Raw genomic sequence first — 113237 nt, 5'->3', positions numbered from 1 at the left:
TGATGGCGGGATGCTGAGCCGCCACGTCCTGACCGGGGTAGGCGTTACGGAATGCCGTCACCAGCCAGCCGTGGACGGCGGCTTCGTCGCCGGGCGCGGCGGGGCGCACGGCCACCGCCGATGCGGGGGCCACCGGCGGGGCCTGCGCCGGACGGAGGTGACGGAGGTAGGTGAACCGGGGCCGCCACGGTGTGGCCAGGCGTACGTCGCCGGGCGCCCGGAGCAGAACCGACGCGGCCCCGGGGTGGCGCTCTCCCAGCCGCTCGACCAGCACACCGAGCGCCTCGGCGTTCCGCGCCAGCTCCCGGTCGCAGTACTCGACCAGAATCTGCGGGCGCGCGGAGATGGGGTCCTCGTAGAGGTCGGCCACGTAGCGCGCTCCGAGCACCTCGTCGAGGAGACCGGCGTGCCGGGCCCGCTCCAGGTAGTCGAGGGTGCTCATGGGGCCGCCGGACTGGCCACGGCCCGGAAGCCGTCCCGTATCCGGGTGGCGGCCTTGCGGACGTCGTCGGCGTTCACCGCCTCGATGTACGCGACTTCATCGGTGGGGGACCAGGAGGCGAATCCGCTGCTGCGCAGCGCCAGGTAGCGTGCGCAGTCCAGCGGGGAGTCGACCGCGGTGAGGACCCGCATCTGTTCCTGGCGCCGGGCGGAGGCCAGATCGTCGGGGTCGGGACCGTGGCGGGCGATCTCGTCGAGCGCGGCCCGGATCACGTCGAGCACGGCGTCTCCGTTGCCCGGCTCCACCCCGGCCAGGACGCGCCACGCGCCGGTGTCGGCGTATCCGCGGTTCCAGGACTGGAAGGTGTAGGCGAGCCCCGCCTCACCGCGCAGCCGGCGGTACAGCAGCGACGAGGGGCTGGCCCCGAGCAGTTGGGCCAGCACGTTGAAGTGCGGTCGGCGCGGGTCGTGGTCGGGCACCGAACGTGCGCCCGCGCAGACCCAGGCGAACTCCGCCGGCCAGCGCACCGCTTCCGGCGGTCCCGGAGGCGGCGAAGGGGGCAGGGCCGCCGCTGTGGTACCGATCGCCGTGAGGGTCTGCGGGTCCATACCGGCGGCCAGCGGGTTGGCCGTCCGGGGCAGGCCGGGGCCCACCACGATCACGGACAGCGACGCGGTCAGCAGCCGCTCACGGTGAGCCGCCGCGACGGACGCCGTGCTGAAGCGTTCGACGTCGGTCCTGGTCCCGCCGACCGGATGGCCCAGGGGGTGGCCGGGGAAGAGGTGCGCCAGGAACGCGTCCTGGACGACATCGCTGGGGTCCGCCGCGGCGGCGGCCAACTCCTGGAACACGGCGCGCTTCTCGCGTTCCAGCACGTCCTCGTCCCAACGCGGTTGCAGTGCGGCCCGATAGAGCAGGCCGGTCACATCCTCCGCGTCGTCGGGGTGCACCTGCGCATAGAAGAGCATGCGGTCCAGGCCGGTCTCCGCATTGGCATGGCCCCCCAGCCGTTCGACGTGTTCGCTCAGCGAGGGGACGCCCCCGACGGGGGAGGACATCACCACGTGCTCCAGCACATGGGCGAGTCCGCATTGCCCCGCCGGATCCTGTTGTGCGCCGTACCTCGACGCCAGGCAGATGGTGGTCGTACTCAGCCGCTCGTCGATCAGACTGACGACCGGTACCGGGCCGTCCAGTCTTGTGAACTGATGCACAGCAGGCCTCTCTGCGGGGAAAGCAATTCCGTTGAGCAGGTATGCCGCCACCCGAAGGTGGCGGCATACCGCGCTACATCACTTTTCAGCGATCCTGCGGCTTGATCTTGTCCAGACGCGGACGCAGGATCGAAGCGTGCTTCGCCATAATTCCTCCTTGATTCAGGGATGATTGGACGGCCTCAGCGTAAGCAGCACGCAACGAAGGCGGCAATGGCGCTTTCTGTATTGCGCACATGTCGGCGACGGAAAGGCGTTGTTGGCGGCTGCTGCTCCGGTGATGTACTGCTCCCCGTGACGTACTGCTGGATCCGGAAATCCCTACCCCGAACGCCTCTGATCTCCGTTAGGGTCGTCGTGCTGCGTCCAGGGCGGCGATGCGTCTGGGATCGCTCTCTTCCGCTCGTGCGGGCCTTTCGGTGAATGCGAACCTTTCTGCGCAGCGCATGAATTCAACTCCCGGGAAGGTGCGGTTCGTTCATGACGGCACGGATACTGGAACAATTGGTTGGCGATACGCACTCCTTCTGGCCGTACTGGCGTCATCGCCCCGGCGTCTTCACCCCCGGTGGCGCGGCTCCCAGTCCGTTCACGCTCGCCGATATCGACGCGGCGCTGGCCAGTGGGTACTTCCGCGAGCCGTACATCGAAATGTGGCTGGACGGGCGGAGGCTCCCGGCCACGGACTTCACCTCGTCCAGGACCGTGGCGCGCGAGACTCCGGCCGGGTTCGCCGACCCGGTCAAGATCCGCGCCCTTGTCCACGACGGGGCGACCATGCTTCTGCGCTGCATCGACCAGTGGCACGGGCCGACCCGCGACATGCTGGCCGCCCTCGCCGACGAATTCGGCCGCGCGGTCGAGGCGTTCTCCTTCGTGACGCCCGCGGGACAAGCGGGGCTGCCGCTGCACCGGGACGACGGCGACGTGCTGATCGTGCAGGTGGCCGGAAGCAAGAGCTGGAAGGTCCACGAGGGACCGGCCGGCGGCGCATGGCACGCGGGCCGGGTGACGTCCGACGAACAACAGCCCGCGGAGCTGTTCCACACCGTCCTGACCCCGGGACAGGTCCTCTACATCCCCCGCGGCTTCGCCCACCAGGCCGTGGGACAGGACGGCCTGTCCGCCCATCTGTCCCTGGCCGTACGGGAGATCGGGGTGGCCGACCTGTCCGGACGCCTCCAGGACTGCGTCGTGCGCGCCGCGGACGACGACGCCGTGGACGCGGCCCCGCTGCCCCTCTCGGACGACGAGATCACCGCCGCGGCGAAGACGCTCCTGGAGACCGCGCGCCGACAACTGGCGGGCATGACCCCGGAGGCCTTGGTGGCGCACGCACGACAGCACCGGAGGGACGGGATGACGGTGCCGCCCACGGCCCTGTCGCTCGCCGACCTGGCGCGGACCTGGCCGGCGACCGAGCAGGCCGAGCAGACCGGGCAGACAGGCCCGACCGGGACCACCGCACCCGAGGGAACCGGACGGGACAGCGGCGGGCGGCAGCCGTAGTGGCGCGGCGTTCCGCGCCACTACGGCTTGCGCGTGCGGGTCAGCGATCCCGGGAGCGCTGAGCGGTGAACGGCGTCTGCCGGCGCCCCGATGGCGCGGTCGTGCCACGGGGCGCCGGAGGAGAGGGCGCGGCGCGCGGCCGCATCCGGCAGCCGATGGCGACACCGAGCTGGAATCGATTGTCGACCCCCAGCCGGTCCATCAAAAGGCGCAGGATATTGGTCACGGTACGCGTACTCACCCCGAGCCGATGGGCCGCACTGGCGTCGGTATGTCCGGCCACCAGCAGCGATATGAGTCGGCGTTGCCGTTCATCGAGCGGTGGCGCATTCTCTTCCGTTCCGCGCTGATGCTGTTTTCCCGACGGCGGCTGATCTCCCTGCGGATACTGTCCGGGACCGATGTTCAACTGGTCCTCCGTGAATGCGCGCTGCGGCATTTCACCGGACGGATCCCGGACGGAGGAGGGGCGGCGGACGGCCGGGCGGAGAATTGCGGACGGGACAGCGTGGCGTGACGACCTCTGATCACCGAGTCTGTTCCTAGCTTCCGGAGCGGTACCTGATCGTGGTACCGACAATGCTGCGGCGAGAAGGGCTCCCGCGTCGGTGAGAACTACGTAGCCGGGGCGCATACGCGATTACGTACTGCGCTTCCGGGCGGTCACAGGGGCAACTCGCGCAGCCGGCGGCGCGAGGAGATGCCCAGTTTCCGGTACACGTTGCGCAGGTGGGTATCGATGGTACGGGGGCTCAGGAAGAGCATGGCGCCCACTTCTTTCGACGTCGCCCCGGCCGCGACCTTCTCGGCGATGAGCCGCTCCTGGGCCGTGAGGTGGCCCAGCGAGTCCTCGGAGGGCCGGCGTGGCTGTTCGCCGGTGGCGCGCAGCTCCCGGGCGGCGCGTTCGGCAAAGGCACGGGCCCCCATGCGTGACAGCGTGTCGTGCGCCGCCCGCAGTTCGACACGGGCATCCGCGCGCCGGTGCTCGCGGCGCAGCCACTCCCCGTAGGTCAGCCGGGCGCGGGCGTGCAGAACGCCTGCCCTGGTCCGGGCGAAGTTGTCGATGGCCTGCCGGTGCAGAGTGTCGCGGTCCCCGCCGTGATCGAGCAGGGCCTGTGCCTGCTGCCACTCGGCCACCGCCCATGGCAGCGGGTTCGCATGGGCCAAGGCCTCCAGGTGGTCCATGGCCACGGCGGCGTCCTCGGGGCGTCCGGCCCGCGCGGCGGCTTCGACGAGTTCGGTGTAGACGGCCCAGATCGAGTACGAGCCGGACTGGTGCCGGTGCTGGGCCGCCAGTGCGGCGTCCAGGGCGGCCTCGTAGTTGCCGAGGCCGTTGTGCAGCACCGCCCTGGCATAGTGCTCGCCGACGGTCTCGAACGGCCGCCCCTCACGCCCCAGCAACTCCGCCAGCTCGCGGTACCGTTCGAGGTCGCCGCGGAAACCGGTGAGGACGAGTTCGGGCCCCACGAGCGGGGTCGTGCCCGCCGCCTCGTCGACCGCTCGCGCCTCGGCGAGAATGGCGGCCGCCTCGTCGAACCGGCCGACGGTGATCCTGGCGATCCCCTGGTAGCGCAGTGCCTGCGGCAGAGCCGCGAGGGCACCTTGGTTGCGCGCCGCCTCCACCTGACGGTCCGAGACCTCCTCCATCGCCTCGTCGTCGCGCAGATCGATGACGAGTTGGCAGAGCAGGTTCATCTGCCCCGGGCTCGTCCAGTGGGCAGCCGCACGGCATGCGGCCGCCGCGCCGCGCATCGAGGGCACCGCCTGACCGACGGGCAGCATGGTCTGGTCCAGCAAGGCGTCGAGCAGCAGATCGCCCGGTGGCGCGGAGTTCCGGCGCGGTGCCCGTTGGCGGATGCGGGCCCCCAGTTCCTTGAGACGGCTGGGCCGGCTCTCGTGGTACATGAACGACGCGAACGCCTCCAGGTAGGTCTGCCGTGCCTGGTCAGGGGCCAACTCCGCGACGGCGTCGATGAGTTCGGCAGTGGCCTCCGGACTGTGCGCCAACTGGAAGTCGATCCGTGCCCGCAGCAGACGTGCCTCCGCGCCGTGCCCGTGGTCCGTCCGCAGGCCCTCGGCACGGGCGACGAGTGCTCGGGCCGCGTTCGGCGCCCCGGCCTGCAGCCGGAGCCGCGCCGCGGCGAGCAGCCGTCCGATCCGGCGATCGCAGTCCGGCGTCAGTTGCCCCGCTCGCTCCATGAACGCTGCGGCCGCCGCGAACCCGCCGCGCAGGCGGGCCCGATCGGCCGAACCCTCCAGCTCCGCGGCCACGTCCTCGTCGGCCTCGACGACCGCATGGGCCCGGTGCCATGCCCTGCGGTCCGGGTCGGTCCCCGAGGCGGTGGCCTCGGCGAGAGCGCCGTGCACGCGGCGGCGCGTTTCCGGGGTGACCGCCGCGTACACCGCGGACCGCACCAGCGGATGCCGAAAGCGCAGCCGCGGCCCGAGGACCAGGAGCCCGGCGTCCTCCGCGACCGTGAGCCCCGCGGTATCCACCCCGAGACGCTTCGCCGCACGTCTCAGCAGGTCGAGATCACCGACCGGTTCCGCCGCGGCCAGTACCACCAGCGGTCGGGTGGCCTCCGGTAACCGCTGGAAACGGCGGACGAACTGTTCCTCCAGCGCATCCACCACGCCGGCCCGGGAGCGCCGGGGGCGCGGCACTCCGAACGGCTCCGCGTGGTGGGCGAACTCCAGCAGCGCCAGAGGGTTGCCGCGTGCCTCGGCCAGGATCCGGTCGAACACCTCGCTGTCCGGCTGGGTGTGCGCCGCAGCCCCCAGCACGGACCGGGCTTCCTCGTCGCCCAGCCCCGCGAGGGACAACCGTGGAAGATCCGCGAGACCGCGCACCGAGCCGACATCGCGCGCCGCGAACACCATCGCGATCCGCTCGGTGGCCACGCGCCGGGCCACGAAGACCAGCACCTGCCGCGAAGCGTCATCCACCCACTGGGCATCGTCCACCACGCAGCACACCGGCTGCCCCTGCGCCACCTCACGCAGCAGCCCCAGCACGGCGAGACCGATGGTCAACGGATCGGGCGAGGTCTGCGCGCCCAGACCGAACACCGCCTCCAGCGCGCTGCGTTGTACGGCGGGAAGCGCCAGGCGGTGTTCGAGGACCGGGGCGCACAACTGGTGCAGGGCCGCGTAGAGAAGATCCTGCTCGAACTCCGTGCCGGCGGCCCGCAGCACGGCGAACTCGTCCAGCGCCTCCACCGCGGTGTCGATGAGCGTCGACTTGCCGATCCCCGCCTCCCCGGCCACCACCGCGGCGCCACCGCGCCCGGCCGCCGCCGAGGACACCAACCGGTCGATCTCCAATTGCTCTGCGTATCGGGCCACGACCGGCATGGGAATCGACCTCCGAGTCACCACTTCTGACCTTATGAACGTGCTCAGAGGTATTGATGCGTGTTTCACCGCATCGCGTTCACTTGGATGCTCAACTTTCGCCTCTCCGGGCGAACGCCGGAAGTCGTGCGTACCTCACCATGCCGCTCGCCGCCCACCTTGTCGCGCAGGACTCGCCGGACGACGGGCACGGGCCGGCCTGCATCGGATCAGATCGGACGCTCCTGGGCCCGGCCGCGATTCGGTGGCCGCCCCGGGCCGGCCGGCCAGGGCGGAGGCGCATGCCGACCGTATATCTGGATCCGCCAACTCCCACGCCCAAAAGCCGGGTTGTGGCGCGACATGCGTGGGGGCTGTGAAGAATTCGGGCATGACTCTCGGGATTCCGTCACAGGAGCGGAAAACTCGGAGGGCTCACTCGGCGCTTTCGAACAGGTCGGGCGCCGACCTATGCGATGGGAGACCGATCAATGATGTTCACTCCGGTACGGAGCAGAGTGCGGAGGGCCGCGCTCGCTCTCTCGGCCGTCGCGGCCCTCGCCTTCGGCGCGACCGCCGCGACCGGTGCGGCAGCGGCCCCCGCACCCGCGAAACAGGGGCCGACCTCGGTGGCGTACGTCGAGGTGAACAACAACAGCATGCTGAACGTCGGCAAGTACACCCTCGCCAACGGCGGCGGCAACGTCTTCGACGTCGCCGTGATCTTCGCGGCGAACATCAACTACGACACGGGCACGAAGACGGCGCAGCTGTCCTTCAACGAGAACGTGCAGCGCGTCCTCGACAACGCCGCCACCCAGATACGGCCGTTGCAGCAGAAGGGCATCAAGGTCGTCCTCTCGGTACTCGGCAACCACCAGGGCGCCGGCTTCGCCAACTTCCCGTCCCAGCAAGCGGCTTCGGCGTTCGCGAAGGAGCTGTCGGACACCGTCGCCAAGTACGGCCTGGACGGCATCGACTTCGACGACGAGTACGCCGAGTACGGCAACAACGGCACCGGCCAGCCCAACGACAGCTCGTTCGTGCACCTGGTGACCGCGCTGCGCGCGAACATGCCGGACAAGATCATCAGCCTCTACAACATCGGCCCGGCCGCGTCGCGCCTCTCCTACGGCGGCGTCGACGTCTCGTCCAAGTTCGACTACGCCTGGAACCCGTACTACGGCACCTGGCAGGTCCCCGGCATCGGACTGCCCAAGTCGAAGCTGTCGCCGGCGGCCGTCGAGATCGGCGGGACCTCGCAGAGCACGGTCGCCGACCTCGCCCGCCGCACCGTCAGCGAGGGGTACGGCGTCTATCTGACGTACAACCTCGACGGCACCGACCGCAGCGCCGATGTCTCCGCGTTCACCAAGGAGCTGTACGGCAGTGACGCCGTCTACACGCCGTAAGGCGACCGCACGCACCGGTGCGCGGTGCCCCCTCAGGGCCTGCCGCATCCCGTAGAGCCGCGACCCGCGCAGGCCGCGCCTTCGACAACGATGTCGGAGGCGCGGTGCGGGTCACCGGTCGCACTCCCGCACCGCACTCCCGCACCGCACTCGCGCCCGCCGGTCACCAACCGACACGGCGGGCGCGCGCCATCCGGGTGACGTACACGAACAGCCGTCTTACGGAGGATGGATCGTATGCAATCTGCGAATCTGAATGAGGTGCCGCCCTCGCCCGGCCGACCGTGGGCCCGGTCCCGGCCCGCGAGCTGCCGTATCGGCCCGCCGCCTCGCCGCCCGGTCATCCGGCCGCCCGCCGGCGCGTCACGACGACCCTGCGACCTTCACCGTCCCGGAAGGAACCCGCAACCACCATGAGCGACGACATAGCCTACGCGAAAATCCACCCCGCGATCGGAGTGGCTCGGGTGGGCAACAGCACCCGCGACGACGGCTGGTACTACGGCCCCGAGACGCCGGACCCGGACCCGATGCCGCCCGGCTCCCTCAAGGACGGCACCGGCGCCATCAAGCGCCAGGCGGCCCGCTTCCGCCTCTACGGCTACGACAGCACCGGCAAACCCGTACGCGAGCTGACCGCCACCGACTCCTCCGTCGCGATCGAGTGGGGCGTCCACGTCGCGAACCAGAAGGCCGCCTGGTACGAGTTCAAGCTCGCCCTCGACATCCCCGACATGCAGGGCCAGAGCACGCCGAGGCGCAACAAGGGCATCGACCGCCGCAGCCTCGTCATCGACCCCGGCCGCAAGACGGTGCGCGCCGGCACCGGGCAGAGCGCGGAGTTCACCGGCGGCACCTTCCAGGGCATCGCCGTCCCGCTGGGCCGCATGCACACCGACGAACGCGGCCGGCTCGTGGTGCTCGGCGGCTCCGGCAGATCCGGCGCGAAGAACAACGAGGAACTGCTCTCCTTCGGCAACAACAACGGTTGGTACGACGACATCTCGGACGGCCCGGTCACCGCCACGCTCACCCTGGACGGCCGCCGCATCGAGGTCAGACCCGCCTGGGTCGTGGTGGGCCCGCCCAACTACGCACCGGACATCAAGACCGTGCGCACCGTCCACGACCTGCTCCTCGACGTCTTCGTCGGCAACGGCCAACTGCCGCGGCCCGCCCCGGTGTCCTTCCACCACCACATCGAACCCCTCCTGCGGCGCTTCAGCGACCTGCAGTGGGTCAACAAGGGCTTCGCCACCCACTTCGGCTGCGCCGGCCCGGAGGACTTCACCACCACCGAGATGCTGCGCCGCCTCTCCAAGCCCGGCACCACCTACCGCGAGCTGCGCCGCCAGGTGTACACCGCCATGCGCGACTACGAGCGCGACGGACTGGCGCCGATGACCTGGCCGTGGTTCTACGGCGACGGCATGGCCAGCCGCCCCAAGTCACCGCGGCAGTACCTGACCCTGTCGGCCCTCCAGATGGACATGCTGCGCAAGTGGTCCGACGGCGACTTCGTCGACACCCCGTGGCCCGGCTTCCCGCGCCGTCTGGAGGACGCGCCCGTCGCCGAGCAGCCCGGACTCCTGGACCGCGCCGCCCTCGACTTCTGCCTCGCCGACGCCTTCCACCCCGGCTGCGAGGTGACCTGGCCGATCCGGCACGCGACGATGTTCGCCGAACCGTTCCGCATCCTGCACCGGGCCGAAGGACAGGCCGAGCCCGACTACGGCGCGGAGCTCACTCCCCAGAAGGCGCTGGCCGCCGATGGCCCCCTGCACGCGCAGGGTCCGGGCGGTCTGACCCGGTGGATGGCCATCCCCTGGCAGACGGACACCGCCAGCTGCCGCTCCGGCTACGAGTCCACCGCCGGCCTGGGCCCCCGGTACGACCCCCACCTGCCGACCTTCTGGCCTGCCCGGGTGCCCAACCACGTGCTGACCGAGCGCGACTTCCGGATCGTCAACAAGGAGGGCGGACTGACCCCTTCGGAGGACGAGCGCGAGGCGGCGTTCACCAACCGGGCCTCCTGGCTGCGGGGCCTGCGCGGCACCTACAAGGACCAGTTGAAGCAGGCCGCCGCGGAGTGGCACCGCTTCGGCGTCGTGGAGACCCGCCACTACACCGTCGGCGACAACAAGTACCCGCCGCACGTCCAGGTCGAGTCGGTGCCCGGCTTCGCCCTCGAAGGGGTCCCGGACGACCGGAACCTGGTCACCCTGCACGTACCGGAGGCCGCCGCTGCCGACGTCGACGCCCGGGGCGCGGCCCTCGACGCCCTCGCCGAGGACATCGGCCTCGCCCCCGAGCACATCACCGTCGGCTACATCGACAAGCTCGACCCCTTCGGGGAGGACGCCGCCAACGGCACCGGCCGCCACGAGGGCCCTTCGTGACGGTGGACCACACCGGTCACCGGGCGGCCGCCGCGCCCGCGTACGACGTGGTGGTCGCCGGCGGCGGCCCGGCCGGGGCCGCCGCCGCACTGGCACTGGGCCGCGCCGGCCGCACCGTCCTGCTCGCCGACGCCGCCACCGGACCGCCGCCCGTCGGTGAGGCGCTCCCGGCCGCCGCCCGGGTCCTTCTCCGCGACCTCGGCACGCTGGACGTCCTCGACGAGCGCCACCACCTGCCCTGCTTCGCGAACCTGTCGGTCTGGGGCTCGGACGGCCTCGCCGCCCAGGACAGCATCCTCGACCCGCACGGCCACGGCTGGCACCTCGACCGGAGCCGCTTCGACCGGGAACTGCGCGAGCGCGCCCGCATCTTCGGCACTGACGTGGCCGAGCGCACCACGGCCCGCCCCGCCGGCCGCTCCGGCGACGGCACCTGGACCGTGGAACTGCGCGGCCCCCGCGAGCGGCGCACCGTGTGCTGCCGCTGGCTGGTCGACGCCACCGGCCGTCGAGCGGGTCTGGCCACCGCGGCCGGCGCCCGCCGGGTGGTCCACGACCGGCTGGTCGCGCTCTGCCTGACCCTGCCCCCGTCGACCACGCCGACTCCGGATGCCTCGACCCTCGTGGAGGCCGCGCCGGACGGCTGGTGGTACACAGCGCTGCTGCCCGCCGGCCACCGGCTGCTCGCCCGGTACACCGACGCGGACCTGCCGGGAGCCCGGACGGACGGCACCAGCCTGCTCACCGAGGTGGCGCGCACCCGCCACACCGCCGCCCGGGTGTCCGCGCACCCGTGGCCGGCCGCCGCCGTACGGCGCGCGCCCGCCCACACCGTCCGCCTGGACGCGGTCCACGGCGTCGGGTGGATCGCCGCCGGCGACGCCGCCGCGGCCTTCGACCCGCTGTCGTCACAGGGCATCCTCACCGCCCTGTACACCGGCATGCGGGCCGGCCAGGCGGTCCACGACCATCTCGGCGGCGACCGCACCGCCCTCACCCGCTACGCCACCGAACTCGACACGATCACCGCCGCCCACCTGCGCAACCGGCGCACCTTCTACGGCCTCGAACACCGATGGCCCCGGCACGCCTTCTGGCGCCGGCGCCACACCACCGGCGCGCCGGATCACGCCGACGCCCGACCGAACACCCGACCCGACCCGATCCCCTCCCCAGGAGTGCCCGCATGACCACCACCGACGTCCTCTCCATGTCCGACGCCGACGCCCCTCGCCACGGCCACCGGTTCCTGCTCATCGGCACCGAGACGATCTTCGCCTACCACCTCGGGCTCTACCACGTCCCCGTCCACGCCTTCCAGATGATCAACAAGTTCGGCCTGGACGGGAGCCTGCGGAAGAAGTACCTCAACGACCTCGCGAACCACGAGGACCAGCAGGTGTACTACTCCCTCTTTTCCGAGGGCCACTGGCCCCTCCAGGAGATCGTCGACGGCACCCGCCACTCGCTGCCCGTGGAACTCGAGCGGGTGACCGTCGACAGCACCGGCAAGCGCACCTTCACCAAGATCCTCGACGAGACCACCGCCACCTGCCGCAAGCAGGACGTCGTCCACTACAGGCCACTCGACGCCACCGAGTACCCCGACCACCTCACCTACCTCGCCTTCGGCCAGGGCTCCGAGGTCCACCTCGCCCACCAGCTCGCCGCCCCGCCGAACTGGGACGAGGTCATCACCACCACCCAGCCCGCCGGCTTCCAGCAGAGCGACCTCGACCACGCCACCCCCGTCACCATCCCTGCCGTCAAGGACCCGAAAGGCGTCGTCAAGACGAGCCCCCTGGTGAAGGGCAAGCCCTACGACGGCCTGATCGGAACCCGCGAGGTCACCTTCACCGCCGGCCGCCAAGGCTGGTGGAACCACACCAGCCTCAACACCAAGTAACCACGACCACCGGGCGCCGCACCGCACCACACCGTCCGTCCCGCTCGTAGCCGCGCATGGCGGGCGCCCCGGCCTCGGCGCCTGGTGGCGGCTCGCCATGCCGTCACCGTAGAACCACCGACCAAGGACGCGGCCCCGCCACTTCGTTCTGAGGGCCGGGGTCAGCGGGAGTGCCGAGGGCCCCGAGCCGGGGCGGGAGCCGTGCGTCAGCCCTGCTGCCGTCCAGTTACCGGGTCAGCCCGACTTCGGCGGCTTCTGCGCGTCGAAAGCGAAGAGAGTGTTCCTGGCCGCGGCCACGATCACCGCACGCCCTGCAAGAGTCACACGTGGGCTTGAGCCCTGCTGGCCCGTCAACCCATCGGCCTGCGGATCTGTTGTCCACAGGGGTTTGCCATCGTGCGGCGACAGCGCGACCACCCGGCCGGTGGCCGAGCTGAAATACAGTGCGTCGGCTCCCGCGACAGGGCCCGACGCGCCCTCCACGCCAGTCTGCCGTGACCACTTCTTCCGGCCGGTCGCGGGGTCGAGTGCGGTGACGAGACCGGTCTGCCCGCTCACGTAGACGGTGCTGTCCGCCATGCCGGGCGTCCCCACGTATGTCTTGGCCAGTCGGGAGTACGTGACCCTCCGCGAGGCCGGGTCGACCCGTGCCACCCTGTTGTAGCGGTCCAGATCCGTTCCCCCCATATGGATCTGCAGGAATACGAGCCTGCCGTTGGCGACACCCATCGGCACGGCGGGGCCGTTGACCGCGATGGGCCTGCCCAGCGTCCCCGAGGCGCGGTCGACCCGGTACAGGGTGGGGTGGCGCACCGCCAAGGCATCCACCTCCGCATCCGTCGCGCACATCGCGACGAGCTGTGTGCCCATCGGGACGGGAGCGCACTGCGTACCCGCAGGGAATGGCGTCGTCCATGTGACCTGACCGCTGTGCGCGTTGCGGGCCTCGAAGCGGGAGTTGGAGGCGTCGACCGTCACGACGTCGGAACCGACCACGACGGCGTCCTGGGTCCGGCCTGTGACGGCCGTCGACTGGGCGCCGGACGGCGCGGACCACAGCTCCCGTCCGTTGTCGGCGTCGATGGCCACCACCTCGCTGGGAGGGTCCTGAGGGGCGTCCTGGGCGGCGAAGCGGTAACCGAGCACCGTGTTGTCGGTGGCGCCCACCAGGTGCATGCCGTTGACGGGGACGCCGGGGCTCTTCGCCGTCCACACCCGCGAGCCGTCCCTGGCCCTGATACGGGTCGCGACAACGCTGCCGCCCCCGCAGAACAGCGCGTCGCCGTGCGCGATGCAACGCAGCTCGTCGGGGATGTCCGGGCGACCGCCGGGCACGGCCTTGTGCCACGGCTTGAAGCCGTCCGGAAGTGCGGCACCCGGCACGGCACGGCTGTTGCCCTTGCCGCCGTCGGTGTTCCCCTCGAAGCCGCCCGCTGTCAGTGCGGCGACTCCTCCACCGATCGCTGCCACCGTGACCGCGACCGCGGCGGCGAACACGGGACTCCATCGGGGACGCAATCGGCGGCCGGTGGAGGCGTCGGCGCTCCCCGTATCGGGACCGGCCGGGGTGGTGGTCGGGGCGGCCGGCGCCGGGGTGGCGGGCGCCGAGGTGGCCGGCGGGGGAGTGGCCGGCGGGGGAGTGGCCGGCGTCGCGAAGTGATGCTCGGTGACCGTGTCGCGGGTGCGGCCCGGGCCGACTCCACTCGCCTCGATCTCGCTGAGGTCGGCCGGCAGGTCCCGTAGCAGTACGAGGAGTTCGTCCGCGGAGGGGCGCCCGTTGGGCTCCTTGGCCAGGCATGACTCGACGACCGTGCGCAAGGCCACCGGCACGTCCTCCAGGGACGGCTCCCTGTGCACCACCTGGTACGCAACGATGTATGGGCTCTCCGCGTCGAAGGGCCCTTGGCCCGTCGCCGAGTAGGCCAGCAGCGCCCCCAGCGAGAAGACATCGGACCGCGGCCCCACATCGCGCGGCGCCTGCAACTGCTCCGGCGACATGAAGGGCGGCGTACCGATGACCCGCCCTGTCATCGTCAGCGTCTGCTGGTCCACGGCGCGGGAAATGCCGAAGTCGATGACGCGTGGGCCCTCGGGCGAGAGCACGACGTTCGAGGGCTTCAGGTCACGGTGGACGACCCCCACCCGGTGAATGTCCCGCAGCGCCTCGGCCAGCCCGATGGCGAGCCTCCTCAGCTCGGCTCCGCTCAGCGGGCCTTTCATGGCGATGCGCCGGGCAAGCGTGGGCCCCTGGATGTAGGTCGTCGCCATCCACGGCTGCTCGGCCTCAGGGGCAGCGTCGACCACGGCGGCGGTGAACGCGCCACTCACCTGCCTCGCCGCCGCCACCTCCTGCCGGAAGCGGATGCGGAACTCGTCGTCCGCCGCGAACTGCTGGTGGATCAGTTTGATGGCGACAGGACGGCCCGAACTCGTACGGGCCAGAAAGACCGTGCCCATGCCGCCCGAGCCGAGTCGCGCCTCCAGCGGATAACCGCCGATTTCGGCTGGATCACCTGCGCGCAGCGACACTCTTCCCGACCTCCAGTTCCCCGTGCACCTCTGCCACCCTGAACCCGCGTACCTGTCCTGCACACAAATTAGCCGCAGGGCAGTACAGCAGAGCACAGCGGGCGACGAACAGGACGCGTTCCGGATGGCGTCGACTCCGCGCAGGGCCAAGTGGGCTCCGCCTCCGCGGAGATGCGCCGCCAAGGAGCGAGGCACGCTGCGCGAGCCCGCCTTCACCTGTGCCGACACGACCGTGGACTACGAGAAGGCTCAGCCCTCTCGTCGAGAATGGCGGTTGCTGTGGACGTGGCGGTGCGCCGCAGGCTGGACCGGTGAGTGACGGCCTGGCCCACCGGCCCGGATTCGCGCCGGCGCCTGAAGGAACTTCTCCCTTGTTCTCACTACGCGCTTCGGTAACGCCGTGGCCGTGAACACGTGGAACACCTACACAGGGAAGCCCGCGCCGGCCGAGGCCGGCTTTATCCGCCGCGCCTCAAGGGGGCGAAGCCGTGGCAATGGGAGGCGGCGCCGAAGGACGGATTCCACGTTCTGCGGCACATCTACGCCTCGATGAGGCTGGAGGGGGTTGAGTCCGTGGTGACTGCGGCGCGGTGGCTCGGGCACTCCTCGCCGCCTGTCACGCTCGGTTGGTGTGCTCACTTCATGCCGGAAGCTGGAAGCAAGGGCCGCTCCGCTCTCGACGGACTGCTCGAGAGGAAAGAGGATCCACCGTGCCAGGAGAAAATCCCCCCTTCTCCCCAGGGCTGATCGCGGCGGATTCGCCGGCTGTGCGGGGCCGGAGTTAATTATGGATTGTTAGGCCACTGGGTCGGATAGCCTGGGAAAATGCTGACCGAAGTCACAGCGACCCGCTACGTCACGCCCCTGCGTGAGGGTGGATCGCTCCCGGGAATCGTCGAGGCCGACGACCTGGGTACCTACATCATGAAGTTCACCGGCGCGGGACAGGGACGCAAGACTCTGGTCGCGGAGATCATCTGCGGGCAGTTGGGGCGCCGGCTCGGTCTGCGGGTGCCCGATCTGGTCCAGATGCAGCTGGATCCGGTCATCGGGCTCAGCGAGCCCGACCAGGAGGTCCAGGAGCTCCTCAAGGCCAGTGGTGGCCTGAATCTGGGGATGGACTACCTTCCTGGATCGCTCGGTTTCGACCCGCTGGCCTTCGAGGTCGGGGCACAGGAGGCGGGCCGTGTGGTGTGGTTCGACGCGCTGATCAACAACGTCGACCGGTCCTGGCGCAATCCCAACCTGCTGGTCTGGCACGGCGAACTGTGGCTGATCGACCACGGTGCCGCGATGATCTGGCACCACAACTGGCCGGGTGCCGAGAAGTCAGCGGCCAAGCCGTACGACGCCTCCGACCATGTGCTCGCCACCTTCGGTCCGGATGTCGCGGCGGCGGCCGCCGAGCTGGCGCCGCGCGTCACCGAGGAACTGCTGACCGAGATCGCGGCCGACGTCCCGGACGAATGGCTGGCCGCGGAGCCCGGTTTCGACTCGCCGGACGAGCTGCGCCGCCGGTATGTGACCACGCTGCTGGCCCGCGCCGGGACGATCAGCGACCACATCACCATCGGGGCGCCGAGCAGGGACCAGCCCTCGCAGGCGCCCGAGTGGCTGGCGGGCAAGATGCCGCGGAGGGCAGTGAAGTGAGCGGTCTGCACAACGGTCGCGATGTTTTCGAGTACGCCCTGCTGAAGGTCGTCCCGCGGGTCGAGCGCGGCGAGATGATCAATGCCGGTGTGGTCGTGTACTGCCATGCCAGGCGCTTCGTGGAAGCGCGTACGCATTTGGACGAGGCGCGGCTGCTGGCCCTGGACCCGTCCGTCGACGTGGCCGGGGTACGCGCCGCGCTCGGCGCCGTCGAGGGCATCTGCGAGGGCGGTGCGCGGGCCGGGCAGGCGGCCGGGGACGACGTGGGGCGCCGTTTCCGCTGGCTGATCGCGCCGCGCAGCACGATCGTCCAGCCGGGGCCGGTGCACTCCGGCCTGACCGCCGACCCCGCGGGCGAGGCGGAGCGGCTGCTGGAGCTGCTCGTGCGCTGAGAGGGGAAGGTGTGCGGGGTTCCGGGGCGGGTCGGCGTGGGTGCCGGTCCGCCCCGGCGCGTTGTGGAGCCACGCGCCGGTGGCGGGTTCGCGGGGTGTCGCGGTTCGCCTCGCAGGTGAGGTGGGCGATGGCGCGCCGGTGGGGCGTTGACAGCGGGTGGCCGGGCTTCTAGCGTCAGCCCTGCTGAAGCTACTAAGCGGTTGCTCACCTTCGGAATCGGTGCGGCGGACCGCTTGTCGAGGTTTCGAGGGTGAGGAGAACCCGCATGTCCACCACCGAGCAGCGCGTCGCCATCGTCACGGGCGGAGCCCGCGGTATCGGCGCGGCCACCGCCGTCCGCCTGGCCGCCGAGGGCCGCGCCGTCGCAGTGATCGACCTCGACGAGGCGGCCTGCAAGGACACCGTTGAGAAGATCACGTCGGCCGGCGGCAAGGCCATCGCCGTAGGCGCCGACGTCTCCGACGCGGCGCAGGTGGAGGCGGCGGTCGCGCGGGTCGCCGCCGAGCTGGGCGCGCCGACCGTCCTCGTCAACAACGCGGGCGTGCTCCGCGACAACCTGCTGTTCAAGATGAGCGAGACCGACTGGGACACGGTCATGAACGTGCACCTGCGCGGCGCGTTCCTGATGTCGAAGGCCTGCCAGAAGCACATGGTGGACGCCAAGTTCGGCCGGATCGTCAACCTCTCCTCCAGCTCGGCGCTCGGCAACCGCGGCCAGGTCAACTACTCGGCGGCGAAGGCCGGTCTGCAGGGCTTCACCAAGACCCTGGCCATCGAGCTCGGCAAGTTCGGCGTCACCGCCAACGCCGTCGCCCCCGGTTTCATCGTCACCGACATGACGGCCGCCACCGCCGAGCGCGTCGGCATGGGCTTCGAGGACTTCCAGGCCGCAGCCGCCACCCAGATCCCCGTGCAGCGCGTCGGCCGGCCCGACGACATCGCCAACGCCATCGCCTTCTTCACCGGCGAGGCGGCCGGCTTCGTGTCCGGCCAGGTCATGTACGTCGCCGGCGGCCCGCTCAACTGACCGCCCCACCGACTTCAGGAGTACAGGACATGACCCAGCAGGACAGCCCGCTCCCCGAGCTCTCGGGCAAGGCGGCACTCGTCACCGGCGCAAGCCGGGGCATCGGCTACGGCATCGCCCAGGCGCTGGTCGCCCGCGGCGACCGGGTCGTCATCACCGGCCGCAACGAGGACGCCCTCAAGGAGGCCGTCGAGAAGCTCGGCGCCGACCGGGTGATCGGCGTCGCCGGCAAGGCGCACGACGAGGCACACCAGGCCGTCGCCGTCGAGCGCGCGATGGAGACCTTCGGCCGCGTCGACTACCTGGTCAACAATGCCGGTACGAACCCGGTGTTCGGCCCCATCGCCGACCTCGATCTCAATGTCGCGCGCAAGGTCTTCGAGACCAACGTCGTCTCGGCTCTCGGCTTCGCGCAGCGCACCTGGCACGCATGGCAGAAGGACAACGGCGGCGCGATCGTCAACATCGCCTCCATCGCCGGTATCAACGCCTCGCCCTTCATCGGTGCCTACGGCATGAGCAAGGCGGCGATGGTGAACCTTTCGCTGCAGCTCGCCCACGAGTTCGCGCCGGTGGTACGGGTCAACTCCATCGCGCCCGCCGTCGTGAAGACGAAGTTCGCGGCGGCGCTGTACGAGAACCGCGAGGAGGAGGCGGCGGCCGGCTACCCGATGGCACGGCTCGGCGTCCCGGAGGACATCGGCGGGGCCGCGGCCTTCCTGCTGTCCGACGCCTCGGGCTGGGTCACCGGTCAGACGCTGGTCGTCGACGGCGGTCTGTTCCTCAACGCCGGCGTCTGACGCCCGCCCGGCCCCGGCACGCTGCGGGGGAGTGGTGCCGGTCCGGCGGGACCGGCACCCAGGGCGCGGCCGGGCCGTTCCGCCTCCCCGGTTCGCCCGACCGTCCCGCGGGCCGCGTTGTCAGTGGTCGCCGGTAGGTTCTGTGAGTGAGAACGGAACGTACACCGGAGGTTGTTGACGTGGTGACCGACATGCTGCCCGCATCGTGGCGCGGGGTCCTCGGCGAGGAGCTGGAGAAGCCCTATTTCAAGGAGCTCACCGACTTCGTCGAGCAGGAGCGGGCCCGGGGCCCGGTCTACCCGCCCCGCGAGGAGGTCTTCGCGGCGCTGGAGGCGACGCCCTACGACCAGGTGAAGGTGCTGATCCTCGGGCAGGACCCGTATCACGGCGCCGGACAGGGCCACGGCCTGTGCTTCTCCGTGCGGCCCGGCGTCAAGACACCGCCGTCGCTGCGGAACATCTACAAGGAAATGCAGGAAGAGCTGGGCCACCCGGTTCCGGACAACGGCTATCTGATGCCATGGGCCCGGCAGGGCGTGCTGTTGCTGAACGCCGTTCTCACCGTCCGCGAGGGCGAGGCCAATTCACACAAGGCCAAGGGCTGGGAGAAGGTCACCGACGCCGTGATCCGCGCCGTCGCCGCCCGGCCCGACCCGGCGGTCTTCGTGCTGTGGGGGAATTACGCCAAGAAGAAGCTGCCGCTGATCGACGAGGAGCGGCATGCCGTGGTGCAGGGCGCCCACCCCTCCCCGCTGTCGGCGAAGAAGTTCTTCGGCTCCCACCCCTTCACCCAGATCAACGAGGCGGTCGCCGCCCAGGGCCACACCCCGATCGACTGGCGCATCCCTGACCTGGGCTGAGCCCCGCCCCCGGGCGCGTCGCGCATACCGCGCGCAGGTTCCCGTCGGCGGTTAGCGTCGGGGGGACGGCAGTGGCGGCGGCGGTGAGCGAAGGCGGGAAGTGCGCGGTGGCGGAAGAGCAGCGGGAGCAGGCGCCCGAGGACCGTGTGCTGACCCGGATCGGGCAGGCGATCATGTTGCATCGCGCCGGAGACCGGGAAGAGGCCCGGAACCGTCTCTCGCAGCTGTGGCACGAGATCGGGCCGCAGGGGGACGCCTTCCACCGCTGCACCCTCGCCCACTACATGGCCGACACCCAGGACGACCCCAAGGATGAACTCGACTGGGACCTGAGGGCTCTGGAGGCGGCCGAGGGCTTCGTCACCGAGCGCACCGACGACACCGGTGCGGCTCCCGGCGCGACGAGCGTCGCCGACGGCCCCGGCCCCCGCCACCCCCTCGTCGCCCTGCGGGCCTTCTTCCCCTCACTTCACCTCAACCTCGCGACGGACTACGCCGGCCTCGACCGGAGGGCCGAGGCGCGGGCCCAGCTGGTGCGGGCCCGCGCCTCGGCCAACGCCCTCGCGGACGGGGAATACCGCCAGGGGCTCAGAGAAGCCATCGACCGCCTGGAGCTGCGCCTCGAAGGCTCGGCCGGCCCCTTGCCGTAGAGCCCGGGGGCGGAAGCGGGTCAGTTGCCGTAGGAAGCGCCACAGACCTGCTGTGCCGCGTCATCGCGCTGCCAGTGCCCGTAGGCCCGGCCCAGCGCACAGATATCGGTACCGCTCGGGACGGCGGGCATCCCTCCGATACGCGGCACCCGAGGGGTTTTGGCCCGGTCCTGGCCCGCGGGCCGGTCGGTCCGCCGGTCGTTGGCGTCGGCCCCCTGGCGGCCGGCAGGCGCGGGCCGTGGTCCCGCCGCCCCACCACCTCGCTCGCCTTGTGCCGGGACCTGGCTCGTCCGCCGGCTTCCTGTCCCGTCCGCCCGTTTGTGGTGCGGGTCCTTATGGGCGCGGTCCGCCGGTGGTGGGGACGCGACCGACGAGCGGGTGTCGCGTGGTGGGGTCTGCGGGCCCGGTGGCTCCGCGGACGGGGCGGGGCGGACGGGGCGGGGCGGGCCTGCGGGGGCCGGGCGGGTGTTGACGGTCATACAGCCGGTGGCGGTCGTCGCGACCACCACCGCCAGGACCGCTGCTGTGGGCATTCGGTGCACGTGCGTAACTCTCCTGGCCACACGGGCGCTTGGGAAGGCTCCACAGGAGTGATCGGTGTGCGGGATCCGGCAGGGGCCAGGGGCCAGGGGCGCGGAGGTGATGCGCGGACCGGTGGGGCGGGCGGCGCGGTGGGTCCGGAGCATGGGGGCGCTACCGGCCCAGGACGCCGCGGAGAACTTCCGTGCACGAGGTGCGCAGCGCGTCGAGGGAGGGCGCGGCGGCGTGGAACTGCCCCGCGGTGCAGGAGAACAGCATGCCGTCGCACCACGCGACCATGGTGAGCGTGTGCCGCTCGGGTTCGGTCGAGCCGGCCGCCGCCAGCATCGCGGCCATCGGCTCGCGGAAGGCCCGGCCCGCCCGGTCGTAGACGGCCCGCAGCTCGGGCCTGCGGGTCGCCTCCAGGGCCAATTCGTAGCGGGCGACGACCAGTTGGCGGTGCCGGGAGAGGTAGCGGTGCAGCGCGAGCGAGAGCGCGTCGGCAACCGCGTCCGCGCCGTCGCCCCCGCGGGTGTCGGGTGTGGCCGGCAGCTCGTTCGGGGTGAGCACCGCGGCCTCCCGCTCGGCCAGTCGCCAGGCCGCGGTCTCCAGCAGGGCGGAGCGGGTGCGGGCGAGATTGGAGGTGGAGCCCTGCGGCAGCCCGGCCGCCTCGTCGACGGCGCGGTGGGTCAGCCCGCGCATTCCCCGCTCGGCGAGTAGAGCCAGGGCGGCATCGGCGATCAGCTCATGACGGGAGGTGCTGCGGGCGTTCATGGCAGCCGAGCCTACCTCGTCGACTACACCTGTAGTACCGTGGGGACTACAGGTGTAGTGAGGCGTCGGGAGTGGGCCGCGCAAGCACCGAGGGTGAGCCATCGAGCGGCTATGGAGGCAGCATGCGGCAGCGCACCGCGATCGTCATCGGCGGCGGGATCGGCGGGCTCACCGCCGCGGTGGCACTGGAGCGCCGCGGCTGGTCGGTCACCGTCCTGGAGCGCGCCGCCGCTCTGGAACCGGTCGGCGCAGGCATCGGGCTCGCGCCGAACGCCCAGCGCGCCCTCGACACCCTCGGCGCGGGCGACGCGGTACGCGCCATGGCCGCCTGGCAGGCCGCCGGGGAGATGCGCCTCCCGAGCGGCCGTCGGCTGGCCCGTACGGACAATGCCGCGGCCGTCCGGCGCTTCGGCGACCCGGTCGTCGTGGCCCACCGCGCCGACCTCGTCGCCTTGCTCGCGGACCGGCTGCCCGAAGGAGCCGTACGCACCGGAGTGACCGCCGCGCTCGTGGAGGCGGGCGACCCGGCTCGGGACGACCGCCCGGCGCGCGTGCGCGTCACGGGCGACACGGGTGCCTCGGGTGACGGCCTCCGGGGCGGCAGGGGAGGAGAGGGCGACTCCCTGAGAGCCGCCGACCGGACAGCCGACCGGCCCGCCGACCGGCCCGCCGGCCGGGCCTCCGCCCCGGCTGCCGCCCGGACACCCGAACTCACCGCCGCCCGGACCTCCGAACTCACCGCGGACCTCGTCGTGGCCGCCGACGGGATCCACTCCGCAGTCCGCCGGGCCGTCTTCCCCGGTCACCCCGAGCCCCGCTACGCCGGGTGCACCGCATGGCGCTTCGTCGTGCCCGCGCCCGCCCGCCCGTATACGGCGCACGAAACCTGGGGCCCCGGTGGCCTGTGGGGCTCCTTCCCGCTGCACGACGGTCGGGTCTACGCCTACGCCACCGCCACCGTTCCCCCCGGCGGACGGGCACCCGACGACGAACGCGCCGAACTGCTGCGCCGCTTCGGTCACTGGCACCACCCCGTGCCCGCACTGCTGGCCGCCGTCGACCCGGCCGCCGTGCTGCGCAACGACGTGGCGACCGCCGCCGCACCGCCACCCGCCTTTCATCACGGACGGGTCGCCCTCCTCGGCGACGCCGTCCACCCCATGGCGCCCCACCTCGGCCAGGGCGGCTGCCAGGCCATCGAGGACGCCGTCGTGCTGGCGTACGAGGCGGCGCCGGACGCCGATCTCGGCGCCGCGCTCGCCGCCTACACCCGCCGCCGGCTGCCGCGCACCATGGACGTGGTGCGCCGGTCCGAGCGGATCGCCCGGCTCTCCGCCGTGCGGTCCCGGCCGGCCTGCGCGCTGCGCGCCGCCGCGATGGCCCTGACGGCGCGTTGCGCACCGGATCTCGCGCTGCGGAGCCTCGACGGCATCGCCGACTGGCGGCCGCCCGCCGCCACGTATGCTTCCGGTGCTTCCGGCACGCGGGGCGCCAGGGCCGCGGTACTACCCAAGGAGAACGAGTGAAGGTCGGCTGCATCGGACTCGGAGATATCGCCCAGAAGGCGTATCTGCCCGTACTGGGCGCCCAGCCCGGCGTCGAACTGCATCTGCAGACCCGCACCCCGGCCACCCTCCAACGGGTCGGCGACACCCACCGGCTGACCGGCGGCCGGCTCCACACCGACCTGGACTCGCTGCTGTCCCAAGGCCTGGACGCCGCCTTCGTGCACGCGCCGACCGCCGTGCACCCCGAGATCGTGACCCGGCTCATCGAGGCAGGCGTACCGACGTATGTCGACAAGCCGATCTCCTACGAACTGGCCGAATCCGCGCGCATCGTGCGGCTCGCCGAGGACCGCGGGGTGGGCCTCACCGTCGGTTTCAACCGCCGTTTCGCGCCCGGATACAGCCAGTGCCGCGAGCACCCCCGTGAGCTGATCCTGATGCAGAAGAACCGCATCGGCCTGCCCGAGGACCCGCGCACCCTGGTGCTGGACGACTTCATCCACGTCGTCGACACCCTGCGCTACCTCGTCCCCGGCGACATCGAGCATGTCGATGTGCGCGCCCGGATCCGCGAGGGGCTGATGCAGCATGTCGTGCTGCAGCTGTCCGGCGACGGTTTCACCGCGATCGGCACCATGAACCGCCTGAGCGGCTCCACGGAGGAGATCCTCGACGTCTCCGGGCAGGACACCAGGCGTCAGGTCGTCAACCTCGCCGAGGTCATCGACCACAAGGGGCAGCCGAGCGTGCGGCGCCGCGGCGACTGGGTGCCGGTCGCCCGCCAGCGCGGCATCGAGCAGATCGTCCTCGCCTTCCTCGACGATGTCCGGGCCGGCCGCCGGCCGTCCGCGGAGGACGCGCTGCGCACCCACGAACTGTGTGAACGCGTGGTCACCGAAGCGCTCGCGCAGGCCGCCTGAGCGCCCGCACCCCGACGAGGACGCCGGCCACCACGAGCGTGGCCATCGCGCCGTGCAGCGCCCAGTCGCCGTAGCGGGTGTACGGGCTGGTGCCCTCGGCCAGCGGCAGGTCGTAGACGGCCGCCGCGCTGCGGTCGGTGCCCAGCCGCTCGCCGACCGGCTCGCCGCGCGGCCCGTACACCGTGCTGACGCCGGTGAGCGTGGCGTGCACCATCGGCCGCCAGGTCTCCGCGGCGCGCAGCGCGGCCAGTGAGGCGTGCTGGTCCGGCGCCCAGCTGTTCTGGAACGTCGAGGTCGAGGACTGGGCGACCAGCACCCGGGCGCCGTCCCGCGCCAGCCGGCGGCTCATGTCGGGAAACGCCGTCTCGAAACAGACCAGTGGCCCGATGGGCAGTCCGCCCGCCGTCGTGACCGGCATCAGCACCTGGTGGGTGCCGCGCTTCCGGTCGGTGGTGGCGGCCTTGCCCACCCGTGTCGCCCAGCCGAGCACGGATCTCGCCGGTATGTACTCGCCGAAGGGCACCAGCCGCATCTTGGCGTAGCGGTCGCCGGTCGGCCCGTGCGGCCCGATCAGCACCGCGCTCTTGTAGATCCCCGGCCGTCCGGCGCGTGTCGCGTCGGTGTTGACCAGGAGGTCGGCGCCGGTTTGCCGGGACAGCGCGGCGAGCCGGGCGGCGAGCTCGGGGTGGTCGGCCGGGTCCTGATAGAGGCTGCTCTCGCCCCAGACCACCAGCCGCACCCCGCGGCCCGCCAGGGTGCGGGTCAGCGCCTCGCTGCGCGCCAGCCGCCCCTCGGGGCCGCCGTCGAGACCGGGCTGGACGACGGCGATCCGGACCGTTCCGGCGGGCCGCGGCGCCGGCGCCCAGTACCAGGCGACGGTGCCGGCGAGTGCGCACACCAGGAGTCCGGCGACGGCCGGGAGCCGGACCGGCGGGCGGGCGATCAGCTGGGCCAGCGCGGTGTTCACCGCCACGATCAGCAGGGTCAGCAGCCATACCCCGCCGATCGAGGCGAGCCGCAGGGCGGGCGGCAGCTGCCACTGGCTGGCGCCCAGCAGCCCCCAGGGGCCGCCCAAGTATTCCCAGGAGCGGGCCAGTTCGACCATCAACCAGCCCGATGGCAACACCACCAGCGAGGCGGCACACCGCCCCGCGCCCGGCGACCCGCGCAGCATCGCGCGCACCAGCAGCCCCCACGGTGCCCACAGCGCGCCGAGCAGCAGGGCCAGCACGAGGATGAAGACGTGCAGGCTCGGCAGCAGCCAGTGGTGGACGGCCAGCATGAAGCCGGCGCCGCCCAGCCAGCCGTCCAGCGCCGCCCGCCCGTTGGTCGTCGCCGACCGCACCAGCAGCAGCCAGGGCACGAGGGCGACGTAGGCCAGCCACCACCAGGACGGTGCGGGAAAGGCGAGCGCCGGCAGGGCCCCGGCGAGCGCCGCGGCCGCTCCCCGCGCCCAGGCGGAGCGGAGCCACCGTGCCCGGTGGTCGGGCGGTCTGTGCATACGGTCTCCCTCGGGCCGGGCCTTGCCGTGGGCTGCGGGTTCCGGTCGGTTCGACCGGCCGGAGGGTCAGTGTGCGCGGCCGGGCCGATCAAGGACAGGGTGCATCAGGGTGTCCGGGATATACGGCCGATTCCGGTCCTGCGCGCCGGGTCGCGGAGCGGTCGTATCGGGAAGACCCTCCGCCTTGCGGGGGCACCCGCCGGACGCCGCGGGTCCCGCCTTCCGGGTGGACGAAGGGACTCTTCGGACGCGTCCTAGTCCGTCGCGGGCAGCACTTCGCGCCACTTCTCGTGGACCACGACACCGGTCAGCCGCCAGCCGTCGGTGGTGCGGCGGGCGGCGAAGTCGTAGCGGCCGGCGCAGGTGTAGTCGGGGGCCGTCGGGCCGTGTCCGGTATCCGTTCCGGGGCGGGCGAGTCGCATCGGGTTGAGGTAGTCGGCCTGGATCGCGGCCGTGTCGCCGGGGGCGCCGTCGCGCGCGCCGACGGTGATGCGGCGGTTGACGACGAGGTGCTGGCGTACGGAGAAGTGGCTGAGCATGTCGGCAAGCCAGACGGCGATCTCCTCCGTGCTGCCCTCGATCCCGCCGGCGGAGCGGTAGTCGGCCCGGCCGTCCTCGGTGAACAGGGCCCGGTAGCCGGGCCAGTCGCCGTCGTCCACGGCGATGGCGTAGCCGGTGATCAGATCGTCGATCGCGAGGCGGTCCATGACAGTCGAGTGTTCCGCGCGCTGCGTCATCGCCTCAGTTTTCGGCATACGGAGGTCCCCGCCAAGAGGCGGGGACCTCCGGGCGCGGCGTTACCGCACCAGAGCGGTCTCCCCGGCGAACTCCGGGCCCGTGTCCGGGTCCTGGACCGGGGGCGCGTCCGGGCCGGCGTCCGGGTGGCCGTGCGGGGTGGCGAACTGCGTCCGGTACAGCTCGGCGTAGCGGCCGTCCGCCGCCAGCAGCGTCTCGTGCGTACCGCGCTCGACGATCCGCCCGGCCTCGACGACGAGGATCAGGTCGGCGGCCCGTACGGTCGACAGCCGGTGCGCGATCACCACCGCGGTCCTGCCCACCAGCGCCTCGGCCAGGGCCTCCTGCACGGCGGCCTCGGAAGTGTTGTCCAGGTGGGCGGTGGCCTCGTCCAGGATCACCACGCGGGGGTGGGCGAGCAGCAGCCGCGCGATGGTCAGGCGCTGCCGTTCGCCGCCGGAGAGACGGTAGCCGCGCTCGCCGACGACGGTGTCCAGCCCGTCGGGGAGGGAGGCGATCAGCTGCTCGAGCCTGGCCCGGCGCAGTGCGCTCCACAGCTCGTCCTCGGTCGCCTCCGGCTTGGCCAGCAGCAGGTTCTCGCGGATGGAGTCGTGGAAGAGGTGCCCGTCCTGGGTGACCATGCCGAGCACCTCGCGGAGCGAGGCGGCGGTCAGCTCACGGACATCCGTGCCACCCAGCCGGACCGCGCCTGCGTCCGTGTCGTACAGCCGCGGCAGGAGTTGCGCGATGGTCGACTTGCCGGCGCCCGAGGAGCCGACGAGGGCGACCATCTGGCCCGGCTCGGCGCGGAAGGAGATGTCGTGCAGGACCTCTTCGCCGCCCCGGGTGTCGAGTGTGGCGACCTCCTCCAGGGAGGCGAGCGAGACCTTGTCGGCGGACGGGTAGCCGAAGCGTACGGAGTCGAATTCGACCGAGACCGGCCCCTCGGGCACCGCTCGGGCATCCGGCTTCTCGGTGATCAGCGGCTTGAGGTCCAGCACCTCGAAGACCCGCTCGAAGCTGACCAGCGCACTCATGACCTCGATGTGTGCGCCGGACAGCGCGGTCAGCGGGGCGTAGAGCCGGGTGAGCAGCAGTGCCAGCGAGACGATCGCGCCGGCCTCCAGCTGTCCGCGCAGGGCCAGGAAGCCGCCCAGTCCGTAGACCACCGCCAGTGCCAGGGCCGAGACCAGGGTGAGGGCGGTGACGAAGTACGTCTGCACCATCGCCGAGCGGACGCCGATGTCCCGCACCCGGCCGGCCCGGGCGGCGAATTCGGCGGACTCGTGCTGCGGGCGGCCCATCAGCTTGACCAGGGTGGCGCCCGGAGCGGAGAACCGCTCCGTCATCTGCGTCCCCATCGTGGCGTTGTGGTCGGCGCCCTCGCGGCGCAGATCCGCCAGCCGCCGGCCGACGCGGCGGGCGGGCAGGACGAACACCGGCAGCAGCACCAGCGCGATCAGGGTGATCTGCCACGACAGGCTCAGCATCACCACGAGGGTGAGCAGCAGCGTCACGATATTGCTGACGACCCCTGACAGGGTGTCGCTGAACGCCCGCTGGGCGCCGATCACATCGTTGTTGAGGCGGCTCACCAGCGCACCCGTACGGGTTCTGGTGAAGAAGGCGACGGGCATCCGCTGCACGTGGTCGTACACGGTCGTCCGCAGATCCAGGATCAGCCCTTCACCGATGCTCGCCGACAGCCAGCGGGTCAGGAGACCGAACCCCGCCTCGGCGACGGCGATGCCCGCGATCAGCCCGGACAGTCCGAGCACGATGCCCGATGAATCGCCCTTGACGATGGCGTCGACGACCCGCCCGGCGAGCAGGGGGGTGGCCACCGCCATCATGGCGGTGACGGTGCTCAGCACCAGGAACCACACGAGGTGGCGGCGGTGCGGGCGGGCAAAGGCCGCGATGCGGCGCAGGGTCGCGCGGGAGAAGGAACGCCGGCCCTGCTGCGCGGTGATGGTGCTGTGCAGCGAATGCCAGGCGGTGACTTCCATGTCCATTTGCGGCCTCCTGAGTATCGGGTCGTGACGGGATCGCCGTGGCTGACCGGCGACATGAAAGGAACCTAGGACCTAAACCAAACTTGAGGTCAAGCGATTCCTCGCCGCTCACCCTCCCGTGGCCCGCCGAACGCGGACGAATCGGGCGGGCGGCCCCTCGGCCTTCCGACCCGCCGGGCCGGGAGCGTCGAGCTGACCTGTAGTTTTCGGCTGTGAGCACCGCCGTGGCCGAGACCTTGTCCCTCTTCCTGCTGTTGGGAGTGCTGGGCTTCGCCGTACGCCGTCCGCGCGGTGCCAGTGAGGCGGTGGCGGCCGTGCCCGCCGCGGCGATCGTGGTCCTGGCCGGCGCCGTACCGCTGTCCGACGCCTGGGCCCAGGTGCACAGCCTGCTGCCGGTCGTCGGGTTTCTCGCCGCGGTGCTGGCACTGGCGTATCTCTGCGCCCGGGAGGGCCTCTTCGAGGCGGCGGGCGCGGCGCTGGCCAGGATGTGCACGAACCGGCCGCGCCGCCTGCTGGCCGGGGTGTTCGTGCTGGCCGCGACGGTGACCGCGGTGCTGAGCCTGGACGCCACCGTGGTGCTGCTGACACCGGTGATCCTCGCCACCGCGGTCCGGGCCCGTGCCCGCGCCCGCCCGCACCTCTACGCCTGCGCCCACCTGGCGAACTCCGCCTCGCTGCTGCTCCCGGTCTCCAACCTCACCAACCTGCTGGCCCTGTCCGCCGCCGGGCTCTCCTTCACCCGGTTCGCGGCGCTGATGGCGCTGCCCTGGGTGGTGGCCGTCGTCGTCGAATATCTGGTCTTCCGGCGCTTCTTCGCCCGGGACCTGACACCGGCCGCCGGACCCGACGAGCACGCCCGGAACCCGGACTCCGGGGCTGCGCCCCCACCGGTCCCGGTCTTCGCGCTCGTGGTGCTCTCCCTGACCCTCGCCGGATTCGTGGTGACCTCGTTCGCCGGTCTGAACCCGGCGTGGGCGGCGCTGGCGGGGGCCCTGGTGCTCGCCGTCCGCGCGCTGAGCCGCCGGGAGACGACGCCGGCGCAGCTCGTCAAGGCGACGAACCCGCTGTTCTGCGTCTTCGTCCTCGCCCTCGGCGTCGTGGTCCAGGCAGTCGTCGACAACGGCCTGGGCGACGCCGTGGACCGGCTGCTCCCCGACGGCTCCTCGCTGCCCGCGCTGCTCGGCATGGCCGCGTTCGCCGCGCTGCTCGCCAACCTGATCAACAACCTGCCCGCGGTGCTCGCGCTGCTCCCCGTCGCGGCCCAGTCCGGGACCGGCCCGGTCCTGGCAGTGCTGATCGGGGTGAACATCGGCCCGAACCTGACCTACGTCGGTTCCCTGGCCACCCTCCTGTGGCGGCGCATCCTGCACGACCACGGAACCGCGCCCGACCTGCCGACCTTCACCCGCCTCGGCCTGCTCACCGTCCCCGCCACCCTGGCGCTCTCGACGGTCGGCCTGTGGCTGGGGCTGCGCGTCATCGGCACCTGAGCGCGCCGGGGGTGGTTCGCGCCGGCGGTTCCCCGACGCCCGGGGGCGTCCTACGCGTCAGGTGAGGGGCAGGTCCCGCACCAGCCGGACGTCCGCGCGCCCTTCCCCGTCCGTACCGCCTTCGCAGGTCACCGTCAGCCGTACCCCTGCCCGGCCATCAGGCAGGGTGCGGGTCGTATCGACCACCACCTCGGTACGCGACGAGGGCGGCGGCGTGGACGTGGCCACCTCCGCCAGCGCGCTGCCCAGCGCCGCCACCAGCTCCCGTCCGCACCCGTCGCCGACCCGCGCGTCCACCGGGCCCACGAACCGCACCGACGGACGGCGGCCGAGTGCCGCGGCCGCCGCGCCCGCCTCGCGCAGGAGCCGGGTGCGGAGACCGGGCTGCGCTTCGGACGGTGTCTGCTGCAGCGCGATGATCGTGGTCCTGATCTCCTGAATCGTCGCGTCCAGTTCGTCCACGGCCCGGCCGACCCCCTCCCGGACCTCCGGTACGACGGCCTTGCGCTGCGCGCTCTGCAGCATCATTCCGGTGGCGAACAGCCGCTGGATGACGAGGTCGTGCAGATCGCGGGCGATCCGGTCGCGGTCTTCGAGGACGGCGAGACGTTCGCGGTCGCGGTGCGAATCGGCGAGCATCAGGGCCAGCGCGGCCTGCGAGGCGAACTGCGTCGCCAGGGTCCGTTCGCTGTGGCTGAAGGTGCGGTCCCCGGACAGCCGGCAGAGCGCGAGCGCGCCCAGCACCCGCCCGTTGCTGCGCAGCGGCAGCAGCATCGTCGGGCCGTAGTAGCGGGCCATCGGGGAGATCGAGCGAGGGTCCGCGGCGAAGTCGTCGGTGAAGACGGCGAGTCCGGCGCGTATCTGGTGCACCACCGGGCTCTCCGGAGGGATCCTTCCGCGGTAGGCCTCGCTCCGTACGGCGTCGGACAGTTCGGTGGAGATCGCCACGACGTCCATGCCGCCCTCCGCGTGGGGCAGCAGGACCGCGCCGGTCGCCGCCTCGGCGAGTTCGCGGCCCTTCTCCGCGACGACGGTGAGGGCGAGCTCGGTGGTGGACCGGGTGTCCGGGCCGGCGAGCAGCGCGGTGGTGACGGACGCGGCGCCGTCGATCCAGCGCCGCCGCTGCCGGGCCGCGGAGTGCATCCGGGCGTTGCCCATGGCGATACCCGCCTCCGTGGCCAGCACCCGCACCAGATGGAGGTCCTCGGCGCTGAACTCGCCGCCGTCGGCCTTCTCCGCGAGGTACAGGCTCCCGAAGATCTCGCCCTGCACCCGGATGGGCACCCCGAGGAAGGAACGGAGGGGCGGATGCCCGTCGGGGAGCCGGCCGAGGGTGCGCGGATCGGTCGTCACATCGGCGATCCGGATCCCCTCGGCGCCGCGCAGCAGGGCGCCGAGGACGCCGCTGTGGCCGTCCGGCAGCCGCCCGATCCGCCGCTCGTCCTCGGGGGAGACGCCGAAGGTGATGAGGTCGGACAGCCCCTCGCCGTCCTCGCCGCGGATCCCCACGGCGGCGTACCGCGCGCCGGTCAGGGATGCGGCGGTCTCGGCGATGCGGTCCAGCGCGTTGTGCAGATCCAGGTCGGATCCGACGAGGACCATCGCCTCCAGCAGTTGCGGAAGCCGCGAGATCGGCCCGCCGGCCAGGTCGCACAGGCTCTGCGTGGTCCGTTCGGCCAGCTCGGCCGCGGTGTCGGAGGTGTCAGAGGTGTCGGAGGTGTTCGCGGTGTCGGCGGCGGGGGAGGCGGCGGACGGGTCAGGGGCGTACGGGTACTGCGGCATCGGTCCGGCTTCTCCTCGGCGGCGAAGCGGCCACGGGGGTGGTGCGGGACGTGGCCGTGCTCACCGTGCGGTTTCAGGACGCACCTCACGCTTTTGGGTGGTTTCGACAGTCTAGTTCGACCGGAAGAGTGGCATTCGCGCCGGATCGCCACCGGCTCGGCCCGGCGGTGAGCGGCGACCCGCCTCCGCCGCGGAGAGGCGCCCGAGACCCGTCCCGGGGCCCGCGAGGACTTGAATCCGGACCGCCTGCTGTGGCACCGTCAACTATAGTTTAGGGAAAACGGGAGGGGGCAGCGCAGCGTGATCCAGGAAGACGTGCCGCCGGGCGCCGGGATGCCGGAGAAGCCCCTCGCGGCCGTGCCCGTGCCGGGGCCGGGAGCCTCCTTCGCCGACCGCTTGAACTACCTCTTCGACCGCGTACGGCCGCCGGGCGCGAAGGAGTTCAGCAACGCCCACGTCGCCCGGACCATCTCCTCCTACGGCGACGACAGCTACACCGGCGCCTACCTCGGCATGCTGCGCAACGGCCAGCGGACCCCGACCATCACCCTGGTGCCGCTCCTGGCCCGCTTCTTCGGCGTCGAAGCCGGCTACTTCGTCGAGGACGAGATCACCCGCAAGGTCACCGCGCAGTTCGAGCTGCTGCGGAAGCTGAGCCGGGCCGGCGTCAAGCAGGTCGCCCTGCGCGCGATCGGGCTGTCCGACGAGAGCCTGGGTGAAGTGCTGAAGGCCATCGACGCCGTACGTCAGCAGGAAGGCCTGCCGGCCGAGCCCGAACAGAACCTGCCGTGATCCGGGTGCCGTGTCCGTTCCAGTCCAGCCGATCGTGAGAGGGGTCCGCATGTGGGGCCGACGCCGTGACCACGGAGTCGCCGACGAGGTAGAGCGGCGCAGCCGGGAGTTCGTCCACGAACTGGACCTTCCCCCCGCCGACAGCGTCCAGGACCTGGTGCCGTTCGTGGAGCGGCGGCTCGACCGCTCGATCCGCCTCATGCCCGCCGCCCCCGACCCCGCGGACCCGGACGCGCTCGACTCCTCCGCGCCCTGCGGCCTGTGGCTGGCCACGGAGACCACGGACTACGTCTTCTACGACCCGAGCATCAGCCGGGCCCACGCGGACGCCATCATCGGGCACGAACTCGCCCACATGCTCAAGCGCCACCCCGGCGGAGCCCAGCTGCCGGCCGGGAACCTGGGCGGGCTGATCACGGACATCGACCCCGCCACCGTCCAGCTGGTGCTCGGCCGCACCCGCTACTCCGACCCGGACGAGCTGGAAGCGGAGATGCTCGGATCACTTCTGCAGGAACACGTTGACCTCTCCGGCTCCGCCGCCTCCCGCAGTCACCGGGGCGCCGACCCGATAGCCCGCACCCTGCTGCGCTGACCGGATAAGGCCCTCGTGAAAGACATCCTGCACCCCCTGTGTCTGGCGATTGCCGGGTCCGGGCTCCTCTTCCTGCTGCGTGACCTGCGCCGGGACCGCCGCGACCCCGCGCTGGTCGCGCTGGCATTCACCTACTTCTTCTCCGCGCTCAGCTACGCCGTGTCCCTCACCTGGGTGTGGGTGCGCATCGACAGCACCCTCGGCGTCACCAACATCGCCGTACCGCTGGCCCAGAGCAGCGTGATCCTCGTCTTCGCCCTGCAGGCCATCGTCCTCGCCCACTGGTCGCGGACGCCCGCCGTGGCCCGGCGCCGCAGGCGCGCACTGCTCACCGCGGCGGCCGTCGTCATCGCCGTCATGGTCGTGCTGTTCGCGCTCCTCACACCGGCCACCCAACGGCCCGCCGACTTCTCCCTCTACTACGCCCACGACCCGTTCTTCCAGGCGTACATGACGCTCTACATCGGCACATACACCGTCGCGGAGCTCTACCTCGCCCGCTCGTGCTGGAAGTACGCCCGGAACGCCGCGGGTTCGTCGATCGCCTGGGGGCTGCGGCTCATCAGCGTCGGCGCCCTCGTCACCCTCGGCTACAGCGCCATCCGGATCGGCGCCGTCCTCGGAGCCGTCTTCGGCTTCAGCGTGAAGAGCCTCGACCCGTACGCATGGCTGTGCGGGGACGTGGGCTCCACCCTCACCCAGATCGGATACTTCCTCCCCACCCTGACCGCCGGTACCCGGTCCGCCCGCGACTGGACCACCGCGCATCTGCGCTACCGGCGCCTGCGCCACCTGTGGCGCGCGATGGACCGGGCGGATTCCGGCATCGTGCTGCGCCGCCCCGCCCGCCATCGCGACGACATCCTGCACCGCCGCAGCGCCCACTTCCCGCTGCTGCGCCGCCGGGTCGAGATCCGGGACGGCCAGAAACTGCTGCGCCGCTACCTCGACCCCGCCGCACGGTCGGCGGCCGAGAACCGGCGCCGTACGGAAGGGCTGACCGGAGCGAGGCTCGCCGCGGCCGTCACCGCCGACCAGATCCACGACGCCCTGATCCGCCACCACCGCAACGACCCCGTCGACGCCCCGGCCGAATACGCCGACGCGGAAGCCGAACTGCCCCTCGCCACCACCGAAGAGGAGCTGCTGCACCTCCAGCGCGTCGCCGCGTACTTCAGCCCGCCCCGGCTGGAGACCGGTGCCGCTTCCGACTCCGCCAGCCCCACCTCAGGAGCCCGCACGTGATCGTCCGCCGCACCCTGCTCGTCGCCGCCACGGCCGTTGTCGCAGCGGTCACCATGACGTCCCCCGCCGGTGCGCGCCCGCGCGGCGCAGCCGCCGGGTCCACCCGGCGCAAGGCGCTCCACCTGGCGCCCGCCCGCGAACAGGTCGCCGCGCTGCGCCGGGGCGCGGTGTCCAGCCGTGACCTCGTCGAGGAGTACCTGGAGCACCACTCGCGGGTCAACCCGGGCCTGAACGCCGTGGTGACGCTCGACGCCGAGGGCGCCCGCGCGGCCGCGGACAAGGCCGACCGGCACCTGGCCGAGACCGGCAAGACCTTGGGGCCGCTGCACGGTCTGCCCCTCACCGTGAAGGACGCCCTGGAGACGCGCGGGATGCGCACGACGTGCGGCTCTCCCGGTCTCGCCGACCACGTCCCCGATCGGGACGCCGACGCGGTCGCCCGGCTCCGCGCGGCCGGGGCCGTCATCATCGGCAAGACGAACGTGCCGACGATGTGCCAGGACATCCAGACCAGCAACCCGCTCTTCGGCACGACGAAGAACCCGTACGCGGCGGACCGCACCGCCGGCGGCTCCTCCGGCGGCCCGGCCGCCGCGGTGGCGGCGGGCCTCACCAGCCTCGAAGTCGGCAGCGACCTCGCGGGATCGCTGCGGCTGCCCGCCGCCTACTGCGGTGTGTACGCCCTGCGGACGAGCTTCGGCATCGTCCCCACCCGCGGCCACATCCCGCGCCCGCCGGACTGGCTCACCAGCTCCGACATGCTCACCCTCGGCCCGCTCGCCAGGACGCCCGAGGACCTCGAACTCCTGCTGGACGTGCTCGTGGGCCCGGCGCCCGACGAGGCCGCCGCCTGGCAGATCAACCTCCCGGCGCCGAGGCACAGCCGGCTGGGCGACTACCGGATCGGCCTCTGGCAGGACGATCCGTACTGCCACGTCGACAAGGACACCCGGGCCCTCCTCGACACCGTCGCCGATCTGGTCCGCTCGGCCGGCGCGACGATCGACGACGCCACCCGCCCGGTGGACCTGGCCGACAGCGACACCCTGTTCCAGCGCCTGATGTACGCCACCGCGAGCGCCACCGCGGACGACGCCGGCTTCGCGGCCGACGTCGAGGCTGCCGCCAAGATCCCGGCCGACGACCCGAGCGGCCTCTTCCTCCACTCGCGGACCATGCGTCACCGGGACTGGATGCTCGCGAACGAGGAGCGCGAGAAGCTGCGCGGCCACTGGGCCCGCTACTTCGAGACGCACGACGTGCTCATCACCCCGGCCGCGCCGACGGCCGCCGTCGCCGACCAGACGTCCACCCCGGTCCCGAAGCGCCACATCACGGTGGACGGTGAGAAGCGCCCCTACTTCGCCCAGACGACCTGGCTGAACATGACCAGCCACGTCAAGCTCCCCGCCGTGGTGCTTCCTGCCGGGAAGACCGCTGACGGCCTGCCGCTGGGCATCCAGATCGTCGGCCCGTACCTCGCCGACCGCACGGTCATCGACGTGGCGAAGCACCTCGCGCGGCTCCTGCCGGAGCCTGTGCGGCCGCCCGCCCACCCGGCGCGATGAGCCGCCCCTGACCCGGGCCCGTCCGGCCTCCACGGGGGTGGGGCGGGGCGGGCCCGCACCGGCACAACAGTGATGCCTGACCAGCAACTGACAAGATGACAACGGGAGTTGGCTACCCGTAAGGGGGAAGAGGATGACCTACCGCGAAGGTGCCTGGGTGTGGGACAAGGAGCGCTGCCAGGTGGGGCAGGTGATGGAGGACGCCGAACGCTTCGGCGAGGTGTATCTGCGGCCGCCCGACGGCGGCCGGGAGTGGTCCGCCAAGCCTCTCGCCCTGCGGCTGGCCTCCCGGGCGGAGCGTGCGGCTGCCGGAGTGGCCGCGGCCGTATGACGGCAGGCGGCTTGACGCGGCCTCGGGCGAGGGCCGCATGACGGGCAATCAGCGGCCGTCCTCGCCCACCACGCCCGCCCCCGGCCGGCCCTTCGCGGGATCGTCGACCGGCCAGGACACGACTGGCCGGAGTGCGCCGGCCCGCCACTCCCGCAGCAGCTGATCGAAGATCGGCGTCGGCTCCTCCACGTGCCGCAATGGGTGCGGGGTGGCCGGCGGCGGGGGCTGGTGCGGGAGGGTGAGCCGCTGGAAGGGGTGAGCGGCGGTCTGCTTGGCGTCCATGCGGACTCAACCGGGAGACCAGCCCCCGGGTTGCGGGGCACGGCGGCGACGACTGCCAGAAGCCCCTGCGCCGGTGACGGGCAGAAGATACGTTCCCGCCCGTGGTGCGCGGCGCCGTCGACGAGGCGCGGACGGCCGGACCGGGCCTCCCGTCACGCCCCTGCGGATGGCCTTCTTCCGGCGTGCGGGGAGGGCGTGCGGTCGGTGTTCGGACGTGTGCGGCGCCGCGCTCTTGCGCGGTGGCTGCGGTGGCAGTGGCCGATGGGGTGGATGCGCTGCGACGGGTCAGCGGTTCTTCCGCACGGTCGTCTCGATCCCGTCCAGGAGGACGGCGAGGCCGACCTCGAAGGTCGTCTTCGCCTCCCGCTCCATGTAGGGGACCGAACCGTCCGCGTCCGGTGAGGCGCCCTCGGTCTCCAGGCGGACCAACAGCGGGAAACGATGCGGGAAGTCGGGGACGACCTCGCCGAGCACCGTGGAACGGGACTGCCACCACTCCTCGTCGGTCACGCCCGTCATCGCCGCGGCCAGCCGCGATTCCGTGACGGTCCGCGCCGCGCCCCGGACGAAGTGGAAGAGCGCCCCGACGATGCGCCGCAGCACGGCGGAGTGCAACTCCGTGGCGTACAGCAGGCGTACCAGCGTCTCCAGGGAGCGGTATTCGTTGGGGCCGAGCACCGGCCGCGCCTGGGACACCTGCAGGACCCAGGGGTGGCGCAGGTAGAACTCCCAGGTGTCCTCGGCCCAGGAGGTCACGGCGGCCCGCCAGCCCGGAGTGAGGTCGTAGTCGGTGGGCAGCTCGGCCAGCGCCCGGTCGTACATCAGATCCACCAGCTCGCTCTTGCTGGGGACGTAGGTGTAGAGCGCCATCGCCGTGCGGCCCAGGCTCTCGCCGACCGCCCGCATCGACAGGGCCGCCATGCCGTCGGCGTCGGCCACCGCGATCCCGGCGTCGACGATCGCATCCACGCTCAGTGCGGGCTTGGGCCCACGCGTCGGGCGCGGCTCGGCCGAGGCCTCGGCCCGCCACAGCAACGACATCGAACGGCGGGCGTCGCCCTGCCCCGCGAACAGAACCACTTGCGACTCCTTACGGCATAAAGTAACGTCGTCACTGAACTCTTTACGGCATAAGGATATCAGGAGGGGTGGGATGACTCCGCGAATGGACCGCCGACCCCTCTCGCCCTGTGTCCGGCTCTGCTTCGCGCCCCGCTTCCCAGGAGGATCCGATGACGGACGTGCCCGTCGCGCTCATCACAGTCACCGGCGTCCGGCGGATCACTCCGCAGATGACGCGCATGACGTTCGCCGGGGAGGGGCTGGAGGACTTCCCCACCTGGCCCGACCAGCAGCTCAAACTCTGCTTCCCCAGGCCCGGCCAGTCGGCGCCCCGCCTCCCGGCAGTGGAGGCGGACGGCGATGTGATGCGCTGGTACCAGGCATTCCTCGCCATTCCCGAGGAGGAGCGCCCGTGGATGCGCAGCTACACGGTGCGGTCCTATGACCCCGAGCGGCATCGGATCACCATCGATTTCGTCCTGCACGGCGCCTCCTCGTCGGCGGCCGACGAAGAGACCGGCCCGGCGACCCGATGGGCGTCCACCGCGACGGTGGGGGACACCCTCGCCCGCTACGGGCCGGCGGCGATATACGCCAAGCCCCTGCCGCTCGACTCCGCCGACTGGCTGCTGCTCGCCGGGGACGAGACGGCTCTGCCGGCCATCGGCTCCCTCGTCGAGTCACTTCCCCGGGGCAGCCGGGCAGTTGCCTGCATAGAGGTGGCGAACGCCGCTGAGGAGCAGCCGCTCACCAGCCCGGCCGACCTCACCGTTCACTGGGTGCACCGCGACGACACCACGGCGGCCAGGGGTGGCGGCGCGCTCCTGAACGCCGTACGCGAAGCTTCGTTCCCCTCCGGCTCGGTGTTCGCGTGGCTCGCGGGCGAGGCAGGCGCGGTGCGCGAGCTGCGCCGGCATCTGGTCGAGGAGCGTGGCATCGGCAAACGACAGATCGACTTCAGCGGCTATTGGCGCCGCCGGCTCACCCAGGACGATGCCCCGACGGAGGAAGACCTGGCCGAGGCGCAGGAGCGGGTGGCGGCCGCGGAAGAGGAGGCGCGAGCACGGTCGCCCCAGCGGCCCGGCTGAGGCGACCGCGGGAACTGCCGTCGCCACGGCCGAATTCCGAGCAGGGGCGGGGCGCCGTGGCCTACGCGGTGGACGGGCCGGCGCGGTGCGCAGCACCGCTGCACGATGCGCCATGCGCGGTGCGCCATGTGCGGTGCGCCATGCGCGATGCTGCGTCGCGCGCGGGCGCCGGCCCGGAGCCGACAGTCTTGACCGGGGATCGGGGATCGGGGATCGGGGGCGTCGCCCTCCCGGTGCTTGGCTGCGCCGGGCCACGCTGCGCCGGGCCACGCTGCGCCGGGCCACGCTGGGCTGAGCACGCCGGGCCACGCTGGGCTGCGCGGTCGGGGGCTGTCCGCTCGCCCATCGGACAGCCGGGGCTCTGCGTTCGCTCGTGAGCTCCGCCATCCCTGCGGAAACTCCGCAAGTCCGCCGGACTTCACGGACAACGCCTGGGCCCGGGTAAGTGACGGGGGGTGGGGGTGGGGGGTGGGGGGGCGTCCTCACCTCGGTTGCCGCAGCCGCCCTGCTGTCCGCCCTGCCGCTGCCCGTCGCGACCGCCGTGTCCGTCGCGCTTACTGCGCTCCCTACGCCGCCTCGCCCACGGCCCTCTGCCTCGCCCGCGCGATCCCAGTGAGCCGGGCCAGCCGGGCCAGCCGGGCCAGCCGGGCCAGCCGGGCGAGCGGGGCGAGCGGGGCCAGCGCGGCGAGCGGGCCAGCCGGGCGAGCCCGGCCAGCCGGCCAACCAGGTGGGCCGCGCGAGTTGGGTGGGCCGGGGGCATCCGGGTGAGCCGGGCAGGCGGGGAACACGCCACGGTCGACCCCGCGTTGAAGGGATGGCCGCTGCCGCTGCCGCCGCTGCCGTCCGTCGCCTGCCTCAGCCAGGTCCTGGCCTGCCCTGATCGCCCGGACAGACCTTAAGCCGCCGCCCCTCCCCGCAGTTCCAGCACCCGTACGCCGAAGGGGGCGAGGGTCACCGCGTCCACCCGGGCGCCGCTGTCCAGGTCGTGGAAGGTTTCGCCGGTGGCGCCGGCCGGGTGCACGGTCGCCTCCTCCTCGCTCTGGCTGACCAGCCAGGTGAAGCGTCGGCCGTCCTCGTGCGCGACGGTGTCGGCGCCGACGTACGGGGAGTCCACGACGACCGGGCGGCGCACCCCGGCGACCTCGGCGAGCGCGGAGTACAGGCGGTGGGTGTCGTCGGGGTTGACCTTGCGGGTGCGGGCCGCCATGTACTCCAGCGGATAGGTGCACAGCACGGATTCCCCCGCGCCGAGGCGGTGGCGCAGCAGGGCCGGCCGGCCGTGGCCGTCGACCGCGACGACCCGGGCGCCGTCCGGCACCACCGGCAGGTAGGCGCGGGCGTCATCGCTGCCCGATGCGCGTACCCGCAGCACCTCACCGGCCGCCAGGGTGCCGAAGTCCTCGGTGAAGGTCAGCTCGACGACGTCGTCCTCGATGGTTTCGGCCAGGCCGTACGACAACTGGAGCCGTACGCCGAAGAGTTCGTCCAGGCCCTGGAACCAGGGGCCGCGGGTGGTCCCGGTCTCGCCCGAGCAGTACGAGAGGTAGACCGTCGCGCCGTCGCGGGCCAGCTCCTCCAGGTCGCGGCGGGTGGGCGCGAGGAGCTGGCGGGTGGAGGGCAGGAGATAGAGCTTGCCGGAGCGGTCCAGGCCGTCCTGTTCACGGGTGACGGCCACCGGGAGGTCGGCGAGGCGGGCGGTGGTGTAGCCCTGGCGCAGCGATGCGAAGACGACCGGGCGGTCGGCCGCGTAGCCGACGGGGTAGCCGCGCTCCAGGAAGGCGGGCACGACCAGCGCGGCATCGGTGTCCTCGCGGTGGCAGCGGTCGAAGTCGACCTGCCGCAACACCTTTGAGAACGCGGCCAGTTCAATGAGCGGCGCCTTGGGGCGTCCGGTGCTGTCGGTGATGCCGAAATGCATCTCGAAGGCGTGGTGGTCGTAGGGGGACTGGTCGGCGAGGGCGTCGTAGTCGGTGTTGTTCCAGGCGATCCAGCCGGTGGACCCGGCGAGCAGGGAATTGTGCAGCGACTGGCGGTAGTAGTGGCCGGCGTTCTCCGACGAGACGAAGTCGGTGGAGAGCCCGAACTCCTCCAGGACCACCGGCTTCCCGGCGACCGAGGCCAGTTCGCATTCGAAGGCGGCGCGGTGGTGCTGGCGGATCCGGTCGGTCTCCATGCGGTAGACGTGCGGCCCGACGAAGTCCACCTCCTTGCCGGTCTCGCGCACAGAGAAGCCGTTGTCGCGCCCCGTGACCTCGATGCCCCAGGCGCCGTCGCCCAACGACACCGGCTGCCGGGCACCGGTGGACCTGACGGCCTGCACCATCAACTGCGACCAGGTGGTGACCAGTTCCGCGGGCGGCGGCGCCTCGCCCTGGACACGGCCGTAGCCGGGCATCTCGTTGCTGATCAGCCAGCCGGTGACGGCGGGGTGGTGGCGGTGGCGGGCGGTCATCTCCCGTACGAACCAGGCCTGCCGGCCGACCATCCAGACGTCCGCGTACAGGTCCCGGCCCGCGCGCCACGCCGGGTCCCAGTTCTCGCCCGACATATGGCCGACGATGAAGGTCGGCACGGTCTTCATCCCGGCCTCGGTGTGTGCGTCGAGGAAGTCCAGGAAGCGGTCGGAGAGTTCCTCGTCGATCCGGTCGGGCGCGGGCATGAAGTCCGGCCAGTAGTAGAACGAGCGGGTCATGTTCAGGCCGTGGTCGGCCAGCACGGCCAGCTCCTCGCGGACGACCTTCGGGTCGTAGGAGCGCCACATCAGGGGGCCGCCGGTACGGGACCAGAAGTTGGCGCCCAGCCAGGGGGACACGGACGCGTCGTGGGTCAGGCGGGCGGTGGTGCGCTGCATGGTGCGGTGATCTCCTGGGGTGAGGGGCCGGTGGATTCGCGGATGACGAGTTGGGGCGGGCGGCCGAGCGGCGGGGTGTCGATCCGCTCGCCGCACAGGGCGAGCAGCGCACGGGCCGCGGCCGCCCCCGCCTGGGAGACGTGCTGGTCAACGGTGGTGAGCCGGGGATGCACCCACCGGCACACCGGCAAGTCGTCATAGCCGATGACGGACACGTCCGCGGGCACCGAGAGGCCCAGCCGCTGCGCGGTGCCCATGCCGCACACCGCCATCGAGTCGTTGGCGTAGACGATCGCGGTGGGCGGGGCGTGCCGTCGCAGCAGTTCCTCGGTGGCGCGGACCGCACCGCGCTCGGTGAAGTCGGTGGTCAGCGTCTCGGCGGGCGGCAGCCCGGCCTCGGCCACCGCGTCCTGGAACACCCGGCGCCGGAACACCGTGTGCACCCGGTCGTCGGGGCCCGCGACGTAGGCGATCCGGCGGTGCCCGAGCCCGGCCAGATGGTGCACCGCGGCCCGCACCCCCGCCTCCGGCTGCGGCAGCGCGGCATGCGGAATCGGGTCCTCGTCGTACGGCGTGCCGAGCAGCACCGCGGGCATTGCGAGGCGGCGTGTCAGCGCGTAGCGGGGATCGCCGATCCGGCTCTCGGTGAGCACGAAACCGTCGGCGCGGCGCTCGCGCGCCAGCCGCTCGTAGGTCGCGCTCTCCGCGGCGCGGTCCGCGACCAGATGCAGCAGCAGACCGTAGCCGCGCGGTGAGAGTTCGCTCTCCAGGCCGCCGATCAGCTCGGTGAAGTGCGGGTCGGTGCCCAGCAGATCGGGGGAGCGGAACGCCACCAGGGCGACGGTGCGGGTACGGGAATTCTTCAGGGCGCTGGCGGTGGCGCTGGGCTGCCAGCCCAGTGCGGCGGCGGCGTCGAGGATGCGCTCACGGGTCGGCGCGGAGATCCGCCCGGTGTCGTTGAAGACCTTGGAGACGGCGGTCGTCGACACACCGGCGCGGGCGGCGACGTCACGGATGGTGGGGCGGCTGGACGGTGTCATGGTCACATCTTCACCGCACCGCTGATCAGTGCCTGCTGCATCCGCTTCTGCAGCACGGTGTAGACGACGTAGACGGGGATGAGGGTGAGGACCGTGCCCGCCGTCAGTACGCCGTACTGCGTGCCGGTCACCGACTTCAGGGTGGGCAGGGCGACTTGGATGGTCCGCTGTGCCGGGTCGGGTCCGATGATGATGAGCGAGTAGAGGTATTCGTTCCAGAAGCTGAGGAAGTTGAGCAGCACGACGGTGGCGATGCCGGGGCCGCACATCGGCGCGTAGACGTGCCGCAGTACGGCGAAGGTGCCGGCGCCGTCCATCCGCGCCGCCTCCTCCATCTCCCGCGGGATGGTGCGCATGAACTGCGTGAGGATGACGATCGACAGCGGCATCGCGGTGGCGGGCAGCAGCAGGACGATGAAGGCCCGTGTCTGGTAGAGCCCGGTGACGGCGGCCAGCAGGAAGGTAGGGAAGAGCGCGGCGAAGGTGGGGATCAGGAAGCCGAGCGAGAAGATCCGCTCCATGACGGCCGCCGCCCGGCCGGTCGAGCGGGCCAGCGCGAAGGCGGCGGGGACCGCCAGCCCCAGCGTCAGTACCAGCGCGAACGCCGTGACCAGCGCGGAGTTGGCGATCGCCAGGCCCAGGTCGGCGTTGCCGAACGCGTCGGTGAAGTTGTCCAGGGAGAGGCCGGACGGCAGACCGAGCGGGTCGGCGAAGATCGCGTCGTTGTCCTTGAACGCCGAGACGAGGAAGTAGTACAGCGGTACGGCGAGCAGGGCGGTGTAGCCCCAGGCGAGGAGGTGCGCGGGCAGCCAGGACCGGCCACGCCGGCGGCGGGTGGCGGCGGGCCGGGCGGCCGGACCGAGGAGACGGCGGCGCGGCGGTGCGGTGGCCTTCATGACAAGTGCTCCCGGTCAGTAGTTCTGCTTCAGCGAGCGGCGGATCAGCAGCATCCCGGCGAGGCCGAAAAGGAACAGCAGCACGCCCACGGCCTGGCTGTAGCCGAGGTCGGCCTCGATGAAGGCTTTCTGATAGACGAGGAAGGACAGGGTGGTGGACGAGGTGCCGGGCCCGCCCTGGGTGAGCAGCAGCACCATCTGCGCCGATCCGAACAGCGTCCACAGGAACTGCAGCATCGTGACGACCCCGACGTAGTCCCGGATCACCGGGAAGTGGATGCGCCACATCGTCCGCCAGTGCCCGGCACCGTCCAGCTGCGCCGCCTCGCCCATCTCCTCCGGCACACTGCCGAGCCGCGCCGCGAACAGCACGGCCGTGAAGCCCACTCCGCTCCAGATGTCCACGGCGATCAGGCAGTACAGCGCGGTGCCCGGATCGGCCAGCCAGGTCGTGGCGAGCGAGCCGAGCCCGGTGGCGTGCAGGCCGGTGTTGACCAGCCCGTCGGGGGAGAGGGCCGCGTAGAACACCATGGCCTTGGCCGGTGTCGAGATCAGCCCCGGGACGAAGAGCAGATATCGCAGCACCCGGTGTCCGCGCGGGCGTTGGGCGACGTAGTAGCCCAGCATGTACGCGCAGAGGATCATCACGGGCAGTGCGATGGCCAGTTGGACCAGGCTGTTGCGGGTCGCGTCCCAGAAGACCGGATCGGCCAGCACCGTACGGTAGTTGGCGGTTTCGGCGAAGCTGCGCGGTTGCAGCATGCCGGGCCAGCGCAGTGCCGCGATCACGAACATCGCGACCAGCGGGCCGATCATGAACAGCAGGTACCAGACGAGCGCGGGGACCGCGAGCAGGGTACTGCGCGGTCCGCGCCCCGCGGACTTCTCGGGCGGGCGCGGGCCCTGCCCGGACCGGGCGGCGGGCGCCGCCGGCCGGGACTGCCGCGATGCGGTGCCGGTCGCGGTCGTCATCGGCTCTCTCCTTCTGCGGGCAAGGGACGGGCATACGGGGGATGCGGGCGTTCCGGTCAGCGGCCGCGGTAGGCGCTCTGCAGCGCACGGCTGATCGCCCGTGCGCCGGTGCCGGGCCGGAAGGCGGTGCTGGTGGCCTGGATGAGAGCGGTGGTGGCCGTCGCCGGTACGTAGAGATCAGGCAGCAGCACCTGGCTGACATCGTTGTCAGACAGTCGTTGCGCCTTGGCGACCAGCGGGAAGTCGGTGCTGAGGGTCTTCGTCCGTACGGACATGTCCCGGCCCGCCTCCGTCACGAAGCGGGAGATCACCTCGGGCCGGTAGAGGAACCGTACGAACTTCTCGACCAGCGGCAGCTTCCTGCGGCCGTTCGGGCTCACCCACAGCCCGCAGACGGTGTGGGCGCGCAGCACGGTCGGCCGGTCGTGGGCCGCGTCGCCGGGCACCGGCCAGCCGCCCACCCGGGTGACCGCCGCCGTCCGCTTCGGCACCTTGGCCAGCGCCGATGACATCGCCGACTCCGCCGCCGCCCGCCCGGAGTTGTACTGCGTGGTCATGGAGTCGGAGGTCAGCCCCTGTGCGTTGTCGGCGAAGACGCCGGCGTCCCGCAGCTGGGTGAAGAGCTCGATGCCGCGCATCGCGCCCGCCTCGCCGAAGTCGCCCGAGGTGAAGAGCCGTGCGGCGTCCGCGCGCGGCAGATACGTCTGGATGATCTGGGCCAGCAGCTTCTGCCCGGTCCAGTCGTTGCCGCCGATCGCGACCGGCGTGCGGCCTTGTCCGCGCAGCGCGTCGGCGGCGTCGATCAGCCCGTCGACCGAGGTCGGCGGCTCCTCGATGCCTGCCTCGCGCAGCAGGTCGAGGTTGAACGCCACCGGCCAGTTCGTGCCGAAGTAGGGGAAGGCGCGCAACCGCCCGTCGCCGTCCGTCCACTCCTGGAGCGCCGCCGGCAGTACCCGCTCGCTCAGCCCCCAGTCGTCGAGATATCCGCCGACCGGCACGGTGGCCTGCACGTCCGTCCAGGCCAGGGTCTTGTCGTAGAGGTTGACCATGGCGATGTCGGCTTCCTTGCCGGCGAGCCTGGCCGTCTCGTAGACCTGCGAGAGGTCGTCGCCATTGGTGACGTGCCGGACGGTGACCCCGCGGTGGCTGCGCTCGAATTCCCGGATGACGGACCGGAAGGTCGGTGCGCCGGGGGCGATGCCGGCGAGCTGGCTGTGCACCACCAGGGTGTGGGGGTCGTCGGCCGCGGCACCCCAGGCGCCGCAGCCGGCAAGGGCCGGAGCCAGCGCGGCAGTTGTCCCTGCCAGGAACCGGCGGCGACTCAACGCAGGGCTCACCCGGGACCTCCAGATGGGGGTTGGTGTATCGGTACACCGGAAAGCTATGCAGGGGCCTGTCCCGCGTCAATACCCCTGCTGCCCTTGCTGCCGGCCGGCGGACGGGAGGCGCCCGGGGGAGGGGGAGCGGCGGGCGGCCCGCCGCCGCGCCGAAGGCCTGGGGCGTCCGGCCGCGGGGCTGAAAACTCGTCCGTCACACCCGTTCAAGCGACCCGCCCCCGTCGTCTACAGTTGCAGAAGTACGCAATTCAACAGGTGACGCGATAGCCGGTCGTTCGGAACGCGGAGGGTATGCGTGGGCGGTTTCGCCGAATCGGTACAGGAACGGGTGCGCGACGCCCGCGCGGCCCTCGCCGCGGCGCGGGCGGCGGACGACGCCTACGCGACCGCCGTGGCGGAGGACGAACTGGACGACGCGGTGCGGGTGGCCCGCAATGTCGGCGTCGACCCGGATGCGGGGCCCGCTGCGGAGCCCGGAAACGGAGCGTCGGCGTGAACGGCGCGTGGGTCCCGCTCTATCAGGCGAAGGCCGAATTCTTCCGGATGCTGGGCCATCCGGTCCGTATCCGTGTGCTGGAGCTCCTCCAGGACGGCCCCCTTCCGGTGCGCAGCCTGCTCACCGCCATCGAGGTCGAACCGGCCGCGCTCTCCCAACAGCTCGCGATCCTGCGCCGATCGGGCATTGTGACCGCGACCCGCACCGGCTCCACCGTCGTCTACGAACTCGCCGGCGGCGACGTCACCGAGCTGCTGCGCGCCGCCCGCCGGGTCCTGGCCGATGTGCTCACCGGACAGCACGCGCTGCTCGCCGAGCTGCGGGACGCCGAGGCGTGCGGGTCCGCGGACCGCGGCGTGGCGGATCGCGGTGTGCCGGCGGCCGGCGGTGTGGGAGCGGTGTCGTGAGGTACGTCCGCCCGTCCGCCGCCTCACCGCGGTCCGCCACCGGTCACCCTCGTGTCCGCACGGAGCACTGCCACGGCCGGCGTCGGCCGTCCGGTGCGGGGGCCGGGTGATCGCGGATGGCCGGCGCATCGAGGCGTAAGGGACCGCCGCCGTGGCGGGCGGTCCGCTCACGCACCTGCATACCGGCGGCCTCGGGGCGGCCCTGCCGCGGACGCCACCACGGACGAGGACCGTTGGGCACCGCACCCGGACGCGGCCGCACCTGCCCGGAGATCGTGGCCCGGCCTCGCAGCTCCCCGCGCTGCGGTGTCCGGAGGAACGGCACGAACGTGACCCCCGCCGTCCGCCCCGGCACGCAGCTGGCCCGACTGCCCGGCGCGGTACGGCCGCTCTCCCTACCCGTCCGCCGCAGCCTGTGGCGACGGATACTGCTCTACATCGTCGTCACCCAACTGCTGCTCGTCTTCCTGGTCCTGGTCGTCTACCTGGGCCGGCACGCGGGCACGTAACGGAGAGGCGGACGACGGAGGAGGCGCGAGAGGCGCTGGTGGGCCGGGTACTCGCGCACCCGGCCCGCGCCCCTGCCATTCCGGCCCTCATACCGCCGTGGCCCCGGCCCCGCGGGCCGCCGCCTCGCGGCACCTGCTCCGCCACAGCCACCCCGTGTCGCGGCCGAACGACCAGGTCAGCAGCGCCAGGGCGGCGGCCACGAGGGCGAAGGCGGCCGCCCGGGGCACGATTCCGGCGCCCGCCACGACCAGCACGATTCCCTGCAGCGCCGCGACGGTCTTGCGGGCCGGGCTGGGGGGCAGCGGGCCGCGCATCCAGGGCAGCAGCCAGGACGCCGCGACGAAGACGTACCGCATGGCGCCGATGCACAGCACCCATGGGCCCAGGGGTGTCGCCACGTACACGCACAGCACCAGGATGAGGAAGGCGTCGACCTCCATGTCGAAGCGTGCGCCCAGTGGTGTCGCCGTTTCGGTGCGGCGTGCCACGTGCCCGTCGACGGCGTCCAGGATCAGGGCGACGGTGGCCAGGCCGATCAGTGCCTCGACCGGGGCCTGTCCGCCGAAGGAGTCGGCCACCAGCGCGGCCACCCCGCCGACGAGCGTCGCACGGGCCAGCGTGACGCGGTTGGCGGGCCCGAACGAACGGGTCCACGAGCGGCGCAGGGCGTGGGTGAGAGCGGCCCAGGTCGCGACGGCGAACGCCGAACCCGTCAGCCATCCGGCGGGCCCCAGCCCGACCGCCCGGCAGATCACCTCCAGCAGCACCATCTGCACGCCCACGCCCGCAGTGGTGTCCGGCCCGAACGGCCGTGTTCCATAGCGCTCTTGCAGGGCCACCGCGCCTCCCGGGACTTGTGGCGGAGTCGAAGAGTGCCGCGTATCGTGACGGCGGCACAATGATCTCCAGCATTCATGAACGATCGCGATAGCGTCCAGGAGGGCCCCGATGCCGCGCGTCGCCCGTGCCTTCTGGCTCAACGCACCAGGTCAGGGCGAGATCCGGAGCGTGGCGCTGCCGGACCCCGGCGCCGGCGAGGTGACGGTGCGCACACTCTGCTCGGGTGTCAGCCGCGGGACCGAGACCCTGGTATTCCGCGGCGGTGTCCCCGAGAGCCAGCACACCGCGATGCGGGCACCGTTCCAGGACGGTGACTTCCCGGCACCCGTCAAGTACGGCTACCTCAACGTCGGCGTCGTCGAGGACGGCCCGCGGGCGCTCCTGGGCCGTACGGTCTTCTGCCTCTATCCGCACCAGACGCGCTATGTCGTCCCGGCGGGCGCCGTCACCCCGGTGCCCGACTCCGTCCCCGCCTCCCGCGCCATCCTGGCCGGCACGGTCGAGACCGCGGTGAACGCCCTGTGGGACGCCGCGCCGCTGATCGGTGACCGGATCGCCGTGGTCGGCGCCGGGATGGTCGGCAGCGGGGTCGCCGCGATCCTCGCCAAGTATCCGGCGGTCCGGGTGCAGCTGGTCGACGCGAATCCGGAACGGGCCGCGGTGGCCGAAGCGCTGGGTGTGGACTTCGCGCTCCCCGGTGACGCACTGGGCGACTGCGACCTCGTGGTGCACGCCAGTGCCACGGAGGAAGGGCTCGCCCGGTCCCTCGAACTCCTCGCCCCGGAAGGCACCGTCATCGAGCTCAGCTGGTACGGCGACCGGAAGGTCAGCCTGCCGCTGGGCGAGGCCTTCCACTCCCGCCGGCTCGTGGTCCGCAGCAGCCAGGTCGGCGCGGTCTCCCCGGCCCGCCGCGGCAGCCGCAGCTACGCCGACCGGCTGGCGCTCGCCCTCGACCTGCTCGCCGACCCCGCCTTCGACGCGCTGATCACCGGCGAGTCCGCTTTCGACGACCTGCCGGCGCTGCTGCCCCGGCTCGCCGCGGGGGAGCTGCCGGCGCTGTGCCACCGCATCCGCTACGACGCCGCCGCCGAGTAGCCTCCGAGGCCGCCGTGCCCGACCGCTGACCGCAGCCGCACCGCCCAGCACATCCGCTACCCCGTGGAGGAACCCTTGTTCAGCATCACCGTCCGCGATCACCTGATGGTCGCGCACAGCTTCCGCGGTGCGGTCTTCGGGCCGGCGCAGCGCCTGCACGGCGCGACCTTCATCGTGGACGCCACCTTCCGGCGCGCCGAACTCGACGCGGACAACATCGTGGTCGACATCGGCCTGGCGACCCAGGAACTCGGCGGTGTGGTCGGCGAACTCAACTACCGCAACCTCGATGACGAACCGGCCTTCACCGGCATCAACACCTCGACGGAGGCGCTGGCCAAGGTCATCGCCGACCGGCTCGCGGACCGGGTGCAGGCCGGGAACCTCGGCGAGGGTGCGCGCGAGCTGTCCGGCATCTCGGTCACGCTGCATGAATCGCATATCGCGTGGGCGACGTACGAGCGCACCCTGTGACCCGGTCCGGCGGGCCCCCTCCGGCGGCGGAACGCACGGTGCACTTCGTGCTGCCCGGCGACGTCGACGACCCGGCCGCGCCCAGCGGCGGCAACACCTACGACAACCGCGTCTGCCGCGAACTCCCCGCGGCGGGCTGGCAGGTGCGCCGCCACACGGTGCGAAAGAGCCGCTCACGCGCGGCCGACGCGGACGCCGAACCGGCGCGAATACTGCGCGAGTTGCCGGACGGCGCGGTGGTCCTGCTGGACGGCATCCTCGCCTGCGGCGCCCCCGGCGCGCTCCTCCCCGAGGCCGACCGGCTCACGCTCGCCGTCCTCGTCCATCTCCCGCTGGCCGACGAGACCGGGCTCGCCCCCGGACGGGCGGCCGAGCTGGACGCCCTGGAGCGCCGCACCCTGCACGCCGTACGGGCGGTGATCGTCACGAGTGAATGGGCCGCCCGCCGCCTCGTCGCCCACCACGGGCTCGATCCGGCCCGGGTGCATGTCGCCGCGCCGGGCGTGGACGCCGCCCCGCGCGCCCCCGGCAGCGACGGGGCCACCCGGTTGCTGTGTGTCGCGTCCGTCACCCCGCGCAAGGGGCAGCGCCGACTGGTGCGGGCCCTTGCGCCGCTCGCCGACCGGCCCTGGACCTGCGATCTCGTCGGAGGGCTGGACCGCGATCCCGGCTACGTCGCCCAACTGCGGCGCGAAATCGCCCGGTTCGGCCTCGCGGAGCGGATCCGGCTCACGGGCCCCCGGACGGGCGCGGAGCTGGACGCGCGCTATGCCGCCGCCGACCTCCTGGTGCTCGCGTCGTACGCCGAGACCTACGGCATGGTGGTCACCGAGGCGCTGGCGCGGGGCATTCCGGTGCTGGCGACGGCGGTGGACGGGGTCCCGGAAGCCGTCGGCCGGGCCGCCGACGGCAGCGTGCCGGGGCTCCTCGTACCCTCGCAGGACCAGGCGGCGCTCACCGCCGCGCTGCAGCGCTGGCTGACCGACCCGGAGTTGCGCCGCGGGCTGCAGGCCTCGGCCCGAGGGCGTCGTGCAATGCTGGAGGGGTGGGAGATGACGTCGCGCAATCTGGCCAGGGTGCTGGAACGACTTCGGCACGAACCCAGGAGAGCCGCGTGAACACGGCAGAACGACCCCGATTCGCCCCGGAATGGCTGGAGTTGAGGGAGCGTGCCGATGCCGCCGCCCGCGCTCCCGAGCTGCTGCGCCCGCTGCGTGAGCGGCTGACACCCCTGCCGCCACCGACGGGCCGGCCGGGCAGCCCCCGGAGACTGGTGATCCGCGACCTCGGCTGCGGCACCGGCTCCATGGGACGCTGGCTCGCGGTCCGCCTGCCCGGCCCGCAGCACTGGATCCTGCACGACCACGACCCACTGCTGCTGGAGCACGCCGGCCGCCGGATGCCCGCAACCGCCGCCGACGGCTCCCCTGTTACGGCCGCCACCGAGCGCGGCGACCTCGCCCGCCTCACCGCGGAGCACCTGGCCGGCACCTCGCTGGTCACCGCCTCCGCACTGCTCGACCTGCTCACGCACGCCGAGGTGGAGGACCTCGCCGAGGCCTGCACCGACGCCGGTTGCCCGGTGCTGCTGGCCCTCTCGGTGGCCGGACACGTCGAGCTCTCCCCGTCCGACCCGCTCGACGCCGAACTCGCCGCCGCCTTCGACGACCACCAGCGCCGCACGGACCGGGGCCGCCGGCTGCTCGGTCCGGACGCGATCGCCGTGGCGACCGAGGCGTTCGAGCGGCGCGGCGCGACGGTCCGGGTGCAGGCCAGCCCCTGGCGGCTGGGCAGCCCCGAGGCGGCCCTGACCGCGGCCTGGCTGCGGGGCTGGGTCGGTGCCGCCCGCGAGGCCCGGCCTGAACTCGGGCCCCGCGCCGACGCCTATCTGCGCCGCCGCCTGGAGACCTGCGCGGCCGGTGAGTTGAACGTCGCGGTGCACCACACCGATCTGCTGGCGCTGCCCCGCATACCCTCGGGGGCCGTGTGACGAAGCGATCCGCCTGGGCGTGGCTCAAGATGCTCGCCGGTGCGGGCATCCTCACCGCTCTGCTGTGGCACATGGGAACGGGCGCCTTCCTCGACGGACTGCGCACCATCGACGCCGGCACACTGCTGGCCGCCCTCGCCCTCGGCCTGCTGACCACGGTGTTCAGCGCCTGGCGCTGGTGCCTGGTGGCCCGTGGCCTCGGTCTGCGACTGCCCCTGGGGCAAGCCGTCGCCGACTACTACCGCGCGCTGTTCCTGAACGCCGCACTGCCCGGCGGCGTCCTCGGCGACGTCCACCGCGCCGTGGGGCACGGCCGGGACGAAGGGGACGTCGCACGAGGCATACGCGCGGTGGTCCTGGAACGCGCCGCCGGCCAGCTCGTCCTCCTCGTCGCGGGCGTGGTGGTCCTGCTCGCCGACCCGTCCCCGGTGCTGGCACGGGTCGGCCACGCGCTGACCACGCCCGGCGCCGAGCTGCTCGCCGCCCTGGTGTGCGGGCTGCTGATCGCGACCGCGGGCTGGCTGAGCTGGAGCGGTGGTACATCACGGGCCGGGCGCATGGTGCGCGGCACGCTGGCCGAGGCGCGCCGGGCCCTGCTCACCCGCGCCGCCTTCCCCGGCATCGCCCTCTCGTCCCTGGTCGTTCTCGCCGGCTACCTCGGGATGTTCCTGCTCGCCGCCAGGGTCGCCGGAGCGACCGCGCCGGCCGCCGAGTTGGTGCCGTTGATGGTGCTGGCGCTCCTCGCGATGGCGCTGCCGCTGAACATCGGCGGCTGGGGCCCCCGCGAGGGCGTCGCCGCCTGGGCGTTCGGCACCGCCGGGCTGGGCGCGCCGCAGGGGCTGGCCACCTCAGTGGTCTACGGCGTGCTCGCCTTCGTCGCGGGTCTGCCGGGCGCCGCGGTGCTGCTCGTCCGGTGGGCCGCCGGGCTGCGGGCCGACCGCGCCGGCCGTCCGCAGGTCGAGTTCGAAGAGCGTGTCCTCGCCGAGGGCGTCGCGGCGCAGCGGCGGACGTAGCGCCTCCCGCATCACGGGCGTACCGGGAAACCGCAGGCCGGGGACGCCGTCGCCGAGCAGCACCGGCGCGACCGTGACATACAGCCGATCCAGCGCCCGCTCCTGGAAGAAACGGGAGACGGTGACCCCGCCGCCCTCGACGAGCACCCGCCCCAGGCCGCGCCGGGCGAGGCTCTCCAGCAGGCGCCGCGGGCCGAAGTCCCCGGCATCGGGCAGCGCCAGTACGTCCACGCCCGGCCCGGCTCCCTGCCGTGCCGCCGCGGTGTCGGCGCCCACCACCCACAGCGTCGGCGCGGCACCGTCGGTGAACACCCGGCGCCGCAGCGGCACCCGGCCCCGCGGATCGAGCACCACCCGCACCGGATGGTCCCCCGCGCAGGCGCGCACCGTCAGCTGCGGATCGTCCGCCACGGCCGTGCCCGCCCCGACGATCACGGCATCGGACAGCGCCCGCAGCCGGTGCAGATGGCAGCGGTCCGCGGCCCCGGTGACATAGTCGGCGTCGCCCGTACGCGTCGCGATGAAACCGTCCAGGCTCTGCCCGAGCTGGGCGACCGCCGTCCGCGGCCCGGCCAGGCACAACGGCAGATAGCGCGCGGCCAGCCCCGCCGCGCCGGGCGAGGCGTCCGGCTCCCACCGCAGCCCGCCGTCCCCGTCCGGCACCAGCCCTGCCGCCTCGGCGTCGTGGGCGGTACGGACCCGGCGCAGCCGCTCCCAGGCCGCCGCGGTGTCGAGTACCTCCGGCGAGTGCCCGGTCATGACAGCAGCTCCGCATACGCGTCGAACGCCTCGGCGAGCCCGGCCAGCAGCTCGCGGCCCTTCGCGGCGGTGGCCAGCGAAGGGCGGCCGATGACACCGGATTCGGTGTACGGCGCCATGCCGAGGGTCAGCAGATGTCGGCGGTCATCGGCGAGGTGGTCGGCCGATTCGTGGCCGGGCCCGACCAGTTCGGGATGGGCGTGCAGCAGGAGGGAGGTCTCGATCTCGCCCGCGTGCATATCGCTGTGGAGTGTGGTGCGCACCCCGGCCCTGGCGCGCGCCGCGTCCCAGTCGGCGGAGCCCGGGAAGAGCGCCATCCGGGTGCCGCTGCCGGCGGATTCCTGCACCACGTTGCGCAGCACGTAGTTCCCGCCGTGCCCGTTGACGAGGATCAGGGTGCTCACACCGGAGCGGCGGAGTGACGCGGCGATGTCCGTCACCACGGCGTGCAGGGTCCGGGCCGAAATGCTGACGGTGCCCGGCCACGCGGCGTGTTCGTGCGAGCAGGAGATCGTCAGCGGTGGCAGCAGCTGGACGGGCCGGCGGGCCGCGATCTCCGCCGCGATGGTGCAGGCGATGACCGTGTCGGTCGTCAACGGGAGGTGGGCGCCGTGCTGTTCGAGGCTCCCGATGGGGAGCACGGCGAGTGGCGCCTGCCGCGCCCGGACGTCCTGAGTGGTGTCCGTCGGCAGCAGGCCGGAGGCCGAAGTCCGTTGTCCCGGAACGGTCATGGTGGGGTGCGGCCCTTTCGTCGCTGACTTGCGGATACGTCGTGCGCGGGCTCGCGCGCGGGCCCGGGTGTCATCGTGCACGCGTCATGATGCCCGCGTCACCCGGTCGGTGTCCCGGGCGGGTCGGTCCGTCACTGCCATGACGCGTTGGGCCGCACGAATGTGACAGGGGTCGGGCACCGAGGCGCGTGTTTCGGAATATGCGGCCGGAACGCCACCGATACCCGGCGGAATCGGATACCGGCTTCAACCCGGGCGTCCCGTGCGCCAGTTGCTTCCGATTCCAGGAGTTGTAGCGATGTGCGCGAATTCCGCCGTTCGAATCCCGGCCTGGGTACGATCGCCGCATGACGGACCCCGATGCCGATGTCGCGTTCGATGATGCCGCTCTTGCGCCGCGCGTGGTGCGACCGTCCCCGGCCGGCGTACGCGTTCCCGCGGATCCCGCCCGTATCGCCTACGTGGAACGGGTGGTGGAGGTCCGGCTGCCCACGGCCCACGGTGTGTTTCTCGCCGTCGGTTATCTGGACCGCCGCAACGGAATCGAGCAAGTGGCCCTGGTCCATGGCGAGGTGGCGGGGCAGGCGGCGCTGACCCGGGTGCATTCGGAATGCCTGACCGGCGATGCCTTTGCCTCCACGCATTGCGAATGCGGTGGCCAATTGTCCGCGGCGCTGGAAGCGATTGTGGCCGAGGGCAGCGGAATTCTCGTCTACCTCCAGGGCCACGAGGGCCGGGGAATCGGACTGCTGGCCAAGCTTCGCGCGATGAAACTGCAGGAGGACGGGCTGGACACGGTCGACGCGAACCTCGCACTCGGTCTGCCGGTGGACGCCCGCGAGTACGGTGCCGCGGCCGGCATTCTCCAGGACCTCGGGGTCCGGTCGGTGCGGCTGCTGTCCAACAACCCGCGCAAGCGCGAGGCGTTGACGCGGCACGGCGTCACCGTCACCGAGCAGGTCCCGCTGCTGATGCCGCCCGGCACCGAGAACATCCGCTATCTGCGGACAAAGCGGGAACGGCTCGACCACGACCTGCCCCACCTGGAGGGCATTCCCGGCCTGTCCTGAAGGAGGCGCGGCAGATCCGCACCCCGGACGAGCGGCAGGGCCCGCGACGATGGTCACGGGCCCTGCACCGGTGCGTGCGCAGCGGGTTCCGCGTCAGGAAGCGGCGGTCGCCGCCTCGGCAGTGGTCACCTCGTCCGGCTCGCCGGCCCGGGCGGCTTCCCGGGGCTGGACGACGCGCTCCGCGAGGTGGCCGAAGAGCAGCCCGAAGGCGGTCCACAGCACCAGTTGGATGGCGATCGCCGACAGCCGGAACTGCCACAGCAGCCCACCGGAGAAGCCGTGCGGCACCTCGTTGAAGGACGGCAGGAAGGCGTACGCGAGCCCGATGGCCACGACGAACGCGGCGCCGCCCGCCACCGTGGCGTACCAGTTGCCCAGCTTGGGAGCGAGCCGCCGGCCGAGGAGTGTCGCGGCGACGGCCAGCAGGATGCTGAGCAGCATCATCAGGAAATACAGCGCCGTGCGGGTGCCGATGGTGTCGGGGTCACCCACGGACGGCGGGTTGGCCGGGTACTTCAGGAACGGTACGAGGTAGCCGGCGACCAGCGCCGCGCCGGCCAGCAGCACGGCCGTGGGCCGGGCGCCGAAGCGGCCGATGCGGCCCAGCGCGAAACAGAAGGCCAGGGCGGCGATCCCGCCCAGCGCCACGCCGTAGACCAGCACGCCGGTCGCCAGCCCCGCCGTGGACTGCAGACCGCGGCTGACGACCTCCATCCCGTGCTCGTGTTCGTGGCTGTGCGACTCCTCGAAGGCGATGGCGGCATTGACCCGTGGTTCGCCCAGGAAGTAGGCGACGACGAGTGCGGCCACACCGGCGGCCAGACCGGCGAGCATGCCGCGCATCAGGAGATTTCTGATGGTGACGGAGTTCATGGGTGCGGCGTCCGATCAGTGGCAGGGGAAGCCGAGGAGGTGGCGTCCGTCATGGACCCACTCGTGAACGTCCGTACCGGAGAGCAGCGAGGTGGCGCCCTGCTCCGCGCCGATGAAGTAGAGCAGGACCAGCATCAGGACGCCGAAAAACAGCGCCCATGGGGCGATCGCCTTGAGCGGGAGCGTGGCCGGGGTGACGGCGCCGGTGGCCGGGGGTGCGATGGTCGAAGCCATGGCGGGGGACCTCCTGATGGGGGGAACTCGCGTCCCTGTGGATGGAGTGCGTAACGACATGCCGGGTCTGGCTCGCCCGGCCCCGGCCCCCGTTGGGGCTGGTCAGAACCGGACATACAGTGGCGCGACCGCGCCGGGATCCCACCGGCTTCCGTCATGTCGTCGTCAATATCATCGGGAAGGTACCGCGAACCGACGGCCGGGCCAAGGCCACGCAGGGGGCGGAAGGGTGCAGGACCGGGCGCGCGATTCGGCCAACTCGGCGCTGTGCCGAGCCTGTTGCCGCCACCGAGGCAGTGAAAGTAGGGGTCATGACAACCCGGGTGATGCTGATCTCACCGGCTGCGGGCGACGCCCGGCGTGAGGTGCGATTCGACGACGACGGCCCGCTCGGTGCGGCGGGCCTGCGCCGTGCCCGCGCCGCTGCCGCCACGCTGCCGGCCGCCGCCCGCACCTTTGTCTCGCCGTCGCTGCGGTGCCGGATGACGGCCGACGAGCTGGGCCTGACCCCGGCGCCCGAGCCCGCGCCGGCCGGGTGCACGATGGGCCGCTGGCGGGGCCGGACGCTGGCGGAAGTGGCGGACGCCGATCCGGCGGACGTGGCCGCCTGGCTGTCGGACCCGGGTTTCACCGGGCACGGCGGGGAATCGCTGCGGCAGCTCTGCGACCGGGTCGAGGGCTGGCTGACCGGGCTGGCCGCCGACCCGGGGCGGGTGACCGCCGTCGTCGAACCGGACGTCGTACGGGCCGCGGCGGTGTGCGCGCTGGGGGCGCGGGTGGAGGCGTTCTGGCGGCTGGATGTGCGTCCGCTGACCTCGACCGAGCTGAGCGGCCGGAGCGGTCGCTGGAATCTGGGCCTGGGGTGCGCGCTGGGCGCTGCCTGAGGGGTCGGCGGTGGCTCCGGAAACTTTTCCGCCCGAAAACTACACATAAAGGCGACATAAGCGCAGAATGGGGTGTGCGCGGTCCCATACCACGCGAAACGGCCGGACTTGCGAATGAAGGAGGCGAGTCGCATGGCCGACGTCTCACACAGCAGGGGAGACCTCGCAGGTCACCCCGACGTTACCGAGATGCAGGCTCGATACGATCGCGTTCTCGGCGGACGTGATGTCGTACTCGTGGACGGGCCGGTGTTCCTCGTCGGCCTGTACTGCGCCGCTTCACCATGGATCGTCCATTACACGAGTTCGCAGCCCGCGCTGGTGGTCCACAATCTCATCTTCGGCATCGCGATCGCCCTCCTGGCGCTCGGGTTCACCGTCACACCGGACCGTATGTACGGCCTGAGCGGGGCGATGTGCGCGATGGGCGTCTGGATGATCGTGTCGCCCTGGATCGTCGGCACCGGCCCGGACAAGGGCGTCATCTGGAACAGCATCGTCATCGGTGCTCTCACCTTCCTGCTGGGCGCGATGTGCGTCGGTGTGGCAGCGAGGAGCCGCCGCTCCACGTAAGCCACTCCAGGTAGCGCGGCGATCCCGCGCGCACGTGGGACAACCGCCGGTGTGCCGACCGTCCACGGACGGTGAGCGCGTCGGCGGTCTGCTGTCGCCGTGCACCTGTGCACCTGTGCACCCGTGCGCGTTCCGGCGAGTGCCGCATCTTGCGGTGCAGGCCTCGGCCGTTGGCGTAGCCGGGACAAGTAACCGCCGCGGCCTCCGGGGCGGCCCTGCGTCAGCCGTGCGCGGTCGCGGTCCCGGTGCTGTCCGGAGCCGGTTCGGGTGCGGGCGCCGATTCGGGCGGAGAAGCCGGGGCCGGGGCCGGGTCCGAAGCCGTAGTCGCCGTCGCCTTCGCCGTCGCCTTCACGGTCCTGCGGAGGGCGCGGCGGGCCAGCGGCTCGGTCCATCGGGCGGCGAGCGGGCCGAGGATGACGAGAATGAGGACGTAGGCGGTGGCCAGCGGGCCGATCCGCGGCTCGACGCCGACGGCCAGCCCGGCGATGACGATGGAGAATTCGCCACGCGCCACCAGCGTGCCGCCGGTCCTCCAGCGGCCCGCGGACTTCACCCCGGCGCGCCGGGCCGCGTACCAACCGGTGGCCACCTTCGTCCCGGTGGTGACCACGGCCAGGATCAGCGCCGGGACGAGCACGGGCGGGATGGCGGCCGGATCGGTGTTGAGCCCGAAGAAGACGAAGAAGACCGCGGCGAACAGATCCCGCATCGGCGTCAGCAGGTGGTGGGCGCCCTCGGCGACCTCACCGGACAGCGCGATGCCCACGAGGAACGCACCGACGGCGGCGGAGACCTGGAGCTGCTGGGCGACGCCCGCGACCAGCACCGTCAGACCCAGGACGACCAGCAGCAGCATCTCGGGGTTGTCGGAGGAGACCGCCCGGCTGATCAGCCGGCCGTGGCGGAGCGCGAGATAGAGGACGGCGCCGACGGTGCCGAGCGAGATGAGCAGGGTGAGGCTGCCGCCGGCCAGGCTCATTCCCGCGAGGAGGGCGGTGAGCAGCGGGAGATAGACCGCCATGGCGAGGTCCTCGATGACCAGGACGCCGAGGATGACCGGGGTTTCGCGGTTGCCGAGCCTGCCGAGGTCGCCCAGGACCTTGGCGATCACTCCGGAGGACGAGATCCAGGTGACGCCGGCCAGCGCCACCGCCGCCACCGGGCCCCAGCCCAGGACGAGTGCGGCGACCGCGCCGGGCACCGCGTTGAGGGTGAAGTCGACGATGCCGGAGGGGTATTGGGTCTTGAGGTTGGTGACCAGCTCCGAGGCGCTGTATTCCAGTCCCAGCAGGAGCAGCAGCAGGATGACGCCGATCTCGGCCCCGGTGGAGACGAATTCCTCGCTGGCGTTCAGCGGGATCATTCCGCCATGGCCGAAGGCGAGGCCGGCGAGGAGGTAGAGGGGTATCGGGGAGAAGCCGACCCGTCCTGCGAGCCGGCCGAGTATGCCCAGGCCGAGGATGATGGCCCCGAGTTCGATGAGCAGCGCGGTGGTGTCGTGCACGGGCGTCTATCCTCCGGTGATCAAAGCGGCGACGGCGTCCACGCCTTCCCGGGTGCCGACGACGACAAGGGTGTCGCCGAGCGCGAAGCGGAAGTCCGGAGTGGGCGAGGGGAAGGCGTCGGTACGGCGCAGTACGGCGACGATGGAGGCCCCGGTGCGGGTGCGGGCCTGGGTGGCGCCCAGCGTCCGGCCTGCGTACGGAGAGCGCTTGGTGACCGGTATGTGCTCGGTGACCAGGTCGATTTCCAGGTGCTGGCGCAGATGGGCGACGGGGTCGGGGACGAGGAGTTTGGACAGCGCGATCGCCTCCTGCGGGGCGAGCGTCGCGGCGTCCTTGCAGCTGTCCTCGTCCTCCGGGTCGTGGAAGGCGAGGATGCGCCGGCCGTCCTGGTGGACGACCACCGACAGCTTGCGGCCGCCTTCGGTGGTGAGGTCGTAGCGGGTTCCGACCCCCGGGAGGGAGGTCTTGGCGACGTGGGCCGATGGTTCCATTGATGCGCTCCATGCGGGCGTGCTGGACGGCGTGCGGGCGGTGAACCGCCCCTGGACGGGCGGCCTCCGCGACGCGGGCGGCGGCCACCGGTCAGGCATTGTGCATCACGGCGCCGGGCGGCCGGAGGGTACGGCGTCCCGCGTCACGAACACGCGATGCCGGGCCGTGGTGCGACGGATGGGCGCCGGCCCGGACAGGACAGCCCCGGTCAGCCGGCGCTGCCGGTATCGGGAATGCCGCTGCGGGCGCAGGGGGCGATACGGCAGGCGCGCGGGGCGCGGGAGGCACAGTGGGCGCGGCGTACGACGGCGGTGCGGGCCGTGTCGAAGACGGGAACGGCCGGCGCCTCGATGCCCGCCTGCATGTCCCGTCCTCCCGCCACAACTGCTGCGCCACGACCACGGCGCCGCCCACGGCAACCGCCCGCCGTCTGCGGGGCCTGTCGCTCCATGCGGCGCGTTGACCACTGGGTGTGCAGTTTAACGTAGGATGAATTGGCCGGTTTGGGGGTGCCCGGGGACGAACGGCGCCTCAGGGCGCGGCAACCGGCGTCACTTCACCGCAGGCTTCAGCGTCCCGCCGCGCGTCCACCCCTTCGGGGCGTGCCAAGGCCCGCCGTTCGTCAACGTCACCCCTGGCGGGGAGCGGGCGGCACCCGTCGTCGGGGCCCGCTGCGGACGGGGTCGGCGCCGGGGTCGAAGAGATGGCCGGAGAGCCCGGCGAGGATCAGGCCGCCGGCGATCAGCAGGCCCTGTGCGAGGACGATCCCGGTGGCCAGGCTGCCGGCTGCCGCGGCCAGCACCAGCCAGGCGGCCGGCCGCCGGGCACCCCACGGCCGGCGGCCATACCCCGCCGTTCCGGGGAGGCCGGCCGCCGGGCCCCGGGCCGGTGCCCGGGAGGTGCGGGCAGCCTCCTCGTGCCGGAACTGCTCGGCGAAGCGGCCGAGTTGGTGTTCGTCATCGGGGGACACGGGGCGTCCCTCCTCTCCCGGATCGTGCGGTCGTGGCAGGCGGTCACGTCACGAAGGGCACCGTCGCAGGGGCGGCGGCACTTCGCGGTCCCTCGGTGTGCGACTCCACCGCCATCGGGGGTGTCACCCCTTTCCGGGGCGGTGAACCTGTAGGCGGGACGGTGGCCGAAGCGGCGCCCGCTGCGGGGCCGTACGGCGGCCGCAACGTCACAGGCGTTGTGCCCTGCCGGGGGCGGCCGCTAACGCCCGTGGCGCCGTCGGCCGGGGAGGAACCGCGTCCTGACGCACGCAATCCGGTCACTCGGCACCCGCGGCACATCCGCCCGCCACGACCGTCCCGTCACAGCCGTCCCCTCCGTCTGGTGGAGTAGGGGGAAGAACCGCCCGCGCCCGTGGGCGCAGCAGAGCCGGAAAGGGACCGACGAGATCCGATGAGTGACGACGACTCCGTACTCCTGCACACCGAAGGCCGCGCCGGATACCTCACCCTCAACCGGCCGCGCGCCCTCAACGCCCTCAACCACGCCATGGTGCGACGGATCGACGAGGCGCTCACCGCGTGGGAGCACGACCCCGCCGTGGCGACCGTGGTGATCGGCGGTGCCGGTACGCGCGGACTGTGCGCCGGCGGCGACATCCGCTCCATCCACGACGATGCCCGCGCCGGCGGCGGGGAGGCGTCGCGGGCCTTCTGGCGTGACGAGTACCGCCTCAACGCGCGGATCGCCCGCTACACCAAGCCCACGGTCGCGCTGATGGACGGCATCGTGATGGGCGGCGGCGTCGGGGTCTCGGCGCACGGCGACGTACGGGTCGTCACCGACCGTTCCCGTATCGCCATGCCGGAGACCGGTATCGGCTTCGTCCCCGACGTCGGTGGGACCTACCTGCTGTCCCGCGCACCGGGCGAGGTGGGCACCCACCTCGCGCTCACCGGCGACGCGGTCGGCGCGGCCGACGCGTTGCTGTGCGGGCTCGCGGACCACTTCCTGCCGTCCGAGCGGCTGCCGGAATTCGGCGCCGCGCTCGCCGGCAGCGAACTGCCGGACGCTCTCCGGCGGTTCGCCGCCCCCGCCCCGGACGGTGAACTGGCCGCACACCGCGGGTGGATCGACGCCTGCTACGCCGCCGGGACCGTCGAGGAGATCGTCGACCGGCTGGAGCGGGCCGGCGAACAGGGCGCCAAGGAGGCCGCCGCGACCCTGCTGAGCAGGTCGCCCACGGCCCTCAAGGTCACCCTCGCGGCGCTCCGCAGGGCCCGTGGGCTGGGCACTCTGGAGGAGGTCCTGGATCAGGAGTACCGGGTCTCGTGCACCGCGCTGGGCTCGCCCGATCTGGTGGAGGGCGTACGCGCCCAGATCATCGACAAGGACCGCAACCCGCGCTGGTCGCCGTCCCGCCTCCAGGACGTGCCGGCGGCGGAGGTCGACCGCCACTTCCGCCCGTTGGGCGCTGCCGAGTTGGGGCTCGCGCAGAGCCGCCCCACCGCCCTCTGACCGGCAACGACGGCCGACGGGAAGAGCGGCAGGTCCGGCCCGCCCCATCGCGGCGGGCCGGACCGGCCGGCCGCACAGTCTGACGTACCGTCGGCGCCCCCCGGCGCGGCAGCCCGGCCTGCGGCCGGCACCCGGCAGGTGCGAGCGGCGGGCCCGCGCGGTGATCGGTGGCGAGGCGGCGGTGCCCTGCGGGGGCTTTCCGCAGGGCACCGGGGAACGGAAGGTCCGGAGTGCTCCGTCAGCCGGATTCTGCCGGGTGTGGTCCGGCGTCGTACGCGGCCCGGTCCGCCGCCTCACCGGCCAGGGTGTACAGCAGGTCGTAGGCCGTGCCGATCATGTGGCAGGTGCGGCCGCGCCGGGTGGCGACGGCGACGATGCCCGTGCCGGACGCCGGGTGGTAGCCGAGGAAGGCCTGCTGGCCGAAGGTGGCGCCCACATGGAAGAGCAGCGGGCCGCCCGGTGCGGGGTGCTGATACCAGGTCAGCGTGTGGGTGTTGCGGTGCCGCCAGCCCCGGCGCAGCAGCGGCACCTGCACCGCGCGCAGCGCCCGGTCCAGCGGGGTGCGATCGGGGAAGAGGTGCGCCTCCAGGTAGGAGAGAAGGTCCCCGGGGGTGGCGCGGACGGCTCCGGCGGAGAGGAATCCGCCCATGTCGGCGCCGGCGACCGGAGTGCTGCCGTTGGTCCGGTGGCCGACCGCGTCGGTGCCGGTGGCGCCGGGGCCGAGGGTGACGCCGGTCAGCCCGAGCGGCTCCAGCACCCGTTCGGCGAGGAGCGTGGCGTAGTCGGCGCCCGCGGCCCGCGCCATCGCGGGGCCGAGCAGCGCGAGCCCGAAGTTGGAGTAGTGCCAGTGGGCGCCGGGCGGGTGCCGTGGCCGGGTGCGGGCGAAGGTGTCCAGCAGCCGCGCGGTGTCGTAGCGGGCATAGCCGTTGGCGTACGGGTGCAGCAGGGCGCCGGCCACCAGGTCGGTGGGGATGCGGGGCAGCCCGGCGGTGTGGGTGGCCAGATGCCGCAGGGTGATCTGCCGGGAGCGGGCGTACCGCAGCGGCAGGTCCGGCAGATGTCCGGTGAGCGGGTCGTCGAGGGCGAGCACACCGGACACCGCCAGGTCGGCGAGCAGCAGCACGGTGAACGTCTTGGAGAGCGATCCGAGTTCGTAGCGCAACGCGTCGCGCGGCATGGGCGGCGCGAGCGCGCTGCCGCCGGTGACGACGGTGCGCCGGCCGTGCCGGGTGACGCCGAGCACGAGGTCCGGGGCGTCCATCAGGGTGAGCGCTTCGGTGAGGCGGTCGGCGAGAGCGGTGTCGGTGTCCGCGGTGTTCATCGGGCGGTGTCGGCGGACAGGGCGCGGGAGGTGGCCATGGCGGACGCGAACGCGGCGACCAGGGTGGGGTGGTGGACGAGGTCGAAGACCTCCGCCGGGTCGCCGTGCGGCATCCCGCGCTGTACGGGCATCGCCCCGTCGGGGGACTGCGCCGCCGCGTACCGTTCCCACATCCGCGCGTCCAGGGTGGGGCGCGGCAGACAGGCGTCGACGACGAGGAGTTCGCCGAGCAGGTCCCAGTGTTCGAGGTCGGCCCATTCCGCTGTCCAGGCGGGCAGGTACAGCGCGAGGTAGTCGGCGAGGGCCGGTGGGATCCGGTCCGGATGCTCGCCCCAGTTGGTGAGGTGGAAGACGGTGTGCGTGAGGTCGTAGGCGATGTGCAGCTGTACGGTCCACGGTTCCGGCAGCCGGCCGAGCCAGGTGCGCTCCACGGCCTGCCCGAAGTCGGCGCTGGGTGTCAGGCCGAGTTTGCGCTCGGCGTTGAGCACACCGAGCCGCCGGTTGGGCACCATCTCCAGTGCCGTCCAGGTGGTGGTGAGCCGGCAGACCTCCAGGGCCGACTCCAGGCCGGGGTGGCGGTGGCCCAGTTCGTGGAAGGTGCCGTACACCTCCAGGGGCACGGGCGAGAGCGGTTCGTCGTGCTGGAGGGCGGCCAGGACGTTCCCGCCGTCCAGCAGGTCGCGCCAGGCGAATTCCAGCAGCTGTCCGGCGCTGCGGTGCTGGCGGGAACCGGCCACGCCCTCCCGGAACAGCACCTGCATATTGATCGCCAACTCACCGATGGGCTTGAGGCGTTCGATGACACCGCCGCTGGTGGCCCGGTCCTGCGGGGTCAGCCGGAAGTGTTCACGTTGCGCGTCGAGCCAGCTCAGGGCGCGGTCGCCGACGGCGTGCAGCAGTGCGGGGGGTGCGGCCGTCACGGTCACGGTGCGCTCTCTCTTTCTCAGGGGGTCCGTCCGGCCACCGCCACGGCGCCCTCGGGGGCGCGGTCGGCCCCTTCCATGGCGGTACGGGCGAGGGTGCCGGCGAAGGCGGTCACCAGGGTGGAGTGGTAGCAGGCGGTGAAGGCCGCATCGGGGTCCTCGGGGCCGGGCGCGACGCCGGTCTCCGGCACGCTGCCGTCGGCGGCCTGCGCGCCGGCCAGCCGCTGCCAGACCACGGGGTCGTACGGGGCCTTCGGCAGGCAGGCCGTGACGGCCAGCAACTCGCCGACGAGGTCCCACAGTTCTTCCTCCAGCCAGGTGTCCAGCCAGGAGGGAAGCCAGAGCCGCAGATAGGCGGCGAGTTCGGCGGGCAGCTGCCGCCGGGCGCGGCCCCAGTCGGTGAGGTGGAAGACGTCGTGGGTGATGCCGTAGGCCGATCTGCGGTCCAGCGCCCAGGGCTCGGGCATCCGGCCGAGTCCGGTCTGCGCCAGGACGGCGTCGAAATCGGCGTGCCGGGTGAGCCCGATGCGCCGTTCGGCGTTGAGCACCCCGAGCGTGCGGGTGTGGTCCTCGCGCGCCACCCGCCAGCTGCGCAGCCCCGTCGTCGCCGCCACCAGCGCGTCCACGGCGGGGTGCCGCAGTCCGGCCTGGGCGAAGACGCCGTAGAGCTCCACCGGGTAGGTCGCGTGCGGTTCGCGGCGGATCAGCTCCGCGAAGAGCTCCCCCTCGCGGGTCTCGCGCCAGGCGAAGTCGAAGAGGCCGTCCGCGGTGTCGCGGATGCCGGTCAGGGGGTGCGAGGTGCCGATGAGGCGGGTGAGTTCGGCGAGTTCGCCGAGGGGCTTGAGGGTGAGGTTGGGGTCGGCGTCGGTGGTCACGTTCGCGGGCAGCCGGAAGCGGTCGCGGGCGCCCGCCAGCCACCCCAGGCTGTCGCCGACCATCCGGTCGAGCAGCCCGGGGTCTCCCCGGCGGCCGGTCACCGACCCCGTCCGTAGAAGCTCCGGGCGGCCGCGACGTGCAGCGTGACCCGGGCGTCGCCGCCGCTCATCTGCCGGACGAACGCGAGCCCGGCGTCGAGGCCGAGGGTCGGCGGCACCTGCGGCAGCCGGGCCAGCCACCGGCCCAGGCCGGCCGCCTGCAGCCAGTCACGGCGGCGTACGGCGCGGACGAAGCCGCGGGCGAGGTCGTCGGTGCGGGCCGCCAGTGCGTCGGCGAGCCCCGGCGCCAGCCCGGGGAGGGCGAGGGCGGCCAGTTGTGACGCCCTGTGAGCAAGTTTTGGCCATGGATCGTTGTCGATCCAGACGGCCCCGGCCTCGGGCGGCCGTGGCCAACGGCCCGCGCCACCGGGAAGAAACGCATGCGAGGCCTCGACCAGACCCCGGTAACTCCACACCGACACCTCGGAGGCGTCGGCGCCTGGGGGATAGGCCGCGAGGGCCTCCCTGACCACCGTCTCATCGTCCTCGCCACCGGGGGCCGCCCGGTGGTCGAGCGCGTACGGTGCGAGCGCGTCGGCGCCCAGCACCCGGATCGCGGCAAGCGACAGGGCGTCACCCTGCCGCAGGATGCGGGACAGCGCATAAGGGTCGCCCTCACCCCGTAGGGCGAGGGCGACCCCGGTTGCGGCATCAGCGACCACAGCGCTCAGCGGGACTGCTCCCTGCGCCTGCTCAGCCAACGCATGCCCCTTATCGGACGTCCGTCTTCGGGCGGGGTGTGGGGGGCGAGATGAGCAGCAGCGCGGCGAGCAGCAGCCCCGCTCCGCACTCGCGGGTGTCGGTGAAGACGGCGTCGGGCTCGGCGCAGTCCAGCAGTCCCTCGACCTCGGTGGCCAGCGCGGCCGTTTCGACCGAGGCTGTGCGATCCGTAACCATGCGATCAACTCCTTCTCTGGCTGGGGTCCCAGCGTTACATCAGCCTTTATCGGTCGCAAACGGTAGAAACCGGACCAGCGGTATGTCCCGTGACGGTCATTGAGCGTGCGACAGGCCGCCGGAGCGCTCAACTCGACTGCGCCGAACGGCCGTTGGCGCTCGACCGACGCGCCGTCCGCGGGGGGAGGGGGCCGCGGGGCCAAGGAGCGGCCGTGTCACCCCGTTGCGGGCGATCGGCCCGGCCCCCGTGCAGGCACCGCCCGGCCCCCGGCGACATCCCGGCCGGACCCGGCGCCAGGGGGACCTCGTAACCCGGTTGGCCCACGTGCCGCCCCGCCCGGCCCTCGCCCGACCGGGACTCGGCGCCGCCGGCCGGGCCGTTGCGGGCCGGGTTCACGGGGAGGCCTCCGCGACCCCGGAGAGCCGTGCGAGGATCCAGGGATCGTGCACGACCCCTGAGGAGGACGAGAGTGTTCGCGAAGTCGCTGGGTGACGGAGCCGAGCTGCGCCCGCTGGAGCCCTGGCAGGCGGAGGAGTTCCTCGCCCACATGGACCGCGGCCGCGACTACATCGGCCGCTACGTCGGGCTGCCCGACGCCGCGGCCGACCTCGACTCCGCGCGCGGCTGGCTCCAGTCGTACGCCGACAAGACGGCCACCGACACCGGCCGCCTGTACGGCATCTGGCTCGACGGGCTCCTCGTCGGCGGCGTCCTCTTCAGGGTCTTCGACGCGCGTGACGGCAACTGCGAGGCCGGATGCTGGCTGGAGCCGGCCGCCGCCGGACGCGGTCTCGTCACCCGCGCGGCGCGCGTCATCATCGACTGGGCGATCGAGGAGCGCGGCATGCACCGCGTGGAGTGGCTGGTCTCCTCCGAGAACACCCCGAGCATCAACGTCGCCAAGCGGCTCGGCATGAGCCGGGACGGAGTCCAGCGGCAGAGCACCCCCTACCGGGGAGTCCGCCAGGACACCGAGATCTGGTCGGTGCTCGCACCCGAGTGGCGGGCCGCCCCGGCGCCCGGCCCACTCGTCTAGAGTGCCGGGGTGCCGTCGTACAGCATTGGCCAGGCAGCGGGGCTGCTGGGTGTGAGTTCGGAGACCGTCCGCCGCTGGGCCGACGGAGGGCAGCTGCGGATGGACCGGGACGGCTCGGGCAACCGGTTGATCGACGGCCGGAGCCTGGCCGCGTTCGCCAAGGACCGGGCCGAGGGGCTGCATCCGGTGCCGGGCGAGGTCCGCACCTCCGTCCGGAACTCGTTCGCCGGGATCGTCACCGCGGTGATCCTCGACGATGTGGTGGCCCAGGTCGAGATCCAGTCCGGGCCGCACCGGCTGGTGTCGCTGGTCAGCCGGGAGGCGGTCGAAGAACTGGGCATCCGGGTCGGGGTCACCGCGACGGCCCGGGTGAAGTCGACCAATGTGCACATCGACCGCTTCGAGGACCGCAGTTGAGCCGCCCCGGCCGCGGCGCCGCGCCCTGGGCGGGCCGCCTCAGCGGCACACCAGCGCGGCGTGCAGGTCGAGCTTGTGGTCGAGCCGGGACAGATCGCGGCCGGTGAGTGCCTCGATCCGCTGGATGCGGTAGTGCACGGTGTTCACGTGCAGGTGCAGGCTCTCGGCCGTACGCGCCCAGGAGCCGTGCCGGTCGAGGAAGACCTCCAGCGTTTCGAGGAGCATGCGGTGCGAGGCGCTGCCGCCGCGCGCGAGCGGGCCGAGCACCCGGGTGCTGAAGGCCCGGCGGACATCGGCAGGCACCCCGGCGAGCAGTGAGCCGAGGGTGGTGAGCTCCTCGACATCGGTCACCCGGGCACCCTTCGGGGACTGGGCACGGGCCGCGGCGAGCGCGTAACGCGCCTGGACCAGCGCGGCGTTGAGCCCGCCGGCGGTGGGTGCGAGGGCGCTGGCCCCGGCGTGCAGCGGTACCTCGGGACGGCAGCCGTGCAGGGCGGGCCACAGCTCGTCGAGCGGGCACCCCTCGGCGGCGGGATCCGCACGGACGACGGCCACCGCCTCGCCGCCGGGGAGCCGCCCGGCCGCGAACGGCTCGCCGGGGGAGTGCCGCAGCGCCTCCACCAGCGCCGCCACCGCCCGGTCGCCCTCCTCGCCGTCGCCGCCGCCGGCCGTGGCGACCACCACGCGGTACGGCCCGGTGGCGGGCAGCCCGCAGGAATGCAGCGCCGCCTCCAGCGCGGTGCCGTCGGCCGGCGTGGCGTCGGTCAGGGCCATCAGCGCGTCGGCCGCCCGGCGCCGGGCGGCCTGGCTGCGGTCGGTGAGATGGCGGTACTGGGCGATCACATCCGCGATTTCGTGCAGCACGCGGGGCGGGGCGTCGGCCGCACCCCGCAGATGCAGATGCCAGCTGTCGTACGGGTCGGAGTCCCCGTCGATCCGCAGCGTCGAACCGATCCCGGACTTCAGGTCCTCGGCGGCCCGGTGGGCCGGCAGCGGCGGAGCGGACGAGGTCCGGGCGATGGTCCGCCCGGTCGCGGTCAGCACATAACAGGCGGGGCCGCCGAGATGCGCGGACGCCCGGTCCAGCAGGGCATCCGGCGGGGCGCCCCCGGCGAGCAGACCGGCCAGCTCCGTACGGACGTTCTCCGGCAGTGCGTAATGGTCGGTGGGGCGCCGGCTCAGGTCTCCCCACTGGCGCAGATACACCGCCTCCGTGATGGCCCGGAAGGTGGTGTGGGCGGGCACCGCGACCAGCACGATGCCGTGCTCCCGGCAGGAGTCCACCAGCACGGCGGGCACCTCGCCATGGGTCTCCTCGCCGGCCAGCAGCGCCGTCGCCCCGGCGGCGCGCAGCGCCGCCACGAAGTGGTCGGCCTTCGCGCGGCCGTCCCCTGCGGCCCACCACACCAGGCCGCTGAGCACCAGCTCGCCCGGCTGCAGGAACCGGGCCGGGTCCTCCAGGTCGGTGGCGGTGACCCCGCTGACCTCTTGGGTGAGCAGCGGGCGGTCGCCCCACAGCAGGGTCAGATCGAGCGAATCGAGCTGGAGAAGATCTTCGACGTGCATGGGCTGGCTCCTTGGGCGGCTGCCGGACGCGGAGCCCGGCATCTCACATTCACGAGGCTAATGCGAGTACGGGCATCGTAAATGCCAGGAGATCCGACCGAGAACCCCTTCGGTTGATCCTCCAGTTCCGGGGGCCGGCGCTGGTGTTTTCCGGGTGGCGCACCAGTCGTGCGGCCGCCGCGCGAGCGTGATGAACGCGATGCAGGGCGTGGCAGGTGGAGGGCGCCGACGCCCAGGCGCCCGGCGCCACCCGCTTCGAAGCGGCGCGGCTCGACGAGCGCGGCGAGGGGCCGGGCGCCGCCTGACCCCGGCATCCGTCACTCGCCGCCGGCCGGCGTCCCGTACTTGCCGGTAGACCGTACATGCTGGCCATGTGGCCCATATCTCCTCACGCAAGCGAGGTAAAGATGCGAAAGGGGCTTGCATTTGTGATTCATCCGACGACCGGTCGGGCATCACAGAGAGGCAGCCGCCGCGCGGACCGTCTTGAGGGGGACACCGATGAGCCGAATCGGCACGCCGACCCGCACCGCCGCCGTAGACCCCGCGTCGCCCGACCGGCCCGACGGCCCGTGCCGCCTGCTGATCAGCGGTCGGCTGCTCCGCCCGGCGGCGCTGACCGTCGCCGATCTCCGCGACCGCTGGGAACAGCACCACGCGGAGGTGATCTTCGACTGCGCCACGAACGGACCCCAGCACCACACCTTCGACGGCCCGTTGCTGCGGGACGTCATGGAGGACGCGGGTCCGGCGTTCGATGCCCGGCGACGCAAGGACCGGGCCCGTTTCCTGCTGACCGTCACGGGCGGGGACGGGCATCACGCGGTGCTGTCCTGGGCGGAGATCGACGCCGACTTCGGCAATGCGCCGATGCTGCTGGCCACGGCCATGGACGGCCGGCCGCTGGACGCCGAGGGCAGCCAGCTGGTGGTTCCCTCGGACCGCTGCGGGGCGCGCTACATCAGCGCCATCCGCGGCATCCGGGTGGGGAGTTGCGAGGAACCCGACGGCCGGTGACAGGCCTCCCGCCCGGCTCCGGCCGCCCCGCTCAGACGGTCGCCAGTGAGATCTCCGTCGACTTGATCAGCGCGGTGACCGTGGCGCCCGGGGCGAGGCCCAGGTCGGCGACCGCGTCCTTGGTGATGGCGGCGGTCAGCTCGCCCCCGGCGACGGTGACCTTCACCCCGGCCATCGCGCCGCCGGTGGTGACCTCGGTGACGGTCCCGGGGATCTGGTTGCGGATGCTCAGCCCCGTGGTCGCGGCGGTCGCGAGGGCGACCTCGGTGGACTTGACCAGTGCGCGCACCGCCGAACCCGCCTCGATACCCAGCTCCTTGACCGCTTCGAGGGTGATCGCGGCGGTGATCTCCTGACCGCCCTCCAGGCGGACCTTGACGGTCGCCATCACTTCGCCGGGGGTGACGGAGATGACGGTTCCGGCGATCTGATTACGGATGCTCAGGCTCATGGCGGGCGCCTCAAGTATGAAGAGAGTGGGGGAATGCGGGCTATTTCCGTGCTTATTCCGCACCTTAGCCAACCTTGCCGTCGTCGTCCGGGCGCGCAATGCGGACGCGGGGGAGACGGGTGAATTCGCCCGGCGGAAGAGCGGCGGCGGAAGAAAGATGGCGCATTCCGGGAGTGAGGGGGCCGATTGCTGCACCAGGTCCGCCGGTCCGGCCATTGGTCATTCGTCCCATATCCCTGGCGTCTGCTATGGAGATTCGCCATATGAATTGCAAATGCCAGCCCCACGCGCATATCTTGTCGCACATGCAGTCCTACACGATTGGCCAGGCGGCGCGTCTGCTGGGTGTCAGCCCCGACACCGCCCGCCGCTGGGCGGACGCCGGCAAGGTCGCGACCCACCGCGACGACAGCGGCCGTCGCCTGATCGACGGGCGTGATCTGGCCGCGTTCTCCATCGAGGTCGGCCAGCACGGCGGCGAGGATGACGCCTCGTACACCTCCGCCCGCAATGCCTTCCCGGGCATCGTCACCGCCGTGAAGCTCGGCGATGTGGCGGCCCAGGTCGAGATCCAGGCCGGCCCCCACCGCCTGGTCTCCCTGCTGACCAGGGAAGCGGTCGAGGAACTCGGCCTGGAGGTCGGCATGCAGGCGACCGCCCGCGTGAAATCCACCAGCGTGCACATCGACCGCACCTGAGCGGACCGGCTGCGGAACCGCCCGACCGGCACCCCCGCACCCGTAGCTCGCCCTCGCCCCCCGTTGTCCCGTCCAGCGGCGTCGCCGTCCCCGGCGCGGCTTGTCCCCATCCGCTGGGGCGACATCCGTCGTCCCGCGCTTCAAGGAGTTCCGCCTCATGCCGATGTCGCTCCCTCTCACCCAGCGCCGCACCGCCGCCGCGCTCGTCACCGCCGCCCTCCTGGTCCCGCTCGCTGCCTGCGGCAGCAACGACGACGCCAAGAAGGACGGTGCCGCCGCCCCCAAGGTCAATCTCACCGTGCTGGCGGCCTCGTCGCTGACCGACGTGTTCAAGAAGGCCGGCGCCGCCTACGAGAAGGAACACCCGGGCACCCAGGTGCACTTCTCCTTCGCCGGCTCGCAGGAACTCGCCGCACAGGTCAAGCAGGGCGCCCCCGCCGACGCGCTGGTCACCGCCGACACCAAGACCATGGACGGGCTCAAGGCGGACACCGGCACACCGACCGTCATCGCCAAGAACCGGCTGGTCATCGCCACCGGCGAGGGCAACCCCAAGAAGATCGACAACCTCAAGGCGCTCACCGGCAGCAAGCTGAAGGTGGTGCTCGCCGCCGCCGAGGTGCCCGTCGGCCGCTACAGCAAGCTGGTCCTGGACGCCCAGAAGCTCGCCGTCAAGCCGGTCTCGCAGGAGCCCAACGTCCGCGCCGTCCTCAGCAAGGTCGAGCTGGGCGAGGCCGACGCGGGCATCGTCTACAAGACCGATGCCGCCACCGCCCCGGACAAGGTCGACGCGGTCGACATTCCCGACGCCCAGAATGCCGTCGCCTCCTACCCTGCGGCGACCCTCAAGACGTCGAAGAACAGCAAGGCGTCGGCCGCCTTCGTGAAGTGGCTGAGCACGCCCGAGGCGCAGAAGCTCCTTCAGCAGGCGGGCTTCCAGAAGCCGTAATCCTCCAGGTGAGACGCACGGGACCGTCCGGCTCGGGGGAGCGGACGGCCTCGTGCGCCGGCATCCGGCCGGCCCGACCGCTCCGATCCCGGGAACCCCGATGAGACGCCTCCGCACCCGTGCGCCCGGCACCCGCACCCCCGTCGCGCTGGCCCTGCCCGCGCTGCTCGCCATCGCGTTCCTGCTGATGCCCCTGCTCGGCATCCTGGCCCGCACCAGCTGGAGCGAACTGGGCACCCATCTGACGGCCCCGGAGGTCACCGAGGCGCTCAAGCTCTCGCTGCTGGTGTCCTTCTGGGCGCTGGGCCTCTCGCTGCTCCTGGGCGTGCCGCTGGCCTGGCTGCTCGCCCGGGTCAGCTTCCCCGGCAAGACGCTGGTCCGCTCGCTGGTCCTGCTGCCGATGGTGCTGCCGCCGACCGTCGGCGGTGTCGCCCTGCTTCTCGGCTTCGGCCGCCGCGGCCTGCTCGGCCCGTGGCTGGAAGACACCTTCGGCCTGACGCTGCCCTTCCACACCTCGGGCGCGGTGGTCGCGGCCACCTTCGTCGCCATGCCGTTCCTCGTCATCAGCCTGGAGGGCACCCTCGCCGGACTGCGCCCCAGTTACGAGGAGACGGCGGCATCTCTGGGGGCCTCGCCCGTACGCGTCTTCTTCACCGTCACCCTGCCCATGGTCGCGCCCGGCCTCGCCGCCGGCGCCGCCCTGACCTGGGCCCGTGCGCTCGGCGAATTCGGCGCCACCATCACCTTCGCCGGCAATCTCCCCGGCGCCACCCAGACCCTGCCGCTCCAGGTCTACCTGCTGCTCCAGGACTCCCCGGAAGCCGCCACCTCCGTCTCGCTGCTGCTGCTCGCGATCGCCATGGCCGTCCTCGTGGCCCTGCGCGGTCGCTGGACCGGCGCCGCCGCCGGGCGCACCGACCGCCCCGCCCGCTCCTCCGACGACGGTACGGACCTCTCGCCCCCGGACGCCCCCGGCGACACCGTGCCCGAGCGCGCCGCCGCTTCCCAGGAACGCTGGCCGCTGCACGCCGACGTCACCGGCTTCAACCAGCTGACGCTGGACGCCGATCCGGGCACCACCATCGCCGTCGTCGGTCCCAACGGCGCCGGCAAGACGACCCTGCTGCGCGCCCTCCTCGGCCTCACCCCGCGCGCCCGCGCGGAACTGCGCCTCGGCGACACCGACGTCACCGCGCTGCCCCCGCACCGCCGCGGCGTCGCCTGGGTCCCGCAGGACGGAGCGCTCTTCCCGCATCTCAGCGCGCTGGCCAACACCGCCTACGGGCTGCGCGCCCACGGGGTGGCGCGCGGCGAGGCGCGCCGCGCGGCGCAGCAGTGGCTCAACAGGCTCGGCGTCGGGGCGCTCGCGGGCCGCAAGCCGGCCCAGCTCTCCGGTGGTCAGGCCCAACGTGTCGCGCTGGCACGGGCGTTGGCGGCCCGGCCGCGGCTGCTGCTCCTCGACGAACCACTGGCCGCCCTCGACCAGACCACCCGCGCCCATGTCCGGCACACCCTGCGCGGCCATCTCGCGGGCTTCGGCGGCGTCTGCCTCATCGTCACCCATGACCCCGTCGAGGCGGTCTCCCTCGCCGACCGGGTGCTGGTCCTCGACGGCGGCCGTACGCTCCAGGACGCCCCGCCGGCCGAGGTCACCCGCCATCCCCGCTCACCGTGGGTGGCCCGGATGCTCGGGCGCAACGCCTGGCCCGGCACCGCCACCGGCGACGGTCTCGACCTCACCGACGGCGGCCGGCTCGTGGTGGCCGACCGGCTCCCGGACGGCGAGCGGGCGCTGGCGATCATCGCGCCCGAGGCCGTGTCCGTACACATCGAGCGGCCCGCGGGCAGCCCGCGCAACGTCTGGCCGGGCACCGTCCGGGAGATCACCTCGGCCGGCAGCCGGCTGCGCATCCTGATCACCTCGGACGAGGCCCCCGACCTCGTCGCGGAGGTCACCCCGCAGGCCGCCCTCGAACTCGGCCTCGCCGACGGGGTGTCCGTCTGGACCAGCGTCAAGGCCACCGAGGTCTCTCTCGTGACCCTCTGACGTCGCCGTCTGAAGTCACCCCGGCCGGCCGGTCAGGAACCGGCCGGCGGTCCGGTCCGGGCTCCCGGTCAGCGGGTCCGCCGGCCGTCTTGTCAGTGCGGTGTCGTCGCCGGCTCCAGCACGAAGACCGGGATCTGACGGTCCGTCTTCGCCTGGTAGTCGGCGTAGTCGGGGTAGGCCGCGACCGCGCGGTCCCACCACACGGCCTTCTCCTCGCCGGTGACCTCGCGGGCCGTCATGTCCTGCCGCACCGGGCCGTCCTGGAGCTCCACCCGGGGGTCGGCGACGATGTTGTGATACCAGACCGGATGCTGCGGTGCGCCGCCCAGGGAGGCGACCGCGGCATAGCTGCCCTCGTGCTCCACCCGCATCAGCGGGCTCTTGCGGATCTTCCCGCTCCGCGCGCCTCTGGTCGTGAGGACGATGACCGGCATATCGCGCATCGTCGTCCCCTCCTTGCCCCCGGAGCCTTCGTACAGCTCGACCTGATCGCGTACCCACTGCGTCGGGCTCGGCTCGTACTCACCCTGAAGAGGCATGCTGCGCGTCCCATCGTCGAAGTGTCGTGTCGCATCAAGGCCGTGGCCGGTCGCGCCGCCCATGGCCTTCCTGACCTTCGCTCAATAACCGGAGCCGGCGCAATCATCCCGGCCCCGGCGCGCCTCGGTCGTGTCGGAGCCGGGCCACGGGGCGGCCGGCATCGTCGGCGTCCGGCGCATACCGGATGCACCCGCACCGCCGCCGCCCCCACCGCCGACGACGCCCGGCCCCGTGGCCAGGACGAACCTGTCCACGGGGCCGGGCGCGCGCGTCGTCAGGACACCAGCTCCGCCGATGGCCGGCTGCGGCGGTGCTGCTCGGCCCAGTTCGTCAGAGCCGCGCCGCACGCGTGGTCGAGATGGCGCAGACCGCTGAGGTCGAGATCGACGTCCCGGTCGGCGGGCAGCGCCTCCAGCTGGTCGAGCAGTTTCGGCAGCCGCAGGAACGTGGCGTTGCCGACGGCACGTACCTTCACCGGACCGTCGCCGTCCGGGAACTCCACGTCGAGGTGCACATGGGAGATCTCCCAGGCGGTCTTGGCGACCGCCATCAGGAGGCCGATGAGCACACCCTCGAACATGCTGATCGCCACGATGGACAGCGCGGTGACAATCAACACCACGGCCTCGCCCCGGTGTTCGCGCCACAGCGGCGGCAGCTCACGCAGCGGGATCAGCTTCCAGCCCGCATGCACCAATACGCCCGCCAGCGCGGCCACCGGCACCACACCGAGCGCCGCCGGGAACGCCGCGGCGAAGAGCAGCAGCCAACCACCGTGCAGGACCCGCGAGACCTTGGTCCTGGCGCCCGCCTGCACATTGGCGGCGCTGCGCACGATGACCGCGGTCATCGGCAGCGCACCGAGCAGCCCGCAGACCGTGTTGCCCGCGCCCTGCGCCATCAGCTCCTTGTCGTAGTCGGTACGGGGTCCGTCGTGCAGGCGGTCGACCGCTGCGGCGCTGAAGAGCGACTCGGCGGAGGCGATCAGCGCGAAGGCGAGGACCGTGCCGAGCACACCTATCTCGGTGAGCCGGCCCACATCGGCGAGGCCGGGTGGCTGGATCGCGTCGAGCAGACCGCTGACCTGGACCCGTGCGACCGGCATGTCCAGCGCCCACACCGCGATGGTGGCGAGGGCGACGGCGGCCAGCGGCGCGGGCAGCACCCGGGCGGCCCGCTTCCAGCGGGGCCAGAGCGTCAGGACGGCGATGGTGCCGGCACCGATGGCGAACGCGGCCAGCGCGGGCCCCGACCGGACGGTGCCGGCGACCAGTTGGGGCAGCCCCGCGAGGTTGGCGAGACCGCTGCCCGGGGCTTTCGCATCGGCGAGGGAGAAGAGCTGTCCGGCGATCAGCACCAGGCCGATACCGGCGAGCATGCCCTGCACCACGGCCACCGAGATGGCCCGGAACCAGCGTCCGAGCTTGAGGGCGCCCATGGCCAGTTGGAGCAGCCCGGCCGCCAGCACCAGCGCGCCCAGCGCGCCGAGCCCGTACTCCTTCACGGCTTCGTAGACGAGCACGGTCAGACCGGCGGCGGGGCCGCTGACCTGGAGGCTGCTGCCGGGCAGCAGTCCGGTGAGCAGGCCGCCGACGATGCCGGTGACCAGACCCAGCTCGGCCGGCACCCCGGAGGCCACCGCGACGCCCACACACAGCGGGACGGCGACCAGAAAGACGACGATGGAGGCGGTGAAGTCCGCCCGGACGGGGGCGAGTCGCTTCAAGAGCTGCATGCCGGCCCTCACAGGGGGAGGAACAGGTCGGAGGCGGGCTGGTGCGCGGCCACCAGGCCGGTGTGCACCTCGTAGAACCAGCCGTGCAGGTTCACCTTGCCGGTGTCCAGGCGGTCGCGTACGCAGGGGTATCCGCGCAGCCGCTCCAGCTGTTCGCGCACATGCTGCTGGACCGCGGCGGCGACCGTCGGCTCCTCGTCGTTGGGCAGTTCGTCGGACAGCTGCTGGGCGAGCCAGTCGCGTACGGCGGGCGCGCCGCCCAGGTCCTCGCCACGGCACTTCGCGCCGACGGCCCCGCAGTGCGAGTGCCCGCACACGACGATGTCGGCCACCTCCAGCACCCGCATCGCGTACTCGATGGTGGCGGCTTCCGCGCTGGCGGCCATCGTGTCGCTGTGGACGGGCACGGCGTTGCCCGCCGTCCGCAGCTCGAAGAGTTCGCCGGGCCGCGCCCCGGTGATCAGGGACGGCACGACCCGGGAGTCGGAACAGGTGATGAACAGGGCGAGCGGCGACTGACCTGCGGCGAAGCGGCCGTAGGTCTCCCGTTCTTCACGGCGCTCGGCGATGCGGGCCGTCAGGCCCCGGGCATGCTGGATGAAGGTCTCCATGAGGAGGTCTCCTGCTGATGTGGTGCCACAGCGGTCGTGGCAGGAACGTGCGAGGTGCGGTCGGGTGGGCAGGCCACACGGCCTCCCTCAGCAGCGGAAGACGCAGTGCAGCAGGGGAATGCGTTCCGGTCTGGCCACGGACGTGGTGGACTCACCCGCCGAGTACGCGCCCGGGAGGGCGGCCGGCATGGGGGTGGTCACATCGCTCCGGCACGGCGGCAGCAGTCGGCCCGGATGCTGCGGTACGCCCACGGTGGTCCGTGACGTACGGCGGTGCTGGCCGCGCTCGGCCTCGCGCTCGGAGGTGTCCTTGGTCTTCTTGTAGGTGGCGTTGACGGCTGGAGAGGGGCCGACGGGCCGGAGTGCGGCGCTGCCGGGGGACGACTGGGCCGCGGAAGCCGCGGCATCGGGAAGGGCCGACGCGCCGCCCAGCAGGAACGCGAGGATCACGGCGAGGGCGGTCAGCGGCACGCGGAACAGGCGGATGAGCGATATGCCCGGTGCGCCGTCGTCCTTCCGCATCATCGCCCTCCGAATCGGCCTGCCGGCAGGGTGGCCGCCTCCAGGGTGATCCCGGGGGGCCGGCCCAGCGGTGTGGATGCTCCACACCGGTCAACATCTCCCCACAGTGCAGCATCCAGGTTTCCGGCGTGATAACGAGAAATGACGCCATCTTGATTTGGTGGGTGCATTCGTCCCCGGCAGGGGTGAACAGCGCTCCGGCGCCGTGCGCGCGGGAGTGCGTGCCCGGTGCCGGTGGCCGCGTTCACACCTGCTCCACGGGCTCGGCCGAACCGGGCGGGACCGTGCGCCCGCGGCGGGCGGCGAGCGCGACCACGGGCACGATCGCCAGTGCGAGCACCCCGCCGGCCGCTGCCAGCGCCGGATAGCCGGCCAGGGTCACGACGGCGCCCGAGGACATCCCGCCGGCGGCGCCGGCGAGCGCGATCCCGACGTCCACCAGGCCCTGTGCCGAGGCGCGGTTGCCGGGCGGCAGCGCGTCCGTGACGAGGGCGGTGCCGCTGACCAGGCCGAAGTTCCAGCCGATGCCCAGCAGGAGCAGCGCCACGACGAGAGCGGGCAGCGAGTGCGGCGGGGCCACGGCGGCGAGCACCCCGGCGGCGAGCAGGGTCAGCCCGGATGCCGCGGCCACCCACAGCCGGCCGACGCGGTCGACCAGGGCGCCGGTGAGCGGGGACGGCAGGAACATCGCGCCCACGTGCAGGGCGATGACGAGCCCCGCCGCCTGGGTGTCATGGCCGTGTGCCCGCATGTGCACCGGCGTCATCGTCATGACCGCGATCATCACGAGCTGGGTGACGACCATGACCGTCGTGCCGGTGACGACACCTCGCCGGACGGTGCGTGCGCACCGGCGGTCGGCGTCGTGCGGGTGGCCGTCCGTCCGGGCATCGTCCGTCCCGCCGCCGTCCGTGTCGTCGCCGGTCTCCGGGCCGTTGGCCACGGCCGGTTCGCGGGCCGGCCGCAGCGGGTCCGGGCGCAGCAGACAGGCGAGGACGACCGCGGCCGCCCCGAAGGCGACGACGGCCAGCAGGAACGGCCCGGCGAGGCGGGGGATGCCCCAGCCGTGCGCCACGTCACCCGTGACGGTCACCAGGTTGGGTCCGACGACCGCGCCGAGCGTGGTCGCGAACAGCACCGTGCTCACCGCGCGGCCGCGCCGCTCCGGCGCGGCCAGATCGGCCCCCGCGTACCGCGCCATGAGGTTGGTCGAGGTGCCCGCCCCATAGATGAGCAGCGCCAGGAACAACAGGGGCACGCTGCCGAGGGCAGCGGCCAGCACCACACCGAGGCTGCCGAGGGCGCCGGCGCCGTAGCCGAGCGTGAGTCCCGGACGGCGGCCCCGGCGCTCGCAGACGCGGCCGATGCCGACGGCGCCGAGCGCGGCGCCCGCGGTGAACAGGGCGCTGGGCACACCGGCCAGCCCGGTCGAACCGAGCATCTCTTCGGCGAGCAGGGCGCCGACGGTGATCCCGGCGGCGAGTCCCGCACCGCTCAGGACCTGGGACAGCACGAGGACGGCCAGAATGCGCCGCTGCTCGGGCCGTTCGGGAGTTCCCGCGGACCCGGCGGGACCGGCGGATATCCCGTCGGTCCGGGGTGCCTTGGGTATCCCGGGTGGTGCGTGCGTGGGCGGGGCGCCGTTCCTGGCCCTCATGGTTCCTTTCCCTGCGGTATCGGTGAACTTCTGCGGTCTCTACGTCGCCGTGGGCAGCGCTTCCAGCGCTCCGATGTCCGCGAGGGACAGCCCCATCTGTGTGTGCAGGAAGCGCACGATCGTCCAGTGCGGCAGCGCGCCTTCGTCGAACGGGCCGAACTCCCTGCAGTACAACGGAATCCAGCGCAGCGCCTCTTCCAGGGCCTGTTCGCGGCCGGGCTCCTGCTGGTACGCCTCGTAGCCGATGCTGCGGTGCTCGATGAAGAAGCGCCCCGGCAGCCGTTCCTCGCACCAGGCCCGGTATTCACGGGTCTGCAGAATGAGGTAGTGCCAGATCTCGTCGATGTCCTGCTCGACCGGCAGGAAGAGGCCGCTGAGCTGGTCGCGGTGGCGGGAGACGAGATAGAGATACCGCAGACATTCGGTGACCTGGCGCTCCACGGACTCCCGCGGCGCCGCTGTCCGGCCGACGAAATACTCCACCACTTCGGCGTGCAGGGGCGCGCCGAGCAGTTCCTTGAGATCGTCGGCGGATGTCAGGGGCGCGGTGCTTTGACTGGTCACAACTCTCCTGTCCGCAACTGCGGTTCCGGGCGGCTTCATGCGTCGTTGGCGAGCCAGGCGTACTTCCCCGACTTCCCGATGGGGAGGTGCGTACGGTGATCGAGGCGGCAGCGCCGGCCGGTGAGTTCACCGACGGTGCGTTCGAGAGCGGTGGCCTGTTCGGCGGTGACGGGGCCGCCACTGAAGGTGGTGTAGGCGAGCCGCGCCTCGCCGTCACCGGCCGTCCGCAATTGATGGACGAAGACCTGCGGGGAGGCGGCGCCGACGCAGTGGTCGAGGTCGCCCTGGGAGACCGGGCCCCGAGGGGTGCTCAGCAACTCCTTTTCACGCCCGCAGAATTGGGAGATCCTGCCGGGATCGGGGGTGCCGTCCAGCGTGCGTACACAGTCTCCCGAGCGGTACCGGATCAGCGGCATGTACGGATTCCGCACGCTGGAGACGACGAGGTGGTAAATCGTGCTTCCGTCGGCGACGGGAAGCAACTCGACGCTCATCTTGTCGAGATGGGGGTGGTAGTGGCCCCGCCGGTCGCTGAAGTAGAGGTAGCCGAGTTCGGTACTGCCGAAGAGGTCGATGATCGGGCAGGTGAAGTGCTGCTGCAGAAAGCGCCGTACGTTCACCGGCGTGTATTCGTAGGCGTGGATGATGCTGGCGGGGGGCGGGAAATCGTCCCACAGCCCCCATTCGCCGACCTTGCGCAGCAGATGCGCCAGGTGGTAGCCGGAGCAGTCGAGGTGGTAGCGGCCTTGCGGGTGCGCCTGACGGGCCGTACGGATCTCGTCGAGCATCCGCACGACATCGTCCCGCTCCCACAGCGCCGGGTCGAGGCGCAGATTCAGATAGCAGGTCCGCTCGTCCAGCCACCGGTCGTCGAGTGCGGGCACAGCCTCCGGTGATGCGCCGCGCTTCTTGGCATTCACCCTGGCCACATGCTCCGTGGCCAGCACCGTGGTCAGGGACACGCGCCGGCAGCCGGCTTCCCAGGTGTCACGGATATCGGGGTGCTCGCTCCACAGCTGGTAGTAGGAATTCAGCAGGAAGTACGGGGGCCGGATGATCTGCATGCGGGCGTGGTTCGTGCCGGTGGAGAGCACGAATTCCGCCTCGCCCGCCTCCAGCGCCGCCGTCAGCCGGGGCGTCATCCAGTTGTCCGGGAAGCCGCGGGCGATCTCCGGTTTGTCGAGTACGGGGAAATGACCCCGCTCCAGCGACTCGCGGTACAGGGGAATGTCGCGTATCTGCTCGATGACCTCGGCGGTCGGCTGACCATCCATGGAAACCCTCATAGGTGCTCGGGCACTCGGGCAGGCGAATGCTCGGGGAAATGGCGCCCGCAGGCGGAAAGGGGGGCGCGGAGCCCGGGGGCGGGCCGACGGCGGATGCAATCGCCGCCGGGCCGCCCCCGGGCCGTCCGGCGGACGGTCAGGAGATACAGCCGGTCTTGGCCACGCTGATGCAGCCGGACTTGGGCGCCGCGCTGATGCAGCCTTCCTTCGTCGCCTGCTGCGCGGAGTTGGCGGCCATCCAGCCCTGCCAGACGTCGTCCTGCGCCATCTTCTTGATGAGCTGCTCCATGAGAGACCTCCGTGAATGTGGGGATGGGCGGTCATGCGGCGTTGACCTGCGGTGATGCCGCATGACCCGAAGGTAAAAGAATCCCCAAGCGAATGTCAACGAAGGGCAATGCCGCTCCGTCCGGAAACGCCCCCGGCGCGCCAACTTTGGCGGGAACCTGTCGACATGATCACAGCGGGAACCAAGTGATGAGCAGTCAGAAACGTGCGGGGATTACGCCGCCCGGCGGACTTCGAAGGAGTGGCCTGCCCGACGGCCCGTTGCCGGCGCCGGGCCGCACGGAAGTCTCACCACGAGTGCAAGTTCCTCGTTTCCGGCTACACGGGAGTCCGTTGTGCGCATTCTGCTCATCACCGGCGCGTTCAACAGCCTGACGCAGCGCGTATATGCCGAACTCACCGACAACGGCCACCACACCACCGTCGAAGTCGTCACCCGTGAGACACCGCTCCTGGCGACCGTCCGCCGGCATTCCCCCGACCTGATCGTGGCCCCCCTGCTCAAGACGGCCATTCCCCAGGAGGTGTGGTCCGCGTACACCTGCCTGATCGTGCACCCCGGCCCCCTGGGCGACCGCGGGCCCTCCTCGGTGGACTGGGCGATCCACCTCGGCGAGCCCCACTGGGGCGTGACGGTGCTCCAGGCCAACGACGAGATGGACGCCGGAGACGTCTGGGCCACCGCCGCCTGCACCGTCCCCGCGGTCGGCAAGAGCGACCTCTACCGCAACGAGATCGCGGACGCGGCGAGCGCCGCCGTCCTGCAGGCCGTCGGCCGCTTCGCCGCCGGCATCCACCGGCCGCAGCCGCAGCACACCCTGTCCGACGCCGAGAAGCCCGGCCGCCCCAGGCCGCCGCTCCGCCAGGAACAGCGGCGCATCGACTGGGCCGCGGACACCACCGGCACCGTCGTCCGCAAGCTCCGTGCCGCCGACTCCCAGCCCGGCGTACGCGACGAACTGCTCGGCGGGACATGGTTCCTGCACGGCGGCCACCCCGAGGACACGCTCACCGGCACCCCGGGCGAGCTGATCGCCACCCGCTGCGGCGCCGTCTGCCGCGCCACGGCCGACGGCGCGGTATGGATCCCCGAACTGCGGCCGCCGCGCCGGCCGGGGGAGCCCGGCACCTTCAAGCTCCCCGCGGCCCTCGCCCTGGGCGGCCTGCTGCCGCCCCTGCCCGAGGTCCCCGCCCCGCTGGACGCGGCCGCCGACGGCCCCCGCACCTGGACCGACATCCGCTACCACGAGGAGGGCCCCGCCGGATTCCTGCGCTTCTCCTTCCCCGGAGGCGCGATGAGTACGGACCACTGCCGGCGCCTGCTCACCGCATACCGGCACGCCTGCTCCCGGCCGACGTCGGTCCTGGTGCTCGGCGGCAGCCGCGACTTCTTCTCCAACGGCATCCATCTGAACGTCATCGAGGCGGCCGCCGACCCCGCCGAGGAATCCTGGGCCAACATCAACGCGATGGACGACCTGGTGCACGCCGTCCTGACGACCACCGACCGGCTGGTGGTCTCGGCACTCGCCGGCAACGCCGCGGCCGGCGGGGTGATGCTGGCCCTGGCCGCCGACGAGGTCTGGTGCCGCGCGTCCGTGGTGCTCAACCCCCACTACCGGCTGATGGGGCTGTACGGCTCGGAGTACTGGACGTACTCGCTGCCCGCCCGGACCGGCCCCGAGGTGGCCGAACAGCTCACCCGACGGGCGCTGCCCGTCACCGCGGCCACCGCCCGGCGCCTGGGGATCTGCGACCGGCTCATCGACTGCGCACCGCAGGACTTCGCCGCACGCACCGCCCTTCTCGCCGGCCGGCTCGCGTCGGCGTCCGCGAGCGGCGCCCGGATCGCCGCGAAGAAGGCCCACCGCGAACGCGCCGAGGCGCAGCGCCCGTTGGCCTCCTACCGGGAGCACGAACTCGCCCGGATGCACCAGAACTTCTTCGGCCCCGACGAGCCCTACCACGCCCTGCGGCGTGCGTTCGTCCGCAAGGAACCCCGGCAGGCCGCCTCGGCGGGCTCCCCGCCCAGCGGCCGGGCGTCGCACGGTTCGGCGCCCGCCGCGACCTGAGGCGGCGGGCCCGCGGCCGGCCCGCCGGCTCAGCCGACCGGCGCGCCCCGGCTCAGCAGCAGCGCGACATCCACCGCCGCGACGACGACCGCCGCCACGAACGGCACCTTGGGCCGGGTACGGCCGAGCAGCGCGCCGCCCACCGCCACGGCCGGTGCCGCGACGGCGGCGAGGGCCCCGGCCACCCCGGCCGGGCCCGGCCCGCCGAACGCGAGCAACCCGGTCGCCGTCACCAGCGGCACCGGCAGCAGCAGACCCGACCGCCGTGCGCCCAGCCGCTGCGGCCAGCCGCGCACCCCCGTGGCCAGGTCATCGGCGATATCCGGCAGCACATTGGCCAGATGCGCGCCGATCCCGAGCAGACCCGCGGCGGTGACGACCCACCAGGCGGGCCACGGGCGTCCCGGCGCCCCCAGCGCGACAAAGGCCGGCAGGGACGCGAACCCGACCGCGTACGGCAGCCAGGACAGCACCGTGGACTTCAGCCCGAGGTTGTACACCCAGCCCGCGGCGACACCCAGCAGATGCACCGCACCCGCCGCCGGCCCGCAGGCGAGCGACAGCGGCAGACAGAGCGTCAGGGCGCCGACGGCCGCGGTGCGTACGGATTCCGCGGTCACCGCTCCGTCCACCACCGCCTTGGTACGCCGGCCCACCGCGCGGTCGCGTGCGGCATCGACGGCGTCATTGCTCCAGCCGATCGACAACTGCCCCGCCAGTACGGCCCCCACCGTCAGCACGGTCCGCAGCGCGCTCTGCCCGGCGGCCACCGCCAGCCCGCCGACCAAAAGGGTCACCGCGGCGGTCGGCCCCGGGTGACACGCCCTCAACAGCGAGCCCGCGCCACGCAGTACGCCGCATCGCGGGCTCCGCCCCCGGACCCGGGCGCCCGGCGGTTCCGCCGCGGCCCGCCGTATCCCGGCATCCGGGCCCGGCCGCCGCTCCACGGCCTCCACATCGGGACCCTCCGGGGCATTCACGCGGCAATGGTAGGCGCCGCCCCCGCCCTCGTGACGGTGCGGGAAACGCCCCGCGTGCCACCCGCCCGACCGGGTGTGGCGCCACCGCCGGACGGGCGACTTCGGAGCCGGCACGGTGTCGCGGCGCGGCGCCCGGGGGCATCTGTTGCAAGGTCACCCGTCACTTCCGTCCCGGATGCCCCGCCCGTCTCCCGTCTTCCGACCCTCGGACGCAGATGACCCGTATCGCAGCTGTGCATGGAGTCCTCGCCCCGCACCGCCATGCCCAGCACGAGATCACGGACATGGTCGCGGACACCTGCCTGCCGGTCGGATCCGACCGCCGTGTCCTCGACCGGCTGCACCACAGCGCGAAGGTCGGCACCCGGCACACGGTGCTGCCCTTGGACCGGTATGCGGCACTGGACGGCTTCGGCGCGGTCAACGACGCGTTCATCGACGGGGCGGTGCGCCTGGGCGCGGACGCGGTCAGCGGGGCGCTGGAGGAAGCGGGGCTCTCCCCACGCGATGTCGACCTGCTGATGTTCACCACGGTGACCGGCATCGCCGCGCCGTCCGTGGACGCGCGGCTCGCCGGGCGGCTGGGAATGCGGCCGGATGTCAAGCGCCTGCCCGTCTTCGGCCTGGGCTGTGTGGCCGGCGCCGCGGGCCTCGCCCGGATCCACGACTACCTCCTGGGCCGGCCCGACGATGTGGCCGTCCTGCTGTCCGTGGAACTGTGCACGCTCACCTTCCAGCGGGACGACACCTCGACGGCCAACCTGATCGCGACCGCGCTGTTCGGCGACGGCGCGGCTGCCGTCGTCGCGTGCGGCGCCCGGCGGGCGCCGGCCCGGGAGGCGTCGGGACAGGGCGCGGGGGCCAGGGCGGTGACGGCGGGGCCGCAGGTCGTCGACACCCGCAGTCATCTCTATCCGGATACGGAGGAGGTGATGGGCTGGCACATCACCTCCGCCGGCTTCCGGGTCGTCCTGGACGCCAGCGTTCCGGACGTCGTACGCAAGAACCTCGCCGCTGACGTCGACGGATTCCTCGCCGACCACGGCCTGCACCGTGCGGACATCACCGCCTGGGTGTGCCACCCCGGCGGGCCCAAAGTGCTCGAAGCGGTGGCGGAGTCCCTCGATCTGCCCGAGGGCGCACTCGACGTCACCTGGCGCTCGCTCGCCTCGGTGGGCAACCTCTCCTCGGCGTCCGTGCTGCACGTCCTGCGCGACACCCTCGCCGAGCGCCGCCCGCCCGCGGGGACGCCGGGGCTGCTGCTCGCGATGGGGCCCGGGTTCTGCTCCGAACTGGTTCTGCTGCGCTGGTAGGGACGGGGATTCATGATCTGGTACACCGTGCTGGTGCTCGCGGTCGGCGCGGAGCGCCTCGCCGAATTGGCCGTCGCGCGGCGCAACGCCCGCTGGAGCCGGGCCCGGGGCGCCGTCGAGTCGGGGCGTCGGCACTATCCGGTCATGGTCGTGCTGCACACCGGGCTGCTGGCGGGCTGCCTCACCGAGGCCTGGGCGGCGGGGCGGCCGTTCGACCCGGCCCTGGGGTGGACCATGACCGCCGTCGCGGCGGCCGCCCAGGCGCTGCGCTGGTGGTGCATCCGCAGCCTGGGCCCCCTCTGGAACACCCGGGTTCTCGTCGTCCCCGGCGTTCCCCTGGTGACCGACGGCCCCTACCGGTGGATGAGTCACCCCAACTACGTGGCCGTGGTGGCGGAAGGCCTCGCCCTGCCCCTCATCCGCGGCTGCTGGCGGACGGCGCTGCTGTTCGGCGTGCTCAACGCCGCGCTGCTCGTGGTGCGGGTCCGCTGCGAGAACCGGGCACTGGCACCCCGCCCGGCCACCGGCTCCGCCCCGCTCGCCGGACCGGCGGGCGCGGGACGGTGATCGACCTGCTGGTGGCGGGCGGCGGACCGGCCGGGCTCGCCACCGCCGTGCACGCGGCGCTGGCCGGATGGGAAGCGGTGGTGGTCGAACCGCGCACGACCCCGGTGGACAAGGCGTGCGGCGAGGGCATCATGCCCGGCGGAGTGGCCGCCCTGACCGCTCTCGGCGTCGATCTGGCCGAGGGCCGTCCGCTGCGCGGCATCCGCTACCTCGACGGGCGCAGGAGCGCCGAGGCCTCCTTCACCGCCGGCCCCGGACTCGGGATGCGCCGCACGGCCCTGCACACCGCGCTGGCCCGGCGGGCCGCCGAAGTCGGTGTCAAGGTCCTGGACGGGCGGGTCGGCGAGGTCCGCCAGAGCGAGGACTCGGTGACCGCGGCGGGCCTGCGGGCACGCTGGCTGGTCGCGGCGGACGGCCTGCACTCGCCCGTACGGCACGCGCTGGGTCTGGACGCCGCGTCCCCACGTCCCCGCCCGCGGCGCTACGGACTGCGGCGGCACTACCGGGTGGCACCGTGGACCGACTTCGTCGAGGTCTACTGGCCGGGGAAGCGGGCGGGGACGGACGGCGCCACGGGAGCTTCCCCGGGATCTCGGCAGGGTGCGGCCGACGCGGCGGGTGAGGTGTATGTGACGCCGGTCGGCGAGGAGTTGGTGGGGGTGGCGGTGCTCAGCACGGCACGGCGCGGTTTCGCCGCACATCTGGCCGGTTTTCCGCAACTGGCCCCTCTGCTGGACGGCGGCCCGGCCGGCGCGGTGCGCGGAGCCGGCCCCCTCCAGCAGCGGGTCACCCGCCGCACCGCCGGGCGGGTACTGCTCGTCGGCGATGCGGCGGGCTATGTCGACGCGCTCACGGGCGAGGGGATCGCCCTCGCGCTGGCGTCGGCGGCAGCGGCCGTCCGCTGTCTGGCGGCCGGCCGGCCGGATGCGTACGAAGGGGAGTGGCGCCGGCTGTCGCGCAGGCACCGGCTGCTGACGGAGGGACTGGTAAGGATGAGCGGCAGCCCGGCCGCCGCCCGGCTGATCGTCCCTGCGGCGGCCGGCCTGCCGTCGGTGTTCGGCGCTGCGGTCCGCGCCCTCCAATGACCGGCGCTCCTCCGGTTCCGCTTCCGCAGGCTGTCGGCGTGACGGCGGAAGAGAAGGGGAGGGCGGGGCCGCGAGGGGCGGGAGCGGGCTACGCCGGTCCGAGGCTCAGGGGGCGGGCAGGTACTTGTAGCCGATACCGAAAACGGTGCTGATGGAATCCCGGAGCCCCGGGCCCAGCCGTCGCCGCAGGCGGGCGATGTGGACATCGACGGTACGGGTGCTGGACTGGCAGGTGGGCCAGACCGCGGCCATCAACTGCTCCCGGGTGAAGGCACGTTGCGGGTGCGTCACCAGATGGGCGAGCAAATCGAATTCCAGCCGGGGGAGGCAGATGTGGCGTCCCTCGATCGCCACGGTCCTGGCGTCGACATCGACCCGGATCGGGTCCGGCGCCAAGGGGGCGGGCACGGGTGCGGTGGCCGTCCCTGGGGGCGACGGCTCGTCGCGCGGTGCCAGAATGATGTGGACCTCGGCCGAGGGGAGCCGTTCGACGGATACCGGCTCAAGGTGGTGCAGAGTGAGTTGCCAATTGCCGTCGGGGAGCCGGTCGACCGCCAGGGGCGGTCCTTCGCCGGGCCCGCCGTCAGCGGGCCGGCCGAATTCGGCCGCCGGTCGCAGCATGAGGGTCGTCGAGGAGTTCATGAACATGATCTGGGCCCATTCCTCTTGCAAAGCAGGCGTGTACGGACAGACATGGCGGTGCTCGACGTACGGAGTGCGGAACCGCTGCGGGGGTGTTCGCAGTGTGATCCGGTGCAGAGCCGGGGCCGGTGGACCGGCACTGGGGAACGGCGTGCCCTGGCGGGCGCTTCGCTCCGTTCGTGCCGTCCGGACGCTTGCGTCCAGGCCCGTACTCAGCCATGACGTGGTGTGAGGCCACGGCTCCGGTCCGAACGAACGCTACATGTGATCGCGCAGTTCCGGAAAGTAGCATCCGCTAATCAGAGTTGCTGCTACGTCGGTTCTCCGCCGCCTTCCCGGGCGGTCGTACGCACCATGGATGGGGCGGCGGTGCCGTCACCGCCGAGGACCGCGGAATGACACCCCCGCCCCCATGGCCGGATTCCATCCTCGAACTGGCCGATACCGAGGAGTTGGTGCGCGCGGAGCGGGCCCAGGCCGCCTCGCGCACACCCTCCGGTCGGTTCCGTGCCCCCTCCGCCCGGGTGCCCGCGCGGGCCGTCAGGGTGCGGACAGCTGCCGTGCGAAGAAGGAACGCACCGCCCTGCGCACCAGGGGGATCGACCTGTCCGGGCCGCTCGCGCCGACCAACTTGATCCGTTCCTCGGCGGTCATCAGCCCGGCGGCCTGCAACTGCGGTGCGAACGCGGCGTAATCGGTGAACACGCCGTGTGCCGTGGCGCCGAACTGCCCGCGCCGGGTGCGGCCGTGCGGGTGGGCGAGGACGGCCGCCCAGGAACGCTCCAACTCCGCCCGGTGCGGGAAGCCGTCGGTCTGCAGCATGAGCATCGGCCGGTCCACCCCGTACCGGGCGACCGGGAACAGTTCCCCTTCGCCGCCGGGCCGCTCCGGCGGGTGGTCCAGATAGCCCTCCAGATTGACCGCCGCGCGAAGACGACGGTCTTCGTACAGGGCCTGGGCCGCCGTGGTGCCACCGGCCGAGTGCCCGTACACGCCGATCCGCCGCAGATCCAGCGCCCGCCCCAGACCCGCCGGCAGCGGTCTCCCGGACGCGTCCGGGTTCCGCCCCGCTGCCGTCAACTCCAGCTGGTCCAACACGTATCGGACATCCGCGACCCGGGTGTCGATCGCCGTGCGGAACTGCTGCGGATTCATCCTCGGGTCGCCCCGGAAGACCGTCTCGCGGACCTTGTCCCGGCCCGTCGCCGCCTCGGGAAAGTCGACCTCACTGGCGTCGCCGGGGTGGTCGATGGTCACCACCACACAGCCGTGTCCGGCCAGTTCCTCCGCGAGACCGGTGCCGAGGGTGCGCGGGTCACCGCCGCCCGGGGTGTACAGCAGCACCGGTCGCCGTACGGTCTGCGCGGCCGCGCCCCTCTGCGCATGGGTCAGGGTGGCGGCCCAGTTGACCCCCGTCCCCGGCAACTCCGGGTGCATGACGGCGTCGATGAGCGGGAAGCGCGCGGCGGCCTCCCGGGTCATCTGCGGTGCGGGCGGAGCATCACCGGCGGCACCGGCCGGGTAGAGGATCGTGACCATCAGCTCCCGGACGGGGATCTCCGGCTGCCACGGGTCGCGCCGGGAGCGGTCGACGAGGTGCAGCGTGGTGTTCCCGATCCGGTGCGGTCCGGTCGGCGCCGGCAGCCGGAGGGTGAGGTCCCCGCCGGCCGCCGGCTTCGCGTCCGGGCGCCGCGCGGGCCGCGCCTGCGCGATGCCGCCGCCCGCGAGCAGCAGGGCGGCGGTCAGCGCGGCCGACTTCGCGACACTCCGCCGGCCCACCCCGCGGCCCGGCCCCTCCTCGCGAGCAGCAACCGGCGCCTGCTCGCCCTCGGTTGGCTCCATCGGCCCCTCGCGCCCGGTTGTTCCACGCACCATGACTCCCCCTCATATCTCTCATGCCTCTGTGGTTCACGCCGCTGTGGTCGGATGTGCGCCGTACGGCGGCCCCTGGGTGCGGGGCGGGGCATGATCTGCATGCTGGCCTCCGACGGGGAGCGGGGGCGAGGGTTTCGGCGTTGCCCGAAACCATGGCGCGGAGCCACCAGGGAGAGTAGTGATCCGGATCCGTTTCACGTCCGCCGACTTCGCCGGGGTCCGCTTCGCGGCCCGGCCGGCCCCGTTGCAGGAACTGAACGTGGCCCTGATGCGGATGTGCCTGCCCCACGACGAACTGCTCTTCGGGCGCTGGCGGCGCCGGCTGCTGCACGCGCTGCCGCCCGCCGCCGGAGCGTTGCGGGACCTGGTCCCCGGGGCCCGCGCCCCGGCGTTCCTCGATGTCGTCAGCGACACCTTGCAGGACGGTCTGGACACCGTCCGGGCCGCCCGTCCGGAGCTGGTCCGCGCCGAGATCGAGCGGGTGCACGCCCCGCCCGCGTCCCCGCCCCCGCCGTGGATCCGTGCGCTGCACGGGGGCGACGCCGAGGCCTGGCACGTCCTGCGCCGCGCACAGCGCGCGGCCTTCGACACGGTGCTGCGCCCCGTGTGGCCCCTGGTGCAGGACCTGCACCAGGCGGAGTTCACCCGCCATGCGCTGACCGCGGCCGAGCACGGCACCGGCGCCGCCCTCACCGCGCTCTTCCCCGGCAGCCGGCTGCGTGAGGACACCTGGGAGATCGGGGCGCCCCGGGCCGCGACGGAAGAAGAGGCGGCGCCCCCTGCCGACACCATCGAACTGGGCGGCCGCGGCCTGCTGTTGATGCCCACCTTCCACTGGACCGGCCGCCCGCTCGTCGCCGACCTGCCCGGCGGCCCCCTGGCCCTGACCTACCCGGCCGGTGCGGGCCTGCCGCTCACACCGGAGGCGGGCGGCAGCGAGGATCCGCTGGCCGCGGTGCTCGGCGCCACCCGCGCCGAGATCCTGTTCCTGCTCGCGGAGGACCACACCACCAGCGGGCTCGCGCGGCGGCTCGGCGTCAGCAACGCCACCGCCTCCGCGCACACCGCGGCGCTGCGCGGCGCGGGCCTGATCGCCACGACCCGCGCCGGACGCGCGGTGCTGCACCGCCGCACCGCGATGGGGAGCCTGCTGCTGCGACGGCGCGGCGGGACGCGGAGCGTGGTCGGTTGACGCCGGGCGAGCCGTCCCGGGTCAGGCCCCGACGGTCCCGTCGATGCCTTCCCGCAGGAAGTCCGCATGGCCGTTGTGCCGGGCGTACTCGTGGATCATGTGCAGCATCACCAGACGCAGCGACACCTCCGCGTCCCACCTGGCCTGGTGGCCGGTGACGTCGAGCGACTCGGCCGCCTGCTCGATCCGGCGGGCGTGCTCCACCTCCGTCTGCCAGGCGCCGAACGCCTCCGAGCGGGTGGACCCGCTCGCGTCGTAGGCCGCCTGGTAGTCCCCCTCGTCCGACCAGACGAGCGGCAGCTCCTCACCGTTGATCACCCGGCGGAACCAGACGCGCTCCACCTCGGCCATGTGGCGCACCAGACCCAGCAGGGTCAGGGTGGACGGCGGCATGGACCGGCTGCGCAGCTCCTCGTCGGAGAGGCCGTCGGTCTTCATGGCCAGCGTCGCGCGGTGGAAGTCGAGAAAGGCCCGGAGCGTCTCCCGTTCGCCGGCGAGCAGCGGTGGGCCGATGCGTTCGGTGGGCACAGGTATCCCCTTCAACTGCGGGCCCCCCTCGTCCGGCCGCGGTGGCTGGGCCCCGCGGCGGACCGGCCCGGTGAGGGGCCAGCGTACTGACCCTGCGCACGGCCGCGCGGCCGGCCGTGTCCGGCCGGCCGCGCGGGTGGAATCGGAGGACAGCGCTCCGCCCTCAGGACGTCACGGCAGATACCGTTCGATGGCCGCGGCACCGTCCTGCTCGATCATGCGCCGGGCCCATTCCAGGCTCGACGGGGTGGGCTCACGCCCCGACGCCTTCACCAGATCCTCCGCGTCGAACGGCCGCTCGCCACCTGTGTACAGCTCCCTCGGCCGGTTGTCGGCCGCACTCTGACTGCCATTGCTCGTCACAGGTCCTCCTTCTGCCGGCGCCGCGTCGCCAGGGACGGCGCTTGGTTCCATCATGAGGCTGCCTCCGAACGCCCGCACGATGTGCGCCGCGCGGGTCGTGCCACCACCGCTTCGCCCGGGTCAGCCCACCGGGCGCGGGGCACCCGGATAGCGCGGCGGGAAGGCCTGCTCCGTCCAGATCGTCTTGCCGTACGGCGTGTAGCGCGTCCCCCAGCGCTGCACCAGCTGCGCGACGATGAACAGCCCCCGCCCGCCCTCGTCGTCGCCTGCGCTGTGCCGCAGGTGCGGTGAGGTGTGGCCGGTGTCGGAGACCTCGGTCAGCAGCGTCAGATCCCGCAGCAGACGCAGATGCAGCGGCCCGGACGCGTGCCGCACGGCGTTGGTGACCAGCTCGCTCACCGCGAGTTCCGTCGCGTACGACAGCTCCTCCAGGCCCCACTCCGCCAGCTGCCCGGTGGCCAGCTCCCGCGCCCGCGCCACCGCGGCGGGCTCCGCCGGCAGCTCCCAGGCCGCGACCTGCCCGGTGTCCAGCTCGCGGGTGCGCACCAGCAGCAGCGCCGTGTCGTCGGCCGCCGTCCCGTCGGGCAGCAGCTCGGCGAGCGCCCGGTCGCACAGTTCGTCCAGCGGGGCGTGGTGGCCGGCGGTGAGCACCCGGCCCAGTGACGCGAGTCCCACATCGATGTCCCGGTCCCGGGCCTCGACCAGCCCGTCGGTGAACAGCGCGATCAGGCTGCCCACGGGCAGTTCGATCTCCAGGGACTCGAAGGGCAGACCGCCCAGGCCCAGCGGTGGCCCGGCCGGCAGATCCGGGAAGGTCAGGCCGCCGTCCGGGTCGACGATGGCCGGCGGCAGATGCCCGGCGCGGGCCATCGTGCAGCGCCGGGAGACGGGGTCGTAAACGGCGTAGAGGCAGGTCACGCCGGTGGCGACGTCGTCGTGGCGGCCCGTGTCCGCGCCCAGCGCCGTCGCCAGGCCCTCCGGTGTCTGCCCCACCAGGTCGTCCAGCCGGCTCAGCAGTTCGTCGGGGGAGAGGTCCAGGGTGGCGAGCGCGCGCACGGTCGTGCGCAGCCGGCCCATGGTGGCCGCCGCCTGCAGCCCGTGGCCGACCACGTCCCCGACGACCAGACCCACCCGGGTCCCGGACAGCGAGATCACGTCGAACCAGTCGCCACCGACCCCGGCCCGGTCGTCGGACGGCAGGTAGCGGTACGCCAGATCGACGGCCGACTGGGCCGGAAGATGCTGCGGCAGCAGATTGCGCTGCAGGGCCAGGGCTGCGGTCCGCTCGCGAGTGAAGCGGCGGGCGTTGTCGAGACACACCGCGGTACGGGTCACCAGTTCGTCGGCGAGGCCGATCTCGCCCCTGTCGAAGACCGACGGATGCGCGCCCCGGACGAAGGTGACCAGCCCCAACGGCGTACCGCCGATGCGCAACGGCACGACCATCGTGCTCTCGACCAGCACCATGCCGCCGGACGAGAGAGCGCGGTACTGCGGCGACCCCGGCGGGTGGTCCACGCGGTAGGGGGCCCGTGGCGGCTCGTCGTCCGGCGCGTCCGCGGACCGGGACGCGACCCGGACGAGGGCGGGGAGGCTGCCGTCGCCGTGGTCCGGTTCGCCACCCTCCAGCACGGCCTGCACCAGGTCGACGGTGACCGCCGCGGCGAAGGCCGGGACACACACCTCGGCGATCTCCCGGGCGGTGGCGGTCATGTCGAGCGTGGTGCCGATCCGGCCGCCCGCCTCCACCAGCAGATTCAGCCGGCGCTGGGCCTGATAGCGGTCGGTGATGTCGAAGGCGTCCTCGCAGACGCCCAGCACCAGGCCGTCCGCGTCCTGCAGCCGGTAGTAGGAGCAGGACCAGACGTGGTCGGTGCCCGGGTCGGTGGGCGGCTGGCCGACGAAATGCAGGTCGAGGATGGATTCGCCGGTGTCGAGGACGTACCGCATCACCGCCTGGAGGGTGGTGGGATACCCCTCGCTCACGAACTCGCCGTGCGGGTAGAGCTCATCGGGCCGCTGGCCCAGAAACTCCCGGAGCGGCAGTCCCACTTCCCGCCCGTACGCGCCGTTGAACCAGGTCAGGCGCAGATCCGTGTCATAGGTGGCGAGGCCGACCGGGGACTGGGTGGCCAGCCCGTGCAGCAGCGCCTGGCGGGACTCCCACACCCGCAGCCCTTCCAGCTCCGCCGCCACGAGGACGCGCGCAGGCTCCGCCCCCGCTCCCCGGGCGCCGCCGACGGCCACCGGGCAGGTCGTGGTCGCCACCCGCAGCAGCCGGCCGTCCCGGTGCCGGGCGGTGCGGGCCTCGCTGCCGCTCAGCACCGGCGACGGAGGGCCGTCCGCTCTCTCACCCGCCGGCAGGAAGGTCTCGACCGGGCGTCCGATGATGTCGTCCGGCGTATAGCCGAGCAGTGCCTCGGCGGCGGGGCTCCACCCGATGACCAGGCCCTGGGCATCCAGAACCGCCGTGGCCGCCCTGGTGACATCGAGGGGACCACGGAAATCGGCGTCCTCTGCCGCGTTCCCTGCGTTCATGGCATCAACCCAGCCCCGATCAGTACCTACCAGCATCGAGCCTGATCATGACCGGCACAACCGCGCTGCCCGTCGCCGCCCGCCGCGCCCACTGGTGCGGCCCCGCCCCGTCGCTGGCAGAGTGGGAAGGGGCCCTGAGTACAGGAGGCACATGTCCATGTCGGCCCAAGGCCTCACCCGTCCCGTGCGTGGCGCCCCCTGCTGGGTCAGTCTGCTGGCCCGCGACCTGAAGACCGCCCAGGATTTCTACGGCGAGGTACTGGGCTGGACCTTCCGGCGGGCCGGCCTCGGCGACGAGTTCTCCGTCGCGCTGTCCGACGGGCGGCCGGTCGCCGGCATCGGCGCGCTCGCACAGAGCTTCCAGGTCGCCGTGGCCTGGACGGTGTATTTCGCCGTCGAGGACGCCGATGCCACCGCCGCCCGGATCCGGGAACGCAGCGCCACGGTCGCCGTCGGACCGCTCAAGGTCGGTCCCGGACGGGCCGCCCTCGCCGCCGACCAGCAAGGCGCCACCTTCGGCTTCTGGGAGGGGCGCACCATGGCCTGGTCGGTCGGACAGGGCAATGCGCCGGCCTCGTTGGAACTGCGTACCCGGGATGCCTTCGCCGCCACCATCTTCTACGCCGAGGTGTTCGACTGGGCGTCGGAGGAGCCGGGCGGCTGCGAGGTGGCGTACGAGCACGACGAGGTGATCGTGCGCGCCGACGGGCACACGGTCGCGGCCCTGCGCGGCGGAGGTGTCGAGGCCGCGCCGGACCCGCGGGTGCGCCCGCGCTGGCACGTCCACTTCCCCGTTCACGACATCGAGGCGGTGACGGCGGCGGCGCTCGCCGCGGGGGGGACCGTCACGCCCATCACCCCGAACCAGAGCGGCAAGGGCTCGCAGGCCGTCGTCCGGGACCCCGACGGCGGTCTCTTCACCATCACCACTCCCTGAGGCCGGTTTCGGCGACCGGATGAGCCTGACCTGCTGAGCGTGAGCCTGAGGGTCGCTGTCGGACCGTCGCGCCCCACTGCGCCCGGTGCGCCGCGGGATGGAGCCGAACGGATGTGGCAGGGGCCCGGCGGTGGGTCCGGGTGTCCTGTCCGGCGGCGGACCGCGACGGCCGCAACCCGCCTGGCGCGTGCCGGTGCCCCGGCCGTCGGCCCCGCGCCGCTCCCGCGGGGCCGACGGCCCGGTTCCCGGCCGGGGCCGGTCAGTTCATGGAGTCGCTGCCGTCGCCGCTTGCGCTGCCGCCGACGGCGGCGGGGTCCTCGGTGCCGGTTCCCGGGTCCTCGGTGCCCGTCCCGGGCTCACCGGCTCCGGCGTCGCCGCCCGCCGCGCTACCCGCGTCCCCGCCGCCGGCGGCCGCGCCGCCCGCACCGGCATCACCGGCGCCGCCCGCAGCTTCGTCGCCGCCCGCGCCGCCCGCACCGGCGGCGCCGCCACCGCCACCGCCGCCTGCGCCGATCTCGGCGCCGGTGGCCTCAAGGGCGTCGGTGACCGGCTGGAAGAAGGTCTCGCCGCCCTGGGTGCAGTCGCCGCTGCCGCCGGAGGTCAGGCCCACCGCCGAGTCCTCGGAGAACATCGAGCCACCGCTGTCGCCGGGCTCCGCGCACACATCCGTCTGTATGAGGCCGTTGACGATGTCGCCGTTGCCGTAGTTCACCGTGGCGTCGAGCCCGGTGACGGTGCCGTCGGTCAGCCCGGTGGTGCTGCCCGAGCGCTGTACCTTCATGCCCACCGCGGCCTCGGCGGCCTTGGTGATCTCCTGGGTGCTGCCGTTCCCGAGGTCGACCGCACTCTCCGGCTGCGCGCTCGCGTCGTCGTAGGTGACCAGCGCGAAGTCGGTCTCGGGGAACTTGGAGTCCGTCACGGTCCCCAACGGCTGGCTGCCGGCCTGATCGGCCGTCCAGGTCTTGGAGTCGTTGCCGCAGTGGCCCGCGGTGAGGAACGCCGGTGCGCCCTTGACCGTGACGTTGAACCCGAGGGAGCAGCGCGCGTTGCCGCCGAAGATGGCGCTGCCGCCCACCGGCGCCGCGGCCTGCCCGCCGCCCCCTCCGGCTCCGCCGTCACCGCCCGCGCCACCGGCCGCCTGCCCGCCGTCACCGGCTCCACCGGCTCCACCGGCGTCCCCGGCTCCGCCGTCACCCCCGGCGCCACCGGCCGCCTGCCCGCCGTCCGCGGCTCCGCCGACCTCGCCGGCGCCACCGGCCGCCTGTTCGCCGGCCCCGGCGTCGCCCGCTCCGGCCGCGCCGCCCGCGTTCGCCGCGTCCCCGCCGTCGTAGCGCTTGAACTCGCCCTGGGACCGCTTGACGCTCACCAGGCCGCCCATACCGCCGGTGGCCTTGCTGAGGGTGGCCATCTTGGCGCCGGTCACCGTCTTGTCGGCGATGACCACGATCTTGTTCGTCTTCGGGTCGATGGACCATGCGGTGCCCGGAACGGCGGCCGTGTCACTGAGGGTCCGTGCGCCCGCCTTGAGCGCGGTCATGCTGTTGCTCACGACCTTGGCCACGGCCCCCTTGGCCCGGACGTTCTTGGCGTCCTCCTCCGCCAGCACGTTCATCACCAGATGGCCGCTCTTGCCGTCCAGATACCAACCGGCCGTCCGATCGGGGAGGGCCGCCTTCAGCGCCGTCGCCGTCTGCGTGGCGGACTGCGCGCTGAACGTCCGGAGGGACACCGGCTGATCGGTGCTCGCGTTGGCGTCGGGAAGCAGGATCGCCGCTGCCGCGATGGCGGCCGCGGCGGCGCCCGCGATGGCGCCGGTCCGCTTGTTCACGTGTCGGTGGCTCAATTTGCTGACCTCCAGCTGGGACCCACAGGAAGCGCACGGACGGGGCGTTGGGGACGCCGGAACCCGTGCACGGTTGCCACCCAGTCCTACGTAGCCCGGTGGGCCGCGGTCTCATGGCCACTCAAGGTGTGATGAATTCCGACGCGACCGACCGGATCCCCTTACACTCCCGGCCGCGTCCCGCCGCCGCGGCCGGGCCCGTGGTTCCGGTGAATCCCGCCGCCCGCTGAGTGCCGCGGGCCTGCGCGCACGTATCTCTCTGCGTCCGGGACGACCGGCCAGGGCGGGCGGGTGACCACACCGACTGCCGCCGGTCTCCCGAGCCATGGCCCTTCCGGGCCCCGGCCCCCAACCGTGAGGAGACGTTCCGAGTGGCAGAAATCGGTGACGGTGGCGGTCCGCTGAAGTGCACGTTCTGCGGGAAGACCCACAAGCAGGTCAGGAAGCTCATCGCGGGCCCGGGTCCGGTCTGCATCTGCGACGGCTGTGTCGGACTCTGCAATGAACTCATGGTCCAGGAGCGGGCGGAGTCCGGCGGGGGCGGGCCGCGCGAGCTGCCCACCCCGCGCGAGATCCACGATTTTCTCGCGCAGTACGTCATCGGGCAGGAGAGTGCGAAGAAGGCACTCGCGGTGGCGGTCCACCAGCACTACAAGCGGATCAGGGCGGGTGCCGGCGGCGGCCCGCACGGCGGGCCGTGCTCCGGGCCGGGCGAGCACGTCGAGTTGGGCAAGTCCAACATCCTGCTGGTCGGTCCGACCGGGTGCGGGAAGACCCACCTCGTGCAGAGCCTCGCCCGGATGCTCGATGTCCCGTTCGCGATCGCCGACGCCACCGCGCTCACCGAGGCCGGCTATGTCGGGGAGGACGTGGAGAACATCCTGCTGAAGCTCATCCAGGCCGCGGACTTCGACATCAAGAAGGCCGAGACCGGCATTGTCTACATCGACGAGATCGACAAGATCGCCAGGACGGGCGAGGACCGGTCGGCCACCCGCGATGTCTCCGGCGAGGGCGTCCAGCAAGCACTGCTGAAGATCCTGGAGGGCACCGTCGCCTCCGTCCCGCCGCAGGGCGGGCGCAAGCATCCGCAGCAGGACTTCCTCCGGATCGACACCAGCGAGGTGCTGTTCATCTTCGGCGGCGCGTTCACCGGGCTGGAGCGGATCATCAAGGAGCGGACCGACAGCGGGAGCGTCGGGTTCGGCGCCGGGAAGGCCCGGGAGGGGGTGTCGTTGCGCGCCGAGGTGATGCCCCAGGACCTGTTGAAGTTCGGGCTGATCCCCGAATTCGTCGGCCGGATCCCGGTGGTCTCGGCCGTCCGCCCGCTGGACCGTACGGCACTGATGCGGATCCTCACCGAACCGCGCAACGCGCTCGTCAAGCAGTATCAGAAGCTCTTCGAACTCGACGGCGTGGAGCTGGAGTTCACCGACGGCGCGATCGCCGCCGTCGCCGAGCAGGCGCTGCTGCGCCGCACCGGCGCGCGGGCGGCCCGCGCGATCCTGGAAGAGGTCCTGCTGCATGTGATGTACGAGGTGCCGGGCCGGGACGACGTGGCGCGCGTCGTGGTCAGCCGCGACACGGTGCTCGATCACGTCAACCCGACCCTGGTGCCGCGCGCGCGGACCGCACCCGACCGGGAGCGCCACGACCGTTCCGCCTGAGACGTGCCGGGGCCCCGGGGGCACCGTGACGGACGGGGCGTAAAGGGAAGCTGTGACCGCGCTTAAGAAAACCTCGATGGACCGAACGGCCCGGGTAGGGAAGATTTCCTGTCGGAGATCGGACGGTCCCGGGGGATTCCTCCCGTGCCGTCACCGCACTGATGTACGGGAGCCGTAGCGTTGAAGGCACTGGTCAAGCAGAAGGCGGAGCCGGGACTGTGGCTCACGGACGTGCCGGAGCCGGCCGTCGGCACGGGCGACGTACTGATCAAGGTGCTGCGCACCGGTATCTGCGGCACGGACCTGCACATCCGCTCGTGGGACGGCTGGGCACAGCAGACCATCGCCACCCCGCTCACCCTCGGGCACGAGTTCGTCGGCGAGGTCGTGGAGACCGGCCGCGAGGTGGCCGACATCAAGGCCGGTGACCTGGTCAGCGGCGAGGGCCACCTCGTCTGCGGGAAGTGCCGCAACTGCCTGGCGGGCCGCCGCCACCTCTGCCGCGCCACCGTGGGCCTCGGCGTGGGCAGGGACGGCGCCTTCGCCGAGTACGTGGCGCTGCCTGCCGAGAACGTGTGGGTGCACCGGGTCCCCGTGGACCTCGACATCGCCGCCGTCTTCGACCCCTTCGGCAACGCCGTGCACACCGCGCTGTCGTTCCCGCTGGTCGGCGAGGACGTCCTGATCACCGGCGCCGGACCGATCGGGATCATGGCCGCGGCCGTCGCCCGGCACGCCGGCGCCCGCAATGTCGTGATCACGGACGTCAGCGAGCCCCGTCTGGAACTGGCCCGCAAGGTCGGCGTCAGCCTGGCCCTCAACGTCGCCGAAACCCCGATCGCCGAGGGCCAGCGCGAACTCGGCCTGCGCGAGGGCTTCGACATCGGGCTGGAGATGTCCGGCCGCCCCGAGGCGATGCGGGACATGATCGGCAACATGACGCACGGCGGCCGGATCGCCGTACTCGGCCTTCCCGCCGAGGAGTTCGCCGTCGACTGGGCCCGGATCGTCACGTCGATGATCACCATCAAGGGGATCTACGGCCGGGAGATGTTCGAGACCTGGTACGCGATGTCCGTGCTCCTCGAAGGCGGTCTCGATCTCGCCCCCGTGATCACCGGCCGCTATCCGTACCAGGAATTCGAGACCGCCTTCGACGAGGCGGCGGCCGGCCTCGGCGGCAAGGTCATCCTCGACTGGACCGCCTGACCGCCCGCTCCCCCGTCCGCCCCCGCCACCCCCAACTCCTGGAGAAATTCCCCATGTTCGACTCCGTACGCGACGAGCTGCGCGGCACCCTCGACGAGATCCGGGCCGCCGGTCTGCACAAGCCCGAGCGCGTCATCGGCACCCCGCAGTCCGCCACCGTCGCCGTCACCGAGGGCGGCCGGCCCGGCGAGGTCCTCAACTTCTGCGCCAACAACTACCTCGGCCTCGCCGACCACCCCGAGGTCGTCGCCGCCGCCCACGAGGCGCTGGACCGCTGGGGCTACGGACTCGCCTCGGTCCGCTTCATCTGCGGCACCCAGGAGGTCCACAAGGAACTGGAGCGACGGATCTCCGGCTTCCTCGGCCAGGAGGACACGATCCTCTACTCCTCCTGCTTCGACGCCAACGGCGGCGTCTTCGAGACGCTGCTCGGCCCGGACGACGCGGTCATCTCCGACGCCCTCAACCACGCCTCCATCATCGACGGCATCCGGCTCTCCAAGGCCCGCCGCTTCCGCTACGCCAACCGCGACATGGCGGACCTGGAACAGCAGCTGAAGGAGGCCGGCAGCGCCGGCCGCACGCTGATCGTCACCGACGGCGTCTTCTCCATGGACGGCTACCTCGCCCCGCTGCGCGAGATCTGCGACCTCGCCGACCGCTACGGCGCCATGGTCATGGTCGACGACTCGCACGCCGTCGGCTTCGTCGGCGCCGGCGGCCGCGGCACCCCCGAACTCCACGACGTGATGGACCGCGTCGACATCATCACCGGCACCCTCGGCAAGGCGCTGGGCGGCGCCTCCGGCGGCTATGTGGCGGCCCGCGCCGAGATCGTCGCCCTGCTGCGCCAGCGCTCCCGCCCCTACCTCTTCTCCAACTCCCTCGCGCCGGTGATCGCGGCCGCCTCGCTCAAGGTCCTCGACCTCCTGGAGTCGGCCGGTGACCTGCGCGATCGCCTCAACGCCAACACCGCGCTGTTCCGCTCCCGGATGACCGAGGAGGGCTTCGACGTGCTGCCCGGCGAGCACGCCATCGCGCCGGTCATGATCGGTGACGCGGCCGAAGCGGCCCGGATGGCGGAGCTGCTGCTGGAGCGCGGCGTGTACGTCATCGGCTTCTCCTACCCGGTCGTCCCGCAGGGCCGGGCCAGGATCCGCGTACAGCTCTCCGCGGCGCACTCCACCGAGGACGTCAACCGAGCGGTGGACGCGTTCGTGGCGGCCAGGGCCGCCATGGACGCCGACGCACCCGCCGCCCTGGAGAACTGACGGCGTCCACCCTGCGAGACTGGGCACATGATCGAAGCACGGCGGCTGCACATCCTCCGCGCGGTGGCCGACCACCGCACGGTCACCGCGGCAGCCGCCGCGCTCTATCTCACGCCCTCGGCGGTCTCCCAGCAGCTCGCCGCCCTGGAGCAGGAGACCGGTCACCGCCTGGTGGAGCGCAGCGCCCGCGGCGTCCGGCTGACCGCGGCCGGCGAGATCCTGCTCACCCACGCCAACGCCGTCCTGGCGCAGCTGGAGCGCGCCGAGTCGGAGCTGGCCGCATACGGCTCCGGCGAGGCGGGCGTGGTGACGGTCGCGGCCTTCGCCACCGGCATCGGCCTCGTCGTCGCCCCCGCGATCACCGAACTGGCGGCCTCCTCGCCCGGCATCCGGGTCCGCGTCCAGGACGCCGAGGGTGACGCCAGCCTGCTGATGGTCCTCGACCGGCAGGTCGATGTGGCAGTGGCCGTCGAATACCGGGGCGCCCCGCGCGAGGACGACCCCCGGCTGACCCGGGTCCCGCTCTACGCCGAACCGTTCGACGCCGTGCTGCCGGTCGGCCACCGGCTCGCGACGGCACCCCGGGTGGCCGTGGCCGACCTGGCGAAGGACCCGTGGATCGGCCCGTACCCCGGCAATCCCTGTCATGACGTGGTGGTGCTGGCCTGCGAGTACGCCGGCTTCGAACCCCGCCTGGAGCACTCGTCCGACGACTTCCGCGCCGTCGTCTCCCTCGCCTCGGCCGCCGCGGGCGTCGCCCTCGTCCCCCGCACGGCGCTGAGCGGGATGGACCTCACGGGTGTTGTGGTCCGCCCGGTCGACGGCTCGGCCCCCACCCGCAGGGTCTTCGCCGCGGTGCGCCGCGGCGCGGCCGAACACCCTCTGCTGCGCCCGGTCCTGGAGGCCCTGCGCGCCGCTGCGGCACCACAGGGGTGACGGCCCGGCCCCGGCCGGCGCGGGCGGTCCCGGCCGTCCCCTGACCGGCCGCGTCCCACGTGCCGCGCCGGTCCGGCCGTGCCAGGCTCGGCACCGGCGGCGGCCCGGTCGGGCGCCGACGCGGTCGCGGTACCGGGGAGGCGGTGCGGATGTCTGTCGGCCCGGCAGGACCGGTCGGCGGAGCGCCGGCGACGGCGCCCCAGGACCCGTACGCGCTGCTGCGCACCCGCGGCTATCTCCAACTGCTCGCGGTGGCCGCGGTCATCGGCGCGCCGGTGTGCGCCGCGGCATTCGGCTTCCTGGCGCTGGTCGGCGAACTCGAACCGCTCCTCTACAAGGACCTGCCACGGGCCCTGGGATTCGCCGGTACGCCGTTGTGGTGGCCGCTGCCGCTGCTCGCGGTCGGCGGTCTGCTGGCCGGGCTGGCGGTCCGCCACCTCCCGGGCAACGGCGGGCACGAGCCCGCCGACGGACTCGCGGTCGGCGGGGCTCCCGTGGTGTCCGCGCTCCCCGGCGTCGTGCTCGCCGCGCTGGCCTCGCTGAGCTTCGGCGCGGTCCTCGGCCCCGAGGCGCCGCTGATCGCGCTCGGCGGCGGGATGGCGGTCGGCGCGGTGCGTCTGCTGCACAAGAGCATGCCCGAGCAGGCCGCCGCCGCGGTCGGCGCGGCGGGCAGCTTCGCGGCGGTCAGTGCCCTGCTCGGCTCGCCGCTGATGGGCGCGTTCCTGCTGATGGAGGCATCCGGGCTGGGCGGTGCGATGCTCGGGATGGTGCTGGTGCCCGGCCTGCTGGCCGCGGGGATCGGCGCGCTCATCTTCATCGGCCTGGGCTCCTGGACCGGCCTGGGCACCTATTCGCTCACCCTGCACCACATCCCGGACGCCGCCCTGCCGACCGTCGCCGAATTCGGCTGGGCGCTGGTCGTCGGGCTGCTCGCCGCCTTCGCCGCCACGGGCATCAAACGGCTGGCCCACGTCCTCAAGGACCGGGTCGTCCGCCACCGGGTTCCGGCCACGGTGCTGCTCGGCCTCGTCGTGGGCGCGCTGGCCGTCGCCTTCGCCGCGGCCACCGGCAAGCCCTCATCCGAGATGCTGTATTCGGGGCAGTCGGCGCTGGGTTCACTGTTCAGCGAAAGCGCCGGCTATTCGGTGGGCGCGCTGCTCCTGCTGATCCTCTGCAAGGGCCTGGCGTACTGCGCCTCGCTGAGCTGCTTCCGGGGCGGGCCGATCTTCCCGGCGCTGTTCCTCGGCGCGGCCGGCGGCATCGTGCTGTCCCACCTCCCCGGCCTGCCGCTCACCTCCGCCTTCGCGATGGGTGTCGGTGCGATGTGTGTGGCGATGCTCCGGCTGCCGATGACGTCGGTCCTGTTGGCCACGCTGCTGTTGGGCCGCCCCGGTCTCACCGTGATGCCGCTGGTGATCGTCGCCGTGGTCGTCGCCTACGTCACGACCCTCCGGCTCGCCCCGCCGCCCGTCACCGGGGGCGACGCGTCCGGCCCGGCCTCCCCGCACGGGCCGCCGAAGTCGCCCTGACGGGCGTTCCGGTAGGAGGGGCGCGCGGTGGTTCGGGCGGGACCGTGCTGCCGCCCTCGCCCGTGAGGGGGCGCTGTCCTGCGCGTGGCTGCCGCCGACCGCGCCGTGCGTGTCGACCGCCGGGGTCCGGGTCACCCGGGGCACGGCCGCCAGGCAGGAGGAGGCCCTCCTCCCGCGTCAGCTCCCCGGCGTCTCGCCCGTCCCGGTCCAGGTGGCCAACTGGCCGGCGGTCCAGGTGTTGATGATCCGGTCCGCCGGTACGCCGCACTCCTCGGCGCGGGCGCATCCGTAGATCTGCCAGTCCAGCTGGCCCGGCGCATGCGCGTCGCTGTCGACGGCGAACAGCGTCCCGGCCTCCAGCGCCTGCCGCAGCAGGCGGCGTGGCGGGTCGAACCTGTCGGGGCGGCAGTTGATCTCCACCGCCGTACGGTGCTCCGCACACGCGGCGAAGACCTCCCCGGCGTCGAACTGCGACTCCGGCCGCAGCTTGCCGGTGATCTGCCGCCCGGTGCAGTGGCCGAACACGTCGACGAGCGGATTGCTGACCGCCGCCAGAAGCCGGCGCGTCATCGGCCCGCTCTCCATCCGCAGTTTGGAGTGCACGGACGCCACCACCACGTCGAGTTGCTCCAGCAGCTCCGGCTCCTGGTCCAGCGTGCCGTCGTCGAGGATGTCGCACTCGATGCCGGTCAGCAGCCGGAACGGGGCGAGACGCTCGTTGACCTCCGCCACCAGCTTCACCTGCTTCCGCAGCCGTTCGGGTGTCAGCCCGTGGGCGACGGTGAGCCGGGGGGAGTGGTCGGTCAGCACACACCACTCGTGACCGAGGTCGCGGGCCGCCCGCGCCATCGCCTCGACGGGGCTGCCGCCGTCCGACCAGTCGGAGTGCAGATGGCAGTCGCCGCGCAGCGCCCGCAGCAGCCGCTGCCCCCGCTCGCCGTCCACCAGCGGCCCGCCGGCCTCGTCCTCCATCCGCGACAGATAGGCCGGCACCTGCCCCGCGAGCACCTGTTCGACGACCCGTGCGGTCTTGGGGCCCACGCCCTTGACCCGGGCCAGCGAACCCTGCGCCGCGCGTCGTCGCAGCTCGTCGCCGGACAGCTCGCCGAGCACCGCCGACGCCGTACGGAACGCCTGCACGCGGTAGGTGACCGCCCCCTGCCGCTCCAGCAGGAAGGCGATCCGCTCCAGTGCCTCGACCGGTTCCACCTGCCGCTCCTTCCCGGCGTGCGGGGCCGCCTCCTCCCACCGTGCACCGGTCCGTGACCGGCTGCCACCGGCGGACAGCCGCGAGGACGGGTCGCCACGTCCCTCCGGGCGGACGAAGCGACGTTGCGGACACGACCTAGCAGATCCCGTCCCCCGCCCTGGGGTTGGCCAGCCCGAAGACCGGGCGCAGTTTGAGGCCCGCCCAGGTGCCGAGCAGCGCCGTCGCGCCCCAGATCCAGCCGTGCAGGCTGCCCGAGGCGATCCCGGCGAGGTAGGCGCCGATGTTGCAGCCGCCGGCCAGCCGCGCACCGATGCCCATCAGGATGCCGCCCGCGACGGCCGCGACCGCGGTGCGCCAGGGAATGCCGCGGTGCAGCGCCCAGGTGCCGCCGAGCGCCGCGGCGACCGCGGCGCCGATCATGATGCCGATGTCGGTGAGGCTGGTCTTGTCGGCCAGCACGGGGCCGGCCAGCGCCGCCGCGTTGTCCGGCTGCTGCCAGAAGGACCAGGTCTCCGGGTGCCCGCCCAGCACCCGCACCAGCTCCGTACCCCACAGGCTGAAGGCGCTGGTCACCCCCCAGGCGCCGCCGGAGACGAGCAGCACGCCCGCGCCGAGCAGGCCCAGCACCAGGGCACCGGCCGCCGGCGGCCAGCTGCCGCGCAGCACCCGGGCCGCCGCGTGCCGCGCCGACGGCACCGGGCCGGTCGGCGGGGGATTGCGGCGCGCCTGGACGGCCCGGCTGACGACGACGATGACGGCCAGCGCCAGGATCGTGACGGCCCAGGAGCCGAACCAGCCGATGTGGTCGGCGAGGACGACGGGGCCGAAGGCCGGCAGGTCCTTCCACAGGTCGAACTGCCAGGCCGCCAGCGTCGAGCCGGCCACGAAGCCGCCCAGCGTGAGCACGATCGAGGTCTGCCCCGAGCCCACCGCGAAAAGGGTGCCCGACGCACAGGCGCCACCGAGCTGCATGCCGACGGCGAAGACGAACGAGCCGATCAGCAGCCCGATTCCCAGCGGGCCGGCCGAGGGCGCGGGCACCGCGCCGAAGAGTCCGGTGCCGGTGCCGATGACCAGCGCGAACAGTGTCGCGGTGGTGCCGAGCAACAGGGCGTGCGCGCGCAGCCCGGTGCCGTTGCCGACGGCGACCAGCTGCCGCCAGGCGGAGGTGAATCCGAAGCGCGAGTGGAAGAGGGCCATGCCCAGACCGAGCCCGAGGAGCAGCAGGACGCCCGGCTTGGTGCCGTACGAGCCCCACACGAAGCCGGTCAGCGCCACGGCGAGCAGCAGGCCGACGGCGAGCGGCAGCCGGCGGACCGGCGGCGCGGTGGGCGCCTGGGGGCGGGGGACGGAGGTGGGGGAGGGGGCGAGCAGGGCGGCGCGCGCACGGGTCGTGCGCACCGTGGGATCCGGGGGTGCGGTGGTCACAGCGGGCTCCGGGGAGTGGGGGCGGGACAGGGTGAGCGGGACGGGGTGAGCCGTGCGGGGGCAACGGCGAGGCGGGGCAAGGGGATCCGTGCCGGTCGTGCTCCATGGGGGAGGGGCATGACGTCGGGGCGAAGGCCGTGGTCAGCCGGTACAGAGTCCGTCGTCGACACACCACGCCGAGGTCGCGAAGAGCGCGAGACCGAGCAGACGGGCGGGTGCGGACATGGCGGCAGAGTAGTACGTGGGATGTACACACGGTGTGGGGGTTTCGCGATGTGGACGGGAGCGGGGAGATCGCGAGGAAATTGCCGCCGGGCGGTGCAGGTCCGCTCATCACCTGCCCTACCGGCGGTGTCGGCAGGAAATCGCCCATTTCTCCCGCGTCGGGCGTCGCGGCGTTATGTGGTTATGTCCGTTCTCCTGGCCGCGGATCCGTTTCCGCCGGAATTTCGTGCGGAGAGTGCTGCGCATTCTGGGCAATAACGTCCCTGCGGTGTCCGGGAATCACGTTTCTGCAATGTGTGCGCAACATCCCCGGGGGGACACCGGAAACACTCACCGCAGTCCTGTGTACGCGCAGCGCTGAGATGCCCGAAAAGTTTCGTGTCTTCAGCGAATCTGCACACCGAATGCGCAGGCGGTGCACTGGTCCCTCCGTCGCCACACGGCTCTGACCTGCGCTTCAGTGGATTGGTGAGGGAATGTCCCGTTCACAGCGGCAAGTGCGCCGACCCTCCGGAATTAAAACCGTAGATCTTGTGAAGAAGCTGCTACCAACCGATGGACACGCGTGCACGTCAAGTAATTCGGCGGAGGTGTGAAGTCCGGATCGGCGGGTGTCCGATTAGCTGCGCAGCGCGCCTGCATGCTTTGATCCATCGCACTGCGGAAGTCACGGTTCCTGATTCGGGCACCCGGCTACCGCTGCCGCGGTCGGACCGACCTGCCGGACGGATCGGCCGCAGCTTTTTCTCGTTATTCACCCCGAAGGGAATCATCATGAACCAGGTTCACACCCAGGAAATCGCCGACAGTGAGCTCGACAACATCGCCGGTGGCCTCGTCGGCACCGTGACCGACACCGTTGACTCCATCGCCCCGGTCTCGGGTGTCGTGGGCACGGCCACCGGCCTGGTCGAGCAGACCACCGGCGTCAACACCGGTGCCGTCACGGGCCTGGTCGCCGGTCTCTGAGCCCGTCTGTGTCGCTGAGCGGCACAGTCAGCCATGAGCGGTGAAGACGGCATGTCGGCGTCCCCTCCTTGCCGACCTGCCGGGCCGCGTGCCCCGGATCCGCCCGGCCTCGGCCGGGCCCCGGGGCACACGGCCGCCGCGCCCCCGACACGCCACCGACCGCCCGGAACGGCAGCAACGGCCGTGCCGGGCCGCACGCGTTGTCCAGAAGAGTCCATTGCAGTTGAGGGAAGAGTGTCGTGCAGTTCCGCCAACAGGCCCTTTCCAAGCTGCAGTCGCCCGAGCAACTCGACCTGCCGGTGCGCTTCGCCCGGCCGCAGGGCTGGCTCGTCCTGATCGTCACGGTCGCCGTCATGATCGGCGCCGCGTTCTGGGCGGTGACCGGCACCCTGTCCTCCACGGTCGACGCCCCCGGGGTCCTCACCCACGGCCAGGGCAGCTACATCCTGCAGAGCCCCGTCTCCGGCCAGGTCACCGCCGTACTCGCCCAGGAGGGCAAGCGGGTCCGGGCCAACACGCCGGTGCTCAAGGTCCGTACCCCGCAGGGCACCACCGTCGTCCGCACGCTCGCCGCCGGACGGCTGACGGCCATGGTCGCCACCATCGGATCCGTGGTCACCACCGGCTCCGATGTCGCGTCCGTCGAACGGATCCGCAAGGCCGACGACCCCCTGACGGCCACCTTGTACGTGCCCGCCCAGAGCGGCGCTTCGGTGCCCGTGGGCGCCTCCGTCGACCTCACCGTGCAGTCCGTGCCGACCCAGCAATACGGTGTGCTGCGCGGCCGCGTGAAGGCCGTCGGCAGGACCGCCCAGACCCGCCAGCGGATCTCCGGGTTCCTGGGCAGCAGCCAGCTCGGCGAGCAGTTCTCGAAGGACGGCCAGCCCGTGGCGGTCCTCGTGCAGCTCGACCGCGCACCCGGGACGAAGTCCGGTTACCGCTGGTCGTCCGCGGACGGCCCGCCGTACCCCGTCGAATCCATGACCCTGGCCTCCGGCGCCGTCCACCTGGCCGAGCAGCATCCGATCGATTGGCTGCTTCCGTGAGCGCACCGAACGAATCCCCGGCGGCGAAGCAGCGGCAACTGCCGCCCCCCGGCCGCCGCCGGCACCGCCCCGAGCCCGCCGCGAACAACCGCCGCCGGCCGCGCCGCGCCCCCGAGCCCGCGCCCAAGGCCAAGAAGCGCCGGTCCGTCCGCACCCCCACCGTCCTCCAGATGGAGGCCCTGGAGTGCGGCGCCGCCTCCCTGGCCATGGTGCTCGCCCACTACGGACGGCACGTGCCGCTCGAAGAGCTGCGCATCGCCTGCGGCGTCTCCCGCGACGGTTCGCGCGCCAGCAACCTGCTCAAGGCCGCCCGCAGTTACGGCCTGCAGGCCAAGGGCATGCAGATGGAACCGGCCGCGCTCGCCGAGGTGCAGGCACCGGCCATCCTGTTCTGGGAGTTCAACCACTACGTCGTCTACGACGGCACCGGCCGCCGCTTCGGCCGCCGCGGCGTCCACATCAACGACCCCGACAAGGGCCGCCGCTTCGTGCCCGCCGAGGACTTCGACACCAGCTTCACCGGTGTCGCCCTGGTCTTCGAACCGTCCGAATCGTTCCGCAAGGGCGGCCGCAAACCGGGCATCATGGGCGCGCTGCCCGCCCGGATGCGCGGCACCAAGGGCACCCTGCTCGCCGCGCTGCTCGCCAGCCTGCTGCTCGTCGCGGTCGGCGCCGCGGTGCCCGCGCTCAGCCGCACGTACATCGACATGTTCCTGATCGGCAACCAGACCTCGCTGCTGGGGCCGCTCTTCGCCTCCATGGCCGCGATGGTGGCGCTCACCGCCGTACTGACCGGGCTGCAACAGGCGAACCTGCTGCGCGGGCGGATCATCTCCTCCACCCTCAGCAGCGCCCGGTTCCTGCGGCATCTGCTCAGACTCCCGGTCACCTTCTTCTCGCAGCGAAGTCCCGCCGACCTGGTCCAGCGCCTGCAGTCCAACGACGCGGTCGCCGAAACCCTGGCACGCGACCTCGCCGCGGCCGGCGTCGACGGCATCGTGGTGATCCTCTACGCCCTGCTGCTGTGGACCTACGACCCGCAACTGACGGTCGTCGGGGTGCTGATCGCGCTGCTCAACGTCGTCGCGATGCGGATCGTGATCCGGCTGCGGGCCACCCACACCCAGAAGCTGCGCGCCGACACCGCCCGGCTGACCAACACCTCCTACACCGGCCTCCAGCTCATCGAGACGATGAAGGCCACCGGCGGCGAGAACGGCTACTTCCGGCGCTGGGCCGGCCAGCACGCCACCACCCTGGAGGAACAGCAGCGGCTGGGGGTGCCCAGCGCCGTCCTGGCCGTCGTCGCCCCCACCCTGGCCACGCTCAACAGCGCGCTGATCCTCTGGATCGGTGGCCTGCGGGCGGTCGACGGGCACATCTCCATCGGTCTGCTGGTCGCCTTCCAGGCACTGGTGACCCGCTTCACCGCGCCGATCACCCGGCTGAACGGAGTGGCGGGCCGCATCCAGGACTTCGCCGCCGACGTCGCCCGGCTCAAGGACGTCGAGTCCTTCCCCGTCGACAGCCTCTACTCGCGCCGCGAGCCCGACGCCAGCACCCGCCGCCTCAAGGGTCATGTGACGCTGGAGGACATCACCTTCGGCTACAGCCCGCTGGACAAGCCGCTGCTGACCGGCTTCTCGCTGTCCGTCGGCCCCGGCCGGCAGGTCGCGCTCGTCGGCGGCTCGGGCAGTGGCAAATCCACCGTGTCCCGGCTGATCTCCGGCCTCTACAGCCCCTGGGAAGGCACCATCCGCATCGACGGACAGCGCCTGGAGGACATCTCCCGCAGCGCGCTGGCCGCCTCGGTGTCCTTCGTCGACCAGGACGTCTTCCTCTTCGAGGGCACCGTCCGGGACAACGTCGCGCTGTGGGACCCCTCCATCCCCGACGACGCCGTCATCGCCGCGCTCCAGGACGCCGCCCTCTACGACGACGTGATCGCCCGCCGCCCGGACGGCATCCACAGCCGCGTCGAGCAGGACGGCCGCAACTTCTCCGGCGGCCAGCGCCAGCGCCTGGAGATCGCCCGCGCACTCGTGCGGCGGCCCAGCATCCTCGTCCTCGACGAGGTCACCAGCGCCCTGGACGCACAGACCGAACAGATCATCATCGACAACCTGCGGCGGCGCGGCTGCGCCTGCGTCGTGATCGCCCACCGCCTCAGCACGGTGCGCGACAGCGACGAGATCGTCGTCCTCGATCACGGAGTGGTCGTCGAACGCGGCCGGCACGAGGACCTGGCCGCCGCCGGCGGCCCGTACGCCGAGCTGGTCAAGGAGCACTGACGTGTCATCCGTACACCCGACCGCGACCGTGGGACCGGGCGAACTCGACGCGGTGACGCAGGCGTTGGGCGGCCTCGGCACGCCCGTCGACTGCGCCGGACTGCGCAGCGTCCCGCTGGAGGGCCCGCACGTCCTCTGGCTCGTCACCGGCGGCGCCCTCGACCTGTTCGCCGTCGACGTGGCCCAGCAGGGCCACTGGCACTTCCTCGGCCGCCTCGAAGCCGGAACTCTGCTGCTGGGCCCCGTCGAGGGCCCGCAGCACACTCTGCTCGGCCGCCCCTCCCAGGACTGCGTGCTGCGCCGAATCCCGCTGCGGGAGCTGCCCCGGCCCGAATACGGGGCGTACGGCGGCTACGACGGATATGGCGATGCCACCGATACCGGCGGCTACCAGTACGGGATGGCGTACGACGACACCTACGGCGGCCAGGGCGCCGGCCCCACCGCGCTGGAGCACGCCTTCGCGCTGGGGACCGGGCGCAGCCTGGGCGTCCTGTTCGAGGCGCCGCTGGACGGCCGGCCGGCCGACGACGCGGTCGCCGACGACGACATCCTGTGGATGCCGGTCCCTCCCGGCAGCGTCCAGTACGGCGCCTCGTACAGCGCGGAGGCGGCCGGCGATCTGCTGGTCGACAGCGGGCTGTGGCAGCGGATGGTCAACCAGCAGTACCGGCTGCTGTCCGCCGTGGACCGCTGGATCGAGCAGCTGGAGCGTGCGCACGAGGACCGTACGGCCGCCGGTATCAAGGCGGGCGAGGCGGTCCGCGAGCGGGCCGACCAGGCGCTGCTCGCCTCCATCGGGCGCCAGGACCGGTCCTCACGCAGCACCGGCCGCGACCGGGAGGCCGACGACACCACCTTCGCCGTCTGCCGCTCGGTCGCCGAGGCGGCCGGGATCACCCTGACCGAGCCTCCCAAGGGCGCGGCCGTCAACGACCGGATCAGCCCGGTCGAACGCGTCGCGGTCGCCTCCCGCATCCGCACCCGCGGGATCCGGCTCGACGGCCGCTGGTGGCGGACGAACGCCGGCCCCTTGGTGGGCCACCGCGCCAAGTCCGGCGCCCCGGTGGCGCTGCTCTGGCGGCGCGGCAGGTACGAGGCGGTGAACCCGGCGTCGGGCCTGCGGATGGGCATCGGCAAGGACAACGCCGACGACTTCGAACCACGCGCCGTGATGTTCTACCGGCCGCTCCCGGAGCGGCCCATGACGCTGTGGGCACTGATGCGCTTCAGCCTCCGCGGGACGCGGATGGACCTGCGCAACCTGGCGCTCAGCGGGCTGGTCACGGTCGGTCTCGGTGCGCTGGTGCCGATCGCGACCGGCAAGGTCCTCGGCGAGTTCGTGCCGACCGCGGAGAAGGGCCTGATCGTCCAGGTCTCGCTGGCCGTGATGGTCGCCGGCATCGTCACCGCGGCCTTCATGCTGCTGCAGAACCTCACCGTGCTGCGGATGGAGGGCCGGATCGAGAGCAGTCTCCAGCCGGCCGTGTGGGACCGGCTGCTGAGACTGCCGACGAAGTTCTTCACCGAGCGGTCCACCGGCGAGCTGGCGAGCGCGGCGATGGGCATCAGTGCCATCCGCCGGGTGCTGTCCGGCGTCGGTCCGGTGGCCGTGCAGGCGGGCACCGTCGGCGCGATGAACCTCGTGCTGCTGCTCTTCTTCAGCGTGCCGCTGGCGCTGGCGGCGATCGGGATGCTGATCGTCATCGGCGCGGTCTTCCTCACCATGGGGATGTGGGAACTGCGCTGGCAGCGGCGGCTGGTCAAGCTCGGCAACAAGCTCAACAACCAGGCCTTCCAGACCCTGCGCGGCCTGCCCAAGCTCCGCGTCGCGGCGGCGGAGAGCTTCGCGTACGCGGCCTGGGCGCGGGAGTTCGCGCGCTCGCGCGAGCTGCAGCAGCGGGCCGGCCGGATCAAGAACGCCACCACCGTCCTCAACGCGGTGTATCTGCCGCTCTGTTCGCTCACCATGTTCATGCTGCTGGCCGGACCGGCCCGCGGCAGCATGTCGCCCGCCTCGTTCCTGACGTTCAACACCGCGATGACCATGCTGCTGACGTCGGTCACGCAGATCACCGGCGCGTTCGTCTCGGCCGCCGCGGCGCTGCCCATGTTCGAGCAGATCAAGCCGGTCCTGGACGAAGCGCCGGAGGTCCGCGGGGCCGCCGCGCAGCCCGGGGCG

At 72.5% G+C, this 113237-nt stretch carries 103 protein-coding genes and 1 pseudogene (2 of these 104 cut by a window edge); 53 read left to right on the top strand and 51 right to left on the bottom strand.

All coding sequences use genetic code 11. The annotated features are described in order from the left end of the window. Together ACIRQ7_RS09355 and ACIRQ7_RS09350 are read right to left on the bottom strand one after the other, a co-directional pair. Window positions 1-442, bottom strand: partial view of a hypothetical protein gene (locus tag ACIRQ7_RS09355; protein WP_404261161.1) — the 5' portion only. Its footprint begins 338 nt before the window's first position; only the first 442 of its 780 coding nucleotides appear in the window; the start codon lies at window positions 440-442; its stop codon lies beyond the left edge, outside the window. Beyond that, window positions 439-1656, bottom strand: a complete 1218-nt coding sequence (locus ACIRQ7_RS09350; RefSeq protein WP_404261160.1) for a M16 family metallopeptidase — start codon at window positions 1654-1656, stop codon at window positions 439-441. Before ACIRQ7_RS09350 ends, ACIRQ7_RS09355 begins: the two co-directional genes overlap by 4 nt. Window positions 1657-2136: 480 nt before the next feature. Between ACIRQ7_RS09350 and ACIRQ7_RS09345 the strand changes: the two genes are divergently transcribed. Beyond that, window positions 2137-3165 (top strand): JmjC domain-containing protein, encoded by a 1029-nt coding sequence (locus ACIRQ7_RS09345; protein ID WP_404261158.1) that lies wholly within the window; start codon window positions 2137-2139, stop codon window positions 3163-3165. A gap of 40 nt (window positions 3166-3205) precedes the next feature. On the opposite strand, the gene ACIRQ7_RS09340 is transcribed toward ACIRQ7_RS09345, so the two are convergent. Then, window positions 3206-3604: a helix-turn-helix transcriptional regulator gene (locus ACIRQ7_RS09340; RefSeq protein WP_404261156.1), complete on the bottom strand. Its 399-nt coding sequence runs from the start codon at window positions 3602-3604 to the stop codon at window positions 3206-3208. Between the two features lie 224 nt (window positions 3605-3828). Beyond that, the gene (locus ACIRQ7_RS09335) at window positions 3829-6510 is read right to left on the bottom strand and encodes an AAA family ATPase (protein WP_404261154.1); all 2682 of its coding nucleotides are present in this window, start codon (window positions 6508-6510) and stop codon (window positions 3829-3831) included. A gap of 482 nt (window positions 6511-6992) precedes the next feature. Here ACIRQ7_RS09335 and ACIRQ7_RS09330 point away from each other — a divergent pair, with 482 nt between their 5' ends. From ACIRQ7_RS09330 to ACIRQ7_RS09315, 4 genes are all read left to right on the top strand, one after another. Then, window positions 6993-7910 (top strand): endo-beta-N-acetylglucosaminidase H, encoded by a 918-nt coding sequence (locus ACIRQ7_RS09330; RefSeq protein ID WP_404261368.1) that lies wholly within the window; start codon window positions 6993-6995, stop codon window positions 7908-7910. Window positions 7911-8323: 413 nt separating this feature from the next. Then, window positions 8324-10309: a LodA/GoxA family CTQ-dependent oxidase gene (locus ACIRQ7_RS09325; protein WP_404261153.1), complete on the top strand. Its 1986-nt coding sequence runs from the start codon at window positions 8324-8326 to the stop codon at window positions 10307-10309. After that, a complete protein-coding gene (locus ACIRQ7_RS09320) occupies window positions 10306-11499 on the top strand; it encodes a tryptophan 7-halogenase (protein WP_404261151.1) in 1194 nt (397 codons plus the stop codon). Before ACIRQ7_RS09325 ends, ACIRQ7_RS09320 begins: the two co-directional genes overlap by 4 nt. Beyond that, window positions 11496-12215: a hypothetical protein gene (locus tag ACIRQ7_RS09315; protein WP_404261150.1), complete on the top strand. Its 720-nt coding sequence runs from the start codon at window positions 11496-11498 to the stop codon at window positions 12213-12215. Before ACIRQ7_RS09320 ends, ACIRQ7_RS09315 begins: the two co-directional genes overlap by 4 nt. Before the next feature lie 234 nt (window positions 12216-12449). Here the strand turns inward: ACIRQ7_RS09315 and ACIRQ7_RS09310 are convergent, their stop codons facing one another. Continuing rightward, window positions 12450-14744 carry a PQQ-binding-like beta-propeller repeat protein gene (locus ACIRQ7_RS09310; protein ID WP_404261149.1) on the bottom strand — a complete coding sequence of 765 codons (2295 nt, stop codon included), beginning with the start codon at window positions 14742-14744 and terminating at the stop codon, window positions 12450-12452. A gap of 825 nt (window positions 14745-15569) precedes the next feature. Here ACIRQ7_RS09310 and ACIRQ7_RS09305 point away from each other — a divergent pair. The 6 genes from ACIRQ7_RS09305 to ACIRQ7_RS09280 all read left to right on the top strand — a co-directional run bounded on the left by ACIRQ7_RS09305 (window position 15570) and on the right by ACIRQ7_RS09280 (window position 20124). Continuing rightward, window positions 15570-16394 carry a HipA family kinase gene (locus ACIRQ7_RS09305; RefSeq protein WP_404261148.1) on the top strand — a complete coding sequence of 275 codons (825 nt, stop codon included), beginning with the start codon at window positions 15570-15572 and terminating at the stop codon, window positions 16392-16394. Next, window positions 16391-16786, top strand: coding sequence for a DUF3037 domain-containing protein (locus ACIRQ7_RS09300; protein WP_401467960.1), 396 nt, complete (start codon window positions 16391-16393; stop codon window positions 16784-16786). Before ACIRQ7_RS09305 ends, ACIRQ7_RS09300 begins: the two co-directional genes overlap by 4 nt. Window positions 16787-17052: 266 nt before the next feature. Continuing rightward, a complete protein-coding gene (gene fabG, locus ACIRQ7_RS09295) occupies window positions 17053-17814 on the top strand; it encodes a 3-oxoacyl-ACP reductase FabG (RefSeq protein ID WP_401467963.1) in 762 nt (253 codons plus the stop codon). Window positions 17815-17843: 29 nt separating this feature from the next. Then, window positions 17844-18614 carry an SDR family oxidoreductase gene (locus tag ACIRQ7_RS09290; RefSeq protein ID WP_404261147.1) on the top strand — a complete coding sequence of 257 codons (771 nt, stop codon included), beginning with the start codon at window positions 17844-17846 and terminating at the stop codon, window positions 18612-18614. Between the two features lie 191 nt (window positions 18615-18805). Beyond that, a complete protein-coding gene (locus ACIRQ7_RS09285; protein WP_401469228.1) occupies window positions 18806-19474 on the top strand; it encodes a uracil-DNA glycosylase in 669 nt (222 codons plus the stop codon). Between the two features lie 173 nt (window positions 19475-19647). Then, the gene (locus tag ACIRQ7_RS09280) at window positions 19648-20124 is read left to right on the top strand and encodes a hypothetical protein (RefSeq protein ID WP_404261366.1); all 477 of its coding nucleotides are present in this window, start codon (window positions 19648-19650) and stop codon (window positions 20122-20124) included. Window positions 20125-20144: 20 nt separating this feature from the next. On the opposite strand, the gene ACIRQ7_RS09275 is transcribed toward ACIRQ7_RS09280, so the two are convergent. Together ACIRQ7_RS09275 and ACIRQ7_RS09270 are read right to left on the bottom strand one after the other, a co-directional pair. Next, on the bottom strand, window positions 20145-20273 hold the full coding sequence (locus tag ACIRQ7_RS09275) for a hypothetical protein (protein WP_404261145.1): 129 nt from the start codon (window positions 20271-20273) through the stop codon (window positions 20145-20147). 544 nt (window positions 20274-20817) lie between these two features. Next, window positions 20818-21417 carry a TetR/AcrR family transcriptional regulator gene (locus ACIRQ7_RS09270; RefSeq protein WP_404261144.1) on the bottom strand — a complete coding sequence of 200 codons (600 nt, stop codon included), beginning with the start codon at window positions 21415-21417 and terminating at the stop codon, window positions 20818-20820. A 122-nt stretch (window positions 21418-21539) separates the two neighbouring features. On the opposite strand from ACIRQ7_RS09270, the gene ACIRQ7_RS09265 reads away from it, so the two are divergent. Both ACIRQ7_RS09265 and ACIRQ7_RS09260 read left to right on the top strand, forming a co-directional pair. Further along, window positions 21540-22943, top strand: coding sequence for an FAD-dependent monooxygenase (locus tag ACIRQ7_RS09265; protein ID WP_404261142.1), 1404 nt, complete (start codon window positions 21540-21542; stop codon window positions 22941-22943). Continuing rightward, entirely contained in the window at window positions 22940-23845 is a 906-nt protein-coding gene (locus tag ACIRQ7_RS09260; protein ID WP_401467977.1) for a Gfo/Idh/MocA family protein, read from the top strand. The genes ACIRQ7_RS09265 and ACIRQ7_RS09260 overlap by 4 nt, the downstream gene beginning before the upstream one ends. On the opposite strand, the gene lnt is transcribed toward ACIRQ7_RS09260, so the two are convergent. The 3 genes from lnt to ACIRQ7_RS09245 form a co-directional block, all read right to left on the bottom strand. Next, entirely contained in the window at window positions 23817-25346 is a 1530-nt protein-coding gene (lnt, locus tag ACIRQ7_RS09255; protein WP_404261140.1) for an apolipoprotein N-acyltransferase, read from the bottom strand. The genes ACIRQ7_RS09260 and lnt overlap by 29 nt on opposite strands. A 254-nt stretch (window positions 25347-25600) precedes the next feature. Next, window positions 25601-26083: a nuclear transport factor 2 family protein gene (locus ACIRQ7_RS09250; protein WP_404261138.1), complete on the bottom strand. Its 483-nt coding sequence runs from the start codon at window positions 26081-26083 to the stop codon at window positions 25601-25603. 60 nt (window positions 26084-26143) lie between these two features. Further along, entirely contained in the window at window positions 26144-28096 is a 1953-nt protein-coding gene (locus ACIRQ7_RS09245; RefSeq protein WP_404261137.1) for an ABC transporter ATP-binding protein, read from the bottom strand. Between the two features lie 212 nt (window positions 28097-28308). On the opposite strand from ACIRQ7_RS09245, the gene ACIRQ7_RS09240 reads away from it, so the two are divergent. Then, window positions 28309-29586, top strand: coding sequence for an SLC13 family permease (locus ACIRQ7_RS09240; protein ID WP_404261136.1), 1278 nt, complete (start codon window positions 28309-28311; stop codon window positions 29584-29586). 57 nt (window positions 29587-29643) lie between these two features. Here ACIRQ7_RS09240 and ACIRQ7_RS09235 read toward each other — a convergent pair whose 3' ends face one another. Beyond that, the gene (locus ACIRQ7_RS09235; RefSeq protein WP_404261135.1) at window positions 29644-31368 is read right to left on the bottom strand and encodes a GAF domain-containing protein; all 1725 of its coding nucleotides are present in this window, start codon (window positions 31366-31368) and stop codon (window positions 29644-29646) included. 300 nt (window positions 31369-31668) lie between these two features. On the opposite strand from ACIRQ7_RS09235, the gene ACIRQ7_RS09230 reads away from it, so the two are divergent. The 5 genes from ACIRQ7_RS09230 to ACIRQ7_RS09210 all read left to right on the top strand — a co-directional run bounded on the left by ACIRQ7_RS09230 (window position 31669) and on the right by ACIRQ7_RS09210 (window position 35899). Then, a complete protein-coding gene (locus ACIRQ7_RS09230; protein WP_404261134.1) occupies window positions 31669-32160 on the top strand; it encodes a hypothetical protein in 492 nt (163 codons plus the stop codon). Window positions 32161-32209: 49 nt separating this feature from the next. Further along, on the top strand, window positions 32210-32755 hold the full coding sequence (locus tag ACIRQ7_RS09225; protein ID WP_404261132.1) for a hypothetical protein: 546 nt from the start codon (window positions 32210-32212) through the stop codon (window positions 32753-32755). Window positions 32756-32770: 15 nt separating this feature from the next. Then, window positions 32771-34000, top strand: a complete 1230-nt coding sequence (locus tag ACIRQ7_RS09220) for an MAB_1171c family putative transporter (protein WP_404261131.1) — start codon at window positions 32771-32773, stop codon at window positions 33998-34000. Further along, window positions 33997-35568 carry an amidase gene (locus ACIRQ7_RS09215; RefSeq protein ID WP_404261129.1) on the top strand — a complete coding sequence of 524 codons (1572 nt, stop codon included), beginning with the start codon at window positions 33997-33999 and terminating at the stop codon, window positions 35566-35568. The genes ACIRQ7_RS09220 and ACIRQ7_RS09215 overlap by 4 nt, the downstream gene beginning before the upstream one ends. Window positions 35569-35701: 133 nt before the next feature. Further along, on the top strand, window positions 35702-35899 hold the full coding sequence (locus ACIRQ7_RS09210; RefSeq protein ID WP_401468007.1) for a hypothetical protein: 198 nt from the start codon (window positions 35702-35704) through the stop codon (window positions 35897-35899). A gap of 48 nt (window positions 35900-35947) precedes the next feature. Here ACIRQ7_RS09210 and ACIRQ7_RS09205 read toward each other — a convergent pair whose 3' ends face one another. Together ACIRQ7_RS09205 and ACIRQ7_RS09200 are read right to left on the bottom strand one after the other, a co-directional pair. Further along, window positions 35948-36181 (bottom strand): hypothetical protein, encoded by a 234-nt coding sequence (locus ACIRQ7_RS09205; RefSeq protein WP_404261127.1) that lies wholly within the window; start codon window positions 36179-36181, stop codon window positions 35948-35950. A 285-nt stretch (window positions 36182-36466) separates the two neighbouring features. Then, window positions 36467-37261, bottom strand: a complete 795-nt coding sequence (locus tag ACIRQ7_RS09200; RefSeq protein ID WP_404261126.1) for a TetR/AcrR family transcriptional regulator — start codon at window positions 37259-37261, stop codon at window positions 36467-36469. 152 nt (window positions 37262-37413) lie between these two features. Between ACIRQ7_RS09200 and ACIRQ7_RS09195 the strand changes: the two genes are divergently transcribed. After that, the gene (locus ACIRQ7_RS09195; RefSeq protein ID WP_404261125.1) at window positions 37414-38331 is read left to right on the top strand and encodes a siderophore-interacting protein; all 918 of its coding nucleotides are present in this window, start codon (window positions 37414-37416) and stop codon (window positions 38329-38331) included. 895 nt (window positions 38332-39226) lie between these two features. Here ACIRQ7_RS09195 and ACIRQ7_RS09190 read toward each other — a convergent pair. From ACIRQ7_RS09190 to ACIRQ7_RS09170, 5 genes are read right to left on the bottom strand one after another with little or no spacing between them, the layout of a single operon-like run. After that, a complete protein-coding gene (locus ACIRQ7_RS09190; protein WP_404261124.1) occupies window positions 39227-41182 on the bottom strand; it encodes a cellulase family glycosylhydrolase in 1956 nt (651 codons plus the stop codon). After that, entirely contained in the window at window positions 41158-42222 is a 1065-nt protein-coding gene (locus ACIRQ7_RS09185; RefSeq protein WP_404261123.1) for a LacI family DNA-binding transcriptional regulator, read from the bottom strand. Before ACIRQ7_RS09185 ends, ACIRQ7_RS09190 begins: the two co-directional genes overlap by 25 nt. A gap of 2 nt (window positions 42223-42224) precedes the next feature. Then, window positions 42225-43118: a carbohydrate ABC transporter permease gene (locus ACIRQ7_RS09180; RefSeq protein ID WP_404261122.1), complete on the bottom strand. Its 894-nt coding sequence runs from the start codon at window positions 43116-43118 to the stop codon at window positions 42225-42227. A 15-nt stretch (window positions 43119-43133) separates the two neighbouring features. Continuing rightward, entirely contained in the window at window positions 43134-44090 is a 957-nt protein-coding gene (locus ACIRQ7_RS09175) for a carbohydrate ABC transporter permease (protein ID WP_404261120.1), read from the bottom strand. A 56-nt stretch (window positions 44091-44146) separates the two neighbouring features. After that, complete coding sequence (locus ACIRQ7_RS09170; RefSeq protein ID WP_404261118.1) at window positions 44147-45427, bottom strand: ABC transporter substrate-binding protein; 1281 nt, start codon at window positions 45425-45427, stop codon at window positions 44147-44149. A gap of 295 nt (window positions 45428-45722) precedes the next feature. Here ACIRQ7_RS09170 and ACIRQ7_RS09165 point away from each other — a divergent pair, with 295 nt between their 5' ends. The 3 genes from ACIRQ7_RS09165 (at window position 45723) to ACIRQ7_RS09155 (ending at window position 46839) form a co-directional block, all read left to right on the top strand. Beyond that, window positions 45723-45923 carry a hypothetical protein gene (locus tag ACIRQ7_RS09165; protein ID WP_401468018.1) on the top strand — a complete coding sequence of 67 codons (201 nt, stop codon included), beginning with the start codon at window positions 45723-45725 and terminating at the stop codon, window positions 45921-45923. Then, window positions 45920-46330, top strand: a complete 411-nt coding sequence (locus ACIRQ7_RS09160; RefSeq protein WP_401468021.1) for an ArsR/SmtB family transcription factor — start codon at window positions 45920-45922, stop codon at window positions 46328-46330. The genes ACIRQ7_RS09165 and ACIRQ7_RS09160 overlap by 4 nt, the downstream gene beginning before the upstream one ends. Window positions 46331-46659: 329 nt before the next feature. Then, window positions 46660-46839, top strand: coding sequence for a DUF6126 family protein (locus ACIRQ7_RS09155; protein ID WP_404261116.1), 180 nt, complete (start codon window positions 46660-46662; stop codon window positions 46837-46839). A gap of 87 nt (window positions 46840-46926) precedes the next feature. Here the strand turns inward: ACIRQ7_RS09155 and ACIRQ7_RS09150 are convergent, their stop codons facing one another. After that, window positions 46927-47679: a CDP-alcohol phosphatidyltransferase family protein gene (locus tag ACIRQ7_RS09150; protein WP_404261114.1), complete on the bottom strand. Its 753-nt coding sequence runs from the start codon at window positions 47677-47679 to the stop codon at window positions 46927-46929. A 109-nt stretch (window positions 47680-47788) separates the two neighbouring features. Here ACIRQ7_RS09150 and ACIRQ7_RS09145 point away from each other — a divergent pair, with 109 nt between their 5' ends. The 5 genes from ACIRQ7_RS09145 to ACIRQ7_RS09125 all read left to right on the top strand — a co-directional run bounded on the left by ACIRQ7_RS09145 (window position 47789) and on the right by ACIRQ7_RS09125 (window position 52252). Further along, window positions 47789-48775, top strand: a complete 987-nt coding sequence (locus ACIRQ7_RS09145) for a zinc-binding alcohol dehydrogenase (RefSeq protein ID WP_404261113.1) — start codon at window positions 47789-47791, stop codon at window positions 48773-48775. 75 nt (window positions 48776-48850) lie between these two features. Next, complete coding sequence (locus tag ACIRQ7_RS09140) at window positions 48851-49249, top strand: 6-pyruvoyl trahydropterin synthase family protein (RefSeq protein WP_404261111.1); 399 nt, start codon at window positions 48851-48853, stop codon at window positions 49247-49249. After that, the gene (locus tag ACIRQ7_RS09135; RefSeq protein ID WP_404261110.1) at window positions 49246-50367 is read left to right on the top strand and encodes a glycosyltransferase family 4 protein; all 1122 of its coding nucleotides are present in this window, start codon (window positions 49246-49248) and stop codon (window positions 50365-50367) included. The genes ACIRQ7_RS09140 and ACIRQ7_RS09135 overlap by 4 nt, the downstream gene beginning before the upstream one ends. Then, the gene (locus tag ACIRQ7_RS09130) at window positions 50364-51239 is read left to right on the top strand and encodes an SAM-dependent methyltransferase (protein ID WP_404261108.1); all 876 of its coding nucleotides are present in this window, start codon (window positions 50364-50366) and stop codon (window positions 51237-51239) included. Before ACIRQ7_RS09135 ends, ACIRQ7_RS09130 begins: the two co-directional genes overlap by 4 nt. Then, a complete protein-coding gene (locus ACIRQ7_RS09125) occupies window positions 51236-52252 on the top strand; it encodes a lysylphosphatidylglycerol synthase transmembrane domain-containing protein (protein ID WP_401468039.1) in 1017 nt (338 codons plus the stop codon). The genes ACIRQ7_RS09130 and ACIRQ7_RS09125 overlap by 4 nt, the downstream gene beginning before the upstream one ends. Before the next feature lie 102 nt (window positions 52253-52354). On the opposite strand, the pseudogene ACIRQ7_RS09120 reads toward ACIRQ7_RS09125, so the two are convergent. Together ACIRQ7_RS09120 and ACIRQ7_RS09115 are read right to left on the bottom strand one after the other, a co-directional pair. Continuing rightward, a pseudogene (locus tag ACIRQ7_RS09120) lies at window positions 52355-53011 on the bottom strand (RibD family protein); the annotation flags it as partial. Next, window positions 53008-53742, bottom strand: coding sequence for a creatininase family protein (locus tag ACIRQ7_RS09115; RefSeq protein WP_404261106.1), 735 nt, complete (start codon window positions 53740-53742; stop codon window positions 53008-53010). The pseudogene ACIRQ7_RS09120 and the gene ACIRQ7_RS09115, both read right to left, overlap by 4 nt. A 461-nt stretch (window positions 53743-54203) precedes the next feature. On the opposite strand from ACIRQ7_RS09115, the gene ribA reads away from it, so the two are divergent. After that, on the top strand, window positions 54204-54812 hold the full coding sequence (ribA, locus tag ACIRQ7_RS09110) for a GTP cyclohydrolase II (RefSeq protein WP_404261365.1): 609 nt from the start codon (window positions 54204-54206) through the stop codon (window positions 54810-54812). A 93-nt stretch (window positions 54813-54905) separates the two neighbouring features. On the opposite strand, the gene ACIRQ7_RS09105 is transcribed toward ribA, so the two are convergent. Continuing rightward, window positions 54906-55685 carry a CbtA family protein gene (locus ACIRQ7_RS09105; RefSeq protein WP_401468050.1) on the bottom strand — a complete coding sequence of 260 codons (780 nt, stop codon included), beginning with the start codon at window positions 55683-55685 and terminating at the stop codon, window positions 54906-54908. A 15-nt stretch (window positions 55686-55700) separates the two neighbouring features. Beyond that, window positions 55701-55919, bottom strand: coding sequence for a CbtB-domain containing protein (locus ACIRQ7_RS09100; RefSeq protein WP_404261104.1), 219 nt, complete (start codon window positions 55917-55919; stop codon window positions 55701-55703). A 311-nt stretch (window positions 55920-56230) separates the two neighbouring features. Here ACIRQ7_RS09100 and ACIRQ7_RS09095 point away from each other — a divergent pair, with 311 nt between their 5' ends. After that, the gene (locus ACIRQ7_RS09095; protein WP_404261103.1) at window positions 56231-56803 is read left to right on the top strand and encodes a histidine phosphatase family protein; all 573 of its coding nucleotides are present in this window, start codon (window positions 56231-56233) and stop codon (window positions 56801-56803) included. A gap of 132 nt (window positions 56804-56935) precedes the next feature. Next, window positions 56936-57376 carry an SPW repeat protein gene (locus ACIRQ7_RS09090; protein WP_404261102.1) on the top strand — a complete coding sequence of 147 codons (441 nt, stop codon included), beginning with the start codon at window positions 56936-56938 and terminating at the stop codon, window positions 57374-57376. A gap of 220 nt (window positions 57377-57596) precedes the next feature. Here ACIRQ7_RS09090 and ACIRQ7_RS09085 read toward each other — a convergent pair whose 3' ends face one another. The 4 genes from ACIRQ7_RS09085 to ACIRQ7_RS09070 all read right to left on the bottom strand — a co-directional run bounded on the left by ACIRQ7_RS09085 (window position 57597) and on the right by ACIRQ7_RS09070 (window position 60343). After that, window positions 57597-58880 carry a cation:proton antiporter gene (locus ACIRQ7_RS09085; protein ID WP_404261100.1) on the bottom strand — a complete coding sequence of 428 codons (1284 nt, stop codon included), beginning with the start codon at window positions 58878-58880 and terminating at the stop codon, window positions 57597-57599. 6 nt (window positions 58881-58886) lie between these two features. Then, entirely contained in the window at window positions 58887-59372 is a 486-nt protein-coding gene (locus ACIRQ7_RS09080; protein WP_404261099.1) for a cation:proton antiporter regulatory subunit, read from the bottom strand. Window positions 59373-59581: 209 nt separating this feature from the next. Next, window positions 59582-59737: a hypothetical protein gene (locus ACIRQ7_RS09075; protein WP_404261097.1), complete on the bottom strand. Its 156-nt coding sequence runs from the start codon at window positions 59735-59737 to the stop codon at window positions 59582-59584. Between the two features lie 264 nt (window positions 59738-60001). Beyond that, window positions 60002-60343: a hypothetical protein gene (locus tag ACIRQ7_RS09070; RefSeq protein WP_404261096.1), complete on the bottom strand. Its 342-nt coding sequence runs from the start codon at window positions 60341-60343 to the stop codon at window positions 60002-60004. Window positions 60344-60774: 431 nt separating this feature from the next. Between ACIRQ7_RS09070 and ACIRQ7_RS09065 the strand changes: the two genes are divergently transcribed. Then, window positions 60775-61839, top strand: a complete 1065-nt coding sequence (locus tag ACIRQ7_RS09065; RefSeq protein ID WP_404261095.1) for an enoyl-CoA hydratase/isomerase family protein — start codon at window positions 60775-60777, stop codon at window positions 61837-61839. A 238-nt stretch (window positions 61840-62077) separates the two neighbouring features. On the opposite strand, the gene ACIRQ7_RS09060 is transcribed toward ACIRQ7_RS09065, so the two are convergent. From ACIRQ7_RS09060 to ACIRQ7_RS09040, 5 genes are read right to left on the bottom strand one after another with little or no spacing between them, the layout of a single operon-like run. Beyond that, the gene (locus tag ACIRQ7_RS09060; RefSeq protein WP_404261093.1) at window positions 62078-63160 is read right to left on the bottom strand and encodes a serine hydrolase domain-containing protein; all 1083 of its coding nucleotides are present in this window, start codon (window positions 63158-63160) and stop codon (window positions 62078-62080) included. Continuing rightward, window positions 63157-64086 carry a DUF6895 family protein gene (locus ACIRQ7_RS09055; protein ID WP_404261092.1) on the bottom strand — a complete coding sequence of 310 codons (930 nt, stop codon included), beginning with the start codon at window positions 64084-64086 and terminating at the stop codon, window positions 63157-63159. The genes ACIRQ7_RS09060 and ACIRQ7_RS09055 overlap by 4 nt, the downstream gene beginning before the upstream one ends. A 17-nt stretch (window positions 64087-64103) precedes the next feature. Then, on the bottom strand, window positions 64104-65060 hold the full coding sequence (locus ACIRQ7_RS09050; protein ID WP_404261090.1) for a DUF6895 family protein: 957 nt from the start codon (window positions 65058-65060) through the stop codon (window positions 64104-64106). Further along, window positions 65057-65719 carry a hypothetical protein gene (locus ACIRQ7_RS09045; protein ID WP_404261363.1) on the bottom strand — a complete coding sequence of 221 codons (663 nt, stop codon included), beginning with the start codon at window positions 65717-65719 and terminating at the stop codon, window positions 65057-65059. Before ACIRQ7_RS09045 ends, ACIRQ7_RS09050 begins: the two co-directional genes overlap by 4 nt. A gap of 49 nt (window positions 65720-65768) precedes the next feature. Continuing rightward, complete coding sequence (locus ACIRQ7_RS09040; protein WP_401468088.1) at window positions 65769-65954, bottom strand: hypothetical protein; 186 nt, start codon at window positions 65952-65954, stop codon at window positions 65769-65771. 470 nt (window positions 65955-66424) lie between these two features. Between ACIRQ7_RS09040 and ACIRQ7_RS09035 the strand changes: the two genes are divergently transcribed. Both ACIRQ7_RS09035 and ACIRQ7_RS09030 read left to right on the top strand, forming a co-directional pair. Next, the gene (locus ACIRQ7_RS09035; RefSeq protein ID WP_404261089.1) at window positions 66425-66991 is read left to right on the top strand and encodes a GNAT family N-acetyltransferase; all 567 of its coding nucleotides are present in this window, start codon (window positions 66425-66427) and stop codon (window positions 66989-66991) included. A gap of 9 nt (window positions 66992-67000) precedes the next feature. Continuing rightward, the gene (locus ACIRQ7_RS09030) at window positions 67001-67408 is read left to right on the top strand and encodes a molybdopterin-binding protein (protein ID WP_401468094.1); all 408 of its coding nucleotides are present in this window, start codon (window positions 67001-67003) and stop codon (window positions 67406-67408) included. A gap of 39 nt (window positions 67409-67447) precedes the next feature. Here the strand turns inward: ACIRQ7_RS09030 and ACIRQ7_RS09025 are convergent, their stop codons facing one another. Further along, a complete protein-coding gene (locus ACIRQ7_RS09025) occupies window positions 67448-68974 on the bottom strand; it encodes a helix-turn-helix domain-containing protein (RefSeq protein WP_404261088.1) in 1527 nt (508 codons plus the stop codon). 501 nt (window positions 68975-69475) lie between these two features. Between ACIRQ7_RS09025 and ACIRQ7_RS09020 the strand changes: the two genes are divergently transcribed. Next, the gene (locus tag ACIRQ7_RS09020) at window positions 69476-69991 is read left to right on the top strand and encodes a molybdopterin-dependent oxidoreductase (RefSeq protein ID WP_404261087.1); all 516 of its coding nucleotides are present in this window, start codon (window positions 69476-69478) and stop codon (window positions 69989-69991) included. A 31-nt stretch (window positions 69992-70022) separates the two neighbouring features. Here ACIRQ7_RS09020 and ACIRQ7_RS09015 read toward each other — a convergent pair whose 3' ends face one another. After that, the gene (locus ACIRQ7_RS09015) at window positions 70023-70442 is read right to left on the bottom strand and encodes a molybdopterin-binding protein (protein ID WP_404261085.1); all 420 of its coding nucleotides are present in this window, start codon (window positions 70440-70442) and stop codon (window positions 70023-70025) included. A 305-nt stretch (window positions 70443-70747) separates the two neighbouring features. On the opposite strand from ACIRQ7_RS09015, the gene ACIRQ7_RS09010 reads away from it, so the two are divergent. The 3 genes from ACIRQ7_RS09010 (at window position 70748) to ACIRQ7_RS09000 (ending at window position 74136) form a co-directional block, all read left to right on the top strand. After that, window positions 70748-71140: a molybdopterin-binding protein gene (locus tag ACIRQ7_RS09010; protein WP_401468106.1), complete on the top strand. Its 393-nt coding sequence runs from the start codon at window positions 70748-70750 to the stop codon at window positions 71138-71140. A 163-nt stretch (window positions 71141-71303) separates the two neighbouring features. Continuing rightward, the gene (gene modA, locus ACIRQ7_RS09005; protein WP_404261361.1) at window positions 71304-72089 is read left to right on the top strand and encodes a molybdate ABC transporter substrate-binding protein; all 786 of its coding nucleotides are present in this window, start codon (window positions 71304-71306) and stop codon (window positions 72087-72089) included. A 100-nt stretch (window positions 72090-72189) separates the two neighbouring features. After that, entirely contained in the window at window positions 72190-74136 is a 1947-nt protein-coding gene (locus tag ACIRQ7_RS09000; RefSeq protein WP_404261084.1) for an ABC transporter permease, read from the top strand. Window positions 74137-74228: 92 nt separating this feature from the next. Here the strand turns inward: ACIRQ7_RS09000 and ACIRQ7_RS08995 are convergent, their stop codons facing one another. The 8 genes from ACIRQ7_RS08995 to ACIRQ7_RS08960 all read right to left on the bottom strand — a co-directional run bounded on the left by ACIRQ7_RS08995 (window position 74229) and on the right by ACIRQ7_RS08960 (window position 81340). Further along, window positions 74229-74675, bottom strand: coding sequence for a nitroreductase family deazaflavin-dependent oxidoreductase (locus ACIRQ7_RS08995; RefSeq protein WP_404261082.1), 447 nt, complete (start codon window positions 74673-74675; stop codon window positions 74229-74231). Window positions 74676-74950: 275 nt separating this feature from the next. After that, on the bottom strand, window positions 74951-76411 hold the full coding sequence (locus ACIRQ7_RS08990; protein ID WP_404261081.1) for a SulP family inorganic anion transporter: 1461 nt from the start codon (window positions 76409-76411) through the stop codon (window positions 74951-74953). 8 nt (window positions 76412-76419) lie between these two features. Then, complete coding sequence (locus ACIRQ7_RS08985) at window positions 76420-77022, bottom strand: carbonic anhydrase (RefSeq protein ID WP_404261079.1); 603 nt, start codon at window positions 77020-77022, stop codon at window positions 76420-76422. A gap of 87 nt (window positions 77023-77109) precedes the next feature. Further along, window positions 77110-77544 carry a hypothetical protein gene (locus tag ACIRQ7_RS08980; RefSeq protein WP_404261078.1) on the bottom strand — a complete coding sequence of 145 codons (435 nt, stop codon included), beginning with the start codon at window positions 77542-77544 and terminating at the stop codon, window positions 77110-77112. 244 nt (window positions 77545-77788) lie between these two features. Next, the gene (locus ACIRQ7_RS08975) at window positions 77789-79201 is read right to left on the bottom strand and encodes an MFS transporter (RefSeq protein ID WP_404261076.1); all 1413 of its coding nucleotides are present in this window, start codon (window positions 79199-79201) and stop codon (window positions 77789-77791) included. Between the two features lie 39 nt (window positions 79202-79240). Further along, complete coding sequence (locus ACIRQ7_RS08970) at window positions 79241-79765, bottom strand: hypothetical protein (RefSeq protein WP_404261074.1); 525 nt, start codon at window positions 79763-79765, stop codon at window positions 79241-79243. A 35-nt stretch (window positions 79766-79800) separates the two neighbouring features. After that, the gene (locus ACIRQ7_RS08965; protein WP_404261072.1) at window positions 79801-81039 is read right to left on the bottom strand and encodes a hypothetical protein; all 1239 of its coding nucleotides are present in this window, start codon (window positions 81037-81039) and stop codon (window positions 79801-79803) included. A 148-nt stretch (window positions 81040-81187) separates the two neighbouring features. Next, a complete protein-coding gene (locus ACIRQ7_RS08960) occupies window positions 81188-81340 on the bottom strand; it encodes a hypothetical protein (protein WP_401468133.1) in 153 nt (50 codons plus the stop codon). A gap of 334 nt (window positions 81341-81674) precedes the next feature. On the opposite strand from ACIRQ7_RS08960, the gene ACIRQ7_RS08955 reads away from it, so the two are divergent. Beyond that, window positions 81675-83411 (top strand): hydrogenase maturation protein, encoded by a 1737-nt coding sequence (locus ACIRQ7_RS08955; protein WP_404261070.1) that lies wholly within the window; start codon window positions 81675-81677, stop codon window positions 83409-83411. 29 nt (window positions 83412-83440) lie between these two features. Here the strand turns inward: ACIRQ7_RS08955 and ACIRQ7_RS08950 are convergent, their stop codons facing one another. After that, complete coding sequence (locus ACIRQ7_RS08950; protein WP_404261068.1) at window positions 83441-84208, bottom strand: UbiA family prenyltransferase; 768 nt, start codon at window positions 84206-84208, stop codon at window positions 83441-83443. Window positions 84209-84606: 398 nt separating this feature from the next. Between ACIRQ7_RS08950 and ACIRQ7_RS08945 the strand changes: the two genes are divergently transcribed. The 3 genes from ACIRQ7_RS08945 to ACIRQ7_RS08935 are packed head-to-tail and all read left to right on the top strand — an operon-like array spanning window position 84607 to window position 87356. Next, on the top strand, window positions 84607-85704 hold the full coding sequence (locus ACIRQ7_RS08945) for a type III polyketide synthase (RefSeq protein ID WP_404261066.1): 1098 nt from the start codon (window positions 84607-84609) through the stop codon (window positions 85702-85704). A gap of 12 nt (window positions 85705-85716) precedes the next feature. Beyond that, window positions 85717-86271, top strand: coding sequence for an isoprenylcysteine carboxyl methyltransferase family protein (locus ACIRQ7_RS08940; RefSeq protein WP_404261064.1), 555 nt, complete (start codon window positions 85717-85719; stop codon window positions 86269-86271). Continuing rightward, window positions 86268-87356: an NAD(P)/FAD-dependent oxidoreductase gene (locus tag ACIRQ7_RS08935; protein ID WP_404261062.1), complete on the top strand. Its 1089-nt coding sequence runs from the start codon at window positions 86268-86270 to the stop codon at window positions 87354-87356. Before ACIRQ7_RS08940 ends, ACIRQ7_RS08935 begins: the two co-directional genes overlap by 4 nt. A 105-nt stretch (window positions 87357-87461) precedes the next feature. Here the strand turns inward: ACIRQ7_RS08935 and ACIRQ7_RS08930 are convergent, their stop codons facing one another. Together ACIRQ7_RS08930 and ACIRQ7_RS08925 are read right to left on the bottom strand one after the other, a co-directional pair. After that, window positions 87462-88028 carry a winged helix-turn-helix domain-containing protein gene (locus tag ACIRQ7_RS08930; protein ID WP_401468150.1) on the bottom strand — a complete coding sequence of 189 codons (567 nt, stop codon included), beginning with the start codon at window positions 88026-88028 and terminating at the stop codon, window positions 87462-87464. A 510-nt stretch (window positions 88029-88538) separates the two neighbouring features. Then, complete coding sequence (locus ACIRQ7_RS08925) at window positions 88539-89873, bottom strand: alpha/beta hydrolase (RefSeq protein WP_404261059.1); 1335 nt, start codon at window positions 89871-89873, stop codon at window positions 88539-88541. A gap of 178 nt (window positions 89874-90051) precedes the next feature. On the opposite strand from ACIRQ7_RS08925, the gene ACIRQ7_RS08920 reads away from it, so the two are divergent. Further along, the gene (locus ACIRQ7_RS08920; protein ID WP_404261057.1) at window positions 90052-91065 is read left to right on the top strand and encodes an ArsR/SmtB family transcription factor; all 1014 of its coding nucleotides are present in this window, start codon (window positions 90052-90054) and stop codon (window positions 91063-91065) included. Window positions 91066-91086: 21 nt separating this feature from the next. Here the strand turns inward: ACIRQ7_RS08920 and ACIRQ7_RS08915 are convergent, their stop codons facing one another. The 3 genes from ACIRQ7_RS08915 to ACIRQ7_RS08905 all read right to left on the bottom strand — a co-directional run bounded on the left by ACIRQ7_RS08915 (window position 91087) and on the right by ACIRQ7_RS08905 (window position 94494). After that, on the bottom strand, window positions 91087-91593 hold the full coding sequence (locus ACIRQ7_RS08915; protein ID WP_404261055.1) for a DinB family protein: 507 nt from the start codon (window positions 91591-91593) through the stop codon (window positions 91087-91089). A 171-nt stretch (window positions 91594-91764) separates the two neighbouring features. Next, window positions 91765-91956: a hypothetical protein gene (locus ACIRQ7_RS08910; protein ID WP_401468168.1), complete on the bottom strand. Its 192-nt coding sequence runs from the start codon at window positions 91954-91956 to the stop codon at window positions 91765-91767. 120 nt (window positions 91957-92076) lie between these two features. Then, the gene (locus ACIRQ7_RS08905) at window positions 92077-94494 is read right to left on the bottom strand and encodes a SpoIIE family protein phosphatase (protein WP_404261053.1); all 2418 of its coding nucleotides are present in this window, start codon (window positions 94492-94494) and stop codon (window positions 92077-92079) included. A 157-nt stretch (window positions 94495-94651) separates the two neighbouring features. Between ACIRQ7_RS08905 and ACIRQ7_RS08900 the strand changes: the two genes are divergently transcribed. After that, window positions 94652-95431, top strand: coding sequence for a VOC family protein (locus ACIRQ7_RS08900; RefSeq protein WP_404261051.1), 780 nt, complete (start codon window positions 94652-94654; stop codon window positions 95429-95431). A gap of 259 nt (window positions 95432-95690) precedes the next feature. On the opposite strand, the gene ACIRQ7_RS08895 is transcribed toward ACIRQ7_RS08900, so the two are convergent. After that, on the bottom strand, window positions 95691-97259 hold the full coding sequence (locus ACIRQ7_RS08895) for a S1 family peptidase (protein ID WP_404261049.1): 1569 nt from the start codon (window positions 97257-97259) through the stop codon (window positions 95691-95693). 386 nt (window positions 97260-97645) lie between these two features. Here ACIRQ7_RS08895 and clpX point away from each other — a divergent pair, with 386 nt between their 5' ends. The 5 genes from clpX (at window position 97646) to ACIRQ7_RS08870 (ending at window position 103886) form a co-directional block, all read left to right on the top strand. Next, window positions 97646-98941 carry an ATP-dependent Clp protease ATP-binding subunit ClpX gene (clpX, locus tag ACIRQ7_RS08890; protein ID WP_404261047.1) on the top strand — a complete coding sequence of 432 codons (1296 nt, stop codon included), beginning with the start codon at window positions 97646-97648 and terminating at the stop codon, window positions 98939-98941. Window positions 98942-99121: 180 nt separating this feature from the next. Next, window positions 99122-100150, top strand: a complete 1029-nt coding sequence (gene tdh / locus ACIRQ7_RS08885; RefSeq protein ID WP_404261045.1) for an L-threonine 3-dehydrogenase — start codon at window positions 99122-99124, stop codon at window positions 100148-100150. 53 nt (window positions 100151-100203) lie between these two features. Then, on the top strand, window positions 100204-101421 hold the full coding sequence (locus tag ACIRQ7_RS08880; protein ID WP_404261043.1) for a glycine C-acetyltransferase: 1218 nt from the start codon (window positions 100204-100206) through the stop codon (window positions 101419-101421). A 27-nt stretch (window positions 101422-101448) separates the two neighbouring features. Continuing rightward, complete coding sequence (locus tag ACIRQ7_RS08875; RefSeq protein WP_404261041.1) at window positions 101449-102357, top strand: LysR family transcriptional regulator; 909 nt, start codon at window positions 101449-101451, stop codon at window positions 102355-102357. A gap of 149 nt (window positions 102358-102506) precedes the next feature. Continuing rightward, window positions 102507-103886 carry a chloride channel protein gene (locus ACIRQ7_RS08870; RefSeq protein WP_404261040.1) on the top strand — a complete coding sequence of 460 codons (1380 nt, stop codon included), beginning with the start codon at window positions 102507-102509 and terminating at the stop codon, window positions 103884-103886. A 177-nt stretch (window positions 103887-104063) separates the two neighbouring features. Here the strand turns inward: ACIRQ7_RS08870 and ACIRQ7_RS08865 are convergent, their stop codons facing one another. Further along, window positions 104064-105095, bottom strand: a complete 1032-nt coding sequence (locus ACIRQ7_RS08865) for a PHP domain-containing protein (protein WP_404261038.1) — start codon at window positions 105093-105095, stop codon at window positions 104064-104066. A 136-nt stretch (window positions 105096-105231) separates the two neighbouring features. Continuing rightward, on the bottom strand, window positions 105232-106524 hold the full coding sequence (locus tag ACIRQ7_RS08860) for a YeeE/YedE family protein (protein WP_404261037.1): 1293 nt from the start codon (window positions 106522-106524) through the stop codon (window positions 105232-105234). A 999-nt stretch (window positions 106525-107523) separates the two neighbouring features. On the opposite strand from ACIRQ7_RS08860, the gene ACIRQ7_RS08855 reads away from it, so the two are divergent. The 4 genes from ACIRQ7_RS08855 to ACIRQ7_RS08840 form a co-directional block, all read left to right on the top strand. Further along, entirely contained in the window at window positions 107524-107718 is a 195-nt protein-coding gene (locus ACIRQ7_RS08855; RefSeq protein WP_401468201.1) for a type A2 lantipeptide, read from the top strand. Window positions 107719-107957: 239 nt separating this feature from the next. Further along, window positions 107958-108764 (top strand): HlyD family efflux transporter periplasmic adaptor subunit, encoded by an 807-nt coding sequence (locus tag ACIRQ7_RS08850; RefSeq protein ID WP_404261035.1) that lies wholly within the window; start codon window positions 107958-107960, stop codon window positions 108762-108764. Beyond that, the gene (locus tag ACIRQ7_RS08845) at window positions 108761-111055 is read left to right on the top strand and encodes an NHLP family bacteriocin export ABC transporter peptidase/permease/ATPase subunit (RefSeq protein WP_404261034.1); all 2295 of its coding nucleotides are present in this window, start codon (window positions 108761-108763) and stop codon (window positions 111053-111055) included. The genes ACIRQ7_RS08850 and ACIRQ7_RS08845 overlap by 4 nt, the downstream gene beginning before the upstream one ends. A gap of 1 nt (window position 111056) precedes the next feature. Continuing rightward, window positions 111057-113237: the 5' portion of an NHLP bacteriocin export ABC transporter permease/ATPase subunit gene (locus tag ACIRQ7_RS08840; RefSeq protein WP_404261033.1), read on the top strand. Its footprint extends 723 nt past the window's final position; the window shows 2181 of its 2904 coding nt (coding positions 1-2181); its start codon is at window positions 111057-111059; its stop codon lies beyond the right edge, outside the window.

It is taken from the genome of Streptomyces sp. NPDC101393, from assembly GCF_044767385.1.
Classification (GTDB): Bacteria; Actinomycetota; Actinomycetes; order Streptomycetales; family Streptomycetaceae; genus Streptomyces.
The sequence above is the reverse complement of the archived record's forward strand: the minus strand, read 5'-3'. Positions and strand labels throughout refer to the sequence as shown.

Bases quoted from the DNA above. Each gene is read 5' to 3' on its own strand.
- ACIRQ7_RS09060 (WP_404261093.1), bottom strand. From the start codon at position 63,160: ATGAACACCGCGGACACCGACACCGCTCTCGCCGACCGCCTCACCGAA.
- ACIRQ7_RS09040 (WP_401468088.1), bottom strand. From the start codon at position 65,954: ATGGTTACGGATCGCACAGCCTCGGTCGAAACGGCCGCGCTGGCCACC.
- ACIRQ7_RS09280 (WP_404261366.1), top strand. From the start codon at position 19,648: ATGTTGCATCGCGCCGGAGACCGGGAAGAGGCCCGGAACCGTCTCTCG.
- ACIRQ7_RS08925 (WP_404261059.1), bottom strand. From the start codon at position 89,873: ATGGTGCGTGGAACAACCGGGCGCGAGGGGCCGATGGAGCCAACCGAG.
- ACIRQ7_RS08975 (WP_404261076.1), bottom strand. From the start codon at position 79,201: ATGAGGGCCAGGAACGGCGCCCCGCCCACGCACGCACCACCCGGGATA.
- ACIRQ7_RS09010 (WP_401468106.1), top strand. From the start codon at position 70,748: ATGCAGTCCTACACGATTGGCCAGGCGGCGCGTCTGCTGGGTGTCAGC.
- ACIRQ7_RS09325 (WP_404261153.1), top strand. From the start codon at position 8,324: ATGAGCGACGACATAGCCTACGCGAAAATCCACCCCGCGATCGGAGTG.
- ACIRQ7_RS09000 (WP_404261084.1), top strand. From the start codon at position 72,190: ATGAGACGCCTCCGCACCCGTGCGCCCGGCACCCGCACCCCCGTCGCG.
- ACIRQ7_RS08990 (WP_404261081.1), bottom strand. From the start codon at position 76,411: ATGCAGCTCTTGAAGCGACTCGCCCCCGTCCGGGCGGACTTCACCGCC.
- fabG (WP_401467963.1), top strand. From the start codon at position 17,053: ATGTCCACCACCGAGCAGCGCGTCGCCATCGTCACGGGCGGAGCCCGC.
- ACIRQ7_RS09185 (WP_404261123.1), bottom strand. From the start codon at position 42,222: ATGACACCGTCCAGCCGCCCCACCATCCGTGACGTCGCCGCCCGCGCC.
- ACIRQ7_RS09285 (WP_401469228.1), top strand. From the start codon at position 18,806: ATGCTGCCCGCATCGTGGCGCGGGGTCCTCGGCGAGGAGCTGGAGAAG.
- ACIRQ7_RS09340 (WP_404261156.1), bottom strand. From the start codon at position 3,604: ATGCCGCAGCGCGCATTCACGGAGGACCAGTTGAACATCGGTCCCGGA.
- ACIRQ7_RS09250 (WP_404261138.1), bottom strand. From the start codon at position 26,083: ATGACGCAGCGCGCGGAACACTCGACTGTCATGGACCGCCTCGCGATC.
- ACIRQ7_RS08855 (WP_401468201.1), top strand. From the start codon at position 107,524: ATGAACCAGGTTCACACCCAGGAAATCGCCGACAGTGAGCTCGACAAC.
- ACIRQ7_RS08870 (WP_404261040.1), top strand. From the start codon at position 102,507: ATGTCTGTCGGCCCGGCAGGACCGGTCGGCGGAGCGCCGGCGACGGCG.
- ACIRQ7_RS08940 (WP_404261064.1), top strand. From the start codon at position 85,717: ATGATCTGGTACACCGTGCTGGTGCTCGCGGTCGGCGCGGAGCGCCTC.
- ACIRQ7_RS08980 (WP_404261078.1), bottom strand. From the start codon at position 77,544: ATGCGGAAGGACGACGGCGCACCGGGCATATCGCTCATCCGCCTGTTC.
- ACIRQ7_RS09235 (WP_404261135.1), bottom strand. From the start codon at position 31,368: ATGCCGCAGTACCCGTACGCCCCTGACCCGTCCGCCGCCTCCCCCGCC.
- modA (WP_404261361.1), top strand. From the start codon at position 71,304: ATGTCGCTCCCTCTCACCCAGCGCCGCACCGCCGCCGCGCTCGTCACC.
- ACIRQ7_RS08900 (WP_404261051.1), top strand. From the start codon at position 94,652: ATGTCGGCCCAAGGCCTCACCCGTCCCGTGCGTGGCGCCCCCTGCTGG.
- ACIRQ7_RS09210 (WP_401468007.1), top strand. From the start codon at position 35,702: ATGACCTACCGCGAAGGTGCCTGGGTGTGGGACAAGGAGCGCTGCCAG.
- ACIRQ7_RS09345 (WP_404261158.1), top strand. From the start codon at position 2,137: ATGACGGCACGGATACTGGAACAATTGGTTGGCGATACGCACTCCTTC.
- ACIRQ7_RS08905 (WP_404261053.1), bottom strand. From the start codon at position 94,494: ATGAACGCAGGGAACGCGGCAGAGGACGCCGATTTCCGTGGTCCCCTC.
- ACIRQ7_RS09145 (WP_404261113.1), top strand. From the start codon at position 47,789: ATGCCGCGCGTCGCCCGTGCCTTCTGGCTCAACGCACCAGGTCAGGGC.
- ACIRQ7_RS08875 (WP_404261041.1), top strand. From the start codon at position 101,449: ATGATCGAAGCACGGCGGCTGCACATCCTCCGCGCGGTGGCCGACCAC.
- ACIRQ7_RS08985 (WP_404261079.1), bottom strand. From the start codon at position 77,022: ATGGAGACCTTCATCCAGCATGCCCGGGGCCTGACGGCCCGCATCGCC.
- ACIRQ7_RS09290 (WP_404261147.1), top strand. From the start codon at position 17,844: ATGACCCAGCAGGACAGCCCGCTCCCCGAGCTCTCGGGCAAGGCGGCA.
- ACIRQ7_RS09015 (WP_404261085.1), bottom strand. From the start codon at position 70,442: ATGAGCCTGAGCATCCGTAATCAGATCGCCGGAACCGTCATCTCCGTC.
- ACIRQ7_RS08945 (WP_404261066.1), top strand. From the start codon at position 84,607: ATGACCCGTATCGCAGCTGTGCATGGAGTCCTCGCCCCGCACCGCCAT.
- ACIRQ7_RS09245 (WP_404261137.1), bottom strand. From the start codon at position 28,096: ATGGACATGGAAGTCACCGCCTGGCATTCGCTGCACAGCACCATCACC.
- ACIRQ7_RS09115 (WP_404261106.1), bottom strand. From the start codon at position 53,742: ATGACCGTTCCGGGACAACGGACTTCGGCCTCCGGCCTGCTGCCGACG.
- ACIRQ7_RS09330 (WP_404261368.1), top strand. From the start codon at position 6,993: ATGTTCACTCCGGTACGGAGCAGAGTGCGGAGGGCCGCGCTCGCTCTC.
- ACIRQ7_RS09180 (WP_404261122.1), bottom strand. From the start codon at position 43,118: ATGAAGGCCACCGCACCGCCGCGCCGCCGTCTCCTCGGTCCGGCCGCC.
- ACIRQ7_RS09020 (WP_404261087.1), top strand. From the start codon at position 69,476: ATGAGCCGAATCGGCACGCCGACCCGCACCGCCGCCGTAGACCCCGCG.
- ACIRQ7_RS09195 (WP_404261125.1), top strand. From the start codon at position 37,414: ATGACGGACGTGCCCGTCGCGCTCATCACAGTCACCGGCGTCCGGCGG.
- ACIRQ7_RS09175 (WP_404261120.1), bottom strand. From the start codon at position 44,090: ATGACGACCGCGACCGGCACCGCATCGCGGCAGTCCCGGCCGGCGGCG.
- ACIRQ7_RS09025 (WP_404261088.1), bottom strand. From the start codon at position 68,974: ATGCACGTCGAAGATCTTCTCCAGCTCGATTCGCTCGATCTGACCCTG.
- ACIRQ7_RS09065 (WP_404261095.1), top strand. From the start codon at position 60,775: ATGAGTGACGACGACTCCGTACTCCTGCACACCGAAGGCCGCGCCGGA.
- ACIRQ7_RS09095 (WP_404261103.1), top strand. From the start codon at position 56,231: ATGACAACCCGGGTGATGCTGATCTCACCGGCTGCGGGCGACGCCCGG.
- ACIRQ7_RS09080 (WP_404261099.1), bottom strand. From the start codon at position 59,372: ATGGAACCATCGGCCCACGTCGCCAAGACCTCCCTCCCGGGGGTCGGA.
- ACIRQ7_RS09075 (WP_404261097.1), bottom strand. From the start codon at position 59,737: ATGCAGGCGGGCATCGAGGCGCCGGCCGTTCCCGTCTTCGACACGGCC.
- ACIRQ7_RS08965 (WP_404261072.1), bottom strand. From the start codon at position 81,039: ATGGATGGTCAGCCGACCGCCGAGGTCATCGAGCAGATACGCGACATT.
- ACIRQ7_RS09100 (WP_404261104.1), bottom strand. From the start codon at position 55,919: ATGGCTTCGACCATCGCACCCCCGGCCACCGGCGCCGTCACCCCGGCC.
- ACIRQ7_RS08880 (WP_404261043.1), top strand. From the start codon at position 100,204: ATGTTCGACTCCGTACGCGACGAGCTGCGCGGCACCCTCGACGAGATC.
- ACIRQ7_RS09265 (WP_404261142.1), top strand. From the start codon at position 21,540: ATGCGGCAGCGCACCGCGATCGTCATCGGCGGCGGGATCGGCGGGCTC.
- ACIRQ7_RS09305 (WP_404261148.1), top strand. From the start codon at position 15,570: ATGCTGACCGAAGTCACAGCGACCCGCTACGTCACGCCCCTGCGTGAG.
- ACIRQ7_RS09190 (WP_404261124.1), bottom strand. From the start codon at position 41,182: ATGCAGCGCACCACCGCCCGCCTGACCCACGACGCGTCCGTGTCCCCC.
- ACIRQ7_RS09315 (WP_404261150.1), top strand. From the start codon at position 11,496: ATGACCACCACCGACGTCCTCTCCATGTCCGACGCCGACGCCCCTCGC.
- lnt (WP_404261140.1), bottom strand. From the start codon at position 25,346: ATGCACAGACCGCCCGACCACCGGGCACGGTGGCTCCGCTCCGCCTGG.
- ACIRQ7_RS08995 (WP_404261082.1), bottom strand. From the start codon at position 74,675: ATGCCTCTTCAGGGTGAGTACGAGCCGAGCCCGACGCAGTGGGTACGC.
- ACIRQ7_RS08960 (WP_401468133.1), bottom strand. From the start codon at position 81,340: ATGGAGCAGCTCATCAAGAAGATGGCGCAGGACGACGTCTGGCAGGGC.
- ACIRQ7_RS09205 (WP_404261127.1), bottom strand. From the start codon at position 36,181: ATGGACGCCAAGCAGACCGCCGCTCACCCCTTCCAGCGGCTCACCCTC.
- ACIRQ7_RS09270 (WP_404261144.1), bottom strand. From the start codon at position 21,417: ATGAACGCCCGCAGCACCTCCCGTCATGAGCTGATCGCCGATGCCGCC.
- ACIRQ7_RS09105 (WP_401468050.1), bottom strand. From the start codon at position 55,685: ATGAACTCCGTCACCATCAGAAATCTCCTGATGCGCGGCATGCTCGCC.
- ACIRQ7_RS09090 (WP_404261102.1), top strand. From the start codon at position 56,936: ATGGCCGACGTCTCACACAGCAGGGGAGACCTCGCAGGTCACCCCGAC.
- ACIRQ7_RS09225 (WP_404261132.1), top strand. From the start codon at position 32,210: ATGTGGGGCCGACGCCGTGACCACGGAGTCGCCGACGAGGTAGAGCGG.